Below are 115,343 nucleotides of genomic sequence, written 5' to 3' on the forward strand. Positions count from 1 at the left end.
AATCCCGCCTCCTCAAGCAGGCCAAGGGGGAAAAAAGAATCGCCGGGTCGCCACCACAGCCGAGCCTGCCGACGATCAGGCAGACCATCATTGAACGCCTCGCCAAACCTCCTGATCTGACGTGCCCACAGTGCGGACACTGCATCTCTCATCGCTCGCTCACAAATCTGCCAAAGTAGTGTTAGAACTGGCCACGCAATGTGATGCCATAGGTTCTTGGTTCAGCAAGGAACGCCGAATAGGTCTGCTGCGACGCGACAAATGGTGTGTTGAACGCAACCTGCGAATAATTGATGTTGAACAGATTTTGTGCCCAGCCTTCAATTGCCCATTTATCGTCAGGACCCCGGACACCGATACGCGCATTTACCAGCGTAAAGCCGTCCTGTTCCTTGCCATAAAGCAGATCCGAACCGGTGTTATAATCACTGGTCGTACGCGCATTGACGTAAAACAGACCGGTCAGCCCACTATTCCCGAGTGGCGGAGTGTATGACAGAGACGCCGTCGCTGTGATTTCAGGCGCGTTGGACAGATTGTCGCCTGGAAGCAGGCGCAAAGCCGGATCCAGAGCGGTCCCGGTATCACGACCCACCAGATCATTTTCATAGCTGGTGTCGGTATAGGTCAGACCCATAGAGATGTTGACATAACTGACCGGATTGATTGAAGCTTCCAGTTCGACACCCTGTGCAACAACGCCATATTTGACATTGTCAGCAGCACAGTTCCCGGTTGTTCCATCAGCATCCATATCCGCACCGCCGAGATCATCGCTACAGCCGTTGATATTCTGAACGAGGAAAACGGAGCCGTTGAACGTGTTGAGCTGGAAATTCTGGAATTGCTGACGGAAAGCAGCAACACTCAACGAAAATTCGCGGGTCGAGTATTTTGCGCCAATTTCGAATGCATCCACCGTTTCCTGGTCGAATTGCAGATTAGCAGTGTCACCCGTCAACGCCGGATTGCCCAATGTGCTACTGGTCAACGCCGACCGGTCAAGGTTGAAGCCGCCTGCTTTGTAACCGCGCGAGTAGCTGCCATAAAGCAGCAGATCTTCGGTTGGTTTGTAGGACAAGATCGCCGTGCCGGTAAATTCATTCTCGCTGCGGCTATCAGCCAGAGTGACCCCGTCCAGTTCAGCGGTTGAATTGCCCTGACATGACAGCCCGATTATACCGCCTGCCAATGCAGCAAGTGGTCCACCAAGCAACGGCGTAAACAAAGCGCGTTGCGTTGGGCACATCGTATTGTCGTTGGTGAAAGCGGCGTTAAAATCCTTGGTTTCATTGGTGTAACGCAGGCCTACCGTGAAATCGAGATTATCTGTAATGTGGAAGATGTTATGGGTGAAAACCGCAAAATTCTCGCTTTTCTGATTATAGACATCAAGCACGGTTCCTTTGTCATTGATAGTAGCCAGATTATCCAGTCCGGCAAAAATCAATGGCGTAGCAGCACCAAATGCCCCTGCGCCCCCATTGGCGGCTTGTAATGCTGCTCTGCCGCCGGCGCTCAGGCAGCCTGTGCTGGTTGGCGATGCGAGAGCCGGATTAACGGCATTGACAACACGACATGGCGCAAACGCACCATATTGCGTGCCGAAGCGTAGGTTATCTCGGGTTTCAAGCTTTTCGTTCGCATAGAAACCGCCGATCAACCAGTCCAGCTTGTCATCGAACGCAGAACCCTGCAATCGCAGTTCTTGCGTGAAGGTCTTAAATTCCCGGGCACCGGCATTTTCATTCGGCTCGCGATAGAGAATGTCGACCTGCGTGTAATCCGTGTCGGAAGCCTGGAAGTTGGAATATTCCCGATATCCGGTGATCGACGTCAGGTTCATGTTACCGAGTTCAGCATTGATCTCGACCGAAGCGCCGAAATCTTCTGTCTCGCCCGCATAGGAACGACCGGCCGTGGCATAGATATCCCGGTTAAACGTACTCTGGGTAAGGGCGTTCGAATTCTGGCCCAGAGCCAAAAGTACTGGAATGATCGGATTGGCAGCGTTGGTAAGGCCCGGCGAACCGGCTAGCGGAAGTGCAAAGGGATCAAGCCCCGGGCTTATCCTTGCTTGCTGGGCAAATTCAGGCTGGACGAATGTCGCTGCGCAGCAAGACTCGTCTTTCTTGGAATAGTCGCCGATAACGCGGATGCTCAGGCCGTCATTTGGTTCGAACAACAGCTGGCCACGGACAATATAGCGGTCCTTATTATTGATGTCGGTGCCGTTTACCACATCGGTGTAAAAGCCATCGCGCTTCAGATAAACGCCATCGATGCGGGCGGCGATCGTGTCGCTCAACGGGCCGGTAACGCCGCCTTCAATGCGAAGCTGATCGTAGTTTCCGTACGAAACTGAGGCATGTCCTCCAAAATTAAATTCCGGGCCAGCAGTCGTAATACTGATCATGCCAGCTGACGAGTTGCGACCGCCCAGTGTGCCCTGCGGCCCACGGAGAATTTCGACCCGTTCAATCGGTCCAAGTTCGCTGAGAGCATTACCGCTACGCGAACGATAAACGCCATCGATAAACACCGCCACGGAACTTTCCAGCCCAGGGTTGTCGCCGACCGTACCGATACCGCGAATACGGGCGGAGCCATTAGCTTCGTTTCCGGTAGAAGAGACAAGCAGTGACGGCGCAAGCTGGTTCAGTTCGCGAATGTCGGTTGCGCCGCTCTTTTGCAACTGTTCAGAGTTGATAGCCGAGATGGCAACCGGCACATCGGACAAGACCTGTGCCCGACCCTGTGCGGTTACGACGATTACGTTGCTGTCGACAGTTTCATCGACTTGGTCAGCCGCCTCTGATTGCGATTGCGCATAAACGGGGGCTGTTGCGACTGCTGCAAGCGCGAACGCGCACGCAGATAGATTCAATGCCAATTTCATAATATACTCTCCTGGTTGTCAGTCTCGTTGCCTTCTTGGGGAGGACTAACTTTTTATTTTTATGACCTGCATTGTGGTCGTAACGCTGCCGCTGCGTCAAGAGTGTTCAACCGGATGCTTAAGCATCACATAAAAGCCCTGAAATTGGTGCTTTTCTCATATATTCATCAAACAGAATTCGTCGGCTATCCTGTCGGCTGTGGCCGCCAAGACACAATTATTATATCCTGATTTTCGTCAATGATGCGGTTGAAACACGCAGCGGCGAATAGTGCTAATCCTGATTGACCGGCCGCCGTGAACGCAGAGCCTGCGCCAGCGTGCCTTCATCGAGATAATCCAGCTCCCCTCCCACCGGTATGCCATGGGATAGCTGGCTGAGCCGCAGTGGATAATTTTCGAGGCGTTCTGCGATATAATGGGCGGTCGTCTGTCCTTCCAATGTGGCATTCATAGCCAGCACGACTTCATCAATTCCGCCCTGCTCGACGCGCTTGATCAGCTTGTCGATTGCAATATCTTCCGGTCTTACGCCATCCAGCGCCGACAGTCGTCCGCCCAGGACATGGAATTTACCGGGAAACAAGCGCGATTTATCGAGCGCCCAAAGATCGGAAACTTCTTCGACCACACAAAGCGCCTTTTCATCGCGGCGCGGATCATTGCATATCTGACAGGGGTCCTGCGTATCGACATTGCCGCAGATACCGCAGGTAACCAGCCGTTCCTCGACCATCGTCATAGCCGCCAATATCGGCTTCATTGCCGTTTCCGGGCGCTTCAGCAGATATAATACCGCCCGCCGCGCCGAACGCGGACCGAGCCCGGGAAGTTTGGCCAGGGCCTGAACCAGATTTTCGATCTCTTGCGATGCCATGATTTGACCTTTAGGGACATATTCCGTCACCTGCCAAGAACTTAGCTACAGTTTGGCCACACACAAGCGAGATTTTATGCGTTTAGCCTTTATGGGAACCCCGGATTTTGCCGTTCCTGCGCTGCAAGCGCTGCACGATGCCGGACATGAAATTGTTGCAGTCTACTCGCAACCCCCGCGCCGTGCTGGTCGCGGGAAGCAGCTTAGCCCCTCGCCTGTCCAGAAACTGGCCGAGAATCTGGGGCTGCCGGTAAGGACGCCGGTCTCTCTCAAAGATGAAGCAGAACAAGCCGTCTTTGCCGCACTCGATCTCGATGTAGCGATCGTCGCCGCTTACGGTCTGATCCTGCCACAGGCGATTCTCGACGCGCCGAAGACGGGATGCCTCAATATTCATGGCTCGCTGCTTCCCCGTTGGCGCGGCGCGGCTCCCGTGCAGCGCGCCATTCTCGCGGGAGATACGGAGACCGGAATCACCATCATGCAGATGGAGGCCGGACTCGATACAGGACCAATGCTGCTGAAATCCGAGACGCCCATCAACGGCAAAACCGCGGGCGAACTGACGGACGAACTGGCTCGGACAGGTGCCGCGCTCATGGTGCAATATCTCGCATCACCAAAGGAACATCCGCCGGAAATGCAAGATGACGCGCTTGCCACTTATGCGAAGAAGATCGAGAAACAGGACGCACGGCTTGATTTCAGCCAGCCTGCCGAACAGGTCGAACGCCAGATCCGCGCCTATAATCCCCAACCTGGTGCCTTCTTCGAATATCAGGATGCCCGATACCGGATTCTCAAGGCGACAGTCAGCGATAGCAGCGGATCGGCGGGTATAATCTTGGACGGACAGTTTCTGATCGGCTGCGGAACCGGCTCAATCCAGCCCGAAGTCATTCAAAAAGCCGGCAAGCCGGCGATGGACCTCAAATCCTTCCTCAACGGCACGAAAATTCCGGCAGGAACCATATTGCGATGACCCGTTTTGCCCTCACTCTGGAATATGATGGCCGCCCGTTCATGGGCTGGCAGCATCAGGATCATGGCCCGAGCGTCCAGCAAGCTGTCGAAGAGTCGATCAAGAAAATCACCGGCCAAACCGTGCGGGTATTCGCCGCAGGCAGAACCGATGCCGGCGTCCACGCGCTGGCGATGCGCGCGCATTTCGACCTCGACACCAAGCTGACACCCTTCCGGTTGCGCGAAGGCATCAACGCGGGATTGCGTCCCAACCCGGTCGCGGTTCTCGCATGCGATATTGCCGACGAGGAATGGCATGCCCGTTTTGCCTGCGAGGGGCGGCGCTATCTCTACAAGATCACCAATCGGCGCGCGCCGCTGACATTTGACCGCGGGCTGAGTTGGCAGGTCGCTCCGGTTCTCGATGCCGAAGCGATGCATGGTGCGGCGCAGGTGCTGATCGGGCAGCATGATTTCACAACTTTCCGTTCGGCCCATTGTCAGGCGCAAAGCCCGGTCAAGACGCTCGACAGCATCTCGGTCAGCCGCTTTGGCGACGAGATCGAAGTCGAGGTCTCTGCCCGTTCCTTCCTCCATCATCAGGTTCGCTCGATTGTCGGCTGCCTCAAACTGGTCGGCACCGGTACATGGAGCAAAGCGGACTTGAAAAACGCGCTCGTAGCAAAGGATCGCAACGCGCTCGGCTTCAACGCCCCGCCGGATGGCCTCTATTTTGTCGAGGCGCTTTATCCGGCTGAGTCAAAGACCGAATAACCGCTGCAGGCTCTTGTCGAGCATCAGCAGTTGCCACAACAACCGGCTATTGTCGGACCGTCCGGCGATATGATCGTCCGCCACCTTGCGCAGAGATTTGCTGTCAAACCAGCCGGTGCGTGCCAAGGCTCCGCCGCTGGTGATATCCCGCGCCTGTTCGGCCAGCGGCCCACGGAACCATTGTGCGATCGGCGTGACAAAACCCATTTTCGGCCGGTAGAGAATGTCGTGCGGCAGATATTGCTCCATCGACTTTTTCAGGAGATATTTGCCCTGCCCCCTGTGCACCCGCAAATTGGTCGGCAGTTTCGCGGCGAATTCCATCAGCTTGTAATCAAGCAAAGGCTCGCGCGCCTCCAGTCCCACCGCCATGCTGGTCCGGTCGACCTTGGTCAATATGTCGCCGGGCAGCCACATTTTCATATCGGCATATTGCGCCTGATCGAGGCCATTTTGCGCTGGCGCATTTTCCATCAGATCGATCATCCGCTGTTCGGCGTGATAATCGCCCAGGTCGCGCCGCATCGCATCGGAATAGATTGACCGGCGGCCCGGCGGCGTTGTCACGCCGACCGCTTCGGCATAGCCTTCCGGTCCGGTTCTCGCGAGTGACAGCAAAGTGGATTTGGCACGAAACGGACGCGGGGCCCAGTCTGCCTTGGGATAAACAGAGCCCAGCCAGCCGAATGCAGGTCCACGCAAAGATTGCGGCAACAGCCCCCTCACCCGCTCTTCCGCATGGTGAAAGACATGACGGCGATAGCCCGCCATAGCCTCGTCCGCACCGTCTCCGGACAGCGCTACGGTCACGGTCTCGCGCGCCAGCTCGGCCACCCGGTATGTCGGCAATGCAGAGGCATCGGCAAAGGGTTCGTCAAAATGATCGGCCAGCGTATCGATCAGACCGAAATCGTCGGCTGCCACAATACGTTCACGATGGTCGGTCTGGAACCGCTCCGCAATCTGCCGGGCATAACCGGTCTCGTCCAGCGACTGCTGGTCAAAGCCGATCGAGCAGGTCTTCACGGCTTGCCGGCTGTTCTCGGCCATCAAGGCAACCACAGCGCTGCTGTCGACCCCGCCAGAAAGAAACGCGCCGAGCGGCACGTCGGAGATCATCCGCGAGCCCACCGCCTGCTTCAGCAGCTCGACCAGTTCTTCTTCGAGAACCCTGGCCGACCCCTTGCTCCGCTGACTGAAATCCATATCCCAATATTGAACCGACGCGGGTTCGGGCTTGCCCTGCTCGAGCAGCAGATAATGACCAGCCGAGAGTTTCTTTACCCCCTTCAGTAGAGAGGTCTGGTCCGGCACATAGCCAAAGGCGAGATAGTCATCGACCGCCGTGATATCGGGTTCCCGCCGCAGCAACGGATTGGCCAGCAAGGCTTTCAGTTCCGACCCGAACAATATGCTGCCGTCAGACACCCGCGCGTAAAACAGCGGCTTCACGCCCAACCGGTCTCGGGCGAGAAACAATTGCCGGGTGCGCTGGTCATAGATCGCGAAGGCGAACATGCCGTTCAGCCGTTTGAGGCAATCCACTCCCCATTGCCGCCACGCAAAAAGAATGACTTCGCTGTCGCTGCTGGTCTGGAACTGGTGACCAAGCCGTTCGAGTTCCGCGCGGACCTCGAGGAAATTGTAGATCTCGCCGTTGAAACTCAGCACCTGTGCCTGATCGGGCGTCAGCATCGGCTGCGCGCCGCCTTCCAGATCGATGATCGAAAGCCGGCGGTGGCCAAGCCCGACACCGGGAGCGGTCCAGATACCCGAACCATCCGGCCCGCGATGGCCGAGACTGTCGGTCATCCTGCGCAGACGATCGGGATCAACCGGCTTGGCCGTCTCTAGATGAAAAATACCTGCAATTCCGCACATATTGTGCGCCCTAGCGCAGCCCCGCCATCTCGTCAGCCAATTTATCGACCGGTCCAAGACCAGCAAGAAAAGCATCGATCGGGATGCGCGGCGACGCTTCGCGGTTAGTTTCCGACGAAACGAGTATCGCCACCGCCTGTCGGGAGCCGCCGAGAATATTGCTCTTCAGCGTTTCCAGCTTCACCACCGAACCGCTGCCGGTCAACTTGCCGCCAATCCGGTAAAAGGAAACCACATCGCGCACCACGGGGCCGGGCGCGATCAGTTCGACAGCAGTACCTCCCGCTGGTGCATCGAGATCACGATTCCACGACCAGCGCGTATTCGGGACCAGAGCCCCCTGACCGTAACCGACAATCTCCCGCCCTTCTTCCTGGCGGTCATAGACTGCAATAGACAGATCCACTTCCATGCCGGTCGACCGGTTGCGGTAGCGACCGAGGAGCTGATGGCTGGATCCGTCAAAGCGCGGTTGCCATGGGTAAAGCGGTTGATAATCGACGACCTCCCAACCGGCGACTTCGGGCAGAGAAATTTCATCGGGGACCGTCGATTCCTGCGCCGCGAGCACTGACGTCCAAAGCACGGGGATGAGAACCAGAGCGGCCATGGCGGCCATAGCCTTGACCGGTTTTTGCCGGGATGTCCGTGGAGGCCGGCTTTTGCTCAAAGCATCACCATCGATCATCGGATCGTCGATCTTGCGATCAAAAAACGGCCAGCCGATGGCCATCACCAGGATCAGAACAAAGGCAAAAAAGAACCAGCCGTAAAAAATATGGTCGAAACCCGCTGCAAAATCGAGCGTAGTATGATGCGCGATATACATCGTACCGAAGGCGCGGATGCCGTTGGCAATTACTGGAACAATCACCGCAGCGGTCATGAACAAGATCCGGCGCTTCCAGCTCAGAAAACAGACATTGCTGACCAGCGCGCCATAAGCGAGCATCGCGATCAGAAACTTGATTCCGGAGCAGGCTTCGGCCACTTCAAAATAACCGGTGGGTGTCGAAATGAAGACACCGTCGATGAAGGCTGGGATATTCGCCCAACCCAGAAAGACCATCGACAATTTGGCGGTCACCATTTGCAGAAACGGTACAAATTCCTCTCCGAACGGCACTAGGAAAAAACTAAAGCAAAGCGGAAAAATCAACCCACGGGCAACCGTCGGACCAAGCAGCGTCACAACGGCGCCCTGCAACATCATCAACAGTCCGAGTTGCCGGGCGAAGGCGACACCAGCAGCCTCTCCTAGCAACCAGCCCAGCGAGGCAATTCCCGTCAAAAAAAGTCCCGGCAACCAGATTTCCGGCGAAATTTTCGCCAGTTCATGCTGCCGCTGTTGTACCAGATAATAGAGGATCGGCACGATCAACAGGCAGTGGTTATAGGTGGAGATCGTCCACCATATCCGCACCATATCCACGCCGTCTCGCCAGAAAACTGCAAGGATCGCCAATGTGGCAATCACCAGCAATTTCAGATGCTCTGACCATGAAGAACTGGATGTTGAAAGCTTTGGCGTAGCTTCCATCTGATCAGCAGTCGCGCTTGTCATGCTACCGCCTCCGCAATCACCGGATGTTGGAACCCGCACAAACCGGGCAAATCAGCGAGTTGTGTTTCCCATGAATAATGCGAATGGATCAATATTCTGGCTTGCTCGCCGAACTGCATGGCCCGTTCGGCGTCGCCCAACAAATCGCATACCAGACGCGCTTCTTCCGCAACGGATTGCGCAATCAGAAAATGTTTGCCGTCGGTCGCTTCGATGCCCTCGGCAGCGCATGCCGATGCGACCACCGGCTTGGCCATCGCCATTGCTTCCAGCACCTTGTTCTGGATACCTCTGGCAATCCGCAGCGGCGCCACAACAACGTCGGCAGCCATGATCCAGCTACGAATATCGTCCACCGCGCCGGTCACGATTGTACCGTTTTCGCCGTCGAGTTGCGTCACTTTTTCCGTCGGTGCCCGCCCGACAATCGCAAACCGTGCATCGGGAAAACGCGCGAGAATATCGGGCATGACCTCGGTGCTGAAACTCTGCACCGCCTGAACATTCGGCTGATAATCCATCTGGCCGGTAAACAGGATCAACGGGCCATTATTATCTGAGACCTCTGCCTCGACATCTTGCGCGCCATAAAATTCCAGATCGATTCCATTGCCGACCGCCTTCACTTGCTCGTCTGACAATCCCGAACGCTGTCTGAACAAAAGCGCCTCTGCTTCGCTGACAAAAAGACTATGGTCGGCGCGTTCAGCGACCGTCTTCTCGAACGCCCGCAACAAACGTCCTTCGCGGCGATTGATCCATGCCATCGGGCCGGAACCTTCGTCCGCGTAACTTTCAAATTTTGCGCTATCGACATCGGCGAAATCCATCACCACACGGCCGCGATAATCCGCCGGTATAAACTGCGCCATTTGTCCGGAAAAAATGAAGATACAATCCACCGGGCGGGTGGCAATTACATCCGCGACATAATTGCCGACTTCAACGCTCTGGAAAGATGCCAGCGACACCGGCTTGCCTGAAGCCAAGGCTTCAATCCCTGCCCGCCATTTCGGTTTATTCCGCACCACTATTTCGCAAGAAGCCAGTTCCGCTTTACGATCCCAGCCGATATCCCTCTCCGCTTCGTCATCTGCGAAACAGGCAACATGCACCGGCGCGCAATCCATCAGCTTTTGCAGGAAATGATGCGAGCGGATCTTGTCGCCACGGTTTGGCGGCCATGGAGCGCGATGCGCCAGAAAGAGGATTTCACCCATCAGCCGAGGCCCTTGGCAATCATCGGTCCGACAAGATTTGCGACGGGCAGAGGCAGGCGCTGCCACAGCGCGATCTTCGCTCTATATTTGGGGCTCAGCGGGTTGACATCGCGAGCCTCTTCACCATCGGCAGTACGTATCGCATAAGACAGTGGTTCCGGTTCAAAGCCCCAGTTTTTCTTGAACGAAAAAGCGCCGGTGCCATATTTGGAACGGCCAAAATCAAACTTGTGGCACCCCCGTTCGCGGGCATGGTTCATGAGGCTAAAATACATGATATCATTGGCCCTGAAGCGGCGCGCATCCCATGTCCCGCCACCCCAGTAAGGCATGACGGTCTGCTGGTGATAAAGGCTCAAGACACTGGCCACCGGTTTGCCGTCGTGCAGCACTGTCAAAATGTCGGCATCCTCGCCAAACCCGTCCAATATTTCCTCGAACAACGCCTTCGGGAAAACCGGTGTTCCGAGATTGCGGACGCTTTCGGCATAGACCGCATAATGGTCTGCCCGGTCTTGCTCGCCGGTGCCGACGCGAACGGTCAACCCGTTTGCAAGCCCCTTGCGGATTTCTGCCCGCTGCTTGCGCGGGATCGCCAGCAGCTGGCTCTCCTCGTCTTCCGCCAGTGGATTGACAAAGCCGGCATAGACGCCCTGCTTGTTCTGCCATTGGTGGTCCGGCACCGGACCACCGCGCAATTCGACTGTGGGGAAACTGTACCGTTCGGCAAAATTCCAGGCTTCGTCGGCCAACGACTGGATCGCCTGATCACTATTAGCCAATATTCCGCCACCGACGGCGAAACCGGAAGACACCAATGCCCGGCCGAATAATGCAGAATGAATCAGGTTGAGCGGTAATATGCCCTGCAACGCTCCGCTATCATCTTCTGCGAGAAGATAGCGCCATTCATGGCCGCAAGCCTTGCTGACCGACAGAACCCATGCAGGACGATGAAAGGCTGTACCTTCCGGGCAAGCGGAAACGAAAGCCTCGATACGGGCCAGTTCTTTCGCGTCAGGCCGATCCAGAACGCGAACCGTCAAAGATTTGAGCTTGAATGCCATGTTCATCGTACCAGCCCCGCTTCCAGTGCCGCCAGTTCGTCGACCCTGCCCCAATTGAAATCCTGTCCGGCCTGCAACAGCTTGCCCCTCATGCTTTTCAAATTTGTGTAATGGCGGATCTTTGATTTTATCGGCGCGTTGCCGACCCTTGGCTGATCCGGATCTATCTCCCACGGGTGAAAATAAAATATCGCCCCGCGACCGTCATCGCGGTGCATCTTCCTTATCGCCCGATCATATAAGGCGTATGGCAAGAGCCTGAAAAAGCCACCGCCGCCAGCGGCCAATATACGGTTGCCAAGCTTCACGGTTGTCACCGGCAATTCAATAAAATCAGATTGCTCCACCGGTTTCCAGGCGAAGCGTGGCGATCCGGCCCAGCCATAATGGTCGTGGTTGATCGGTGCGACGCTGGACGAATAGGCATAGCCCTGTTCGGCCAATATTTCATGCGCCCAGAGTGTGCGCTGATCGATCGAGAAGCTTGGCGCTCGATAGCCGGCAACCTTCTGGCCCGACGTATCTTCCAGGATTTTTCGGCTGCGATCCAGATCGCTGCGAAATTGATCAGGGGTCAGCGTGAACACCCGCGCATGATCGTAGCCGTGATTGGCAATCTCGTGTCCGGCCGCCGCAATCTGCTGCATCAACGCCGGATAGCGTTCCGCCACCCAACCCAATATGAAAAATGTCGCCTTGATTCCAGCTTCGTCGAACAGCGCAAGCACCGCTTCGGTGTTGCGTTCTACCCGTTGCTCGAGCGTATCCCAATCGGCACGGTCAATGACCGTCTCGAAGGCTCCCACCTGAAACCAGTCCTCGATATCGACAGACATGGCGTTGAGCAAAGCATCCGCTTTTCCCGCCGTGGTGAAAGATTCAGGCCGCGCGTCCTGCATTGACATAGCTTTCCTTGCTCCGGACATCGTTTTCGACCCATTCCACGAGCATCGTCAAGACGCGGTGCAGATTTTCTTCCTGACCATCCATGCGTTTTTCCACCAGCGACAGCCGCTTTGCAAACATATCGACTATCTCGGCGGTCTCGTCATCTATTGCCGGCAAACCGGGTTCAACATCCGGGGCCCTCGTTGCTGCTGGGACCGGCGCGACGGCTGGCTTGGAAACTGCTTCTTCCCTGCCTGAGGGAAGAGTTGGATTGACGACTTCCTGTTTCGGTTCGGAAACGGGTACATGAGGGGGGTGGGACAGGGACTGCTGTTGAGCTTCCCGAACCTGTTCAACCATTTCGCCCGATTCAGCAGGCGCATGCTCGAAGCTGGTGTCCCTGGCTTTCTTGGGTTTTTCCCGCAGTGGACTCTTGGTTTCCGCAAACGATTCTGACGGTTCGGCAATTTCCACCTCTTCGCCATTCAGGTCGGCAAGCACCCGCTCGACCATCTTCTGGTCGATCAGCTCGGCATGCTCAATCGAACCCATCAACAAGATCCGGCTCATCAACGTGTTGATTTTGCGAGGAACGCCATCGGTTTCGGCGTAGAGCAAACGGAATACATTCGACGTAATCTTGGGACGGCCCGACCAGCCGCTTTTCGACAGGCGATGCGTGATATATGGTTCTATTTCGTCCGCGCTCATCGGTTCGAGATGATGATGCGCGATAACCCGCTGACGCAATTGCTCCAGCTGGTTGGAATTCTCCAGCATGTCGCGAAATTCCGGCTGGCCGAGCAGGAATATTTGCAACAGCGCTTGTCCACCGAGCTGGAAATTTGACAGCATCCGCAATTCTTCCAGTGCATCCACCGGCAGATTTTGCGATTCATCGACAATCAGCAAACAGCGACGACCTGCCCTTGCCTCGGCGTGCAGAAATTCTTCAATGGCACTGAGCAACTGCGCCTTGTCCATATGGTCGGTATCGATGTCGAAATGATTGGCCGCGACGCGCACGATATCCTGGCTGTCCAGCTTGGTGGTAACGATATTGGCGGCAGTCAGACGCGCCTTGTCGATCGTCGCCATCAGATGGCTGACCAGCGTGGTTTTACCCGCGCCGACATCACCGGTGATGACAATGAAGCCTTCACCCTGCGCGAGGCCATAGCCGAGATAGGACAAAGCCTTGCGATGCGTCAGGCTTTCGAAATAGAAATGCGGATCCGGAGTCAGCTGAAAGGGCCGACCGTTTAATCCATAAAATGTTTCATACATGCGCGTATCTCCGATCAACGTCTGTGTTGATGCTCTTAAAAATCATATCTGAGGCCCAGCAGTGCGGAAGCGGTGAGTTCGCTGTCGAAACCAGCCTGCTCATAGCTGTCCAGGCCGACGGCTGCCGTGCCCTGCAATCCCGGTAAAATCTTTCGATAATAAGCTGCGTTGGCACCAATGCCCAAGACGTTGGGAGCGCCTGCAAAACCACTATCCAGCAGATTGGCATAAAGATTCGTATCGATACGGGAATAGGCATCCAGCTCCCGGCCAAGCGACAGATTGGCGTAATAATTTTCGTCCACCAGACCATCGACCGCAGACACCGCGCCCAATTGCGAAGCAAAGAACCGGCGACGGGCATAGCCGACACCGAGACCGGCTTCCCAGCCGCGGTGATTATAGGTGTACTGTCCGTTTACGCCACGCGCACGGAAAGCGGATGAAGATGCCGACTGCAGCACATCATTGAAACAAAGACCGCCGCCTTGACCGAAGGCGCAGCCATTGAGTTCACCGCTCAACGGATTGCGCGAGCTGGTGAAACTTGTGCTCAGATTGGCGAGATTGTCGTTGAGCAAATTGCCAAAGCCGGAAACCGTATCATAGACCGATATGTTCAGAGCGGTGTTCTGGTTTGGCTGATAGGCGAAGGTGCCGAAATAAGTTTCGCTGCCATAGCGCTGACCGACCCGTGCCTCGAGCGACGTACGGCGACTTGGCCGCCACAAGACACCGGCATCCCAGATAATTCCGTCCTGATCATAGGACAGCAATCTCGGTGAAGTTTTATCGGTTACCAGACGGCCGTCATTGTCGATGACCGGATCACCGTTGATATCGCGGACCGCATCGCGTTCCGAAATCTCGATATCTTCGTAGCCGACACCGCCAACCACTGCCAGTGTCGTTGACACCGGTACCGTAACATCGGCACGGACATATTTGCCCTCATAGCGTTGATCGAGCTGGCTCGCATCTTCGCGTTCCCAGCCTCCGCCGACGGACCAGCCGAAAGGCAGATCACCCGGCTGCTGGCCGACACTGGCGCTGGCCGAATGGCTTATACTGTCATCGAATACATCAATAGGAAGCTGCCCCGGAGGCAGGATGCCTGTATCTTCGCTCTCGACCTTGGTATAGCCGACCCGGTAATTGGCATTCACATCCAGCCCGCCGACCCGGGTCGACAGATTGGGACCGGCGTAAACCGAATAGACTTGCGTCACATTGTCGATATTGCCCACCGTATTCGACGGTGCATCACCGCGCAAATCGACCCGGCTACGGGTAGCGAGAGCTCCGGCTTCCAGTGACAGAAGATTGGGAACAACCTGTATAGCGCCGCGGGCCAGTCCGGTAACGATATCATCGTCGCCAACATTATCCTGATAGGAAAAACGGCGTTCATAGCGCACATTTACCTGTGCTTCGGCATTGCGCGTAGAAATCGAACTATCGATACCCGCTGCCACCGAAGTATAGGTCAGCACGTCGTTGCCGTCCTTCAGATCAGCAACCAATATTTGCTGTATCTCGATATAGGGCGTCACTTCAGCCTTGCGTTCGCGTGCCTCGACGGCAGGCGCGGCAAGTCCGAACAGCGGCAAAATCGCTGCACCATATTTCAAGATACTGACAGTCGTTGGCGAGGTCATGGGTTACTCTCCATATCCGTAATAGGATCCAAACCGTCTTCCGGTCGGCGAAAATTTCGTGCCGTTCAGAAGCAGCTGGATATGCTCACATCCGCCCATCAAACTCAGCGCATCGCGCAGGGCAGTTTCAGTTGTCTCGTCTGCTTTGACCACCATCAGAACCTGACCGACATGCGTCGCCAGAACCGATGCCGGCGATGCCGACAAAGCCGGGGGTGAATCAAAGATAACGATGCGATTGGGGTTATGCTGGGTCAGCCGGTTGAGCACCTGCTCGGTCCGCGAAGACGCCAGATATTCTGTATCGGCATTGGTCTGATCGCCGGCGGGCAAGATGGCCAGACCGGGAATATCGGTATGAATGATGCAGTTTTCGACCGGCAGTTGCGGATCCGCCAGCGCATCCATCAGGCCTTTGCTGCCTTCCAGTCCGAGGCTGGACAATATGCTCGGTTTGGCAAAATCGGCATCGACCAAGAGGACTTCATTATCCTTCTCTGCCGCTATCGAAAGCGCAAGGTTCAGGGCGCAAAATGTCTTGCCTTCGTTCGGGTGGGCCGAACAAATCAGGATCCTTTCGCCATGACGAACCGGCTGGGCTTTCTGACTGCCTTTTGCAGCCAACAGCAATTGGCGCTTGATGATCCGGAATTCTTCCGAAATGCCGGTAACCGGTCCGTCGGGAACGATGAAACCGGCTTCCCTCAGCTTGTCCCGATCGACGATGACACGTGGCCCGTCATATGGAGCCATCGGCTTTTGCGCTGCCGGAGCAATCTGCTGCCGGGGAGATTCAGGCGCAAAAACTTCAGGAGAAGTACCACGCTGTTCGACGGTCTTCATTGCCGGGATATAATCATAGATTTCGCCTGCTCTTTCGAGCAGCGAAGCTGACTTTTTGGGAGGACTATATTTGTTCATCATTATTCCCTCAGGCCACCATGCCGCGCTGGATGAATTCCACGATCATCAACATTCCAAAAACCGCGAACAGCGCGCCACTGGTGCCGTAAAACATACGCAGATTTTTTCCGCGTATTGCCCGCTGCGCATTGGTCAAAACCTGTGAAACAGAGCCGATAACCGGTAGCCCACTGGCTTTTTCCAGCTTTGCTGCGGTCGGATAGCTGGTTTGCAAATGGCCCATCGCGAATGCCGCACCGACACCACCACCAATGCCGACGAACAGCACCAGCGCCAGCAGCAACGGCCGGTTGGGCGCTGCCGGGGACCGCGGACTGGACGGCGGATCGATCACACGGAATTTCAGCGAGTCGGTTTCCGATTCTACCTGACCGCGCAATTTGATCTGCTCCCGGTCGGTGAGCAGTTTGTTATATTGTTCCTTCAGAACATCATGGTCGCGATTGATCCGCGACATTTCTGCAGCGATCCCCGGCTCCAGCGTCTGCTTGGACGACAGCTGCGCCATGTCCGCCTGGAGTGCATTTTTCCGTGCCTGCAATGCGGCAACGCTCGCCTGACGCTCCGCCCGCATGCTTTGCAGCGAACTATAGGCCGGATTGGGTGTGCGATAGCCGCCTCCGCCAGCGGGTTCCTTGGCTGCCTGAATACGAAGTGCGGCAATTTCGCTTTTCATCGAGATGACATCGGGATGGCTGTCGGTCCAGCCGCGCGCACGGGCCGAAGCCAGTGTCGACTGCGCCTGAGCCAATTGGGCACCGGCTCCGCCGCCACCGGCTCCCGGTGTAGCGATCGACGAAGGTGTTCCGGATAGCTGACCGTTCAGGGCGGCAAGCGAAGCCGAGGCCTGGCTAAGCTGCGAATCGATCTGGCCCAGTTCAGCGCGAGCGGCTTCCATACGTTGGCTGATGGAACCGATCCCGGGCAATAATCCCAGATTTTCCGTCTCGAACTGGACGCGCTTCTGCTCCGCCTCTTGCAGCTCTTTTTCCCTCTGGGCGAGCTGGGCGTCGAGAAACTTGATTGTCTGACTGGTTTCATCGCGGTCACCGGACAGATTTTCCTCGACAAAAATGTCGATCATTTTCTGAACGATATCGCGGGCCAGAACCGCATTTTCAGCGTCAGAAAAATTGCTCGCCGAAGACGTCGCAATAATCTCGAACAAATTGTCTTTTTCCGATTTGATCTGGATGCTCTTGCGCAGCATTTCTACCTTGCCAGCCAACTCCCGATCGCTGGCGACCGACTGGTTCAAAGCCGTTGCGCGAACGACTTTTTCCAGATTGATGGTCGAAGCCAGAGTCTCCTGCACACGCTCCATATTCTTTTTGCGCTCGCGCGAATCGACGCCGACCTTGTCGGACAATATCGACTGCATCTCGACCGAGATACGAGCCTTCGATTCATAGCTATTGGGTATCAGGGCGACAACGAGCCAGCCCACAAGGCAAATGCCCCAGGCAACAGCCAGCGCTAACCAGCGCCGGTTCCAGACGCTGTGTAACGCGATTAGAAATTCATCATAAAGACCGTTCATGAGTATTATTCAATTCCTGTCAGATAGGGCCAAAAACAGATCAAAACATGCTTTCCGGAATGATGATCACATCACCGGGTCGCAGCATTACATTGGCGCGCGTCTCACCCTTCTTCAGCAAGTCGTCGATGCGCAGCGCATATTCCTTCTGTTTGCCGGTACCGCGATCGAACCGGATCAGCCGGGCGCGATTGCCCGAGGCAAATTCGGAGAGGCCGCCAACCGAGATCATCGCATCCAGCAATGTCATATTGGCACGATATGGGATCGACGCTGGTTTCTCGGTCGCGCCAACGACCCGGATCTGCTGGGAGAATGTGCCGGAGAAATTGTTGACGATAACCGACACCAGCGGTTCGTTGATATATTGCGACAGCTGCAGCTTTAGATCTTGTGCCAGCATTGCCGGCGTCTTGCCGACGGCGGGCATATCGGTGATCAGCGGCGTGGTGATCCGTCCATCCGGCCGGACCTGAACCTTCGCACCGAGTTCGGGATTGCGCCATACGAAAATTGTCAGTTCGTCGAGCGGCCCGATCACATATTCTTCGCCAGGACCTTCCTGCATGGAAACAAAAGATGCCGGCGGCAGCTGCGGACCACTGGAACTGCCGGAACAACCGGCGACAGCAAGTGACGCCATTCCGGCACCGATCATCAATTTTGCCAAATGTTTGTTTTTCATAGCAGAACGCATTTTATTCACCTCGTAAAAATCCTGTGGCGACGACCGATTTCCATTGGAAAACGGACCAATCACGCAAGGTCACAAGATGGCTATGCTAGAAAATAGTGAATATAGCGTTAGGAATAGCTGAATTTCAGATTAACAAGTCTGGCGTTTTGACTGCAGCCGAGGGCCTTGAAACTATTCGACTAAAAGCTCTTTCGCCGGTCCCTGACCGAGGAAATTTGCCGGGCTTGCGGTAGCGCCATAAGCACCAGCGCAGAAGATCGCGACGACGTCACCAACACTCGACTCGGGCATCGCGGCATTGTCGCTCAAACGGTCAAGCGGCGTACAGAGGCAACCAACAATGGAAACCGTCTCGGTCGGTTCTTCGTCATATCTGGTGGCAATGGCCGCCGGATAGTTGCGCCTTACCACCGTGCCGAAATTGCCGCTTGCCGCGAGCTGGTGATGCAAACCCCCATCGGTGACCAGAAATGTCTGCCCCTGACTTTCCTTGCGATCAACGATCCGGGTCAAATAGACACCGGCTTCGCCGACCAGATAGCGACCAAGCTCGATGGCAAATTGCGTGGAGGCAAGGATGTCGGGCAATCGCTTGAGTTGTTCCGACAGGGCATCTCCGATTTTTGCAATATCCACCGGCTCATCGCCCGGAAAATAGGGAATACCGATTCCGCCACCAAGATTGACATGATCCGGTGCTTGGCCAATCATCGTCGCCAGCCGGGCTGCAAGCTCAAGCGTCTGTGCCTGTGTCTCGATAATCGCATCGGCGCTGAGCGCTTGCGAACCGGCGAAAATATGAAAACCACGCCAATCTGCGCCAGCATCCAATATCCGCTTCACCGTGGGCGCGACCAGTTCGATATCCATCCCGAACGGTTTGGCGCCGCCGCCCATTTTCATGCCCGATCCCTTGAGATCGAAATCCGGGTTCACGCGAATGGCAAGATGTGGCGTTTTGCCGAGACTGACGCCAATCTGCAGCGCCCGATCACATTCACTCGGTGATTCGATATTGATCGTAACGCCGGCCTGTATCGCCTGTTCGAGTTCCTCGTCCCGTTTGCCGGGGCCAGCAAAACTGATATGTTCCGCGGCGGCTCCCGCTTCCAATGCCATCTGCAATTCCCCGCCGGACGCGATATCAATCCCGTCGGCCAGACCCACCATATGCCGGAGCAATGGCTGAAAGGGATTGGCTTTCATCGCATAATGGAGATCCAGAGCCTTGGGCATAGCCGCTCGCAATTGCGCCATCCGGGCATCGAGCCGGCTTTTCGAATAGACAAATAATGGCGAACCGTTTTCCGCAACCAGCACACTGGCTTTCTGTCCACCAAGGGCCAGTTCGCCGTCAATTGCATGATATCCGGGAGGGATCGGCCCTGTCGCCTTGGTCTTGATCATTCTATATCCATGCTGGCCAATGCGTTGCGGTCCAGCTTGCCATTGGGGTTTTTGGGAAATTCGGAAAGCAGGACAATATCTCTCGGGTGCATAAAATTCGGTAAATTCTGCTTTAAATATTTTGCCAGCTGCTCGGTGACCGCGGCAGAATCCGATTCCCGCTCAGCCGGTCTGGCAAATATCCGGATCGCCTGACCAAGCCGTTCATCCGGTACGCCCAGGGCAACCGCTTCCACGATAATTCCCGATTCGACGGCGATTTCTTCAATCTCGGTCGGGCTAATCCGGTTGCCCGAACTTTTGATCATCGCATCATCCCGGCTGACAAAATAAAGCAGGCCGTCATCACCGCGCTTCGCCGTATCGCCGGAAAAAACCGCTATCCCGCCATAGCCTGATGCGTCCGGTGCGCTTTTGAACCGTTCCGCCGTCCGCTCGGGATCATTCCAGTAACCCTGCGCCACCAGTGGTCCGCAATGCACCAGTTCGCCTGCTTCGTCGGGTTCGGCAACCTCCCCCGCTTCGTTTACCACCAGTATTTCGGCAAAGGGAATCGCGGTCCCCATGCTGGTCGGGTTATCGTCGATCAGCGCGGGATCAAGATAGGTCGACCGGAAGGCCTCGGTAAGACCGTACATCGCGTAAATATCGGTCCCGGCTCCGAATATCGACCGCAACTGCTTGACCAGACTGGGGGTCAGTGCGCCGCCGCTATTGGTCAGCCGCCGCATTGACGTCACGGCGTCGTCGGGCCATTCATGCTCGACCAATTGCACCCAGAGCGGTGGTACAGCGGCCAATGTCGTGATCTTTTCGCGCGCGCATGCCTTCATGACGTCACGCGGAGTCAGATAGTCGAGCGGCACAGCGCATCCGCCTGCGGCCCAGGTTGAGAACAACTGGTTCTGGCCATAGTCAAAGCTCAGCGGCAACACGCAAATCGTCCGGTCATCGTTAGACAGCTTCAAATATTCAGCGACACTGAGCGCGCCGAGCGTCAGATTTGCATGGTTGAGCATGACCCCCTTGGGACGGCCCGTCGAACCGCTGGTATAGAGGATCGCGACCAGATCATCGGTGTCGGTCGTGGCCGGACTGGGCGCCATTGGCGTCTCAATCGCTTCCAGAGCGGTAGAAACAGTCTTGTCCTCGAACAAGGCGCACTTGCTATTGATATTGCTGTCTTCGAGCATTTTCAGCCGTCCGGCATTGCTGATCAACAATCTGGCGCCACTGTCTGCGACAATATGCGCAACCTGAGCCTGTTTCAGCACGGGATTGACGGGCACATAGACCAGACCTGCCCGCGCCGCAGCGAGCGGCATGATACAGGCCAGTTCGGTCTTCGCCAGCCATGACGCCACCCGGTCCCCCTGGACCATATTCTGCGCCAGCAGCCATGCCGCCAGCAAACCGACACGATGATTTAACATCTTGTAGCTAAGAGTCCCCGAACGCATCGCGAGAGCGTTCGCATCCGGATCCTTGCCTATGGCCAGATGGTCCAGCGGGAATGCGGCGGTTTCGGGATCTAAATTCAATTGCGTTGACCTATGGGAAAAAGAGTAGATTTGTGACAGATACGACCTTAGCCATGACCAGCGAATATCATAGTAATTTTCAGTCCGTGCAAGCCATCGCCGGAGAAAAACTGGGCCGTTCGGTCCAGAAGTCCCTGTTCGACCGGATCGAATGGTTGAGACAGCTGCATGAACTGTGCCTGCCGGACAAGTCCCCGTTGATCTTTCATAGCAAGGAGGGCGATGCGGAAGCATGGATGTTCCTGATGAAAACCGGGCTTGGTCGCCACGCCGCTTTGGCTAATTGGTATAATTTCACCTTCCGCCCGATTTTCCTCGGAGATTATGACGAAGTGACCAGGCTGGCACTGCTCGCAAAACTCGCAAAAAAACTTAAATCAACCTCGCATCATATTGAAATTACACCGGTTCCTGACGAGGATTCTGCAGCGAGTCTGAGCGAACGTGCGTTCGAGCAAGCTGGCTGGATCGTTTTCCGCACCAAGGCAGACGACAATCATATCCTTAACGTCAAAGGCCGTACCTTCGACCAATATTGGGCCGATCGCCCCGGCCAGTTGCGCAGCACTGTTCGCCGCAAGGCCAAGAAAAACCTTGTATCCGTCAGGATTGAAAAGGAATTCTCCGACGAAGACTGGAATGATTATGTCTCGGTCTACGAGCGAAGCTGGAAACCCGAAGAGGGCAATCCCGATTTTCTGAAAAAACTGGCGAAACATGAAGCGGCCGCTGGCTGCATGCGGCTTGGTCTGGCCTATATCGATGGCGAACCGGTGGCCGCGCAATTCTGGACCGTCGAAAATGGCGAAGCTTTGATCCACAAGCTGGCGCATATCGAGGATGCGACAAAATCCTCTCCGGGAACCTTGCTCTCTGTCGCCATGTTCCAGCATGTGATCGATATCGACCATGTCGCGCTGATCGACTTTGGCACCGGCAATGATCCCTATAAGCGCGAGTGGATGGAAGAGGTCCGCGATCGCTACCGGCTGGAATTCTACTGGCCAAACAACCCGTTGTCATGGTTCCCTATCTTGCGCCATTACGCCTCGGGCCTTGCCGGAAAGCGCGCTTCGCTTTAGGGGAGGCGCCGTTATCCGGATTCGGGGGTTTTTGAATGCAGAATGAGGTCGAGTTAACGCCAGAAGCCGCCGTGCGTGCGGTGATGCGGGATATTCTGGGGCTGAGCGAAGAGCAAGTCGCAGAATTCACAGCGGAAACCGAGCTTTTCGGCGCTCTTCCCGAATTGGACAGCATGGCTGTTGCGGGATTGCTCACCGAGCTCGAAGATCGTCTCGATATCATGATCGAGGATGATGAAGTCGACGGCGAATTGTTCGAAACCTTCGGCAATCTGGTCGCTTTTGCCGAGATGAAAGTCACAGAGTGACGCTTATCCCCGCATTCGTCTCCTACGAATTTGCGGATCGCAAAGAATTTTGTTTGTCCATCGCGGCCCAATCCTCACGCCGGGTGATGCTCGTCCCTCCCCTGTTTGACGAGATGAACCGTATGCGCAAGATGCTGGTCGACGTCATGCGGTCGCTTGAAACACTTGGCGTAGGCAGCTTCCTTCCCGACCTTCCTGGCACCAATGAAAGCCTGGTCCCGCTGGAGCAGGTCACGCTGGTCGATTGGCAGAAGGCGATCAAGGCCTGCGCAGAGCAGCACCAAATCTCTCATTTCGCATCGTTCCGTGGCGGCGCCTTGACGGCAGCCATGATGGACACCGCCGATCACTGGATTTTCACCCCGGTCAAAGGCGCGACAATCTTGCGGACGATGCTGCGCACCAAGGTCGCTGCTGACCGGGAAGCGGGATTAAACACAAGCCTTACCGAACTGGCCACTCGTGCCGAGGCAGAACCTCTCGAACTGGCCGGCAATGTCATCGGCTCGGACCTGTTCGGACAACTGACTGCTGCCGAGATACCGGACCTGAAACATCAGCGGATCGTGCGCCTCGAATCCGACGGCAAGCCTGCCGACGGTCACACCACCGGATCAGCCTTGTGGCTCCGCGCCGAACCGGATGACGATCCGATAATGTCCTCTGCCATCGCTCGCGATATCGCGGACTGGATCGGCCAATGACGCGGAGTTTTCACCGGATCGCCTGTGAAGGCGAGACTCTCGCGGCCAGTCTCGATAGCGGCACCGAAGCGACCGGGTTGCTGATCGTCAGCGGCGGCAATGAAATCCGCGCCGGCGCCCATGGCGGCATGGCGCAACTGGCCGGGCGGGTTTCCGAACAGGGCTTTCCTGTTCTGCGTTACGACCGGAGAGGAATAGGCGAGAGCAGTGGCGAAAACCGTGAATTTCTGGGCAGCGCGGATGAAATAGCGGCAGCAACCCAGTTTCTCCGGCAGAAACAGCCTCGGGTCAACAAGATCATCGGCTTCGGCAATTGTGATGCTGCGACGGCACTGGCATTCTTTGGCCCGGCTGCAGGAATTGACGGCTATCTGCTTGCCAATCCCTGGGTGATTGAAGCAAGCGGTGAACCGGATAGCGAAAAACCCCTGCCGTCATCCGCAGCGATCCGTTCACGCTACTGGGACCGGATCAAAAATCCGCGCACGATTTTCGATCTGCTGTCGGGGAAGATAGACTTCAGAAAACTTCTGAAGGGACTGAAGCAGGCCTCTAGGGTAGAGGAGAATAGCGCAATTTCCATCCAGTTGCGTGACGCCCTGCCCCGCCTTGACGGCAACAGCCAGATATTGCTGGCAAAACGCGACACCACGGCACGCGCATTTCTCGCCGCCTGGAACAGTCCCGACTTCGCGACTTTGCGGGCCAGCACCAGCATCACTCTCGAAACGCTCGATAGCGCATCGCACAGCTTTGCTGATGAACCCGCCCGAGACTGGCTCACCGACAAACTCATGGAAGCGCTGCGTCAGGCCTGATTATTCGGCCGCGATCAGTTCAAATTCCTGTTCTGCCAGAAAACGCTCGGCATCGAGCGCCGCCATGCAGCCGGTTCCGGCTGCGGTTACGGCCTGACGATAGACATGGTCCATGACGTCACCGCAGGCGAACAGGCCCGGAATCTTGGTTTTCGGCGTACCCGGCAAGACCTGAATATAGCCGCCATCTACCAGATCGAGATGGTCCTTGAAAATCTCCGTCGCCGGCGCATGGCCGATGGCAACGAACGCACCATCAAGAGCCAGGTGGCTTTTTTCACCATTTTGCGTGTCGACCAGATCCAGTCCGACAAGCCCGACGGGCTCACCACCCCCGACGAAGCGTTCGACATTTGTATTCCAGAGCACCGAAATCTTGGGATTGGCAAACAACCGGTCCTGCAAGATCTTCTCCGCCCGCAGACTGTCACGACGATGGATCAGGGTCACATCATCGCTGTGGTTGGTCATGTAGAGCGCTTCTTCGACTGCGGTATTGCCGCCGCCAATCACCGCGACCTTCTTGCCGCGATAGAAAAATCCGTCGCAGGTCGCGCAAGCCGAAACGCCCTTGCCTGACAATTCTTCTTCGCCCGGCAGGCCGAGCCATTTGGCCTGAGCGCCGGTTGCGATCACCAATGTATCGCCTTCATAAATATCACCGCCATCGCCGGTCATCCGGAACGGGCGCTTGGAAAAATCGACATCGACAATCGTGTCAAAGATGAATCGCGTGCCGACTTTTTCAGCCTGCGCCTGCATTTCTTCCATCAGCCAGGGCCCCTGGATGACATCACGAAATCCGGGGTAGTTTTCGACGTCGGTGGTGATGGTCAGCTGGCCGCCCGGTTGCAGACCCTGAACCACGATCGGCTCAAGTCCGGCACGGGCACCGTAAATGGCTGCCGACAGTCCGGCCGGTCCCGAGCCCAGGATGAGCATTTTCGTGCGATGTGTTTCGGCCATATTCGATTCCCGCTGATGATGATTCTGTCCATTGCAAATAGAGATGCCCGGTGCCGCTAGGCAAGACCTATTGCCCCTCGGCTAAGCGAAGAAATATTTTGGGCCTTTAAAGCGTCAATAGTCCGTCTGGACTTGAGTGCGACTTTAAGGGACGCCTCTGCCCATTAGTGAACCTCCAGGAGTGAAGCGCCATGACGTTACGTCATGACGGCTCAGAATCCTCCGCAGCAGGATTTTGAGCAATGGCATCCCGACCCAGCTGCCGACTGTAGAGCCAGCCAATGCCGATCAGGCTGAAGCCCAAGGCAACAAAGGAACCGATCCGCGTCAATCCCTCAAGACCGGACGCATCGAAGAAAAATACCTTACAGACCGCGAGCAATATCAGCACCAGCGAAGCAATCCGCCAATCACGCTGTTCGCTACGGATGCCCCATAGCAGGAAGCCGATGGCCAGTCCGATAGCGAGGATTGACCGCAAGATATCTTCGGCGTCGAAAACGCCCGGTGCCACCAGCAACGATCCATGGAAAAACTGTCGCAAGCTAGCCCAGGCGAACAACAGGATCAGGATCATCTTGATCGCTTGCACAGGTCTCTCGCCAAGCAGTTTCTGATCCGGGTTAATGGACCGGAGCAATATGATCCCGCCAATTGCCATAGCGAATGCCGGAACAAGCAAATTGACAATCGGCATGCTGCCTACCGCCTGCGCGGCCCAAAGCGGATTGTGGAGGAGCAGAGTGAACCATGCATTATGCAGGCTGCCTGCCAGAACCAGCGCCGTAGCGCCTCTCTGCAGAAGTTGGTCCTGACCAAACCGGCTCTGGACAAATCGATAGATCAGCCAACCGGCGGCGATTAACAATGCTTCCCAGATCAAACGCTGCAACAGTCCCCATTCAACAAAGTCAGTGCCAAAGATATTTGCAAAACCGATCCGGTAGAGACTGTGGATACTGATCAAACTCATGACCGCAGCGATTGCCGCAGCGCCATCGCGAACGGGAGATGGCAAGCGTTCGCGCAAAAACCCGAGCTGGAACCCGAGGAGCAGAGCGGGCAGCAGCAATTGTTTCGCTATCATCATTGTTGTCAGCGACGGGTCGACGATCGTCATTGGCTGTCCGACCAAAGCCGGCAAAGCATTTGGCAACCAGAGCCAGATTGGCACCATTGCCCAGCCGATAACGAACAAGGCCAACACGCCCGCAGCCGGTGCCAATTCTGGCCAGGAGAGCCGCCGCGTCCAGATCGCGAGACCGGTCATTGCGACTGGAGCGAGTAGTGGTAACAGCGATACCGGCAATATCTGCGAAATCGCGCCATAAGCCATCAATGTTGCCGCAATTTGTGCCGCTATGCGGAGCAGCCCAAATTGCGAGCGCATGGCGAACAGGACGCCAAGCGCGGCGAGAGAAGCCCAGCGCAGTGCGGCAATGACCGCTCCGGATTCAGCCGTCCCGCCGAATAATCTTGTCCATTCGTTAATCGGGCCGTCGCCGGTGATCATGAGTAATGGGATCGTTGCCAAAGCGAAAACAGCCGCGATCTTTTCTGCGACCGGTTCTTTCTGCTTCAGTCCGGCAAATAGCATCGCCACAGCGATTAGCGCGAGGCCGATCGGCAATGCCCAACCAGGAAGAATCTGAGCAAGCGTGAAATAGGCGAATATCCCAGTCGCAGAAAACCCCAGATGGCGAAGATTTACGATCGACGCGCGCATTGCAAAAACGAGAAACAATGCCGTCAGACCAGTCCAGCGCAACCCGGCGTGAATGTCGATCGCGGCTCCATTCCCCGACACCAGCCGGACAAGTTCGATGCCGTCACCCTGCATGGTGATCAGTGCCAACGGGAAAGTCGCTGCGGCGAATATCGCGGACACGGGTTCCAGCCGGTGGTCGCTGGCTCGTTCTCCAAAGAGCAAAAGACCTGCTGCAACGGCTGCCAGACCAAGCGGCCACAACCATGACGGCATCGCGAAACAGAGAGCCCCCACCAGCAATATTCCGCTTGTCGCGGTCAGCCACATGAATCGGGTGTCGCCGTCCCGGCCTTCCGATTTCCAACCGGTCGCCACAGCCACCGCCGGAATCAGACTGGCAGCGAAGGTCAGGACGGCAAACAGTAGGTCGCGGCTGCCATCAAACAGATAGAAATGGATCATTGATAGGGCCGGGATAGCCACCGCAAGGCCGCTCAGTTCAAGAGCATCCTGCACCCGTGACGGTATTCTCCACATTTTCCACAGCAACGGCCCGGCGTGTATCACAGCCAGAGACCCGCCAATCAGCGTGAACCAGAAAGCGCTGGCATCGCCCCAGATTGCAAGCAACATGACAGAGGTGCCCAGACTGATCGTGGGAACGATTTCAAAGCCCTTTTCCCGCCAGCTGAGCCATTGGCCCGCCGCCGCGAGCAAGGCAAAAAGCCCCCAGTGCAGAGGCTCGAATCCGCCGAAAGCGACCAGCATAGCGAGTTGCGCGGCACCTACGATGGCCGCTGCGCTGCGCATCAGGGCAGCACGCGGGCCGCGCATCACCAACAGTGGCAATCCGATCGCCAGCAATATCACAAAGCCGCCAACCGAAAGCGAGCCGATAACATCAAGCGCGTTGGACGCCAGTATCATCCATAAGCTCCAGCCGGCCCCACCGACGAGCGCGGCAAGTCCGAGCATCGGCCAGCGCTGCATCCGGGACACCCCCGCCATGCCGGCGATCGTCAGCCCCAGATAGACCGCGAGCAACGATACGTTTGAATCGAGCCCGCCGATCATCGCCGGGGCGGCAAGGCCGCCAGCGAGGCCCAAAAGCGCTGTTGGCGGGCCAAAGCGTATCGAGAGTCCGAGCGCCGCAGCGGTGATCGCTGCAAAGGCTATGAATGCCGTCAGCGGGCTGATCAATTGATAGAAATTGCTGGCCATCAAAACCGCTGCATAGAGCGTTGCGATACCCGCACCAGAAAGCGCCTGCGCGACGCGAGGATCCTGAACACGAGCCTCGTATCGCCGCGCCGCTTCCGCTCCGGCAATCAATCCGCTGCCAAAAAGCAGGCCACAAATTATCTGCACGGTTGGCGTGAAAACACGGCCGAAGATACCCGCATCAATCGCATATTTGACGATCAATACGCCCGCGATGGCTAAAGTGATTCCGCCAGCCCATATAGGCAAGCGTCGACCGAACAGATCTTCGAAACTGAAGGATATCCCCCTGGATTTTGGCGGCGCTTCTTCCTGAGAAAATTCCTCCTCTCTACTTTCGACAGCCAGAGGTTCTCCAACCTGCTCAACCGCATCTTCCGTCGCAGAGTTTTCCGGTTGTTCCGCCACCATCTTGTCCGCGATCGTCGGGGCATAGTTAGCGGGGGTATCGCCAGTGACATTATCGGACCGAACCATTTCTGATTGCGTAAGGGGACCGTCAGCAACTCTGGCTACGCTAGCGATGCGTTTTGCACGCTGAAACTCGGTTTGCTGCTCCGGCAAAGCCGCTGACATTTCAGCGTCTGGATTCTCGATGAGATCATTATCGACCAACGCTTTTTCTTCAAACGCCGCGCTTTTTGACATTGTGGAGGGACCCGCTTCTCCGGCTTCAACTGCCTGAGATTCAGGCCGTGGTGAGAGGCTGTCCGCAAGCTTCGCCGCTGCGTTGCTTGCCATATCTCCCAAGCGGTCTTCCAGCAGCTCGGTTTGACGCTCAAGCCTCCTGATTTTTCCGGCCATCGACCAAATAAGCGCGAAAGCCACAATAAAACCGAAAAATGTCATCATGTTTGAGCCGCCCCCAAAGGCCCCATTACATCGAAAATATGAATATCAAACCAAATTTCTTTGGCGATCCGGAATGGTCGACAACGCCACTTCGCTGGAAATCAGTCCGGCGTCGCGAGTTTCATCAGCTCCAGTCCGGCGCGAGATAGCTGTCATGCCCTCAAATCGAGCCTTGCTCGATCCCGCCAATCGATTGCCAGACATTTTGCCCGGTTTCAATGTCATCGCGGGTATAAGGACTTCACCGGACTCCGTTTTTACGGTCTCGGGAATAGGCGGGGCCTTCTGGTAAATTTCTGCGCCGAGCAATAGCAATATGCCGAACATGAAAACCATTCCCACGGTCAGGATTATCCACAACCGCTTGATGCTAAACGTCTCTTTATATGTTTCCATGATTCCGCCGCCCCCTGCGTCAGAAAAATCTATAGCTTCCGCTGACAGCGCCAAACGAGATGACGTAGCAGGGGCTTAACAACATGCGCTGCATCCCCACCGGACACGGCGAATCTGCCATGCGGCAACCCAAGCGGAGCGGCGTGATGAGAAAACATCCTCCCGAATATTGTCCGGCGGACAGCATAACATTACATAACCGGCAACGCCCGCGGAATAAGACAAGCCCCTGACACGTGGATAAACAATCCATTGTGAAAACAGAGGATAGAGCTTGTTAAACAAGCGAACGTTGGCGCACCTAACCCACTCGCCGAAATCGCTTCATCCGGTTATTGAACGCACGACAGCTTCCTCAGAATTTCCACGCAACACCGAATTGAAACTGGCGCGGCGGCCCCGCATTGCGCTGTACAAATTCCGTGCCGCCGCCAAATTGCACCTGATTGGAAACCGTTGCGGCATTTGCAAAGCCGGATTCATTATTGGTATTGAGCAGGTTAAAGATATCTGCGCTCAACTCTATATTCCCCGAAAAGGCAGGAATGGCATAGCGCACGCCGAGATCGACCGAAGCCGACCACGGCAATCGTGCGGAATTGCGATTTTCGCCGGGGTAACGATCAGAATTGCCAACGAAACTCTCGCCGAAGGACTGGCCGTCTCCGTTCAGATCTTGCGTACCGAATATACTGGCGTCGGGAACAAGATTGACCGGTTGACCAGACTGAAACAGGCCGGCGAGTGTCAATGTCAGGCCGTCGAAGGGATATAGGAAGCCGACAGCGGAAATCACATGCCGACGATCATTCGCCGATGGTCCATTGTCGGCTGAAAAATTATTGGCGTCCGACGCGCGGAAATTGATGTCATCCGTGTCATTGGTCAGCTTTGAAAGCGTATAGGACATACGAAATGCATAATCGCCATCCCCACGAACCTTGTTTATTTGCAAATTCAACGCCCGATACGTCGAATTTCCGCCAGTCTCCGAAACGGTAACCTGACGCGATCCGCCCGGAACCAAAGCAACGGGACGCGTCGCGTCCGCCTCTTCCTGTGAGCGCACCAGGCCCAGTGATTGCGCGACTAATTGCCGTGCTGCATTGTCCGGCTGCGCGCGCAACAGGGCTATATTTGCGGCAGTCAAATTCGTCAGATCGGGTGTAAATGGTTCCGCTGCATTGAGATCACGAATGCGGACAAGGTTGCGAGACCGGCTGTAAATCACGTCCGCGCTCAGGCTGATCGTATTGGTGGCCTGATATTGATAGCCGCCGCTCAATTGGAGACTGTAGGGACTATTATAGCCTTCAGGATTAAAAATGCGCACCTCATTAAGCGATGCACTATCGCGCAATCCTGCCACATCATTTGGCGCGGGACAGGCGCTGACCCTGTCGCAATCAGGCGAGACCGTCAGGTTACCATCGAAGGTGAGGCCTTCCAAATTTATCTGAGAACCTATTATTCCCTGCTGCTGCAGTTGATCCAGTTGATCGAGAAATGTCGGAGATTCTGTGTTGCGTTGCAGCGCATCTGAAATGATTCCATAGTTCAGTTTGCCATAAAATAATCCGGCGCCAAGTCGAAACGATGAACGCGCGTCCGGGCGATAATTGAGCGCCAGACGCGGCGCAAAATTATTCTTATCTCCGCCGGTTCCGCCCTTGCTGGTCAGAGAATCATAATCCCAGCGCAAACCGAGCGTGGCCGTCAGTTGCGAATTAATCTGCCATTCGTCCTCCACGTAAAATGCCAGCTGGGTCTGACCGGTTCCAAAAGATTGCGGTCGCAATTCGACATTATAGTCGATCACTCTAGGGTCGAGCGAAACGACATCGGACGCTGACAGGGTCAAGCCTGCGCCGGTGGCATTCAGACTGGCGATTTGCAGGGGCGTCAGTTCCACCGTGAAATTGCCGTCCGGATTGCCGCCTCCGAGAAGACTGAAATCCGAGCGGATCAGATCCGCGCCAAAGCTCAGGCGATGGTCGCCAGCGCGATATTGCAGGCGGTGGGTGGTTTGCCATGTTTTTTCGAGATCATCGAAAACAAAACCCGGATGACCAACAATGCCAACAGCCAGCCCGCTCTCATCGCGAATAGTAACCTGCGGTCCCGCTGGACCAGTCGGTTGACCATAGTCCCAGCGGAACCGACTGAACTGGATCGCGCCATCATAGTTCCACTCGTCCCCGGTGTAACGGATCGAACCCGCAATAACGGTTGAAAAGCGGTCCTGACTGGATCCCGCAGACGGAAAGGTAACATTGCCCCCGCCGAGAGCTCCGCCGGGCCGGGCGATGGTGACGCGTCCAACATTCGCTCGCAGCGTTCCCGTCCAGTCGTCACTCAACTGGTGATCGAGGCGGACCGAACCCAGCAGAAATTCGTTATTGCCGGTGACGTTTTCTACAGTCCCCAATATGGGAGCATCAACGATCTGCTGGTTGCGATCGCGGGTATATTCAAAATTTGCGTAAAAGAACGTCTGGTCCTCGACAATCGGACCGCCGATGCTCGCACCCGCCTGATAGCGTTCGAAGCTTTCGCCAACCGGATTGCCTGACAGATCCCGGCGCGGAAACGCGGAAGCGGCGTCAATCGGTCTGCCGGGGCGTATCAGAGCATAAATCTCTCCGTGATAATCATTGGTTCCGGACGGAGAAGTATAGTTGACAATGCCATTGGCTGTGCGACCGAAAGCAACGGAATAGCTATTGGCGAGCACGGTGACTTCGCGCGTAAAACCAAGTGGTACGGGAAATTTTGGTCCCCCGAGAAAATTTTCATTATTGTCGAGGCCGTCGATAAGATAGTTGGTATCAAGACCGTTGGAACCATTGATCGATATCGACGGCGATTCAGGGAAAAATCCGGTCGAAGGAACGACATTCGGCAAACGGATCAATGATCCGATTACATCGCGCCCTTCAATCGGCAATGCTTGCAGCTCCTTGTCGGACAGAGATGCCGAGATCTCCGCGTTGACCGTATTGATCGACGTAACGGCACGGCGAGCGATTACAGTAATGACATCGCCGCCGAAAGGCGTGAGCTGCACGGTGACCGAGCGGGCAAAGTTGGAACGCAAGGTTACGGGTTCCGCTATGACGGCTTCAAATTCCCCATTGCCGTCGAATGAGACTTGCCACGTCCCACCGGTGCTCAGCGATTCCAGTCGTATCAAACCCTGGCTGTCGGTCCTTTCGATTTGGCGCAGGCCGATTGCCGGGTTCTCAACCGTGATATCTGTATCTGCGACAGCCTCTCCTGTGTCCGCGCGGACAACGGCTATCTGCAGTCCAGCTTGTTGGGCCAAGGCGGCAGTCGGAGCTAGAAATACCGAAGAGACAAATGCGATTCCACCAAAATAGCGAGGTAACATGCAAAAAATTTCCGATGACTTCTTAAAAATTGAAGATGGAAAATCCTCCCACCTGATTACTGGTTTGTCGTCAGCGGCATCACTTCAATCTACGCAAATGGCATAATCTTCTTGGCCTGTGGCCCTATCGTGAACGCGATTTATTGGTGAACCAGCAATATGCTGCCGGAAAATCCACCTTTCGATAAGCTGAAAACCAAAACGGCAATGATAGAGAGTTCGTAAGATATGCCCGGTCGGTTACAGCGCAGCGACCGATTGCATATACGCCAGCTATCATCGAGCTAAGGCCCGGCGCATGGTGCTGGATCAACTCCAATATGAATTCGACTGACAGAAAGAGCGGCTAACGCATAATCCATTATGCTCCGCCGATATCGGTTCGACAATTTGCGGCTTTCCAATTTCCGCAAATTAGAGATATTTGCTTCAATCAAGTGCTGTGTCATAAATCGCATCGACAATCTGTGAACATGTAATTTATCGAGCGCCATCCAAAGAACAGGATGTCGAATTTATACATAAAGCATAATGATTTCATATAACTATTGGACATCACAAGCGACTTTTCCCTTCGTCATATCCCGAATGACCATGCAATATTCCACAGGTCACGCCGATATACATTCCCACTAATTTCAGGCCACTGTGATCAAAAGCATCATGGATCGCGCCCAAAGCAATATTATTGCCATTCAATGCAGTAGGAATGGAGAAATGATATGCTTCGTAAATTTACAAATATCACAATTGGTTTGGCACTTATGATGTTGCCCGCCACTGCCATCGGCCAGGAAAGAACCAACAAGAAGACACTGGGGTCTGGCAGTGACGTCTGGCGCGTTGAACTTCGCAATCTGGAACGCTTTCTTGCCATGTCCTCCGGTGACAGCGACGGCGTGAGTGAAGTCAGTTATATCAAAATAATATTGAAGGGCCCCGACAGCCAATATGCGACTGTCAAAGAGGTGAACCCGTTCATCAGCATCAATAACGGTCCACGGTCCCGGGATAATTCCATTGACGTGCGGGTTGGCGACCGTGTCTTTCTGGAGCGGCTTGAGCCCGGAACGTCGGACACATATGATATGTGGATCCATGTGAAGGAACGTCCCCAGGGTGACCTGGGCGATCCTCTCCTCAATTTTGAAATTAGCGTCGCGACCCGCGAACTGGATTGCTCGTTTGATCGTGTCTGCAACCGCGGGAGCACCGGCTTAATCACATATCATGTGAGTTTGCCCCGCCCCACCGCCAGATATAACACGTGCAACGCGCAAAATACTTACCAGATTTCTGCCGTAAACGGTGCGACTATGCAGCTACAGCCGCGCAACGCGCGCGCAGGCCGCGGTGTTGTCAATGTCCGTCATACAACGAGCGGCGGCCATACGACCAGCTTCGGCGCGAAAGGCGAAGAATCCGGTGTCGAATTGGCCATGCAAAGCGGACAAATATGTATTGCTTCAACCAGTCGGTAATCGCGCGCGCGAACCTGAATTTATGAGGAAATAATCATGGCAAAAGTCATCAAGCTTTTAACTGGATTTGGATTTCTGACAGCGGCCACGCTATTGGCAACACTCCCCGCCAACGCGCAGGAAAGAAAAACCCTCGGTTCCGGTCCGGATGTATATCGTGTGGAGATACGGAATATGGACCGCTTTAAAGTCCTCGAAACCGGCGACAATGATGGTGTCGGCGAGCTGCACGAAATGTCGGTGAGATTAGCATCCTATCATCCGGATTCCAGGGATCAATATGACGCTTTCCGTCAGCGGAGTCCGCTGCTGTACAATTCGCGCACCGGCAAATCCGGCGGGTTCGGCAATCTGGAGATCAAGGTTGGCGACCACGTCAGGCTGGGCGGGCACCGCCCGCCGCGCGATGCGACAGAGCTTTGGATACATGCCTATTCCAATCCTGATGACCCGGAATATAACCGCACGGGAAACAATAATGGACTTGTTACACTGGAAGTCTCCGCAACAGAACTGGATTGTGCCGGCCAACGCGTGTGCCGGCGCAACAGCAAGGGAACCACGACCATATCCTTTCGGATCCCCGATTTTGCGGAACGACCATCCAATCGCTGCGGCCCGGCTAACACTTTCCGGTTGGAACCGCTGGATGACGAGGTCCAGATTAGCGGATTAAGCAACGCGCGTGTTCGCAGCAGGGCCAATCGTCGCCCCGTAAACGATCCCTTTTTCCTGCTTTTACGGCACAAGAAAGGCGGCCCGCGATTGATGCCATTCAATCTGGACATTTGCATCGCCAGCACTGTCAAACCGGCTCCTCGATAGCCCCGGACAATTGCCAGTGATGTTACGGGCGCGAACCGCGGCCTACTTGACTGGACGAATGATATACTGATTAATATTTATAATATTGGAGAATAGTGATGAAAAAATATCTGATAATCCCCGCACTGGTTTTGATCTCCGCATGTAGCGGCGGAGAATCCAGCGACAGTTCAAGTCAGGCAGTTGAAACCGATACGATGCCGTCGTCCGGCAGTGCGGCCGCCGTCCCGGAGGCAGCAATTGCCCAGCCCAGGCTGGCATTTGATATACCGATCATGGATGGTGCCCGCTATATCAGCGGCAGTCCCGAATTTTCCAAACCCTCGAAAAGGCACGGCGGCGAAGCGATCGCGACTATTGCCTACAAGGGCACTCCGCTCGATATCGTCAACTTCTATGAACGCGCACTGGCCGAAGACGGATTCACACCGACACTCGGCCAACATAATGATGAAGCCATCGCTACGGTGACGGGCGTACGCGAAAATGGCGAAAAAATCATGATAAGCACCTCAAGAGGTGGTTCAAAGGCAAGAGATGGTGAGAGTACGGCGGCGATCATCGCAACAAAGCCGCTTTGACCTTTAATTTCCACTGTTGCTCGGCGCGGGAAACCTGCGCCGGGCATCTCACGCCACTGAAGTCATGCCGATCTGCTGTTACCAAAATGTTGGTAGCGGAGGAGGGACTCGAACCCCCGACACATGGATTATGATTCCACTGCTCTAACCACCTGAGCTACTCCGCCATCGGGTCCGGGCGATTGTTTTAATCGCCATGAAACTCTCTCTGGACGGCGGCGCTATAGTCACAGCGTTCGGTGCGGTCAACAAGCTGAAGCGAGAAATACGCTAAAACTTGCACGGCCGATACAATCCGCGCTAACAGCGCCCTCCAAGCCGACAAGTGGCATCAAGGGGCAGGTATGAAAGCATTTTACGACATTTTGATTGTGGGCGCTGGTCACGCAGGCGCGCAAGCGGCCATTGCGTTGCGCCAGCAGAAGTTTGAAGGCTCCATCGGTCTGGTCGGAAACGAGAAATATCCGCCCTACGAACGCCCTCCCCTGTCCAAGGAATATCTCGCCGGAGAAAAGCCGTTCGAGCGGATATTGTTGCGACCCGAGAGTTTCTGGGGCGAGCGCGATATCGATCTGCTGACCGGTCGCCGGGTATCGAAACTCGATCCGGTCGCAAAAACGGTCATGCTGACCTCCGATGACGAGATAGGCTACGGCAAGCTGATCTGGGCAACCGGCGGATCTCCGCGCATGCTCGATTGTCCGGGAAGCCAGGCGCGCAATATTCACGCCGTCCGGTCCCGCGCCGACGTCGACAAGATCATGGCAGCATTGCCGACCGTCGACAAAGTGGTTGTCGTCGGCGGCGGCTATATCGGACTGGAAGCAGCCGCTGTGCTCACGAAACTGGGCAAGCATGTGACGATCGTCGAATCGCTTGATCGAGTCTTGTCGCGCGTTGCCGGCGAACCGCTGTCGCGATTCTATGAAGCCGAGCATCGCCGTCAGGGTGTGACTATAGAATTGGAAGCAACCGTCGCCGGATTCGAAACCGGTGAAGACGGAATCGCAACTGCCGTGACGCTCGCCGACGGACGCGTGCTCGAGGCCGATATGTTCGTGGTCGGCATCGGCATTATCCCCGAAACCGGTCCACTGGTCGCGGCCGGTGCAGCAACCGGAAATGGCGTCGACGTTGATTCCCATTGCCGGACCAGTCTCGACGATATTTACGCGATCGGCGATTGCGCGGCGCATAGCAATAGCTATGCCGACGGCGCTATGATCAGACTGGAATCGGTGCAGAATGCCAATGATCAGGCGAAAGTGGCTGCGCTCGATATACTCGGCGAGGAAGCCGAATATGACAGCGTGCCTTGGTTCTGGTCGAATCAATATGATCTGCGGTTGCAAACCGTCGGCCTCTCGACCGGCCATGACAGCCATGTCGTCCGCGGCGATCCCGATTCGCGCAGTTTTTCGGTAATCTATTATCGTGACGGCAAGGTCGTGGCGCTGGATTGCGTCAATGCCACCAAAGATTATGTGCAGGGCCGCAAAGCCGTCGTCGAAGGCTTGAATCTGGACAAGGACGAGCTCGCCAATACGGAGATTCCGATCAAGGAAGTCGGAGTCTACTAGCGCCCCCGAAAGGACCAGGCACCGATGTCCTGCCACAGGCCATCGACATAATAATGCAGACCGATCCCGCGGATCGCGAAGGGCCGCGGTTCGAATTCCTCGGATAGCTGTTCGAAGAGAAATTGCGCTTCCCCGGGGTTCACCTTGTTCTGGACGGTGATATGCAGCCGGGGTGTCTGCTGGTCCTGCGCCACCAGCAGTCCGGCAAAGCGTTCGGCCAGCTCCATCCGCAGATCAAGCAGTTCGGGCGCGTGCAGCCGATAGGCGACGCCATTGCCAAGATGGATCAAACGGGACAGCGTCGCTTCCGGCTTCGGCATGATAGTGGTCAGCGTGACGACAGCGGATTTGATTTCATCCAGTGCTTGCGGCGGCAGATGGTGGAACAAGGTGATATGGGCACCGATCCTGTTCCTGTCCGGGGGATAATGGCGTTGCCGCAGCCTGTCCGCCCAGGCAAAATCCTGCTTGCCCATAAGCGCCGTCATGATGATGGGTTTGTTGCGGCGCTCCATATCGTCAATCTATCGCACATAAAAAAACCGCGAGCAATTTCTTGCTCGCGGTTTCCTTCGGGGGATGGAATCGGGCTTAAGCCGCTTTCTTTGCTGCTTCATTGGCATCGAGCCATTCCAGCAACTTCTCGGGAGTCGATTCGACATAGGGATCATTGTCGACACCATCATCGTTGATACCCGGCTCTTCGAACCAGGCGCTGACGACTCCGTCGTCGGCAATCATCGAATAGCGCCAGCTGCGATCACCAAAACCGAGATGGTTTTTCTTGATCAGCATGCCCATGCGCCGGGTAAAGTCACCCGATCCGTCGGGAAGCAGTTTTACCTTTTCCAGACCGAGGGACTTGCCCCACTGGTACATCACGAACGCATCATTGACCGAAATACAATAAACTTCGTCGACGCCGCGCGCCTTGAACTCGTCATAGAGGCGTTCGAAAGCGGGGCACTGCTCGTTCGAACAGGTCGGGGTAAAGGCTCCGGGCAAGGAGAATACCGCGATGCGCTTGCCAGCGAACAGGTCCGTCGTGTTCACGTCCTGCCAGCGAAAGGGATTTTCGCCGTCGACCGATTCGTCGCGAACGCGGGTTTTCAGGGTAACTTGGGGGATATTTCTACCGATCATTATTGACTCCGTTTGTTTGAATGACCGTTCAATAGCACTCAAATATATATCGACTAAATTGATTTAATCTTCCTGACTGATTTACATAATCAATCACGGAACGGTTTCGCTTGAAACTCCTCGAAGGGAATATCAACATGGCGAGTAATTTTCGGAGATGGGGACAGGATATGACTGAAACGACAAAAGCACCGCTTTGGTTCTGGATCATCGGCGTGTTGGCCCTTCTCTGGAACATGATGGGCCTTGCCGCCTATTTTCAGCAGTTCATGATGAGCCCGGAGGCGTTCGCATCCCTCCGCCCGGAACAGCAGAACCTGCTGCTCGACCAACCGGTCTGGCTGACCTCCGCATTTGCCGTCGCCGTGTTCGCTGGCTTTGTCGGCTCCATCTTGCTGCTTGCGCGCAAACGTCTGGCGGTAAGAATGTTCCTGCTATCGATGATCGCCGTATTCATCCAGTTTGGCGGCCTGTTCCTGCTCCTGGGATATGCTAACGTGCTGACCGGCGGCGAATGGATAATGCCGATCCTGATCCCGGTTTTTGCAGCCGGACTTTACCTCTACGCGCGCAAGACCGAAAAAGACGGCATGCTGGCCTAGGTCTTGATCTCGCTAGGCTGAGGTGCTGAAGGGCGTGAAATCGGTATCTTCATCGTAGATATCGATACCCTCGCGCCGTTTGAGCCAGCCTACCACCAGATAGGTCACCGGCGTCAGCACCGCCTCCCACAGCACTTTCAGCGCCCAGTTTGTCACCATCACGGTGAACACCACCGACGGCTCCCAAAGCCCCCAGAATGCCAGCGGATAGAAGATCAGGCTATCGACGCCCTGCCCCACCACCGTTGAACCGATCGTGCGGCTCCACAAGGCCTTGCCCTGCGTCCAGACCTTCATCCGCGCCATCACATAGCTGTTCATGAATTCACCCGCCCAGAAGGCGACGATTGACGCGGCAACGATGCGCGGGACCTGTCCGAAGACGCTCTCGTAAGCTGCCTGCCCTTCCCAGCCCTCTGCCGGCGGCAGCGAAACCACCACCCAGCTCATGAAGGCCATGAACAGCAGCGCGGCAAAACCGGCCCAGATCACCCGCCTCGCCCGCGCATAGCCATAGACCTCGGTCAGCACATCGCCGATTACATAGCCAAGCGGAAAGAATAATATTCCCGCGCCATATATCCACTGCTCGCCGTTGATCATGATGAAAGTCGGCTTGGCCGCGCCGATGACATTGGACAGCAGCAAAACCGTAACAAAGGCCGCCATGACAAAATCATAATAGCGGAACCGGTTGCCGGCCTGGCTGGAAGCGGAGGTGCGCTGGATCGGACTATTGCTCATGAACTGTTCTTAACCCACATCCGCGACAATTCAACATTTATGGCGGTGGATGCACAACACGGTTTGCAGCCGGTCAAAAGACCGCTAAAGCCCATCGAAATGACGCGCCCGTAGCTCATCTGGATAGAGCGCGAGACTTCTAATCTTGAGGCAGCAGGTTCGAGTCCTGCCGGGCGCACCATTTTCCCATTTCTTGAGACCGCCATTCTTACGCAGGCAACGCGATCACAATGGCAGCTAATAAGGCAGCTTAACCTGTTCGCGTGTCAAACGAGCGATCAGAAAGCTGCCATCCCAATATTGATGCAGTTTAATCTGGGTCAAATATAGCGCTACAACGATATGCTAGCTAAATTTGTCTTTCCCACGCGGAACTTTCCGGCGAGCCACGCAACCGTTTACTTTTAGCAGGAGCTTGGGAAGTTCTGCTTGCAGAACCGGAGTGAGCGAAGGATCGCAAGTCGCCACGATCGTGTTCGATGATACTGACGCCAGGCGGCTGATGTCGCTTGTCTCGGTAACGCTCCGCCCGTTTTCGCGGGCGACCATGGCGTGGAAACGCAGTTCGGGCGCATAATGGGGATCGATGGAAATACCGGTTCCGGTGTCCACCAGCAATATTGGTGCGCGCTCGGCAGCCAGGGCATCGAGGAGGACGCCGTAGCGTGCTCCCGGATAATCCAGTCGAGGGTCGATCAAATTCAGGCGCATTTGCACGGACTGGGCCATAGCGATTACGAGCAATATCACGGGAGCGATGCGCACGATTGAGGCGCGGCGAGAAGACAGGGCGCCGGCGGCTGTAAGCGCCTTCAAGTGGGTCAGGCAAGCATGGACAGCGAGCGCTGCGGCTATGGCAAGAAACGGATATGCCGGAAGATAATAATGTTGCAGCTTCGTGGCACTGATCGATACGATAACAAGCAGCCCGAACGCGATGCAGAGCGCATAGATTAACGCGAATCGCGTTCTGCCGCGAGCAATCGTCAGCGCGAATGGTGCAAGTAAAACTGCAGTGCCAAGGCTGAACAGACCGTTGACAAAAGTAACTTGTAGATAAGCCCAGGGAGGTCCCGAATGATTGCCCAACACTTCGCTGAAGCGACCGGCAACGTCATTATAGATCGTCGCGCCCAGATATCCCGGTGTCGCATATTCGCGCAGCGCCAGAAATAGAATGAGCGGCGCCAGCGCGAGCAGCCCGGCAACGAAATAATAAGGCGTCGTAAATGGCCTACGCCAGCGCCCTGTTATCAAGATGTAGAGAAAAACGCCCGCAGCCGGCGCGCCGCCGGCTACGCTCTTGGTCATCAAGGCCGCTGCGCCAAACACGGCCGCAAGCAATATCCAGCGAATTGGCGGGGGTTGCCGGTGCAGCGCAAAAAACAACAGCATCAGGTAGCCGGTGGTTAAGAAGCAGAGCAATGCGTCATAGTCACCCGTCCGCGCGCCATGTTCTCCAAAAAACCCGCCACTGATCGCAAGCGCCAGCCCGCCAAATGTCGCGATCCCGACCGATCGCGTTATTCGGCGCAGAAAGAGCATGACGAGCAGGACTGTTCCAAGCGAGCTGATCAGCGATGGTAACCGAAGCGCAAATTCTGTTGGGCCGAATAGCGCCATGCTGCCCGTCATCAGCCAGATGAGCAGCGGCGGTTTGGTATTCCAGAGATCGGGATCAAAATTATAGGTCGTAACGAGACTAAGCCCGGTTTGCCGCATCTCCATAGCGTTGACTATGATCCGGCCCTCATCCCAGATAACCACCGGAATCGTTTTTCCGGTAAATAGAAGCAGAATGGCAAAGGTCGCGATTACGGCCAATATAAAGACCAGATTTCTGTGGACCAGCACGGACGTGCTACTCCGCAACAAAATCAAGTCGGCTCTGCGGCGCTGAAAGAATGATTGCGGATCCAGCGCAAAACCATGTCCGTTGCCAAAGACGACGTAACGCGACAACAGATAGAATAGCGCCGAATAGACTACCAGTCCCGATAGATGGGCAAGAGGCTGATCTATATAGCCGGCGGCACGGAAGGATGCCAGGACGAGTAAGTTCGCCAAATAGGCGACAGCGAATGCGCCGCTGAATAGCATCAATTCACTCAGTGAGCGTGAACTGTGGACAGAGAATGTCCAATAGCGGTTCAAGCTATAGGATATTATCAGACCAAGGCCGTAGCCAAGAGCGTTGGCCGCATAGTCATTCAAGCCCGCGGATAGCGCCGCCAGAATGATGGCAAACCCAACGGCTGTGTTTAACAGTCCCACCAAACCAAATTTAACAATGGTCATCGTGACGACTATGAATTTGCTGTCAGCGAATATTGCGCACCAAGCGGGACGCGAACAAGCGCTGGCTCCAGGGCTCTCAGCGCTCTGAGCGGACCAGGAAAGAAGATGCGGAAATTTGTGTTTATCCGGGCAAAGCCTGCCGCAAGCATCCGCCTGCGCATTTCGGTCGCGCTGATCAGCACTGCATTTTCATCAAAAGGACAATTGTTCACCGCGTGAACCGTCAACGGATTCCAGGGATTATGTTCAAAGAGCACAAAAATACCGTCTGGTGCCAAGCGTTTGCGGATTTGAGAAAGCAGCGAGATATGCAATTCTGCCGGGATATGGTGAAACACGCAGGCGGTGAATATAAGATCATAATTACCGAGCTCATCGGGAATATGCTCGCCATCATAGCTATGAAAGTCCACGCGCTGCGATAATTCCTCGCGACATAGATCAAGCGAACGCGTCGAAACGTCGAGACAAGTGATATGGGCTTCCGGAAACTGCGTGCGGAGCGGCTTCAGCGAATTACCGATGCCTGCGCCAAAATCCATGATGCGATTGACATTCAGCTTCCGCCTGTCTGCTATTTTACGCATATCCTCAATCTTGTAGCGCGCGAAATATCCGACATCCTCACCGCTCAAGCGGATGGAGCGGGCGTGCTGCGCGTCATATTGCGAGGCTATTGCATCAAATTCTGCCTCAACCATTAACCGTCTTCCTGATCTGTCGCTGGATACGATGAACCGGATTCTCCATCTTGACCCCGTTTCGCCAAGAGCGGACTTCCTGCACAATGAACAGGGGGCGATGCTTTGATTCCATATACATGCGACCGAGATATTCGCCGAAAATACCGAGCATCAGCAGTTGCAGGCTACCCAGAATTAGCACGAGCGCAGCGATACTGGCCCAGCCCCCTACCGTGTTGCCGGTAAGATAGGAAATGAACACCCAGCCCAGCGTCAACAGCCCGATCATCCCGGCTAGCAGGCCAAGATGGGCTGTAAAACGCAAAGGAATGGTCGAAAAACTCGTGACAGCATCAATGGCAAAAGAAATCATTTTCTTAAGCGGGTAGTTGCTTTCCCCCGCATGGCGCGCATCTCGTTCATAAGGAAAGGCTGCTTGCGCGAAGCCCACCCAGCTCACCATACCCCTGATGAAACGATAGCGTTCCGGCATGGCGTTAAGCTCTTCGACGACGCGCCTGCTCATAAGCCTGAAATCGCCGGTGTCGCGAGGAATTTGAACATCGACCAGCTTCTGCAATGTGCGGTAAAATATGCTTGCTGATGCCCGCTTGAACATTGTCTCTCCGGCCCGGCTAAGCCGCTGGCCATAGACAACGTCATAGCCTTCTTCCATCTTGTCCAGCATCCCGCCCAATAATTCTGGCGGATCTTGCAAGTCAGCATCCATGACCATCACAACATCGCCGCGGCATATTTGCAGGCCAGCGCTAAGCGCAAGTTGATGACCATAATTGCGTGCCAGATTGACCGCGACTATATGCTGAGAATTATCTGCAAAAGCCGCGATCATTGGCCATGTCCGATCCTTCGACCCGTCATTGACCAAGACGATTTCAAAACTGCCCGGAGCAACATCGGTGCATACCGCTTCTACGCGCTCAACGAGGTTTTTTACGTTATCTTGCTCGTTAAAGCATGGAATAACGACCGAGATCGCGGGGATATGTTCGCCCTGGTGCTGATGCATTACACTCAATCCTTTGCAGGACCGTCTAATCGTACCAATTTAAGAAGTTATTAATGCTGTTTTGTAAGCTTTGACTAACGCAACAGCTTCAACTGCGCCGCGACGGCGCTGCTGCCGGTAATCAGCAGCCTTTTGCAGCGTGCACTTGCGGCTGGTCAAATACTCAGCTTTGCCGTCTATGGAGCGCCATCATTTCCTATTTCTGAAAACCGCGCTGAACCGCATCCATCGGCTCCGATGTGACCGGATAGCCGATGCCTTCGGGGATGCACAAATGGACCTGCCCGTCGCGTTTCTCGATGCTCGGGGAGACCATGACCGAGGGATGCGCCTTGCTATGGGCCACAGCCTCGTCAAACGATCCGAATTGCGCGAGCCGTTCCAGATTACGCTTGGTCGGGAAGATGATTTTCACCTCACCCGCTTCGGCCCGATCGAGCACCGATTGCGCATTGCCCCAGAACAGATTGTAATTTTCGGTTTCGTCGACCGTCGCCTGCGCCTTGTGGTCATCATGCGAGATCATGTAGAATCTTGTGTCGAACACGCGCTTTTCGGCGAAGGGTGGACACCAGCGCGAAAAGGGTATCAGTTTCTCCAGTTCCAGCTGCCAGTCAAACTGGTTGCAGATGTCGGCCAGAACCGTCCCCTCGTGCAACGCATTTCTCGCCTCCAGAACCCGCTTGGCGTCCAGATTGCCCTCCACTGCGACCGCGATCCCGGTTTCCTCGATCGATTCCCGAACGGCCGCGATGCGCGCGCCATATTCGTCAAAATCATCATGGCCGAGCGCCTTGGCATATTCAAAGTCCGCGTCATCGATGCGGCCACCCGGAAAAACCGCAGCGCCGGCGGCGAAAACCATTTTGGCCGAGCGTTCGACCATCAGCAGATCGGGAGCATCGCTGCCCGGCTGGTCGCGGAATATCACCAGCGTCGAAGCGGGAATCGGTTTGGGCATGGGCTTGCCGGTGATCGCATCCATGACGGGCGCTGCATTGTCGGTCTGTTTATCGGTCATATCTCATATGAACAGCAAGCGACTGCTTTGCCAAGCCTTTTGATTGCCACAGGTCGGCACAAACGGATTTGCCAAAATTCCAGCGCCGTGGCAGGATCGGCATATGGGAATAGTCGAGCTATTGGGATTGGCCGGTAGCGTCAGCCTGATATCGGGCTGGCGGCTTTATCTGACGGTGTTTGTCACCGGCCTTGCCATGCGCCTGGGATGGATCAGCCTGCCGGAAAATCTGCAGGTTCTGGATGCCTTTGCCAATCCCTGGGTATTGGCGATTAGCGCGCTCGGCGCACTGGCCGAATTTTTCGCCGACAAGATTCTCTGGCTCGACTCGATCTGGGATACGATTCACACTGCGATCCGCCCCTTGGGCGGTGCGCTGCTGGCCTTGGCGGTTGTCGACGCCAGCGACCCGGTATGGCAGGTTGTGGTCTTTCTGCTGGGCGGTGGTGCGGCCCTGATGAGCCACGGCGCCAAGGCAGGCGCCCGAGCCCTCGTCAACACCAGTCCGGAGCCGGTCAGTAACGCGGTCGTCTCGACTGGCGAAGATATTGCCACCGGCGGCCTGCTCTTCCTTGCCTTCGCCAATCCGGTCGCCGCACTGATCGTCGCATCGGTGATGCTGATCCTGTGCATTTTTCTGGTCTACAAAGGCTTCAGACTGTGGCGGCAAATGGTGTCGGGCGGCAGCTAGACAATAGACCGGCCGAAGCCAGTCTGAATATGAAGCGCAGGATACAGAGGGAAAAAATGGTCGGGGAGACAAGATTCGAACTTGCGACCCCCTGTACCCAAAACAGGTGCGCTACCAGGCTGCGCCACTCCCCGACGCGCGCTTCCCCTAGGCGGTGCTTTTGGGAAAAGCAAAGGATTTTTACGCTTCTTTTTGCCGCTGCTCATCAAGTGAGCGATTTACAGCTTCGGAAAAAATATGGTGGGCCCGGAGGGATTCGAACCCCCGACCTAGCCGTTATGAGCGGCCAGCTCTAACCAACTGAGCTACAGGCCCATATGAGCAGCTTTTTACAGGCAAATCTCAATGGAAGGGTGCGATAGCGGAAGCAATAATGATTTGGCAAGACCGATCATCGCAATTCGGCCGATTGACGGAAACGAGATGCTACGAACCTGACGCAGCCTGCAATAATTCATCAATATCGACCGGCTTCACATTTCGAGTCTCGAGATGGTCCAGCACCTCCCGCCACCAGTCGTAAAAGCCGTCGAGTTCATTCTGGTCACGCACATAAGGCGTGTGGCCGGGCGACAGTGAAGGCGAATGGAAAGAGAAAACCAGCAGCCGCAAATCATCGTCGAGCGCGACATCAATGGCCTCCTTGGTTTCACGCGCGGATATGCCTTCCGGTGTCAGCGGAATGCGTTCAAGCATTTTGCTGCGGGACAATAGCGCGTTGGCCAGTGGAGATTTTTCCATGATCGCCGCCGCAAGACGATGTTGCTTGCGGAAAATACCCGAATAGACGGTCGTCAGAGGCACTTCGAGCAGTCGCTCGTCCTTTCCCCACCAATAGGGCCGGGAATCAACTGACAGGAAGTCCGGACCGCCCTCGCCACTATAGTCAAAGCGCGGCCGGATGCTGCTGTCCAGGGCGAACCCGTGTTTCAGCAATATCTCGACTGTATTCGGACCGATGCCATATCGTCCGGCGCGATAGGTGTTCGGCGTAACACCGATTTTATCGCGAATGGCATCGCGCAGCGTCACCAGCTTCTCTTCTTCCAGCTCTTTCGGCAAATTGCCGGCGAAACTGTTGTGATCATTGACCCGCTCGTCGAAAGGCGGATTGACCCAGGGATGCAGATGCACGCCGATCGTGGCGCTTTGCTGTTCTGCCACCGTTTTCAGGAAGGCTGTGGCCGTGTCATCTTGTATGATCGCATAATCGACAAAATAGACCGGCTTGATTCCGTATTTTTCGACAAATTCCTGAAATTTTTCCAGCATCGTCACTGTGATGGTCGTGTGACCACCGCGCTCGAACGCGGCATCCCAATCGAATTCTTCTTCCGTATCGACTGAAACCAGGAACCGTCTGCCGAAGTCTTTTGGCCACAGCACATGATGATCCGGTTTTTGGATTTTCATCGGCGAGGTCCTTGAGCGGTAATTTCTGACAGCTCCATGACGCGCATTATCTGGAAAAACTGCTAGGCGAACTAATGGCTTACTCGGATTCCGTTTCTCTTACGTTAATTTTGCTAGTCGCCGCTGCAGGAAGGGTCAAGGCAATGTTGTCCCGATTAATGGTAAGTGAACCGCCAGCCGCTTGCGCCAGATTCCTTACCAGACGCAAGGAAAAGCCAAGGCCGAGCAAGGATGATTCACCCGCATCTCCGTCAATTCCTTGTGATGGATCAAGCAAGACGCTTTCGGCAATATCCTTGATCCGCGAGGGTCGGGAAAGAGTGAACTGGTTGGTCGGTTGCACACCTATACGAGTCCGCAACTCGCCCTTCAGGGTTTCGCCATTTTCGCAGGAGATAATCGCCGCCGACAATAACCGGGCAAAAATACGCTCGACCGATTCGCCGTCCTGCGCGAATGGCCGAACCGGTTCGGCCTTGCTGATGTTGAGTTCAACCACCTTGCTATGGGTCAGCCCCTGGAGCCGCTGCGTCATCCGCTCAAATAGCCAGTCCGCTTTGGTGGTCCCGCTAGATTCCGGCAGCTGCCCGGAATCAACCTTCACGGCGATATCCAGATCCTCGAATCCCGCCAGCAGTCGTCGCGCTTCATCCATGATGTTGCGCGCCAAGGCGCGATATTCGAACGAGGCTGGTCCGAACAGTTGCTGTTCGATAATTTCGCTAAATCCGATAACAGCGTTCAAGGGTGTGCGCAGTTCGTGGATCAGCTGCTGGAGCTGTTCGCGGCGTTCGAGATCGATTCTGCTATGTCCGGCATCCTCGGCTATATTCGGCCGCCGCATGATGCCGCGATAGCCTTCGAACCGTCCGGTTTCATCGCTGAAAAATGGGATCGCGCTCATTCGCCAGTCGCCGACAATGATCGATGCGCCGCATAACCGCATCCGGGCGTTTTCCATCGGCATACGCTGACGGAAAGCGGCCGCGCCATATGCATCGGGGCCAGGCCCGTCATCAAAGGCCGGCTGGGCGACAGTAACTCCGACGATAGCCCCTATCGGCGGCCCTTCGGTCCAGACTATCGTACCGGACTCGTCGGTTTCGAACCGGATCGCTTCAAGCGGCTCGCCAAAGAAATTTGTTCCCGAACCATCACTAGTCGCGGGCCGCGGCGATTCGACGCTACGGTTTTTTTGATAATCCGCGATTTTTTCTACCAGCGCGCTGATCTGCGACCCTTCGTCCTGTTCAACAGGCGCGCTTGCCGCATCATTTTGAATGGCGTCTTTTTGTCCCTTGACAGGAGGGTCGCTGGCAGGGGATGCCTCGGTCCGGGCTGGCGGGGCCACTTCCTCCGGTTTCCTATCGGCAATCTTGTAACCTTGCGATTGCAATCGCTGCTGCGCTCGTTCGGAAAGCCGCGGACAAATATCCGCGTAGATTTCCGGTTGTAGGTCCGCAGCCACCATCGCGGCATCGCAAACGGGATCGCTGTCGGCGGTCAAATAAACAAGTAAGGGAGCTGAACGCAATCTGCCGTTCAGCGCTTGCACGGCTGCAACCCGGTCGGGTTCGGCCACCAGATCATGCAGATCGCGCAATCTGGTTAATCCTGCCTGCACGTCCTGATTGGCCAGATTTCCGGGTTTTTGCGCCAATAAATCAATCACCTGCCGCCATTGCGTGGCAGCGGCTGGGCCTTCCGGCAGGCTCCCCTTGAGCACGGTGGTCAGGCGGTCATCGAAGCGCAATATTTGATCCCGATAATCTTGGTTATTCACAACTGTTAACCGGGCAATAACCTTTTCCGGCGGCAACGGGAAGCTATGAAAAATCCACGTCACAATGTGGGACATCGGAGAAAGCATTGCTTGGCTGACTTATTATATTATACAGATCAAATGATTCGCGAACGGAAATTACACCACCATGGCTGACACACATCTTGATGAAATCGATCTGAAAATCTTGCAGCGGCTGCAAAACGATGGCCGGATTACCAATGTCGAACTCGCTAACAGTGTCGGTTTAACAGCCCCTCCCTGTCTTCGTCGTATGCGCGCATTGGAAGACGAAGGCGTCATCAAATCCTATCACGCAGCAATTGATCCTGCCAAAATGGGCTACACGATCACTGTCTTTGCGATGGTCAGCCTGAAAAGTCAGGCGGAAAACGATTTGCAAGCCTTTGAGGATCATGTGCAGAAACTTCCCGAAGTGCGCGAATGCTATATGCTGAATGGAGAAATCGATTTCATGCTGAAAGTCGTCGCCAAAGATCTTCAGCAATTTCAAAGTTTTTTGACCAGCCAGCTGACCGCGGCTCCCAATGTAGCGAGCGTAAAGACATCGCTCACGATTCGGTCGGCCAAACATCAGCCTGGCGTTCCGATCGAACGCTAAACCGATCCAACACCAAAAAAGGGCGCCAATGGCGCCCTTTCATTTTATCGATAAAACCTAATTCAGGTCGCTGGTTCAGCCGGAGCAGCTGGTGCAACCGGAGCGGTTTGCTGATTGATCCACGTCTGCCACATATGCGCCAACGGAGCCCGGGTTCCGGAGACTTTCGCAAAGGCCTGACCTGCTGCGGCATAGTCACCGGCATAGGCTTCGGCTGTACCGATACCCATGTAACCCCGCTCCATGTCCGCTCCAGGTTTGGCCAGACCAGCTTCATAAAAAGCCGCAGCCTTGTCATAATCCTTGTAACCCAGCCATACGTCGGCAAAGTTCATCATCACCGAACTGCTACCGGATCCGCGTACGGCGGATGGCGAGGACGGCAGCGACTTCTGGTCAGCGGCCACTTCCCGCCGTGCCGGTGCAAGCACTTCGGCAATCAATGGACTGGTGGAACTGACAACACCCTTTTGCTGTCCTTCTTCGAGAACGGACACGACTTCACCAAACAGGTTTTTGCGCTGCGCTTCCTCGGCAAACTCTTGATAGTCACGGGAGGTCTTGAGCGCACCAGTGGCTTTCATAAACCGCAATACCTCAAGATTCTGGACACTGTCCGCTTGCGATGTGCGACGGCTTGCTGCCACGGCATCCCCCCAGGAGTCGCCTGAAGGATAGGCAGAGGCCCATTTCGCCGCCCAAGAGGCATATAGCCCCATATCCTTACTCGCCAACGCACGATCACGGGCCATGCGGTACCATGATTCAGGCGCTTTGGTCTCGGAAGCATTGGCATTGTCGATAATTTCAGTCCATTTCGCCAAACCTTCTGGATGCATGTTCCGCTTGAAGAAGGTTTCTGCCAGCAAAGGTTCAATATTATTCGCGCGATAGCCAAGGTCATAGGCTGCCTGGAACCTTTGCGCAGCATCTGCCCAGCGTTCAGCGCCATAAGCAAAATTACCGGCAAAAAAGTTGAACGCGGGCAATTGCTCGGCTCCGGTTTTCCCGCTGTCGAGTGAAGCAACGATACCTCTTTCCTGCATAGCGGTGTCTTTCAACGTGCCGCCAAGCTGAATGGCCAATTGTCCTGCAATATAGCGATCGTCCGGGGTCTGGGTCTCAGCAAGCAGCGCTTCCACCAGCGGTGTCGCGGTTGCGGGAGTTTCTGACGCCATTGCAGCCTGAATCGCTGCCACTTTCGGGGCGATCTCTTTGCTAATTTTGACTTCGGATTCTTTTTCTTTCTTCTTCTTCGCTGCTTGGGCTTCCTGCGGCAAGGCTGTTATCGCCAGCGTGCCAGCGGTCGCCAACGCAACGGCCATCGAAAAATGAGATAAAAAACGCATGTATATCCTCCGGATGATTATTATTTGGGAGAAACGAGTTCCCCGGAATATGGTTGCACCACACAGTCGTGGCCCTATTACCAAGCTTTCTTCGCTTTTCTAGGGTGAATCCGCTGAATAGAGGTTGAACGGTTGCCGTTCAGGGCCGTCGGGGCCGCCATCCCTATAATATAATGAGGTAAAATCGCGTGCTTGCAATCATATCCCCTGCCAAATCTCTCGACTTTGATTCCGCCATTCCACCGGTATCGCCGACGCAAAATCGCTTTCCGGACGAAACGGAACGGCTGGCAAAGGCAATAAAGAATCTGACCACGAAAAAGCTGAAGGCGATCATGCCGGTTTCGGACAATCTCATCGCTTTGAACCAACAGCGGTACAGCGATTTCTTCGCTCAGCCCGAACGGCCTGCAATCTACGCCTATAACGGGGACGTCTATACCGGGTTCGAAGCGGCTAGCATCAGCGAGGAAGCCATGACCTTCGCCCAGGGTCACCTGCGGATCCTCTCCGGCCTTTACGGGTTGCTCCGCCCTCTGGACCCTATTCGCCCCCATCGTCTGGAAATGGGCACGAAATGGGCGCCGCGTTATAATAAGCTGACCGATTTCTGGAAGGACAAGATTGCCGCCGCGCTCGCCGCGGATCTCGAGCAGACTGGAAGCGATACCATCGTCAATCTGGCGAGCAACGAATATTGGGCATCGGTCAAACCATATATTGCGAAACTGCCCGGACGGATCATCGAGGTGGATTTTCGCAAGGACAGCCCCGACGGGCCGAAGTTCATCAGCTTCGAGGCCAAGCGCGCGCGCGGGATGATGGCACGGTATATTTGCGAGAATCATCTGACCGATCCGGAAGCGCTCAAGGGCTTCGACTATGACGGTTACCGCTATGATGCGGACGGCAGCACAGAAGGCAGCCTTCGCTTCGTTCGCACGTGACCGGAAAATCCGCTGTTGTTTTTGGCGCTAGCGGCGGAATTGGCTCGGCGGTGGCTGATGCGCTGCAATCGAATGGCCAGTTCGAGACCGTCATCCGCTTTTCCCGCTCAGGTGACACCCCTGTGCCCGTCGACCTTACATCCGAAGCCAGCATAGAGACAGCAGCAGCGTGGATGAAGGACCAGGGCATTTCGCCATCGATGATCTTCGTCGCCACCGGTCTGCTCCACGGTGACGACAGAGGACCGGAGAAAAGCCTCCGCCAGCTGGACGCCGATTGGCTGATGAAAAATTATCAGGTCAATGCGATTGGCCCCGCCCTTGTCGCGAAATATTTTCTGCCGCTCATGGACCGGAAAGATATCATCAGATTCGCGGCGCTGTCGGCGCGTGTCGGCAGCATTTCGGACAATCGGCTCGGCGGCTGGTACGGCTACCGCGCGTCCAAGGCTGCGCTCAACATGATGATCCGCAACCTCTCGATAGAATGGTCGCGCAAGAATGACCGGTCGGTCATCGTCGCGCTGCACCCGGGTACGGTCGACACCGCGCTGAGCCGTCCGTTCCAGAGCAATGTCCCTACCGGAAAATTGTTCGATTCCGGTCGCGCCGCACGCCATCTTCTCGACGTTCTCGACCAGCTGGAACCTGCTGACAGCGGTAAAATTTTCGCATGGGACGGAGCGGAAATCCAACCCTGATTTCAGCACTGTATTATTATTGTAAAACTGGCCTGAAAGGCTGGCTTTTACCGGCCCGATCCCCTAGGAGAATCGACAAGAAAAAACCCATAAAAAAGGCCCGTTTGTGAACGAACAAACCACTCCACCGTCGCCATCCAATATCGAACCGATAGACATCGTCGATGAGATGAAAACCAGCTACATGGATTATGCCATGTCGGTCATCGTCAGCCGTGCGCTGCCCGATGTCCGCGACGGCCTGAAGCCGGTCCATCGTCGTATATTATATGCTGCGCAAGAAGGCGGCATGGTCGCCGGACGGCCCTATCGCAAATGCGCGAAAATTGTCGGTGACGTGATGGGCAACTATCACCCCCATGGCGACAGTGCGATCTACATGGCGCTGGCGCGGATGACCCAAGACTGGTCGATGCGGGTACCATTGATCGACGGTCAGGGTAATTTCGGTTCGATGGATCCGGATATGCCGGCATCGATGCGTTACACCGAAGCGCGGCTGAACAAGGTTGCCAATTTCCTGCTCAACGATCTCGACAAGGATACCGTCGATTTCGTGCCTAACTATGACGGCAGCCTGCAGGAACCAAGCGTACTCCCTGCCCGCTTCCCCAATCTGCTGATCAACGGCGCTGGCGGCATCGCGGTCGGCATGGCGACCAACATCCCGCCGCATAATCTTGGCGAAGTGATCAACGCCAGCCTAGCCTATATCGAAAATCCGGGAATCACGATCGACGAGCTGATCGAAATTGTCCCCGGCCCCGATTTCCCGACCGCTCCGCTGATATTGGGCCAATCCGGTGCACGCGCTGCTTATAAGGATGGTCGCGGATCGATCATGATGCGCGCCCGCCATGTGATCGAGGAAGGACGTGGCGACAAACGCTCGATCGTCCTGACATCGATTCCGTTCCAGGTCGGCAAATCCGGTCTGGTTGAAAAAATTGCCGAAGCGGCGAAGGACAAGCGGATCGAGGGCGTCTCCGACATTCGTGACGAATCCAGTCGCGCCGGTGTCCGGGTGGTTATCGAATTGAAACGCGATGCCACAGCAGATGTCGTGCTCAACCAGATCTGGCGCTTCACCCCTGCGCAATCAAGCTTCCCGGCCAACATGCTCGCCATTCGTGGCGGTCGACCGGAAGTGCTCACGCTGCGCGACATCATCGAGTCCTTCATCACCTTCCGCGAAGAGGTGATCACCCGGCGGACCAAATTCGAACTGAACAAGGCGCGCGAACGGGCGCATATCTTGCTCGGCCTGGTTGTTGCAGTCACCAATATGGACGAAGTCGTGCGGATCATCCGTGGTTCCTCGACCCCGGCAGAAGCGCGCGAATCATTGCTGCGGCGCGAATGGCCGATTGCCGAGATTGCCGGCTATATCCGGCTGGTCGAAGCGATCGAAACCGATGTCGAGGGCGACGTCTACAAATTGTCGCAGGTTCAGGTGAAGGCAATTCTGGATCTGCGTCTGCAGAAACTGACCGCACTCGGCCGCGAAGAAATTGGCGACGAGCTCAAGGAACTGGCGACCGCGATCGAGGAATATCTCGCAATTCTGGCGGACCGCGAAAAGCTCTATGCCGTGATGCGCGAAGAGCTGGAACAGGTGCGCGACGAATTCGCGACCCCGCGCATCTCGGAAATCACTGCAGCATGGGATGGTCTCGAAGACGAAGATTTGATGGAGCGCTCCGAAATGGTCGTGACCGTCACCCATGGCGGCTATATCAAGCGGACGCCGCTCGACACGTTCCGGGCCCAGCGCCGCGGCGGCAAAGGCCGCGCAGGCATGGCGACCAAGGATGAGGATGCGATCACCGAATTGTTCGTGACCTCGACCCATACGCCGGTCCTGTTCTTCTCGACCCATGGTAAAGTCTATCGCCTCAAGGTCTGGAAACTGCCGGAAGGAGGCCCGCAGACCAAGGGCCGTCCGATGATCAACCTGCTGCCGCTGGCAGACGGGGAAGTAATTTCGACCGTATTGCCCTTGCCCGAAGACGAAGCGGAATGGGCCGCGCTGCATGTCATGTTTGCAACCGCGAAAGGCGGCGTCCGGCGCAACAGTATGGACAGCTTCACCAACGTGCCGTCGAACGGCAAATTTGCGATGAAGTTTGACGAAGGCAGCGACGATCGTCTGATCGGCGTGGAATTGCTGACCGACAATGACGACGTCCTGCTCGCGACGAAAAACGGCAAGGCGATTCGCTTTGCCGGCGACGCGGTCCGCTCCTTCCAGAGCCGGACATCTACCGGTGTCCGCGGCATCGCGTTGAAGGGCGACGACGAGGTTATTTCGCTGTCCGTCTTGCGCGGCTTTGAAGCGTCGACCGAGGAACGGGATCAGTATCTCAAGGCTGCTCCGTGGAAGGATAACGAGAACGCTCCCGAACTTTCCGCCGAACGCATGGCCGAATTCAGCGAGACCGAAGATTTCATCCTGACAGTCTGTGCAAACGGCTATGGCAAGCGTTCGAGCGCCTATGAATATCGCCAGTCGGGCCGTGGTGGTCAGGGCATTCTCAACATCGACAATATCAAGCGCAACGGCACAGTCGTCGCCAGCTTCCGTGCTTCCGACGACGAGCAAGTCATGCTTGTCACCGACCAGGCCAAGCTGATCCGCATGAAAGTCGCGGATATGCGCGTGATCGGACGGAACAGCTCGGGCGTTAAATTGTTCGACGTCGGCAAGAGCGAGCAGGTCGTCGGCGCTGCCAAGATTGACGAGGAAGAAGAACCGGAAAACGAAGCGGAAGAAGCGGTGGTCGAGGAAATGGTCGATCAGGGCGTTTCCGATGGTGATGTTGCGGCGCCGGAAGATCCGGAAGAGCCTGAAGATACAGCCGAATAAACCGAATGCATTCATGCTGAGCCTGTCGATGGACATCTTGCAAAAAGATGCCGCGACAGGAACAGCGCAAACGGAATAAATCTTGGGAGAGAGCCAATGAAGATCAGTCCATCCTGGCAAGCCTGCGGTGCCGAAGTGACGGGCATCGACCTGACGCAACCGCTTTCCCCTGACGATATTGCGGCAATCCGGTCAGCATGGCTGGAACATCATGTTCTTTCTTTTCCCGATCAGGCGATGAATGATGACGATCTGGAGCGGTTCACCCGCTATTTCGGCGACTTCGGTCACGATCCGTTTTTCGATCCGATCGAGGGCCGCACACATATTGCCGCCATCCGCCGCGATGCCGACGAAAAATCACCTTTATTTGCCGAGAACTGGCACAGCGACTGGAGCTTCCAAGCGCAGCCGCCGGCAGGCACCTGCCTGTTGGGGATCACCATTCCTCCAGTCGGCGGCGACACATTATTCGCCAACCAGCATGCCGCGCTCGACGCTATGCCATCCGAAATGCGCGCGCAATATGACGGCCTGACCGCGATCCACAGCGCTGGCCTCGCCTACGCCCCCGACGGTGCCTATGGCGAAAAGGACGAGGGCCGCAGCATGGCGATCCGTCCCGACGAATCAGCGCGCGCGGTCCAGACCCATCCGCTGATCCGCGAACATCCGGAGACCGGACGTCCGGGACTGTTCAGCTGCATGGGCTATATCATGGGCTTCGAAGGCATGACCCAGAAAGAAGCCCTGCCCTTGCTCCAGCAATTATACGTCTGGCAAAGCCGCGACGAATTTGTCTATCGCCACCAATGGCAGGCGAATATGCTGATCATGTGGGACAATCGCTCGGTGCTGCATTGCGCTACCGGTGGCTATGACGGCCACGACCGGTTGCTGCACCGGACCACGATTGCCGCTTATCAGGCGTGAACCGGATCGGCGCTGTCAGCGGCCATCTCGTGCCGCAGAGTCGCCACGATACCGGTCGCGATCATGAACTGGCCGAAATAATATAAGGGCCAGACCAACAGGTCGGGAATGACGCTGGTTTCCAATGGCCCCATCCGGGCAAATATCAGCAAGTCGGAAACCAGAAACAGCACCGCACCGATTCCGACCTGATAGCGCGAGAAACGGCTGGTCCAGGCCATCGCCGCCATTGCAGCGACCGACAGGCAATAGACTCCGATACCCGCAGCGGCAGACCGGTCCTCAGGCAGGGCCCAGGCGATAAGCACCGACAGCGGAACCAATATGATCGCAAAGACTTTCTGGCTGAACCCCAGTTGGTGACGGCGGAACCGGGAATAGAAAGCAATCGCCAGCAAATGACCGGCCATAAACGCTGCCGCGCCCAATATCAGGTCATATTCCAGAGCCATGTCGCCAATCGCGCCAAGAGCCATGATCCCGCCGACAATTTTGCCGTCGAGGCGATGCAGGCGAACCAGCGCATAGATCGCGAGAAATCCGACGCCCGCCCCTTTCCAGGCCATCAGATAGACGCCCGGAATATTGCTATCCTTAACAAAGAAATAGCTGATCCCGAACAACAGGCTGAGCAACAGAAATGGTCTGGATTCGGCAAATGCGTGTTTCATCGGAATGACATGGTCCCCTCTTCTTGATTCCCTCTATCACGCAACAAGCGCGACTGCCAGATTGACATTGAGGCCTTACCACAACACTAAGGCGCCCATGACAGATGTACATATTATTGGTGGCGGACTCGCCGGGTCGGAAGCAGCATGGCAACTCGCGGAACAGGGCGTAAAAGTCCGCCTTTCCGAGATGCGGGGGAGTGGCGAAATGACGCCCGCCCACCAGACCGAGGGCCTCGCGGAACTGGTTTGCTCGAACAGCTTCCGCTCGGATGATGCGGAAAAAAATGCCGTCGGGCTTTTGCATCAGGAAATGCGCGATCTCAATTCGCTGATCATTGGCGAAGGCGACAAGCACCGCCTGCCCGCCGGATCGGCGCTGGCTGTTGACCGCGACCATTTCTCCGCAGGCGTAACCAAACAACTGACCGAACATCCCAATATCGAGGTGGTTCGAGAACGGATCGATCAGCTACCCGAAAGCGGCCTGACGATTGTTGCCACCGGGCCCCTCACCGCGATGACGCTCGCCGAGAGTATTGGCGCAGCAACCGGCGAAGACTCGCTGGCCTTTTTCGATGCCATTGCGCCGATCGTCTATAAAGAGAGCATCAATATGGACATTGCCTGGATGCAGTCGCGCTGGGACAAGGTCGGACCGGAAGGCGACGGCAAGGATTATATCAACTGCCCGATGGATCAGGAGCAATATCAGGCCTTCATCCAGGGCCTGCTCGACGGTGAAAAGACCGACTTCAAACAATGGGAAAAAGACACGCCCTATTTCGAAGGCTGCATGCCGATCGAAGTTATGGCTTCGCGTGGGCCCGAAACCTTGCGTTTCGGTCCGATGAAGCCGGTTGGCCTGACCAACAGCCACACCGGCGGCAAAGCCTATGCGGTCGTCCAGCTCCGTCAGGACAATGCCCTCGGCACACTCTGGAATATGGTCGGCTTTCAGACCAAGTTGAAATATGGCGCGCAGGCCGATCTGCTCAAGACCATTCCTGGCCTTGAAAATGCAGAATTCGCCCGGATGGGCGGCTTGCATCGCAACACATTCATCAACGCGCCCAAATTGCTCGACAAGGAACTGCGCCTCAAAAAAGCACCGCATATCCGCTTCGCCGGACAGATCACCGGCTGCGAGGGCTATGTCGAAAGTTCCGCGGTTGGCTTGATGGTCGGCCGGATGGTCGCTGCAGAGATACGCGGCGAGCCATTCACCCTGCCGCCGCAGACCACCGCTTTCGGCGCGCTGCTGTCGCATATCACCGGCGGCGCCGATGCCCGCGACTATCAGCCGATGAACGTCAATTTCGGTCTCTTTCCGCCGTTCGAGGAGCGCGTGAAAAAGAAGGAACGCAAGGAAGCCTACACCGCGCGAGCCCGCGAAGACTTTGCCTTGTGGTTACAGCCGCTGTCATCAAAAGGCCTGCAGCTCGCCTAGCATTTGCACTTGGGCGCAGAGCGCTTGGGGCGCGTGCTTCTGAATTCGGTTCGGGTCAGCTGACTGTTGCCGTCCCGGTCGGCGCCCGCAAAACGGTCACTGGTCGAGACGGCCCACTCCTCGAAGGTCAGGAGATTATTACCGTCCTTGTCGAGCTTGCGAAAGGCATCGGTGCGGCTGCTCATCATCTCCAGACGGGTGATAATTTCGTCGCCATTGCGGTCATAACGATTGAACCGCATTTCTTCGCGAGATGGTTTATACGCTTTCGGCGGTGCCGGCCCGATCGTTTCCGCGTCCACCTGAGCCTCGGGCAAAATCTCCGGATCGATCTTCTCGGGTGGCGGCGGCGCAGCGGGCAGCGGCACATCCTGTCCGTCAGCGCCGATCCAGAGGAACAGACCTGCGGTCAACATCAGCATCATCCCGGCAGCCCCGGCAGCAAATTTCTTCATAAGCGGATCCCGTGGATCAGCGGCTCGATCTAGCGACCAGCAATCCCGTGCCAGATGATGCGCGCGGCGCTGGCCGGATCATATAGATCGGGAGCCAGTTGGCCCTTCCTAACATCACGCAACATCAGTTGGCAGAGGATTGAAAGCGGCCGTCCGCTTCTGTCAAAATCCACGCGCTGCTGCGATTTCAATATTTGTCCGCAGCGGTCGAAAGCAGCAGCCCGCATATTCGCGTCCGAACAATGGCGGGCAAAGTCCCACAACGCCCATGCCTCGGCCTGCCCGGCCTGCTCTTCGGTCAATGCCATTCCGTCCGGCAGACCGAATTCAAAAAATCCACGCCCACGAGCGGTGGCATAGCTTTCAAACTGACGGTCATCCCACGGGAAGTCATCGAGCATCACCTCCCAGCCATCAAGCAAAGCCAATAACGGGGCCAGCCCTTCTCCTCTGGCTTCAATCAGATTGATCTGCTGGATCAACGGTTCGCCCGTCGGCCTGTCCCCTGCAGGCTTGGTTAAATTATCCCGCCACCAGGTTAACCGCATCTGTCCTATCAATATTTCCGAAGTGGAGCGGATAGTCTCCGCGAATCGCGCGTCCAGCGCAAATAACAGCGCATAGCGGTCACGATCCCCGGATTTCGCATAGGCAAGGATCAATCTTTGTAGCGGTTCGAGTTCGTTCTGCGCGTCATTCATGTTGCTGCGGTCGCGAGTTTTCCGCGGGAAATCAAGGTAAAGATCGCTTTAACCAAGACTATTGCGCCGCCGCTAACCCTTTTCTCCCTATCAGATACGAAGAAATGAAATTGAGCGGCGCAAGAATTCGCGCCCAGATCATGGGACCAGGGGCATGTTTGACCGGAAGACGAAACCAGCGAGATCATTCTTGCAAGAATTGCGTAGCAATACCGCTGGTAATACTCTTGCTATGGCCGGGATGGCGCTTTTCCCGATGGCGGCCATGATCGGTGGCGGCGTTGATGTCAGCCGCATTTATCTGGTACAGACACGTTTGCAACAGGCGTGCGATGCCGGAGCCCTTGCAGGACGCCGTCAAATGGGCGGTGGCAGCTGGATCGCGAACAGCAACGCGGCCAATACAGCGGCCAATAATATGTTCAAGGCAAATTTCGACACCGATGCTTATGGGTCTTATGAAGGAACATCTGCATTTACCGAAAATGCCGGAACCGTCACGGGCGTTGCAACGGTAAAGCTGGATATGGCCGTGATGCAGATGTTCGGCTACGGCACCAAAAGCATCAGCGTCGAATGCGATGCCTCGATGAGCATTCCGAATACCGACGTCATGTTCGTTCTGGATACGACTGGTTCAATGAACTGCCCCGACACCGGATCCTCATATTGTAGCAATAACGGCAACAACGAAGCATCAAATGCTCGTATCCGCGGACTGCGCTCTGCGGTTAAGTGTTTTTATGAAACACTGGCCAAGAGAAACAGCGACGAAGACTGCGGATCGACTCCTGCGGCGGGCAGTGCAAATACCGCGCATCTCCGCTTTGGTTTCGTTCCCTATAGTACAAATGTGAACGTCGGAAAACTTCTGCCCAATGACTTTCTGGCCGACAATTGGACCTACCAGTCGCGAGAAGCCGTCACCAGGCTGGAAAATGTGATCGTCGATTATACGCCAGGCACGCCATATCTCTATTCGAGTAACTATTATTGGGACGGCAATTGGAGCGGCACATCGGTTATCGAGACACACTACAACGTCAGAAACAGCAGCGCATGCGATAGCCTTAAACCCAATGATTATGATGACATGTCGGGTAGTGAAGGGCCTAAATATAACGAATATACCTGGACCTCTGGTGGCCAGCAGATCACCCGCTGGTATGTCGATATATCGGGAACCAGATATGACTATAGCACCAATTATAACAATGGACAGGACCGCTGCCGCATTCAACGTCGGACGCGGGGCATTACCGAGCAGCGGGAATATCGGCAGGTCAACACACCGGTATATGAGCAGCAGCAGGTGTTTTCCCACTATGACTATAAACCGGTTACATTCAATGTCAGCGGCCTGAAAGCAGGTGGCTCAGCATGGAATAATTCCATCGATCTTCCCGTGGGCAACCAGGGTCTGGACACAGGTGTGCGTTGGGACGGCTGTATCGAAGAACGGCAAACCGTAAGAACCAGCAATTTCGATCCGATACCTGCGGCCGCATATGACCTTGATATCGATCGGGTACCGACCATCGGTGACCCGGCCACGCAATGGGGTCCGTTGCTCGATGAAGCCGTGTGGGCCAGATATAGTGGCTATACGAGCAATCGTACTACCAGCACGGTTTCGACATCTAGCACTCTAAATCGAAACTATAGCTATACCTGCGCCAACGAAGCGAGCAAATTGCGGCGGTGGGACAATCCCGACGATTTTGATAACTATCTCGATAATCTCGATGCGATCGGCAGTACCTATCACGATATCGGATTGATCTGGGGAGCCCGTTTACTGTCGCCGACAGGAATTTTTGCTTCCGAAAATGCTACGACGTCAACCGGAGGCGCGATTGATCGCCACCTGATCTTCATGACGGATGGCGATACCGTGACCAGCAGTTCCCAATATACCTCATATGGTGTGGAATGGTATGATCGCCGCAGGACTTCTTCGAGTAGTTCACCGTCAGACAATGACCTCGAAACGCAGGTCAACAGCCGTTTTCTTGCAATGTGCAAGGCCATCAGAAACGAGAACATTACGTTGTGGGTCGTGTCATTCGGTAACGGTGTAAGCTCCAGTGCAATTACCAACCTGCAGAATTGCGCGACTTCCGGAAAATTCTACAATGCCAGCAACAGCGCCGAATTGCTGGAAAATTTCCGCAGCATCGCAAATGACATCTCGCAACTGAGATTGACAAACTGATGCGGGGATTCATCAACAAATTTCGCACGCTCAAAAGAGATGAAGTCGGTGCAACGCTGGTCGAATTCGCATTCGTCGCGCCGGTACTCATCCTTATGATCATGGGCATATTGGATGTCGGCCACCGCATTTATGCCACAGCGATTTTGCAGGGTTCCGTGCAAAAGGCGGCGCGCGATGCCAGCCTTGACGATGGTGCCGGCAATGCCAGCACGATCGATGCTCGAGTAAAGAACCTGATGTTGCCGGTCGTTCAGGCGGAGCCGATCTCGACTTTTGACTTTACCCGTCAAAATTACAGCAATTTCTCGGATGTCTCGCAGCCTGAAGATTTCACCGACACCAATAATGACGGTGATTGCAACAATGGTGAACCTTATGATGACATCAACGGCAATGACAGTTGGGATGCTGACCGGGGTGTTACCGGGCAAGGAAATGCGAAAGACGCGGTGTTATACACCGTCCGGGTTACCTATCCGCGATTATTTCCCATGGCTGGCCTGATTGGCCTGCCGCAAGAGGAATCTATCGAAGCCAGCACGGTTGTCCGGAACCAGCCATTTGGTGAACAATCCGCACGCGGAGGGATAAAAAATTGTACCTGAGACAAAAGCCCGGCGGGCTCAAACCTTTTGCATCGGTCAAACGGATATTGTCTGCACTCGCGGTCAATACAAGCGGTCTTGCACTTATTGAATTTGCCTATGCTTTGCCGTTGGTAATGGGCGTCGGAATGTATGGTGCCGAAATTGCAAATGTTGCGATGGTAAGAATGCGGGTCAACCAGGTTTCGATGCATGCTGCCGACAATGCTTCGCGCATCGGTGAAGGCTCTCTGTTGACCCAAAAGACAATTTACGAAGCAGATATCAACGATCTGTTCATCGGTGCGGACCTTCAAGCCGGTCGCTATGTCGATATATTCGAAAATGGTCGCATCATCCTGAGCAGTCTGGAAAAACATAGCGATGGCGACCAGTATATCCATTGGCAGCGATGCAAAGGCAAAAAGGCCCATGTATCAAGCTATGGAACCGAAGGTGAATATGCTTCGGACCGGCCCGTCAACGGCATGGGCCCAGCCAGTGCCCGGGTAACAGCACCTGCCGATGGCGCCGTGATTTTTGTCGAGGTCGCTTACGATTACAAGCCTTTGATTTCGAGCACCTTTACGAGCACACGGACGATAACGACGCGAAGCGCTTTCAATGTGCGCGACCGTCGTGATCTGACGCAAATCTATGACAAGACCGGAAGTGATCCAGTCGCCGATTGCGATACATATGATGGCATCAGCTAGATCCCGCTAGACCAGCGAGAATCTATTTATAGCAGACCTTCTGTACCGCCGCGATAATCCGGGGCACGTCGATCAAAGCCGCTTTCTCCAGATTAGCCGCATAAGGCAACGGAACATCTTCGTTGGTCACCCGCGTCACCGGCGCGTCCAGATCATCAAATCCGTGTTCCATGCACAAGGCGATGATCTCGCTCGCAATCGAACAGACCGGCCAGCCTTCCTCGGCAACAACCATGCGGTTTGTTTTGGAGAGGCTTTTCAGCACCGTTTCGGTATCCAGCGGGCGTAATGTCCGCAAGTCGATAACCTCGGCTTCAATCCCCTCACCGGCCAGCGTATCCGCAGCTTCGAGCGCCATACCGACACCGATGGAATAGCTGACGATGGTAACATCGCTGCCTTCGCGCATGATCCGCGCCTTGCCGATCGGGAGCGTATAATCGTCGATCTGCGGTATTTCGAAAGACCGTCCGTAAAGCAGCTCGTTTTCCAGAAACACGACCGGATCGGGTGACTGGATCGCCGCTTTCAAAAGACCCTTGGCATCTGCCGCATCATATGGCGCGATCACGACCAGGCCGGGAACGGCCGCATACCATGGCGCATAATTCTGGCTATGCTGCGCGCCCACTCTGGACGCCGCACCATTGGGACCGCGGAAGACAATCGGGCAACGCATCTGGCCGCCGGACATATAATTGGTCTTGGCTGCCGAGTTGATGATCTGGTCGATCGCCTGCATCGCAAAATTGAAGGTCATGAATTCGACCACCGGCTTCAATCCGCCCATTGCCGCACCGGCACCGATGCCGGCAAAACCATGTTCGGTAATCGGCGTGTCGATCACCCGCTTCGGACCAAATTCTTCGAGCAGTCCCTGGGTAACCTTGTAGGCGCCCTGATATTCGGCGACTTCCTCGCCCATCACAAAGATCGTGTCGTCCTTGCGCATTTCCTCTGCCATCGCGTCACGCAACGCTTCCCGAACCGTGATCGAGACCAGTTCGGTTCCCTCGGGCACGGATGGATCATCGGCCCGCGATACCGGAGCCGGCGGTGCGACTTCCGTGATATCGGGCGCCGCTTCCTTTTCCGGTTCGGCCTTGGCTTCATCCTTCGAAGCGCTGGCCGGTCCCGCTTCAGCCGCAGGACTGGCCTCTTCGTCTTCGCCTGCCATTTCAGCAATGACCGTTCCGACTGCAACTTCGTCGGTTCCGGCTGCGACCAATATCTTCGTGATCACGCCTTCATCAATCGCTTCAAATTCCATCGTCGCCTTGTCGGTTTCAATCTCGGCGAGAATATCGCCCGAGCTGACTTCGTCGCCTTCCTTGACGAACCATTTGGCCAATGTGCCTTCTTCCATCGTCGGAGAAAGGGCGGGCATTTTCAGTTGGATCGCCATCAATATTGCTCCACCAGCACGTTGGTATAGAGTTCGGACAGTTCCGGTTCGGGTGATGCTTCGGCAAAATCAGCTGCATCTACCACGATTTTGCGGACCTTTTTATCCAGAGCCTTCAGTTCTTCTTCCTTCACACCTTGTTTGAGCAAGGCCGCTTTCAGACGCTCGATCGGATCGGATTTCTCGCGCACATCCTGTACTTCGTCACGGCTGCGATATTTTGCCGGATCGGACATCGAATGGCCGCGATAGCGATAGGTTTTAAGTTCCATCAATACGGGGCCGCCGCCGCTGCGCACGTCCTTCAGGACTTCTTCCACCGCACCGCGAACCGCCAGAACATCCATGCCGTCCACTTGCACGCCCGGGATACGAAAGCTTTCGCCGCGCCTGTATAGCTGGTCTTCAGCCGAGGAGCGGTTGACGCTCGTGCCCATTGCATATTGGTTATTCTCGATCACGAAGATTACCGGTAACTGCCAGAGCTCCGCCATGTTGAAGCTTTCGTAGACCTGTCCCTGGTTCGAAGCCCCGTCGCCGAAATAGGCCAGACAAACGCCGCCATCCTCTTTATATTTATGGGCAAATGCCAGACCGGTGCCGAGCGAGACCTGCGCCCCGACGATACCATGGCCACCGTAAAAGCCATGATCGACCGAGAACATGTGCATCGAGCCGCCCTTGCCCTTCGAAATGCCGGAAGCACGACCGGTAAGCTCGGCCATCACAATCTTCGGGTCGATTCCACAGGCCAGCATATGACCGTGATCGCGATAGCCGGTAATGACGCTATCCTTGCCCGGGCTGATTGCCGATTGCAGGCCGGTCACGACCGCTTCCTGACCGATGTACAGATGGCAGAAACCGCCGATCAGGCCGAGACCGTAAAGCTGCCCCGCTTTTTCCTCGAAGCGCCGGATGAGCAGCATTTGCTCATAAAACTCCAGCATTTCTGCTTTGGTTGCGCTATAAATGGGTGCCGTCAGCCCGCCCGTCGAATGGACGGTTGCTTTAGCTTTTGCCGGGGCTTTCGCTGGCGCACGCTTGGGCGCCGCAGGTTTCTTGACGGGAGTGGTTTTCCGGGGAGATTTTGCCACGCGAGCGGGATCCTTTTTTTGACGAACGATCAGCATAGCCAAAACTTTTGCGTTACCCAAGTACTTAGACTCAGTGACCGATTAAATAAATGAGATCACGGATCGAAACAGCTGAGCGCTATTTCAATGGCACGATTATCTCGTCGGGATGGACAACATTCACCTTCTTGCGCAGCAACTCGCCGATCAGATCAGGATCAGCCCCACGGGGATCGAGCAACCGCACCCGGTTGTCCAGAGCAGCCCGCTCGGCTTGCAGCTTTGCCAGTTCGGTTCCGCGCGTTTCCAGCTTTGCCTGATACTCGCCCCAGGCCAGAACGCCGGTCGGCCCGAGCACCGCATAGCCGGCGATGGCGAGCAGAGTCATCAACGCAAAACCCGGCCCGAGGGCCGCTCTGATCAGATCCGTAATTTTTTCGCGTTGCGCCATAGAACAGTCTTGAATCAGAAAAGTGATTCGCTGGCAAGAGGGTTAATATTAAATTCGGACAAACAACGCCCAGCCGCCTCATAAAAACGAGGAAACCGGGTTTAACCGAAAATGGAACGCCCCGCGTAACGTGCGACGCTTCCCAGTTCTTCCTCGATCCGGATCAATTGATTATATTTGGCGAGCCGGTCCGACCGCGCCAGGCTACCGGTTTTGATCTGACCGCAATTGGTCGCGACCGCAAGATCGGCAATCGTGCTGTCTTCGGTTTCGCCGGACCGATGCGACATGACCGCCGTATAGGACGCATTTTGCGCCATCCGAACCGCCGCCAATGTTTCCGACAAGGTCCCGATCTGGTTGACCTTGACCAGCAGCGAATTGGCGAGGCCATCTTTGATACCCATCGACAGACGCTCGGGGTTGGTCACAAACAGATCGTCTCCAACCAGTTGCACAGTATCGCCCACCGCGTCGGTGATCAGCTTCCAGCCTTCAAAATCATCTTCCGACATGCCGTCTTCGATCGACTTGATCGGATAGTCCTTGCAAAGCGCGGCGAGATAGTCGGACATTTCCGCCGGGCTGAGCACCTTGCCCTCGCCTGAGATATGATATTTTCCATCCCGGAAAAATTCGGTCGCGGCGCAATCCAGAGCAAGCACCACTTCGTCGCCGATCTTGAACCCGGCCTTTTCGACCGACGCCATGATGAAATCGAGCGCTTCGCGGGTCGATCCGAGATTCGGTGCAAAACCACCTTCGTCACCGACAGCGGTAGCCAGTCCTTTTTCCGACAGGCCTTTTTTCAATGTGTGAAAGATTTCGGAACCCCAGCGCACCGCTTCGGAAAGACTGTCGGCACCCACCGGCATGACCATGAATTCCTGAAAATCGATCGGATTGTCGGCATGTTCGCCGCCGTTGATGATATTCATCATCGGCACTGGCAGGACATGGGCCGAAACCCCTCCGACATAGCGGTAGAGCGGCAGGCCGCGCGCATCTGCCGCAGCTTTTGCTGCGGCCAGGCTGACGCCCAATATCGCGTTTGCGCCCAGTCGCGCTTTATTCGGCGTACCATCAAGAGCGATCATCACCGCGTCCAGCTCTTCCTGGTCTTCGGCATCAAAGTCGGTCAGCGCATCCTTGATCTCGCCATTGACCGCTTCAATCGCCTTGAGAACGCCCTTGCCGAGATATTTGCTCTTGTCGCCATCGCGCAATTCAACCGCTTCATAAGCGCCGGTGGAAGCGCCCGAAGGAACCGCCGCACGGCCGAAACTGCCGTCTTCAAGCAGGATATCGACCTCTACCGTAGGGTTGCCGCGGCTATCCAGAATCTGGCGGGCATGAAGGTCGATTATTGCGGTCATTGATAGAGCTCCGATTGAAGGAAAATAATGACCGCCACCTTATCGCGATGGCTGGCTTCTGGCAATCCATTGCACCCTTTTATCGTCGCTTTGCCCCTTGATTCATAAGCAAATGATACCATTTCGATAGTAAGGGAACCGCAAATGGAACGCTTTCGGTTTGCGGGGTGTTGATAAGGGACAATCGAGGAAGGAATATTCATCATGGTAGAAGTCAAGAAGACGACGGCAAAGAAGCCCGCCGCAAAGAAGACCACAGCCGGAAAAACAGCTCCGAAAAAAGATACATCGGAAAAGCGCACAGCAAAGGCGCAGAAAGCTGCTCCACTGAAAGCCGGAGCCACTAAAGCTGCCGCTTCAAAAACGGACACGACGAGCGATTTCAAGGAACGCGCGATGACAAAAGCCAAATCGGCAGCCACGCAAGGCAAGGAACGCACCGGTAACGCAATCGAGAATCTGAGCAAGATGATCGAGGATAGCGCTAAGACGCTCGACAGCAATGTCGGCGAAAAATATGGCGACTATGCCCGCTCTGCTGCGGACGCCGTTTCCTCGTTTGCCGAGAAACTGAACGGCAAGGAAATCGACGATATGGTCGAGGACGCCCGCGGTTTCGTTCGGAAAAGCCCGGCCGTCGCCATCGGTGCAGCCGCTGTGGTCGGTTTCCTTGTATCCCGTCTGATCAAATCAGGGATGGATGATCGCGACGCATGAGTGTAGCGTTGCGCTACCATATCGACGGGTGACGGATGCTGCAGAACAAGGATATCCCAGTTTTGGATGACGAGCGACCTCCCGAAGAGAATGCGTCTGCCCTCGGCGACGAAGCGGAAGCCGGATCTCTGGCGTCACAGCTGAGCGGTCTGGTCGAAGATGTTCGGATATTGGCCCATGCCGAAGTCGAATATTATCGCACCAAATTGTCGGTCAATCTGGCGGCGACCAAGCGGGTCTTGCTGCTGTTCGGCATCGGACTGGTGGTCGGCATCATGGCGATCATTGCTCTTATTCTGGGGCTTTTGCTGGTCCTTTCGCAGCATTTCGGTCCTGTGGCGGCAACCGGCATAGTGACCGGCGCGGCACTGCTAATCGCTAGTGTCACGATCGGCATGGCGATAAAACGGGCCAAGAAACTCCCGCTTGATGAAAATGATTCGTGAGAATATTGATGGCAAAAAACAACGACGAAATATTCAGCCTGCGTAATCTGTCGATGGAACGGGATCAGGCGCGAGCCAATCTGAAGCAGGATACAGCGGCGGCGAAAGAGCGGTTGAAACCGGCCAACCTGATGGCAGAAGCCAAAAGCAAAGCCGCGACGCGCGTCCGCGAGGCAGGCGAAAGCGCGATCAGCGGAGTCCGGGCACACCCTGGCATTACTGCCACCGTTGCCGCAACCGCGACCCTGATCGCGATGCGCAGACCGATTGCCAGACTGATTGCCAACCAGAAGAAATCCGCGCCGGATCAAACCGAGGAATAGACTATGAACAAACTGACCGACAATATCGACAAAGCCCGCGCAGCATCCCGGGAACGGCTTGAAACGGCAAAGGAAATTGCTGCCGAAAGCTCGATCGTCGCGCGCGAGAAAATGTCCGAAAGCAAGGCACGGGCAGCAGCTCTGCTCGGCGAAGGACGCGAAAAAGCGGAAGCAAGCGTTGCAGCAACCAGAGACGCGGCGAAAAAGGCGGTGGCAAAATCGGAAGAGACATTGACCAACAGCCCGTTGGCGATCGTCGCCGGTGGTGCCGCCTTGGGCATATTGATCGGCGCGCTGCTGCCGAAAAGCAAAGCCGAAGGCAAATATGTCGGTGGCGCCGGACGCCGGATCAACGAAACCGCGAAGACCGCCTATCAGGCAGCGAAAGAAGCAAGCCGCGACCAGATCAGTGAAATGGGACTGAGCAACGACAATATGCGCGCGCAGTTTAAAGATCTGTTTGGCAAAGCCATCGAGGCTGCTAAGACCGCGATGGCCGCAGCACAGGATGCGGTGAAAGAAGAAAATCAGGGCAAAAAATGAACGAAGAACGCAGCAAAATTCATCTGGTCATGGGCGGACGGGTCAAGGATCCGCGCGGCGTCGAATTTGTCAATCTCGACAAGATGGATCTGGTCGGGGTCTATCCCGACTATGAGGCAGCAGAGGACGCTTGGCGTTCAAAGGCCCAGATGACGGTTGACGATGCCGAAATGAAATATGTTGTCGTTCATCTGCACAAGCTGCTCGAACCGGACATTCCGCTCGAAGTCTAGACTCGAAGATCAGGCGCTGCGAAAACGCCATTCGAGCAAGGGTCTGGTCAAAACCAGACCGGCAACAAATCCGCCGATATGCGCAAAAATAGCGATGCCCTGAAGGTTGCCGCTGGTCGCCAGTCCGACCATCAGCTGGATGCCGATCCACGCCAGCGTCAGCCAGACGATGCGAACAACATAGCCGGGAATCGGGCCAACCGGATTGACCTTGTTGCGCGCGAACAGCAGCGCATAAGCGCCCAATACCGCCGAAATAGCACCGCTTGCGCCGATCATCGGGACCATCGAATCGCTCTCGACCGCATATTGCGCAAAGGCCGCCGCATAAGCACCGACCACATAGAGGATTGCCATCAGCTTCGGCCCCAGCGCCTGCTCGACAAAGCGGCCGCAGAATAGCAGCATCAGCATGTTGAAGCCGAGGTGCAGCAGTCCGCTGTGCAGAAAGGCGGATGACAGAGGCGTCAGCCAGGCCGGCACCAGCCAGCCATAAGCAGACACATCAATAAGCTCTCCGCTCAACCGGATCGGGAACATCCCGCCGCGCAGCAACGCATCCTGCTGCCAGCCAAAGATCCAGATCACCAGGTAGATCAACACATTGGCGATGATCAGGCCGTTGGTAAGTTTTCCGGCGGGCATATTCATCGGGTTTAGATGAACTCGATCTTTTCGAGCAGGAAATATTTGTCGCCAGACGGCACCGTTACTTCGATATCGTCGCCGACGCTGCGACCGATCAGGGCCCGGCCAATCGGTGAATTATAGCTGATCTTGCCAGCCTTGGCATCGGCTTCCGCCTGTCCGACCAGTTGGTATTTCACGGCTTTGTCATTTTCATCACGCAGGGTCAGCGTCGCGCCGAACACAGCCTTGTCACCGGACAGGGTTTTCGGATCGATGACCTGGGCGCGGGACAGCTTGTCCTCGAGATCGCCAATCGTCGCTTCGACCTGGCCCTGGCGTTCCTTGGCCGCGTGATATTCGGCATTTTCCGACAGATCGCCGTGGGCACGCGCGGTTTCGATCGCGTCGACGATGATGGGACGCTCCAATTTCAACGCCTTGAGTTCGGCCTCCATTTTAACATGGCCTTCGGCGAGCATTGGTACTTTTTCAACAGCCATTAGATTGGCCTTTCCTTACTGATACGCTGCCGATTTCTGCCGTGCAGCGTCTAAAACAGTTTTCCGGCGCCCCGCTTGGAAGGAACGCCCGCAGTTTGACAAAATGTCGGAAAATTAAGTCTGCGAAGCCTTATAATAGGACTGTAGCGCGCGAACTTCAAGAGTCTGATCGCGCATGGCCTCAATCGCCTGCATTGCGGCATTGCTCGCGGTGGCAGTCGTAAAGATTGGAATCTTGCTAACCAGCGCCGCCGCCCGGATCGATTTGGAGTCCTTCAGCGACTGCCAGCCTTCGGTCGTGTTGAAGATCAGATTGACTTCACCGTCCTTGATCCGGTCGACAATATGGGGTCGTCCCTCGATAACCTTGTTGACCTTCTCGACCTTGATCCCCCGTTCGGCGAGATAATCCGCGGTTCCGGAGGTAGCTATGAGTTTGAAACCCAGCTTGTCGGCTAGGCGCGCCGCCGGTTCGATCACCTTCTTGTCGGTTTCCTTGACCGAGATGAAGATCGTACCGCCATTGGGCAATATATTGCCGGCGCCGAGCTGCGCCTTGGCAAAGGCAATCGGGAAGCCCTGGTCGATTCCCATGACTTCGCCGGTCGATTTCATTTCCGGCGACAGGATCGGATCCACGCCGGGGAAACGGCTGAACGGGAAGACCGCCTCTTTGACAGCGGTATAACTGATATGCCGGTCGATCGCCGGCAGATCTTTCAATTTTTCACCCGCCATCACCCGCGAGGCGATTTTGGCAATAGGCACGCCAATCGCTTTGGCGACAAACGGCACCGTGCGGCTGGCGCGGGGATTGACCTCGATCAGATAGACTTCATTGTCCTTGACCGCGAACTGGATGTTCATCAGCCCGCGTACTTTCAGACCGAAAGCCAAAGCCTCGGTCTGCCGTTCCATTTCGGCGATTATCTCGTCGCTCAGACTATAAGGCGGGATCGAGCAGGCACTGTCGCCCGAATGGACTCCGGCTTCCTCGATATGCTGCAGCAATCCGCAGACGACCACTTCGTCGCCGTCGCAAATCGCGTCGACATCGACTTCAGTCGCATCGCGCAGATATTGGTCAACCAGCACCGGACTGTCGCCCGACACCTGCACCGCCGTATTGATATAATTTTCCAGCTGGGCCGGTCCGTCGACGATTTCCATCGCCCGGCCACCAAGCACGAAGCTGGGCCGCAGCAACACCGGATAACCAATCCGTTCGGCGATTTTCACCGCTTCGTCGCGGGTCAGGGCCATACCGTTCTCGGGCTGCTTGAGTTTCAGCTGGTGAACCAGCTTGGCAAAACGCTCGCGGTCTTCGGCGAGATCGATCGCATCCGGCGAGGTGCCGAGGATCGGAATGCCTGCATCTTCCAGCGCCTGCGCCAGTTTCAGAGGGGTCTGCCCGCCAAATTGCACAACCACGCCGACCAATTCGCCGGACTGCTGTTCGACGTGCAGGATTTCGAGCACATCTTCAGCGGTCAGCGGCTCGAAATAGAGCCGGTCGGACGTATCATAATCGGTCGACACAGTTTCCGGGTTGCAGTTGACCATGATCGTTTCATAGCCGGCGTCCGACAGCGCAAAACAGGCGTGGCAGCAGCAATAGTCGAATTCAATCCCCTGCCCGATCCGGTTCGGCCCACCGCCGAGTATGACGATTTTCTTGCGTTCGGTCGGCTGTGATTCGCATTCCGGCGCCCCGAAGATCGGCGCTTCATAGGTCGAATACATATAGGGCGTCTTGGCTTCAAATTCCGCCGCGCAAGTATCGATCCGCTTGAACACCGGCCGCACGCCGAGCTTGTGGCGAAGGGCCCGCACATCGGCTTCGGTTGTTGCGCCCGCCATGGCGGCAAGCGCGTCATGCACCAGCCCGTGACCACCGGCGACCGCGCGCCCTGCTCCACCGGCGACATGAACCGAGTCGATGGCCAGCTTGGCCAGCCGCTGGTCGGAAAAGCCCATGGATTTCAGCTTGCGCAAAGGCTCCGCCTCATTCGGCAGACCATTGTCGAGTATGTCCTGCTCGACGTCGATGATTTCGCGGATTCTGGCGAGGAACCAAGGATCAAAACCGGCAATCGCATGGATCTCCGCGTCGGTAAAACCTTCGCGCATCGCCTGGGCTGCGACCAGCAGACGGTCGGGTGTTGCCCGCGCCAGTTCTGCGGCGATATCTTCGCGGGACGCACCGATCAGTTCCTGCACCCGGTTGAAACCGTCGAGACCGGTTTCCAGACCGCGCAGCGCTTTCTGCATCGATTCGTGGATATTGCGGCCAATCGCCATGACTTCACCAACCGACTTCATCGCGGTCGAGAGCAACGGCTCTGCGCCCTTGAATTTTTCAAAGGCAAAGCGCGGAATCTTGGTGACGATATAGTCGATGGTCGGTTCGAACGACGCCGGGGTCGCGCCGGTAATGTCGTTGACGATCTCGTCGAGCGTATAGCCCACCGCCAGTTTCGCGGCGACGCTGGCAATCGGGAAGCCGGTTGCCTTGGACGCCAGCGCGGAAGAGCGCGACACCCGCGGGTTCATCTCGATAACGACCAGTCTGCCATCCTTAGGATTGACTGCGAACTGTACGTTCGAACCGCCTGTTTCCACACCAATTTCACGCAGCACCGCGATACTGGCGTTGCGCATGATCTGATATTCCTTATCGGTCAGGGTCAGCGCCGGAGCGACCGTAATACTGTCGCCGGTATGCACGCCCATCGGATCGACATTCTCGATCGAGCAGATGATGATGCAATTGTCCTTCTTGTCGCGGACAACCTCCATCTCATATTCTTTCCAGCCGATCAGACTCTCGTCGATCAGCACTTCGTTGGTCGGCGAAGCGTCCAGCGAAGTCCGGATATAGTGAATAAATTCCTCGCGGTTATAGGCAACACCGCCGCCGGTTCCGCCCATCGTAAAACTTGGCCGCATTATCGCCGGCAGCCCGATATCCTCGAGAATCTCGAGCGCCTGCGCCTCGCTATGCGCCACGGCGCTGCGCGGGCTTTCCAGTCCGATCTTGTCCATCGCCGCCTTGAACTTCTCGCGGTCCTCGGCCTTGTCAATCGCCTCGGCGTCGGCACCGATCATCTCGACGCCATATTTTTCCAGCACGCCCATTTTGTTGAGCGAAAGCGCCGTGTTCAGCGCCGTCTGCCCGCCCATCGTGGGCAGAATCGCGTCAGGCCGTTCCTTCTCGATGATCTTGGCAACAATCTCGGGCGTAATCGGCTCGATATAGGTCGCATCCGCCATTTCCGGATCGGTCATGATCGTCGCCGGGTTGGAGTTGACCAGGATGATCCGGTAGCCCTCCTCCTTCAGCGCCTTGCACGCCTGCGTCCCGGAGTAATCAAACTCGCAGGCCTGGCCGATAATGATCGGGCCAGCGCCAATGATGAGGATGGATTTTATGTCAGTTCTTTTGGGCATTATGCAGGGTTCTCATCAGAAATTTCGCCATTTTCGTTGCAGGCAAAACAGCCCCAACCATCATGGTCGATGTCATATTCGCTCTCGATCTCGAGGCATTTGCGCGTCAGTTCGCGGATCGTTTCGCGCTTGGTGTCCAGATCAATCTGCAGTTCGATCACCCACTCGTCATCCTCGTTGGTGACCATAGCCGAGCGAAAGCCCCATTTGGCCGCGTCATTCTTCAGCTTGTTGAGATCGGAGACCGCGCCGACGAATTGCACGTTAATTTCGCGCACAACATGCGACAAATCGCCGCCCGCTGCCATATTTTGCAGGATTTCGTCATCAATCGCCCATTCTTCGGCCAGATGCGCAGGATCAATTGGGCCGCTCATTAGCTCAGGCCTCCAACAAACTTCTCGAACAGATAGAAACTGTCCTGCGGGCCGGGGCTGGCTTCGGGGTGATATTGGACGCCAAAGGCGCGCTTGCCGATGATTTCGATGCCGCAATTGCTGCCGTCGAACAGGCTCTTGTGGGTTTCGTGAATATTGTCGGGCAGACTGTCGCCGTCGACCGCGAAGCCGTGGTTCATGCTGGTGATCTCGACCAGACCTTCGGTCTCGGCCCAGCCGCCGCCGATCCGCTGCACCGGATGATTGGCGCCGCGATGGCCCTGGTGCATTTTCACCGTCTTGGCACCCGCCGCAAGGGCGAGCATCTGGTGACCGAGGCAGATACCGAACAAAGGCATATCCGCTTCGAGCAACTGTTGGATAACCGGAACCGCGTAAGAACCTGTCGCCGCCGGATCGCCGGGGCCGTTGGACAGAAATACGCCGGTCGGCTTCAATGCCATGATTTCTTCATATGAGGTTTTAGCAGGAACTACAGTAACTTTTGCGCCAGCCTTCACAAGATTTCTGAAGATATTGCGCTTCGCGCCATAGTCAATAGCCACCACATGCGGGCGGGCAAAAGATGCTTCCAAATCTTCCAATGGTGCATAGCCATGGCCCAGTCGCCACATGCCAGCCCCCTGACCTTTGCCGTCCCAAAGCTGGGTCTGGTGCCCGGTCACTTCCTTGGCCAGATCCATGCCTTCAAGACCGGCCCAGGCCCGCGCCTTGCCGAGCAATTCGTCGATATCGAACTTGCCCTCGGGATCATAAGCGATCACCGCATTGGGCGCGCCCGCTTCCCTGATCCGCCGGGTCAAAGCCCTTGTATCCACACCGGAAATCCCGATCCGGCCCTGTTCGGCCATCCACTGGTCAAACGGCTTTTGGTCGCGGAAATTGGACGGTGCGGTAATATCCTCGCGGACGATACAACCCAGAGCATGCGGGCTGTCCGCCTCGACATCCTCGTCATTGGTTCCGGTATTGCCGATATGGGGAAAGGTAAAAGTGACGATCTGCCCGGCATAGCTCGGGTCAGTCATCACTTCCTGATAGCCGGTCATCGCGGTGTTGAAGCAGACTTCACCAACCGCAGAACCGGTGGCACCAAAGCCCCTGCCCCAGATTATCGTGCCGTCGGCCAATACCAATATCCCGGTTGCACCCTCTGGAGCGGCGGGATTATGGTCATGGGTCATGGGCTGTTCCTTTGGGTCCGTCTTAGGCGCAAAATTTCATGGGACCTAGAACCAGATTTCTGGCGCCACAATCTATGAAAAATATTATCTTCCCGCTATAGTGGTCGCTTATTCCAAAAATATGAGGAACGCCATGATTCGCGATACCGTGAAAGCCGCGCAAATTGCCGCCATGAAGGCCGGTGACAAGGATCGCACCGCTGCGACCCGCAGCATATTGGCGAAGATCAAGGACAAGGACATCGAACTGCGCACCAAGGAAGATGGTCGCGACGACGATACGATCCTGATCGACGTTCTGCAAAAAATGGCCAAGCAACGCCGCGAATCGATCGACATGTTCGAATCCGGCGGCCGCACCGAGCTGGCTGCAGCGGAAAAACTGGAACTGGCCGTGATCGAGGAGTTCCTCCCCGCGCAACTGAGCGATGAAGAAACCGCTGCATTGATCACCGGCATCAAGACCGAACTCGGCGCCGACGGCATGAAAGACATGGGCCGCGTGATGGGCGAACTGAAAAAACGCCACGGCACCGAAATCGACATGAGCAAAGCCAGCGCGCTGGTGAAGGCGGCGCTTTCGTGAGAGTTTCTGGATTTGTCGGTTGTGCAGCACTGGTTGCAGCAAGCGCATCGCTTGGCGCTTGCGCCGAGAATGATGCGGGCGCAGGCCCCGAGAACGCCGCTGACGAAGGCGCAAGCGATCATATTGCCCTCGCAGAACCAGTCAGCGATAGCGCCATCCCTACGATGGATTTTGACAATGAACAGTTGGGAGCGAAAATTGAGGGGCCGGTTGGACCAGAGGTCAATGCCTCCTTCCTGCTCGACGGAAAATCCTATGGCGATATAGAAAGCTACGTGGCTTGCCCGACCGATATCACGACGTGCGACCCCAAAAACCTGCCTGCCGGAACAGTTTACACCTATGTGCATGTGGTCACTCCGGGGCTCGACAAAGGCAATGACGAACCATTCAAGCCGAACAAACAAGTGATGACCGTAGCAGCAGCAGATATGTTCACGATGAGCTTGCCTTCGACCGGTTTTTCCGGAGAAGCTGGCTATTCAAAAGGTCAAGCCAGTGCAGCGGCTGGCCCCGAGGCTTCTTTTTCCGTCAAATGCAAAAACGACCGGCTGGTGTTCGAAAAATTATCGGGAGAAACATGGTCGACCGGCGAGACGATCACTTTCTACTGGAAATCAACGGTTCCGCCCAAAGGACCGGGCGAAGGCTTTGCGCTTCGCGCGGACGGGAAAGTGGCGGTAGGAACCGGCCCTGTGCCCGGCACGCCTCCGGCTGGCGAGGTAAAAGGCTGCGCCTAATCATGACGACTGATCTGTGACCCTCACCCCGCAATGGCTCGAAGAACTGCGATCACGTGTCACATTGTCGACGCTGATCGGTCGCACGGTAAAAATCCAGAAGGCCGGCCGCGAATATAAGGCCTGCTGCCCGTTTCATAACGAGAAATCGCCCAGCTTCACGATCAACGACGAAAAGGGCTTCTACCATTGCTTCGGTTGCGGCGCCCATGGTGACGCGATCAGCTGGATGACCGAACAGCGCGGTCTTGGCTTCATGGACGCGGTCAAGGACCTGGCTGCAGAAGCGCAGATGGAAGTCCCTGCCCCCGACCCCAGAGCGGCCCAACGGCAGGAAACCCGTGCCACCCTGCATGACGTCATGGCGGCAGCACAGGACTGGTTTGTGACCCAGTTCAACGGTATTGAAGGCGCTCCGGCGAGGAAGTATCTGAAAAATCGCGGCATATCGGAAAGCACGATACGCGAGTTCGGTTTCGGCTTTGCCCCCGATTCCCGTGGCCGGTTAAAGGATGCCCTTTCTATCCATGGCGTGGACCAGCTGATCGAGGCCGGCCTGCTGATAAAGGTCGACGGCAAGGATCCCTATGACCGGTTCCGCGGCCGCCTGATGATCCCGATCCGCGATCCGCGCGGCCGGGTAATCGCATTTGGTGGCCGGATTTTGGGCGATGGTGAGCCGAAATATCTCAACAGCCCCGACACGCCCTTGTTCGACAAGGGCCGTACGCTCTACAATCTCGACAAGGCATCCCCTGCGTCCCGCCAGACCGGCCGGATATTGGTCGTCGAAGGCTATATGGACGCCATCGCGCTGGCTCAGGCCGGATTTGCAGATGTCGTCGCCCCGCTCGGCACGGCGCTGACGGAACATCAGATCGAACGTATCTGGAAAATGGTCGAGGCACCGATCCTCTGCTTCGACGGCGACAATGCCGGGCAGAAAGCCGCAATGCGGGCGGCCTTGCGCGCTTTGCCGATATTGCGGCCTTCGCACAGCCTGCATTTCATTTCTCTCCCCGCCGGTCAGGACCCTGATGACCTGATCCGCTCCGACGGCGCCCATGCTTTCGCCGCCCTGATCGCAAAACCGCAGACGCTCGATGATAAGATCTGGCAGGTGGAATATGACGCCGAACCGCTCAACACGCCAGAAACCAAGGCGGGACTGAAGAAACGCCTCTCCGATCATGTCCGCGATATCGCCGACCAGGATATCGCCCAGCATTATCGTCAGGAATTTCACGAACGCTATCAGGCCGCCTTTTTCGCGCAGAAAGACAATCGGTCCGAAGGGCGGTTCACGCCGAATAAAGGCCGCAAGTTCCCGTCCAAATTTGTCTCCTACAAACCGCTCGAGGAAACCAGGAGCTTTTTGATCGAAGGCTATGACCTGCAGATCGCCAAGGGCATATTGGGCGGTCTGATCCGTCATCCTTGCCGGATTTCCAGCCATTTCGAAGAGTTGAACGCGATCAAACTGGCCGATTCGCAGTTGCAGATGTTGCTCGGCGAACTAATCAATGTCGCAATGCGCAAAGAAACGCTTGATATGCAGGGCCTTCTTACCATATTGGAAAAGACAGATTGTTATAATGTCGCAAAAGGGCTGTTACGGGCCGACGCGCTGAATTTCACTTTCAACCGCAAAATGCCAGACGATGCCCCTTCGCTTTTGATCGAACGGGCGCATAAGGATCTGGCAGAAGCGATAAAAGTGGTGACAGCGCGCCCCGGATTGGAAGCAGCTCTGGCAGAGGCAACGCGGCGGTATATGGATGAACTCACGGAAGAGAGCCAAGCCGAACAGCAGCGCCTTCGAGAAGCGAAGCAGTTATTTCACGAGCGATTGGTCGAGCTGACCCAGATCGACGACGCGGTATAGTTTTAAATTAGGGGCCTGAGCCATTGGCAAGTAAAGCGAAAAATTCCAAAGTCGAAGACGAACCGTTGATTGATCTCAACGATAGCGCCATCAAGAAACTGATCGCCCAGGGCAAGAAGCGCGGCTATCTGACGATTGACGAGCTGAACGAAGCCCTGCCCCAGGACCAGAACGAGCAGATCGAGGACGTCATGTCCGCCATCTCCGAAATGGGCGTCCGTATTGTCGAGAATGACGAAGAAGTCGCTGAAGAACTGGGCGGCGATGAAGTCGAATCAATTGACGGCAAGGACAAAGAGAAAAAATCCTCCGCCGCCGTTCCGAAAAAAGCTGCGGCCGACCGCACCGATGACCCAGTGCGCATGTATCTGCGCGAAATGGGCGCTGTGGAATTGCTCAGCCGCGAAGGCGAAATTGCCATTGCCAAGCGTATCGAAGCTGGCCGCGACACCATGATCTGGGGCCTGTGCGAAAGCCCGACGACATTTAACGCTATCATCGAATGGTCGACCGCGCTCAACGACGGCGAAATGCAGTTGCGCGAAATTCTCGATCTCGACGCCATGCTTTCCAAGGACCCTGTTCCGGAAAACCTGGAAGAAGGCGACGATGATGACGGCGAAATCAGCGAAAAAACCGCTGGCCCCTCGTTCAAGGATGACGACGAGGTCGAGGACGAAGAATCGGCCGATGGCGAAAATGATGAAGAAGCCGAACTGACCGAACGCCGCACCAAGCGCGTGGTCGAAGAGGAAGAAGAAGACAACACCCTCTCGCTCGCGCAGATGGAAGAGGCTCTGAAACCGGACGCGCTGGAAAAATTCGCGTTGATCACTTCCGTGTTCAAGAAATTCTCCAAATTGCAGACGACCCGGCTGGATTCACTGGCAGCAGGCAAGGATTTCCCGACAGCTTCCGAGAATAAATATCACGATTTGCGCGAAGAATTGACCGCGCTGGTCGAAAGCGTGCAATTTCACGCCAACAAGATCGAGTTTCTCGTCGACCAGCTTTACTCGTTCAATCGCCGGCTGACCACATTGGGCGGGCAGATGCTCCGTCTGGCCGAGCGGCACAAGGTTCCGCGTCGTGCATTTCTGGAAAGCTATGTCGGCAACGAACTGGACGACGGCTGGCTCCCCAGCATGGCCAAGACCGACAAGAAATGGGCTGCCTTCGTTGAAAAAGAAGCTGAAGGGGTTGACCGCATCCGGGCAGAAATCTCCGATATCGCCAATGCTACCGGCACCTCGCTGGTCGAATTCCGCCGGATCGTCAACATGGTCCAGAAAGGCGAACGTGAAGCGCGTATCGCCAAGAAGGAAATGGTCGAAGCAAATCTTCGTCTCGTGATTTCGATCGCCAAAAAATATACCAACCGCGGCCTGCAGTTCCTTGATCTTATTCAGGAAGGCAATATCGGCCTGATGAAAGCGGTCGACAAGTTCGAATATCGCCGTGGCTACAAGTTCAGCACCTATGCGACATGGTGGATTCGTCAGGCGATCACACGCTCGATTGCCGACCAGGCCCGGACCATCCGTATTCCGGTCCATATGATCGAAACGATCAACAAGCTGGTCCGCACAAGCCGTCAGTTCCTGCATGAGCAGGGCCGCGAACCGACGCCGGAAGAAATGGCCGAACGGCTCTCCATGCCGCTGGAAAAAGTGCGCAAGGTGATGAAAATTGCCAAGGAACCGATTTCGCTCGAAACGCCGATTGGCGACGAGGAAGATTCGCATCTCGGTGATTTCATCGAAGATAAAAATGCGATCATTCCGGTCGACGCGGCAATTCAGGCGAACCTGAAGGAAACCGTGACTCGCGTCTTGGCTAGCCTGACCCCTCGGGAAGAACGCGTGCTGCGCATGCGCTTCGGGATCGGCATGAATACCGATCATACGCTCGAAGAAGTTGGCCAGCAGTTTAGCGTTACGCGCGAACGTATCCGGCAGATTGAAGCCAAGGCATTGAGAAAGCTGAAACATCCTAGCCGCAGCCGTAAAATGCGCAGTTTCCTGGATCAATAGTCAGGGAATTTTGCACCGATAATCATGGTTTGCAATTCCCTAACAGCCAATAAACCGGCTCTTTAGGAATAGCCTGTATACTCGGAATTTAACGAAGATGCCCATCGCATATTCGTGATAATTCTGGGGATATCGGAAACGCGATGCTAGGACAAAATGCACATTCTACAACACAGCGCAGCTTCGCTGAGCATGTTGGGGCCAATGGCAGTGATACAACAGCCTATGTCCGGCTCATCGCCGACGATTTCTCGATTCTATCCGGTGCGGATATTGCCGATATCGCCCATTTCTTATGCATTTTGCACGGCCGCCATCCTGGTGTAATCGATCGCGCTGCGACCAAAACGGCTGATGATGCCGCTCGCACATGGCTGGTTCAGGCAACCGATGGCTTTGTCGCTGAGCGATCATTCCTGACCAAATTGACGGTCGCTGCCGGACCGATTTCGGGCGTCAGCACGACCGACCAGAGCAACGCGGCAGTCTTTGGTCAACGCAAAGCGCTGGATATGCTTTCCCAATCGGACCGCAATGGATGCGCGATTGGAGCAGCCATTGCGCTCGTTTCGGATTGGCATTCCATGAGAAAGATTCTGGAACGAATCGCATTGCGCGTCGGTGTCGAAGCCCGTTCATCCACATTGCCGGATCTAACGACAACTTCGGTTCTCAAGGACCAATTATCGGAGTCTCCGGCCGTCGAGAGGGCTTTAAATTTCGGGACCGAACAACTGCTCAATCAGCACCGCGGTCTTTGGCAACTGCTGGAAGCACGCCGAAACACACGCCTTTCCCAATGAATCACAGGCAAGCTTTGCCCTTGATTAACTAAATGATTAACTTGCCTACATTCCGGCTTTTCCCTATCGCCTTTGCTCTGACGTTCACGGCAAGGAATAGAAAATCATGCGTTTTGACGGTACCAAGGACTATGTTGCAACCGATGATCTGAAGGTTGCTGTTAACGCTGCCATGACCCTCCGCCGCCCTCTCCTGGTCAAAGGTGAGCCCGGCACTGGTAAAACGGTTCTGGCCTATGAAATCGCAAAAGCGATGGGTACACCGCTCATCGAGTGGAACGTTAAATCGACCACCAAAGCGCACCAGGGCCTGTATGAATATGATGCGGTGGCCCGTCTCCGCGATGGCCAGCTCGGCGATGAACGGGTGCACGATATTTCCAACTATATCCGCAAGGGAAAGCTGTGGGAGGCGTTCACCGCCCCCGAACTGCCCGTGCTGCTGATCGACGAAATCGACAAAGCGGACATCGAATTTCCGAACGATCTTCTGCAGGAGCTCGACCGCATGGAATTCCATGTTTACGAGACCAAAGAAACGATCAAGGCGGTCGAACGGCCGATCGTGATCATCACCTCGAACAACGAAAAAGAACTCCCCGACGCGTTCCTGCGTCGTTGTTTCTTCCACTATATCAAATTCCCGGATCGCGAGACGATGCAGGAAATTATCAACGTCCATTTCCCCGACATCCAGGGAATCCTGGTCAAAAAGGCGATGGATATTTTCTATGATGTCCGTGACGTCCCCGGCCTCAAGAAGAAGCCCAGCACTAGCGAATTGCTCGACTGGCTGAAATTGATTCTCAACGAGGATATGCCGCTCGAAGTGCTGCAATCGAAGGATAGCAGCAAGGCGATCCCGCCATTGCACGGAGCGCTGCTGAAGAACGAGCAGGACGTGATGCTGTTCGAACGCCTGGCGTTTATGGCGAAACGCGAAGCGCGCTAGGCAAAGGCACAGAAGATGTTCTTTAACTTCATGGACGAACTCAGAGCCGCCGGCATTTCGGCTTCGCTCAAGGAACATCTGGTGCTGCTCGAGGCGCTTGAAAAAGACGTGATCCGGCGCAGTCCGGAGGAATTCTATTATCTCTCCCGCGCGACCTTCGTGAAAGACGAAGGTCTGCTCGATCGCTTCGATCAGGTTTTTTCAAAAGTCTTCAAAGGCATCGAAACCACCTACGGGACGCAGGAAGAAGATATTCCGCTCGACTGGCTGAAAGCGGTCGCCGAGAAATATCTGTCCGAAGAAGAGATGGAAAAGATCAAGGCTCTCGGCAGCTGGGACGAAATAATGGAGACGCTGAAAGAGCGTCTCGAAGAACAGGAAAAGCGCCATGAGGGCGGCAGCAAGTGGATCGGCACTGGCGGCACTTCTCCCTATGGCAATTCGGGCTACAATCCCGAAGGCGTCCGGATCGGCGGCGAAGGCGGTCAGAAAAAGGCGATCAAGGTTTGGGACAAGCGCGAGTTTCAGAATCTCGATAACAACAAGCTGCTCGGGACGCGCAATATCAAGGTTGCACTCCGGCGCTTGCGCAAATTTGCCCGCGAGGGTGCCGCTGACGAGCTGGACATTGACCGGACGATCAACGGTACCGCCAAACAGGGCTGGCTCGACATCCACATGCGGCCGGAACGGCACAATGCGGTAAAATTACTGTTGTTTCTGGATGTTGGCGGCTCGATGGATCCGTTCATCAAGCTTTGCGAAGAATTGTTCAGCGCGGCAACCACCGAGTTCAAGAATCTCGAATTTTTCTATTTCCACAATTGTCCTTATGAAGGCCTGTGGAAGGATAACCGTCGACGCTTCTCCGAGCGCACCAATACCTGGGATGTCCTTCACAAATATGGCCATGATTATAAGCTGATCTTCGTCGGGGACGCATCAATGAGTCCCTATGAAATCACTCACCCGGGCGGTTCTGTCGAACATTTCAATGAAGAAGCCGGGGTGACGTGGATGCAGCGGCTGACAAACACCTATCCCGCTGCAGCATGGCTCAATCCTGTACCGGAAAAGCAATGGGGCTATTCACAGAGCGTCAAAATCATTCGCGAACTGATGAACGAGCGGATGTACCCGCTGACGGTCGATGGTCTGAGCGATGCGATGAAAGAATTAACCCGGAAACAGGGTTAGGCTTCCACCGCCAATAATGTCGTGCCGTCATATTTCTCGGCGGCCGGCTCGAAGATTTCGGACTTTTCGAAATGGAGATCTTCGACACGAACATCTTTCAAACCCGAAAGTTTGAACGTTCCGATTTTGATCTCTTTCGGAGGCTGCCCGTCTTTTTCCAGCGGCACAGCATCGACGTACATTTCGTCATGGCGGGTATAGAGAATATGCGGCGCCAGCTTGAACGTCGTATTGTTATAGGTCGCGGCCACACATTTTTTCAGTGCGACGCCTTCGAAAATTTCTTTGCTCGGTAACATTGTGGCAAATTACCAGATTTTCGGTCAAATGCAATAATTATGTTGCAGTGCAGCATAATTAATAGAGAAGAAAATCTCCCAGCATCTGGCCCCACACGCGTTCGTCCGGTGCCGCTATTGCTTCCAGATCATTGGCAATCGCGGATGGATTCTCGATCCAATCCCGCAACGACGTTCCTCCGTTTATCACATCGAAAGCCAGCCTGCCTTCTTCATATTCATAGGGAAAGTCCCGCCACAATTCATAACCGGGATAGAGTTTCCCGATTGCCTTCAGCGCCAGCGCCTGAAGCCGCCAGGGACGGAAAGCCCCATGATCGTAAATGGGACCCTCGGCGTGAATCTGAACGCCGTTGCACAATTGGGACTGATGCTTGTGAAATGTCGGTTCGAACCAGATTTCCCGGAGCGCGCAGCCTTTCAGCCATTGGGGTGCTTTTCGCTGCATCTCGGCAATGACCGCGCGGGCATCAATATCGGGAGCGCCAAATAGTTCCAGGGGGCGGGTAGTGCCACGGCCCTCGGACAGGTTGGTCCCCTCAAGCATCACCGTCCCCGCGTAGGCTCTCGCCATATTGACGTTCGGCGCATTGGGGCTGGGATTGATCCAGATACGATCAACCGGCCAGCCGAAACCAGGGCCTCCCGGCTGCCACCCCTGCATTTCGATAACCTGATAATCGACATTGAGATTAAAATGGCTAACCATCCAGCGTCCCATTTCGCCCATGGTCAGTCCATGCCGCATCGGCATCGGCCCTGCCCCGACAAAGCTTTCCCATCCTTCTTCGAGGAGTGTGCCTTCGATAGGCCGTCCCGCCGGATTGGGCCTGTCCAGCACCCATACCGTCTTGCCGTGCTCCGCAGCCGCTTCCAGCATATATCGCAGGGTGGTGATGAACGTGTAAATCCGGCAACCGAGATCCTGAAGGTCAATCAGGATGACATCGAATGTGCCCATCGACTGACCTGTCGGCCGCCGGACTTCACCATAGAGACTGAATACCGGGATGTCGTGAACCGGATCATTATAGTCCGGCGACTCAATCATATTATCCTGCTTGTCACCGCGCAGGCCATGTTGCGGACCAAAAGCCGCCGTCACGTTGATCCCGTCAATCGCCGACAATGCATCGAGGCTATGGACAAGGTCCCGTGTCACCGAAGCTGGATGCGCAAGCAACGCGACGCGCTTGCCCGCCAGCGGCCGCTGCAGGTCCGCGTCTTCAATCAGCCTGTCTATTCCAAATTTCATCAACGTTCCGCTGCCTCCATTTTGAGCGTAAAACCATCCCGGTGGTGGAAATCCGGATTAGCGGCAGGATGCGCCAAAGCCCAGAGTGATTTCTCTCCGTCTTGCATTTCAATGACCGCAGACAGGCCCGCATCGAATTCTTCGCGCATCCAGATATCGGGCAATCCGAAGGTTACTTCGAGAGCCATATGTGTGTCACTGAAATCCATGTATATTTCGGGTGATTGAGCCAGTGCGAGTGGATCCATTCCGTTTCGGTAATGATCAAAGCTGTAGGCAGCCCAATTGCCCGACGGAGAAAAGTTAAACTCGCTATAGCGCTCGGTTCTCGGTTCGCCGAGGAATAGTTCGAAGCAGGTATTTTGCCACAGACCATCCATGCGTTGGGACTGATCCAGACCGTCTGGCAAGCTGACTTCCCCGACATTCCCGGCGGCATGATATCTCAGCCAGATGATACAGGTCTCGGACATCGACCATTCGACCGTGATTTGATCGATCGCCGATTGCGGAGTCATCGGATGGCATTGCAAGTTCAAACGCATATTGCGACTTTCGTTGTCCCCATGTAACGCACCAATCCATGACCAATTATCAATCTGATCTGCTGCGTCTACTGAATGATCGCGGCTATATCCACCAGTTAACCGATGCCAAGGCATTGGACACTCTTGCCAACAAGAGCATCATTCCCGGCTATATCGGATTTGATGTCACAGCAGATTCTCTTCACGTCGGGAATCTGGTCCAGATAATGATGCTCCGTCGGCTGCAGCAAGCAGGGCACAAGCCCATCGTATTGATGGGAGGCGCAACCACCAAAATTGGAGATCCGTCCGGCAAAGACGAGATGCGCAAGATACTCGACGATGAAGGAATCGCATCGAATTTTGCAAAAATTCGCGGCTGTTTCGAGAATTTTCTGACATTCGGCGATGGTCCAACCGACGCGATGATGGTCAATAATGACGACTGGCTTGGCCAACTGGAATATATTCCGTTTCTGCGGGATATTGGCCGCCATTTTACCATCAATCGGATGCTGGCGTTTGATTCAGTCAAACTCAGGCTGGAACGCGAACAGCCGCTAACCTTCCTCGAATTCAACTATATGATATTACAGGCTTATGATTATCTGGAACTCTCGCGCCAATATGGGTGCAAGTTGCAAATGGGCGGCTCAGACCAATGGGGCAATATCGTAAACGGGATCGAACTAAGCCGCCGGATGGACGGAGCCGAGCTATTCGGCGTCACCACCCCCCTGATCACCAAGGCGGATGGTTCGAAAATGGGCAAATCCGTCGATGGCGCAATCTGGCTGAACGCCGAACGCCTCTCGCCATATGATTACTGGCAATTCTGGCGCAATACCGACGACCGGGATGTCGGCAAGTTCATGCGCCTGTTCACCGATATTGATCTGGACGAGATTGCCCGCCTGGAATCAATGCAAGGATCGGATATCAACGAGGCCAAAAAGGTCCTGGCAGATGCAGCCACCAGCATGGCTCATGGTGACAAAGCGGCAAAAGAGGCCGCTGCCACGGCTCAGCAAGTGTTCGAACAAGGCGGGGCTGGCGGTGATTTACCAGTCTATCTTGTCGAATCTAAAGAGATATCCATAATTGATGCTTTGATTGGCATAGGTTTTTGTGCATCCAAAGGTGAAGCAAAGAGAATGGTCGCAGGCGGCGGTGCCCGTATAGGTGATGAACCGGTCAAGGACGCGGGATATATGATCGCCGTTTCCGATCAGGATGTAAAAATATCGGCAGGAAAGAAGAAGCACGGCCTGCTTCGAAAATCCTAGTTGCCAGCCTTCCTCAACCGTTTACCAATATTTACCTTTTATTCTTAGTCCCCGGTTATAGTTGCGAGGAACGATTTTGGAGCTCGCAGGACATGACCAGTGTACCGTATCAGACATCACCCGACCCGCGTCGTGCGACGCGTTTTCCGGTCGATTTTGAAACCATTTGCGAATTTCAACCCGATCAGGAAATCCGGATCCGGATCACCAATATTTCGGCCCATGGTATGATGGTGGATGGCGTACTGGATATGCTAAAGGGTGACAGAGTTACCGTTCGCTTGCCCGTCGCCGGTCGTATCGAAGCCTATCTGGTCTGGTCTCATCAAGGTCGCTGCGGCTTTGAATTCGAACGCGTTATCCGCGAGCCGGATTTTGTGGCGATGCTCGACAAGATAAACAACCTCTAGGCGCTAGCCGCTCCGCAACAGGCTGACGCCCCAATCACGCTCGAACAGATAAAGCGCTACCCGTGCTGCCTGCCCTCTTTCACTATCCAGTCCGCCATCGCGGTCGAGCAACAATCGAGCGTCATCTGTGGCCGGCCCGATCAGTTCATTGACCTGCGTAGGGGTGGCAACGCGAAAGCCGGCGTCTCCCGATTGCCGTGTACCCAATAACTCCCCGGCTCCGCGCAACCGAAGATCTTCCTCGGCGATGCGAAAGCCGTCATTTGTCTCGCGCATCAATGTGAGCCGCGCGCGCGCCGTCTCGCTCAGCGTATCTCCGCGAATCAACAGGCAATTGGATTTGACGCTTCCCCGACCGACACGGCCACGCAGTTGGTGCAATTGGGCAAGGCCGAAACGATCCGCAGCTTCGATGATCATCAGGCTGGCGTTGGGAACGTCGACGCCGACTTCGATAACCGTAGTCGCCACCAGAACCTTGATCTCGTCGCGCTGGAACCTTCCCATCACAAGGTCTTTTTCGGGCCCTTTCATCCGGCCGTGAACCAGACCTACCTGATCGCCAAAGCGCGTCTGCAGGCTGGCCGCCCGTTCCTCCGCTGCCGCTAGGTCGCTTTTCTCGCTTTCTTCGACCAGAGGACAGACCCAATAGGCTTGACCTCCAGCGGCGATATGGCGCGCAAGACCGTCGACTATGTCCGCCATACGCGCTCCGGACACAACGCTGGTATCGATCGTCTGCCGTCCCGGGGGCAGTTCGTCGATGCGCGAGACATCCATTTCCCCATATTGGCTGAGCGTCAGGGTCCGCGGTATCGGCGTAGCGGTCATGGCGAGAAGATGTGGTGTTCGTTCGGCTTTTTGTGTCAGCATGAGCCGCTGGGAAACCCCGAATTTATGTTGCTCGTCGATGACCGCGACAGCGAGATTCTTGTACCGGACCTGCTCCTGAAAGATCGCATGAGTCCCGATCAGGATATCGATCGAACCATCCATCAGCCCCATCAGCGTCGCTTCACGAATCTTGCCCTTGTCACGCCCGGTCAGGATCGCGAGATTGACCGGTAGCCCAGCCAGTAATTTTTGCAGACCTTCAAAATGCTGACGCGCCAGAATTTCCGTCGGAGCCAGAAAAGCACCTTGATATCCCGCTTCCACGGCAGAGAGCAGCGCCATCAGGGCCACCAGCGTCTTCCCGGAACCGACATCACCCTGAAGCAGTCTCAGCATCGGAGCAGTTTGTGCAAGATCGCCTTCAATCTCACCGATACAGCGTTTCTGGGCATTGGTCAGCTCGAACGGCAGCTTCAACTGATTGCGAAGCCTTCCGTCACCCTGAATGGGAATGCCCCTCTTGCTGCGGTTGCTGGCACGAACCAGCATGAAAGCAAGCTGGTTGGCAAAAACCTCGTCATAGGCCAGCCGGTCGTTGGCTCCCTGGCCTTCAGCGCTATGAAGAGCGGTGATACTATCCTTCCAATTCTTCCATTTTTTAGCTGCAAGCTGGCTTGGCTCTACCCATTCGGGCAATTCCGGAGCGAGCGCGAGCGCTTGTGCTGTCAATTGGCGCATCCGCACATTCCCTAGTCCGTCCGACAAGGGATAAATCGGCTCCAACAACGCAATGCTATCGGCCTGCTCCGGTTCAACTATCTGATCGGGGTGGACGATCTGCAGTTCGTCACCATAACGTTCGAGCTTGCCAGAAATGACTTTTGGTTCGCCAAGCGGCAATAATTTTTTCGGCCAACCCGGATTCCGCCCGAAAAAGGTCAGGCTGATATAATTTCCAGTTTGATCCGTTGCGTGTACCCGCAGCGGACTGCGCGGACCGCCGCTGCGATAGTCGACCGGTGTCACCTCAACAATGATGGTCTCGCCGACATCGATTTCATCCAGCTCTTCGACCCGTTTACGCTGCATCCAGTAGCTCGGTTGATGATAGAGCAAATCCTTGATCCGCGTCAGCCGCAACTTCTCGAGCGGCTTGGCCAATGCCTTGCCGACGCCCTTGAGCGACTGGGTTTCGCCAAATAATGGATTGAGTATCTCGGGCCGCATGTCTATCCGCCTTTATACCGTCGCTGGCGCATTATGCCAGCCAAGTTGGAGCAGCAATTATGGATCGCGAAACAAAGCTGAAAAGGCTGCAATTTCGCGCATGGCATCGCGGAACCCGGGAAGCCGATTTTTTGATTGGTGGTTTTTTTGATCGCTACAGTCAAGACTGGTCGGACAGCGAGATCGACTGGTTTGAAAGTCTGCTCGTCGAAGACGATGTGGATGTCATGGCCTGGGCCATCGGAACATTGCCCGTTCCGGAAGTTTTTTCCGGTCCGCAAATGGATGTCATGCAGCGACTCGATTATATTGACGCGACAAAATAATACCCCTCTCCCATTTTCAAAAGCCCATTGAACATGTCTTATCTAGATAGATTATCATCCTCGGAAAAAGGCATGACACTCGCAGGGGTGCCCGCTGGCTATCGCCCGCTGTTCCTGTCAGAAATTGCTGCCAATTCGGGACAGCGGACGATGTTCGTCGCGACCGATGACGCAGCGATGAGCGCTGTGGCCGAAGCGGCCCGCTTCTTTGAACCCGGTCTCGAAATCATCGAGTTTCCGGCCTGGGACTGTCTTCCCTACGACCGCGCATCTCCTGCCCTGCACACGACCTCAGACCGCCTTGCCGCTCTGGCGAAACTGGCGCTGCCCTGCTCGAACGGGCAACTGGTTGTCACGACTGTCAACGCCATAACCCAGCGGGTTTTGACGCCGTCGCGGATCAAGGAGTTTATCACCCATCTTGCGCCCGGCACGATCGTCGAGCAGGAGAAGCTGATCTCCTTCCTCTATGCCAATGGTTTTGTCCGGGTCGACACAGTCGCCGACAGCGGCGAATTTGCCGCCCGTGGCGGTCTGATCGATCTGTTCCCGCCGGGCGCGGAAATGCCGATCCGCATAGATCTGTTTGGCGACGAGATTGAAACCTTGCGCCAGTTCGATCCCGCTGATCAGCGTACTGTCGGAAATATCGACTCGCTTGACCTACTCCCGGTTTCCGAATTTCTGCTCGATCCGGACAGCATCACCCGCTTCCGTACTCGCTATCGCGACCTTTTTGGCGCTGTTGCAACCGGCGATGCGCTCTATCAATCGATTTCGGACGGGCGGCGCTTGGCCGGGATGGAGCATTGGCTGCCGCTTCTCGAAGAGCGGTTGGCAACTATTTTCGATTATGTCGGAGACGATTGCATCATTTTGCAGGACGCGGCCGGTTCCGCTGCAGCAGAAGCGCAATTTGCTTCGATTGCCGATTATCACAAGAACCGGCTTGAAGCCGACAAGGCCAATCTGTCGAGCTACCGCCCGCTAGAGCCGTCGTCGCTTTATCTAACGCCCGAAGAATGGCGGTCGCGCGAGCAGGAAGCGCCGGTCCATGTCCTCAGCGAATTTGACGAGCCCGAATCCGCAACGGTCATTTCAATGTCAGCGTCCTCGCCCCGTGATTTTGCACCGGAGCGAGCGCGCAATGAAAATATCTATCAGGCTCTGGGTGCCCATCTCAACAATCTGGCCAAGTCCGGAACGACCGCGATTGTCGCGAGCTATAGCAAGGGTTCGCGAGCACGCATCTTTGACTTGCTCAAAGATCATGGCGTCGAGACTCCGGTGTTTTGCGATGACTGGAACTCCTGCCTGACAACCGGGGCAGCGGTGGCCTTGACGATATTGCCATTATCCTCCGGTTTCCGGACAGAAAGCGTGTCGTTGCTCACCGAACAGGATATTTTCGGAGACCGTCTGGTTCGGAAATCCAAACGTCGCAAAAGCAGCGATGCGTTTATCGAAGAGCTTTCCGCGCTCAGCCAGGGCGATCTTGTTGTCCATCTCGAACATGGCATTGGCTTATACGAAGGCATTGTCTCGATCCCGGTCGGCGAAAGCCCCCATGACTGCGTGCATTTGAAATATGCAGGTGGCGACAAGCTCTACGTTCCGGTGGAAAATATCGATGTCCTCAGTCGCTATGGTGAAGGCGGCGATAGCGTTGTGCTCGACCGGCTCGGCGGTGAAGGTTGGCAACGACGCAAATCCAAACTGAAAGAACGCATCCGCGCGATTGCGCATGAATTGCTCCGAACCGCGGCGGCGCGGGCATTGCAGCCGGCCACCCCTGCCCGCGTCGAAGCTACCGAAATGGCGGGTTTCGTGGATCGTTTCCCCTATCAGGAAACCGATGATCAGCAGCAGGCGATCGAGGAAGTGCTTGCCGATATGGCTTCCGGCAAAGCAATGGATCGCTTGGTCTGTGGTGACGTTGGCTTCGGCAAGACCGAAGTCGCGATGCGGGCGGCCTTTGCCGCCGCCATGGCAGGCATGCAGGTAGCTATTATCGCGCCAACGACCTTGCTCGCCCGTCAGCATTTCAACAATTTCGAAGAACGTTTTCGGCCCTTTCCGATAAAAATCGGCAGGTTATCGAGACTTGTTCCTCCGGCGGAAACCAAGAAAACCAAAGAAGGCCTGGCCAGCGGCGAGGTCGACATCGTTATCGGCACTCACGCCCTGCTTGCAAAGTCGATCGAATTTCAACGGCTCGGCTTGATCATAATCGATGAAGAACAACGTTTCGGTGTGACCCACAAGGAACGGCTCAAGGCAATGAAAGCGGATGTTCACGTCTTGACGCTGACCGCCACACCGATACCGCGGACCCTGCAGATGGCGATGACCGGCATGCGCGAATTATCCGTCATCCAGACACCTCCGGTAGACCGCCTGGCCGTGCGCACCTATGTCATGCCCTGGGACCCGATCCCGCTGCGTGAAGCACTGTTGCGGGAACATTATCGCGGGGGCCAGTCGTTCGTTGTCGTCCCACGCATCGCCGACCTTCCCGACATCGAAGATTTTTTCAAGAAACATGCTCCCGAACTGACCTATGTCGTTGCCCACGGTCAAATGGCCCCCGCGACGGTGGAAGAGCGGATGTCCGCTTTTTATGATCGAAATTATGACGTGCTGCTTTCGACCACGATTGTTGAAAGCGGCCTGGATATCCCCAGCGCGAATACCCTGATCATTTATCGTGCCGACCGCTTCGGTCTGGCTCAGTTATATCAACTCAGAGGCCGCGTCGGACGATCGAAAACGCGTGCCTATGCCTATATGGTAACGCCAAAGGACCGGGTCATCACCGAGAAAGCAGAGAAACGCCTGAAAATTCTCGGCGATCTGGACAGTCTGGGTGCCGGATTTGAGCTCGCCAGCCACGATCTCGATATTCGTGGTGCCGGCAATCTGCTGGGCGACGAACAATCGGGACATATCAAGGAAGTCGGTTTCGAACTTTATCAGTCGATGCTGGAAGACGCGATTTTGGAAGCGAAAGCCAAAGGCTCAGGCCTGCAAGCTGCAACAGACAGCTTCTCTCCGCAAATCACGGTCGACGCCCCGATCCTCATACCGGAGGCTTATGTACCCGACCTTTCACTCCGAATGGGACTCTATCGCCGTATGAACGGACTCAAGACGCTTCCCGAGATCGAATCCTTTGCTGCGGAAATGATCGACAGGTTCGGTGACTTGCCGATCCAGACGGACAATCTGCTCAAGCTCATGCATATCAAAATGAACTGCGTGAACGCGCAGATTGCAAAAATCGAGATGGGACCGCGCGGTGCGCTGGTTACCTTTCACAACGACAGCTTTCCGAACGTTCAGGGCCTGCTCGATTATGTCGACCGGCTTAAGGGAACCGCAAAAATTCGGCCTGATAATAAGCTATTCATCGAACGCAAATGGCGCGATCCCAAGTCCCGTCTGCACGGTCTGACGCAACTGACCACGGGACTCTCGAAACTGGCGCAACGCGTTGCCGCTTAGTTACTCCGTAAGGCATAGGCTTCGAATTCGTCTGGCGAAAGCGGTCCTGAACGCAGGAAACCCTGGAAATATTCGCAGCCAAGTTCAGCCAGGGCCTCGAGTTGCCCCTCGGTTTCAACGCCTTCGGCAATCACGCTGAGATCAAGGCTATGCGCCATGTCGATGATCGACCGGACCACCACCTGATCTTTGGCCGATCCGCTGATATCACCCGTCAGCCCGCTGTCGATCTTCAAATAGTCGACTGGCAATTTCTTGAGATATGACAGGCTGCTGTAGCCGGTACCGAAATCGTCAATCGCAATACGAACACCAGCCGTCCTCAATCTCTGCAACATGTTCGCCGATGCCGTTAAATTCCCGATTAATTCTGATTCTGTTATTTCGAGAGTCAGCCGATGCGGTTCGAAACCGGCGTTCGCGACCAGCTTCTTCATATTGCCCTCAAATGCCGACACAGCCAAATCTCCGGCCGTTACATTGATCGACAGACGCAAAAACCCAAGGCTTTTTGGCCAACCGGCAGCGAGCGTCAACGCCTGCTTGTGGATTTGCGCCGAAAGAGATTCCATCACCCCTGCCCGCTCAGCAACGGCGAACAGGGTTGAGGCACCCAACAGCCCATATCCGGGATGTTCCCAACGTGCCAACGCTTCAGCACCCATGAGTTGTCCCGTATCGACTTTGATTTGCGGCTGGAACGCTATGACGATTTCTCCCCGACCCATCGCCCCGGCCAATTGATCCTCCAGTACCTCTTCCAGATGTACATCGGCTTCAGTAACCGTGCTAAAATTGATCGGCAAAGCATCTGCAGCGGTCGCCTCCGCCAGCGCCAGAACGGCTTTTCTTATCAATGTCTTTTCACTGGAGTCTTTGTTCCCGATCGCCACCCCGGCACGCGCCACGGGGTTGATCGGCCGCCCTTCTAGTTGCAGGCCAAGAAAAACGCTGTCGATCAGATCATTCGCAAAATCCGAAATCTTGCTACTCTGAAGATCTTCTAGTGCGACCAGGAAATTCTGCCCATCCAGCCGCGCGACCAACTGGGATCCTGCATATTGACGCTGCGTCTGATCCATCAACCTGTGACCGACAATACGCAGCAGCTGATCCCCGGCATGCCGCCCGAAAGCAGCATTGATCATCCGGAAATTTTTGATGCCAATGGCAATGAGCGTCGGGTGACTTCCCGCTTCCAGTTTTCTCCGAATCCAGAAACGCGCAGCTGCAGTATTTCTCAACCCCGAAAGCAGATCTCTTCCCGTCCAGTCGTCAACATCCTCGCTGCTGGCAAGATATTCGATTCTGCCGAAAATCCGGCCAGCCTCTTCATGCAGGTGATGAAGTACTGCGCGTCCATCAAGCTGGTGCGGAACCGCCGCCTGTCTGGCACCGTCACGCAGACGCCCCATAGCACCGCGAACACGCTTGCGTTCTTCGCCCGATAGTTCGCGGTAGATTCCCGTGGCAGGATATCGTTTGAAATCAATGTGGGGAATCGCTTTTGACAGACTATCGCTAACCCAGGATTCGTTGACAGACTCCAGCGCCATCGACCATTGCAAATCCGCACTGGTCAGCATCGATTGTTCGTGCCTCGCGCGTTCAGCGCCCCCCCGAACATTCTCGACATAACGATAGGCATATTTGATCGACAGCGACAGATCCGCTCCTGGATCCGCAAAATCGAGATAATGTGTCGCACCCGAATCGTAACATTGCTGAACGATCTGAGAGTTTCCACTGCTATCGACCAAAGCCAATATCGCGATTCCGCCTTCGGTCGCAGAAGTCGAAAGTTCGACAATAGCCTTCAAAGCATCATTAGCGGCGCGGCGAGCATCAATAACGGCGATCATTGCCCCGGCGGAGAAAAAGCGGCCGCTCAGATTGTTCGATCTCCGGGCGGAATGAACCCGCCAACCGAAAGACGCAATTTCTGCGGCCAGAGGATCTCGCTCGTGGAACGAAAGCAGAAACAGATTTCTGAATGCAGCCAGATGCGCAGTCGAGATAGGTAATTCGGGAACCTCAAAACTCCTTAAACGAGACCACCGGAACGCCGGTTTGCCGACGACCGACTATCTTTTTCCGTAGCAGCAAAACCTTTATATGGCGTTGCCTGCCTTTCCGGAAAGCGCTAGCCCTATAGCATTGAATCAACATGAGGCGCCCTATGCAAGACGGTTTCGGACGCAAAATTGATTATTTACGTATTTCGGTCACCGACCGATGCAATTTCCGCTGCCAATATTGCATGTCGGAAAAAATGACCTTCATGCCGAAGTCGGAACTGCTGACGCTGGAAGAAATCACGCTGATCGCGGAACGCTTCATCGGCCACGGCATCCGCAAGATCCGGCTTACCGGCGGTGAACCGCTGGTCAGGCGGGATATGAAGGACGTGATCCAGCGGCTCGGCAGAAAAGTAGCCTCCGGTGAGCTGGAAGAGCTAACCCTTACTACCAACGGATCGTTGCTGACCGAATATGCCGACCATCTTGCTGCCCACGGCATGCGGCGGATCAATGTCAGCATGGATACGCTGGACCCCGCCCGATTTTCCGAGATCACCCGCGGCGCCGATGTGAACATCGTGCTGAATGGCATAAAAGCCGCGAAGAAAGCGGGTATCCAGGTCAAGATCAATATGGTTGCGGTTCGCGATTTCAATGAAGCAGATCTTTTGCCGATGGCAGAATATTGCGCCGAGAATGGCCATGATCTGACGATTATCGAGAGCATGCCTTTGGGCGATGTCGGTGCAGATCGCAAACTTGCCCATATTTCCGCCGATGAATTCCTTGTTCCGTTGAGAGATCATTATGCGATCTCACCCATTCCCCATCGCAGCTCCGGGCCGGCGCGCTATGTTTCGGTCGAACCGCTCGGCCTCCGGCTGGGACTGATCACGCCGCTCAGCAATAATTTCTGCGATGATTGCAACCGGTTGCGACTAACCACCGACGGCAAGATATATATGTGTCTTGGACACAGCGCCCATGTCGATCTGCGCGCCGCGATTCGCAAGGATGGCATCGCTGCCGTTGACCAACTGCTTCAACAGGCTCTAAAGCTCAAACCGCTGCGCCACGATTTCAATGCGCAGCTCGATGGGTCCGCAGAGATATTGGAGCGTCATATGAACGTCACGGGCGGATGAGCGAAAAAAAATGGGCACTGATCGTGTCGCCAACACCACCGGCGCAGGAAGCGGCCGAAAAGCTGAAATCACTGATCGACTGGGTGCCGGTTGAAGAAGCCGACCAGGCCGTGGTTCTCGGCGGTGACGGCTTCATGCTGCAAACGCTGCATCAGATGCTCAATCGCCGTAAGATCATGCCGGTCTATGGCATGAACCTGGGCACCGTCGGCTTCCTGATGAACAACTGGCACATGGAAGACCTGAACGAGCGTCTGACCAAAGCGCGTGCTTTCAAGGTCAAGCCGCTCAAGATGGAGGTGGAAACCATTTCAGGAGCCAGTTTCACCCTGCCCGCCATCAATGAAGTCTCGCTTCTGCGCGAAACCCGGCAAACAGCCAAGCTGGAAATCGAGATCAACGGTCGGATCATGATGGAGGAACTGGTCTGTGACGGCGTGCTGATTGCGACGCCCGCTGGATCCACTGCCTATAATCTTTCCGCCAATGGTCCGATTCTGCCGCTGACATGCAATCTCCTGGCGCTGACACCGATCAGCCCGTTCCGGCCGAGACGCTGGAAAGGCGCAATTTTGCCGGACAAGATGGAAATTACCATTCGCGTGCTGAACCCGGAAAAACGGCCCGTTAGCGCCGTTGGCGACCAACAGGAAGTCCGAGATGTCAGCTGCGTTAAAGTCGCGATAGACCGCGCTCAGGCGCTGACGATGCTGTTTGATCCGGAGCATGCGCTCGACGATCGTATCGCTATGGAACAATTTGTCGTTTGATGGCTTGCGGCCCTCAAATGTCGTTGCTATAGGCGCGCTTCACTACAAACATCTCGATCCAGAATCGAGGTTGTTCCCCGATAGCTCAGCGGTAGAGCGTTCGACTGTTAATCGAAATGTCGTAGGTTCGAATCCTACTCGGGGAGCCATTTTTCATGGCGCTGTTTTACACCAAATCCGGCAGTTTGATGCGAGATCATGATCGTTCGTGAATGTCGAACGTCTGTTCGTGCAAATAACGCCCTGGAAGCGTGTTTCACGCGAATGCGAGGCTATAAGGGCCCTGATCCGTCATGGATGAAATCTATCACGCAAGGGCGGCTGTAGGAAAGACCACCGTACACGGATAAGAACCGACCTGTATCAACCCCCAGATATATTCAGGCCGCTTTGGCCAGTGCGACCTGGTTGCGACCGTTTCTCTTGGCGTGATACAAGGCCTTGTCTGCCCGATCCATCCCGTCGTGCAACGAATCGGTGTCGCTCAATATCGCCAGCCCGAAACTCGCGGTCACCTTGTGACTGGAATCCAGTTCCGGGTGCACGACGAAGCGCAACGAATCGCAAATATTCTGGGCCAGAAATTGCGCCGTTTCGACCGGCATCCACTTGGTCAATATGGCGAATTCCTCACCGCCGGTTCGCGCTACCCGACCATAGCCCTGACACAGATCCAGAGCTGTTTGCGCTATTCTTTGCAGCACCTTGTCGCCCGCGGCATGGCCATATTGGTCATTAACCAGCTTGAAATGGTCGATGTCGAACAGGATGATCGTCCGCATAAAAATCGCCCCCTGTTTTTCATCGGCGCGGGCGGCGAACAATCCTTTCAGACCGCGCCGGTTCAGCAGGTCCGTCAAGGGATCACGATTGGACTGGGCGTGAAAATGCAGAACCATGTCATGACCGGCAGCGAATAACAGCACGATCGCCAGCGCCAGAGCCGCGATGCCGTTTGTTAGCTGGAATAGCCAGACATAGGTCGACTCCGTATAGCTTTGCTCGGTCAGGGCATGGCCGAGCACGATATTGATGGTTACAACCCGGATGACGAACGTGGCAGCGACAGTCGCGATGACACCAAATAGCGCGCCGTCGATCAGTTTTGTGCCCGCCTTCCACAACGGCCACAGCGACAAGGACAGAAGCCCCCCCGCCCCGGCATTGACCAGCAGTGTTCGCGCGTAAATATCCGGCGTGACGAAACTCAGCCATATCAGACCCGCGGTCGCAACTGTAAGACCAAGCCCGACCAGCTTGACCGGGAAGACTGCATTGCACCTGATGTAAATCGCCCTGGCAATTGCCAGACTGAATATCCAGAACATGCCGGTCGAGAGAAAGATGAGGCCCATCGGTGTCGAGGGAGTTCGCGTACTGGCGAGCATATAGGCGACGAAAGCCGCGACATAGGCAAGACCAACCCATCCCGAAAATTTCTGGCTCTTGACCGAAAAATGGAGGACCCCGAAAACAAGTGCAAACAAAGCCAATATTACGGCTGTTAATATGTGAAAGTCAGAATTTCCGGACATTAACCGCTGTCTAGCAGGGAAGCTTCAATTAAGAGTTAACCGAATCGCGTCGGTAGAGAATCCATATATGGAATAACGAGCCAAACTTGGCGGCTTTTGCCTTCGCGGGAGCCCGACTGTTTCGGTGCCGCGCCCAAACTTTACACAAACAAAATGTTTTATTTTCTGTAACCTTTGCCCGAAACACGCGAAATTCCTGCCTTTATCGAACACTCCCCTACCGTCGAGTGTAACCTTTCAGATTACCTCCCAAAACGGTCGGGTGAAATATGCGGACAACAGCCAGCGGCGTTATTTATCCAGGTTATCAAAGAGCATGTCCCGCGTGTGTCGCAAGAGCGGTGGCAACAATAAGCCGGCGGAACGAGTGTAGGACAGTGTTTTTAATCCTGCGCTCTCACGGGGCGAGAGTAAGCAGGAATGCTGCAACTGGCATCTCCATTCAAACCCACAAAATCCGCACCGCCACATAGAGGATCAGCAAAGCGGTCAGCCGCCTGATCCATATCTCCGGCAAAGCCTTGCTCGCCAATATACTGCCGATCTGCCCGCCCAGCAGCACGCCGAGGAATAACGGCCAATAGGCAAGGATCGCCTCTCCGCCGCTACTCCATCCCGACTTCATCAGCTGCCCGGCAAGACCGGCGATCGAGTTGACCAGAATGAACACGCTCGCGGTCGCCGCGATACGGCGGCTGTCTGCCCAGCGGGTAAGCAGCAGGATCGGCGCGAGGAATATCCCACCGCCTATGCCGACCATGCCGGACAGGAAGCCGATGCCGGTTCCGGTCGCGGGAGCGAACAGCCGGTGACTGGTCCATTGGCCGCTGGGAGCCCCTGCCCGCTTGATAAACGGCTCGATGATCAGCAAAATCCCCGCAGCGGCCAGCGACAGGCCGAGCAGCAGCATGAAACTTTCCTGTTGCAGGACCATGCGCCCGCCCAGCCATGCCGCTGGTACGGACAACAGCAGGATCGGCCAGATTTTGGGCCAGTCGATCAAGCCGCGCGACTGGAAGCGGATGGTTCCGCCGGTCACAACAATGATATTGCACAGCAAAGCGATGACCGGCAGCGCCCGGTAATCGAGCGCGGCCAGTGCCAGCAGGGCAATATAGGTGGAGCCACCGCCAAAACCGACGCTGGCATAGAGCGCGGCGGTTACCGCAAACAGCAGCGCCAGGCCGAGAATTGAAAGTTCCATCTCAGTTCCCGCCTGGCCCGTTGCGTTTCAGATCAGAACTTGCCGTGGCAATGCTTATATTTGCGTCCCGACCCACAGGGGCATGGAGCATTGCGGCTTACAGTGGCGCCCTCTGCAAGATTTTCCAACTGCCCTGATTGCCGCGGCGGCAAAGAGGTGGAAACCGTTCCTAGCGTGCCGCCATCGATATCATTGCTATTATCTTCTCCGGTCAACGGATCGATATGCGTTGTCAGAAAATCGGGCAATTCGGGCAAGTCCGGCACCGTAAGTTCATCCTGCCGGTGAAATTCGCTGACGGCGATCGTCTTGGTTACGCCTTCGCGGATGATTTCCAGCATCCGTTCGAACAGACCAAAGGCTTCCTGCTTATATTCGTCCAGAGGCTTTTTCTGGGCATAGGCGCGCAGGAAAACCACCTGACGCAACGCATCGAGTGTGGCCAGATGCTCTTTCCAGTGATGGTCGAGCAATTCGAGCAGGATCGACTTTTCAATTTGCGCCCAGACACCGGGCTTGTCGCCTTCGACCTGTGCCGCTTTTGCTTCAAATTCGGCATCAGCCATATCGGAGATGCGCGTTTCAATGATTTCCGGTTCCAGCGCATCTTCCTGCATCCAGGCGGCAAAATCAGGGCGGAGATTCAGCACTTCCTCGACGCGAGTTTTGAGGCCTTCAATATCCCATTGTTCAGGATAGGTACCGGGAGGGCACGCATCGGCGACAATCGCATTGACCGTTTCGTGCCGCATATCCTCGACAACATCACCGACCGTTTCCGCGTCCATGATTTCCGAACGCTGCTCGTAGATCACCTTGCGCTGGTCATTCATCACGTCATCATATTCGACGACCTGCTTACGCGCTTCATAGTTACGCGCCTCGACCTTTTTCTGAGCGGTTTCAATGGCTTTCGACAGCCATTTGCCACCGATTGCTTCGCCGTCTTCAAGATTCTTGTTCATCATCTTGGCGAACATTGTTTCGGTACCGAAGATGCGCAGAAGATCGTCTTCGAGGCAGAGATAGAAGCGGCTCAGTCCGGGATCGCCCTGACGACCGGAACGGCCGCGCAGCTGGTTATCGATCCGGCGGCTTTCGTGCCGTTCGGTGCCGAGAACGAACAGACCGCCGGCCTCTCTCACCGTAGCGCGCAATGCCCGCACTTCTTCCTCGATCTTGGCAATGGCCTTGTCTCGTTCCGGCCCCTCTTCCATGTCGGCAAGTTCTTCCTCGATCCGAAAATCGATATTACCGCCGAGCTGGATATCGGTACCGCGACCAGCCATATTGGTCGCGATTGTGACCGCGCCGGGGGAACCGGCCTGTGCCACGATAAGCGCTTCCTGTTCGTGGAAGCGGGCATTGAGGACGTTGTGCTTCACGCCTTCCTTGTTCAGGAAGTCCGAGAGCAGTTCGGATTTTTCGATCGAAACGGTGCCGACCAATACCGGCTGCCCCTTGTCGCTATGTTCCTTGACGGTTTTTGCAATGGCGGCAAACTTGTCGAGCGTATTCTTGTAAAACTCGTCATTCTCGTCGATCCGCAGCACCGGCTTGTTGGTCGGGATCGTCACGACGTTCATCTTGTAGATTTCGAAAAATTCCGCCGCTTCGGTTTCCGCGGTGCCGGTCATGCCGCCCAATTTGGGATACATGCGGAAGAAATTCTGGAAGGTGATCGATGCCATGGTCTGGTTTTCGGGTTCGATCTGGACCCCTTCTTTCGCTTCGACCGCCTGGTGCAGGCCGTTGGACCAGCGCCGTCCTTCCATCATCCGGCCGGTAAATTCATCGATGATGATGACCTTGCCTTCCTTGACGATATAGTCGGTGTCGCGCTTGCGCATGACATTGGCCATCAAAGCCTGATTCAGATGGTGTACGACCTGGGTGTTCTCGAAATCATAGAGATTGTCGCCGACCAGCAAACCGGCCTCTTCGAGCAGGCGTTCCGCTTTTTCCGTACCATCTTCGGTGAGCGAGATGTTCCGGGACTTCTCGTCTTTTTCATAATCGTCTTCGGTGATATTCTGAACCACCGCGTTGACCTGCAAGTAGAGATCGGATTTGTCATCGGTCGGTCCCGAAATGATCAGAGGCGTCCGGGCTTCGTCGATCAGGATCGAGTCGACTTCATCGACAATCGCGAAGTTGAACGGCCGCTGGACCATCTGGGCGCGCTCGTGCTTCATATTGTCGCGCAGATAGTCAAAACCGAATTCATTATTGGTGCCGTAGGTGATATCGGCCGCATAGGCTGCCCGGCGCTTGTCCTCGCCGAGGTTCGGTATGATCACGCCGACTTCCAGCCCGAGGAAATTATAGACCTGGCTCATCCATTCCGCATCGCGGCGGGCGAGATAGTCATTGACGGTGACAACGTGCACGCCCTTGCCGCCGATTGCATTGAGATAGCAGGCGAGCGTTGCAACGAGGGTTTTACCTTCGCCGGTCCGCATTTCCGCGATTTCGCCGCGATGGAGCACGATGCCGCCGATCAGCTGCACATCATAATGGCGCTGGCCCAAAGTCCGCTTGGCTGCTTCGCGGACGACCGCGAAAGCTTCCGGCAAAATGTCGTCGAGCGATTCACCGCCAGCGGCACGTTCCTTGAAAGCCACTGTTTTGGCAGCAAGCTCTTCGTCGGAAAGGGGTTCGATTGAAGGTTCGAACGCGTTGACCGCGTCGACCACTTTTTGCATCGATTTTACATATCGGTCATTGGCTGAACCGAAGATAGATTTGGCAATACCGCCGAGCATGATGTTTTCCAATTTGTATATTTTTCCGGCCGATAGACAGCCGCGAACAGGATGAATTTGGGAAGAATTTCTTGCCGTTCAATAGCGGCAAGGCCGGGAATGGCGCTAGGGCGCGCCTTCTTCATGTTCCAGCTTGTCGCCATCTTCGGCGCGCATCGTGGCGACGACCCAGACGGGTGTCTTGCTGCCGGCTTTGACGATGGTGCGTGGCGCCGTAACGCAGGCAGCTGCCATCGCGCAGAATTGATGATCCGATGATATGAATCTTGCAGCTTCGATGACTGAAGACGGATCGACAACCGCAGCTTCCGACAGATTGACCGGGCTCCCCAGTTCGGGCACCATGCGTTCTGCAGCCGCAGCCGACGCAGGCACGGCCAGGCCGACAGCGTTGAATAGCAGCAACATAAAACTTGCAAAATATGCGTTCATGGACAAGGCCTCGTCAATATCAGCGCGTTCTATCAAAACATTGTATAAAGGCAAGTTAAGTGTCAGACAAACTTTCGCCTCTGGCCCCAGCAATATCCCCTGCATTACCCGATATTGCGGGCGTATCCTGCCGTATCGCCCGCGCCCGCTACAAGGATTGGGATCGCTGCGATCTGACCTTTGTCGAACTGGCGGCAGGAACATCGGTCGCCGGGGTGCTGACGCAAAGCAAATGTCCCTCGCCCGAAGTCGAATATTGCCGGGAAGCGCTCAAGGGCGGCAAGGCGCGCGGTCTGGTCGTCAACGCCGGCAATGCCAATGCCTTTACCGGCGCGCGCGGCAAGGCAGCGGTGCAAAAAATATTGTCGCTGGCCTCGGCCCATCTCGGATGTCCGGAGCATGAGATATTCGTGTCCTCGACCGGCGTGATCGGTGTGCCGCTACCGCAGGACAAAGCCGAAGCGGGCCTGAAAGCGGTGTTTGCAGCTGAGCCTTGCAGCTGGGAAGATGCCGCGGCCACGATCATGACCACCGATACGTTCCCGAAGATGGCGACCACGAGCGCTACTATTGGCGGCCAGACGGTCCATCTCAACGGCATCATCAAGGGTTCGGGCATGATTGCTCCGGACATGGCGACGATGCTCGGCTATATTTTCACCGATGCAACGGTGGAAGCCGGTTTTCTGCAGGAAATGTTAAGCGCGGCAACCGGCAAGAGCTTCAACTGCATCACCGTCGACAGCGATACATCGACCAGTGATACGGTGCTTGCCTTTGCCACAGGGCAAAGCACGGCTCCTGCCCTGACCTCGTTCGATGACGATGGCGCCGATGCCTTTCAGGCGGCGCTCGCCGATTTGTGCATGCAATTGGCGCATCTGGTGGTACGCGACGGCGAAGGCGCGAGCAAATTCATCGAAATCGCGGTGACCGGCGCGGAAAGCGACGACAGCGCCAAACGCATTGCCCTCTCGATTGCCAACTCTCCTCTGGTCAAAACCGCGATTGCCGGGGAAGACGCCAATTGGGGCCGGGTCGTGATGGCCGTCGGCAAGGCCGGCGAACCGGCGGATCGCGACCGGCTGGCAATCGGCTTTGGCGGCGTCACCGTGGCGCGCGAAGGCCTTGTCGTACCGGATTATGACGAAGCACCGGTTGCGACGCATCTGCAGGGCAAGGAGATCGACATTGCCGTCGATATCGGCCTTGGTAGTGGCAAGGCAACGGTCTGGACCTGCGACCTGACCCACGGCTATATTGATATCAACGCCGACTACAGGAGCTAAGCCCGTGCACCCACTTTATCAGCCCGTTCTCGACATAATCGAAAATGCGTCGCGCGATATCGTGATGCCATATTATCAAAATCTGAAATCGGACCAGATCAACGAGAAGACACCCGGCGATCTCGTGACCGTCGCGGACAAGCTCAGCGAAGAATATATTGCCGGGGCGCTTGCGGCATTGCTGCCGGACTCAAAAATCGTCGGCGAGGAAGCCTATGCGGTCGACGAGGCGGTGGTCGATCAGTTGGCCGATGGTGTGGTCTGGATCATCGATCCGATCGATGGCACCGGCAATTATGCAGCTGGACGAGCGCCATTCGGGATCATGATTGCCTTGGTCGAACAGAATGAAACTGTCGCAGGATGGCTCTATGACCCGCTCACAGGACGTATTTGCCATGCTGATAATAACGGCGGGGCGTTTATGAATGGGGAACGGGTCTCGGTTCCGGAAGATCATCCGGAAAGGCCGGTTGCGGCGCTGGCGACCGGGTTCATGACGGCCGAAGAGCGAGACACATTATTGGCCGCGGCCGAACCTTTTTACGAGATTGTCGATATCCCGCGCTGCGCAGCCGAACAATATCCGCGCCTCGTACAGGGAACCAACCATATTTCGGTATTCAAGCGCACTCTGCCCTGGGACCATGCGTCCGGCGTGTTGTTCCTCAACGAAGCCGGCGGGAAATGCGCGCGCTGGGATGGGTCGGACTATCGTCCTGCGGACCGCAGGAAGGGGCTACTCGGCGCTTCGTCACCGAAACTCTGGGACGAAGCAGCCGAGCGGCTCGGGGATATTTTCAAGACTTAGGCGGATAACGACTGTTCGAGCCATTGCTTGAGCTGGCTTTTTGGAGCCGCCCCAACTTTGGTTTCAACCGCAACACCGTTGTTAAACAGGATCATGGTCGGAATGCCGCGTACGCCATATTTGGCAGGCGCATCCGGGCTGTCATCGATGTTGAGCTTGGCAATGGTCACCTTGCCAACCAGTTCATCGCTGATTTCTTCCAGCGCGGGGCCGATCATTTTGCAGGGGCCACACCATTCTGCCCAGAAATCGACGAGCACGGGGCCGTCAGCCTTCAGGACATCGCCTTCAAAACTTGCGTCGGTAATTGCTTTGGTAGCCATAACGAATCTCCAATTGTTCAGAACCTATTTAGGTATGGTCGGGCTTCGGCTCAAGCGCGGTAGCGGAAAGCTTTTTCATATCGGCTCAAAGCCGGGCTTGTGCCGCTCGATCAAATCCGCGGACAGCTCCAGCATTTGCGGCCCGTGCGAGTAGAGCAGCCCCGCCTTGATAGGACGATCCGGGAATATCTTTTCCAGCGCTGCGACATAGGCGGCCATCTGCCGGAGATAGGAGACCGGCGCCTGTTCGGCATTGTCCGGAACCCTGCGGCCGGTTTTGAAATCGACGACATAGATATGATCGTCGGTGATCAGCAAGCGGTCGACCGTACCGGAAATGACATGTTCGCCGACCACCGCGGCGATTGGTGCCTCCGCCAGACTTTCCGGTGCGAACAAAGCCGACCATATCGGATTGTCCATGACCGCCAGAACCCTCTTGATAATCTCTGCGCGGCGGGTCGGGTCAACGATCTGCTTCTGCTTTTCCAGCCAGCGGTCGGCGACATCCATCCGGCGTTCCGGTAAGATATTCGGCAATCGCTGGAACAGGCTGTGCAGCAATATGCCGCGTTCGGCGGCATCCCGCATGGTCAGGTCCGGCGGCGGGTTGCTGGCGTCGTCGGGGCCGAGATGCGAGGGCGTCAGGGGGCGCGGCGGGCGCGATTCTTCCGGTGCCGCCCGGAATAGCCAGTCTGGCGGTGGAGCTCTGTCCGCATCCTGAACGCTACCAGTGTCGATGGCAGATGATATCGCCGGTTTGTTCTCGCTCTCCGTCCGATATTCCCGCACCGCATTCCAGTCGGAGTCTTCCCGCCAGTCACTACCCAGAGCAATCAGCCCGCGTTCCATCGCGCCATACCAGCTCAGCTCCGGAACTTCGCCTTTTGCTCGTGGCCCCAAAACGCCGGCAACCACCAGATGTTCTTCCGCCCGGGTCATCGCGACGTAGAGCAACCGCCAATGTTCTTCCATTGCGACCTTGTCGGCATAAGCAGCATGTTCGGCCAATATGCCGACACGCTCTGCCTTGCGGACCGGGACTACCGGATATTCCAGTTCTCGACCGGTCCCCTCTCCCAGTTTGATAGTAAAGCCGCCGCTTTTCTTGCTCGCCGGATCAAAGGTCGCATTGGCGAGGATCACCAGCGGCGCCTGCAATCCCTTCGCGCCATGCACGGTCATCAGCCGCACTTCATTGCCGCCCTCGACCTGTTCGCGCTTGATTTCGACATCGCCCCGGTCAAACCAGTCGAGAAAACCCTGCAAGGTCGGGATATGGTCGCGCTCGAAAGCCAGGGCGGTCGCCAGAAGTTCGTCGAGCGGGTCGACGGCCGCATGGCTAAGGCGGCCCAGCAATTTGCGCCTGCCCTGCATCGGGCCGGACAATATAGTCTCGAGAAACTGGTACGGTGTGTTGAAATCGGCCATCGCCAGCAATTGCATCAGCGGCTTTATCTGCTCGCCCAGCGCGTCCTGCCTGCGCAGGAATTCCCATAAGCTTTTCTCGCCATTGTCCTTGCCGCGATGACCCCGCGCCAGCAAATCCTCCTGGCTCCAGCCGAGCAAAGGCGAAACCAGCAGACTGGCGAGATTGAGATCATCATTGGGCTGCAGCACGAAGCGGATGGCCGCGAGCAGATCGTGCACCACCAGCGGCTGGTTCAGGCGGATACGGTCGATCCCGGCAACCGGAACCTTTTCGGCAAACAGGCGAGCGACGATCAGCGCGCTCAGCTCGTCGCGCTTGCTCACCAATATCAGGATGTCCTTGGGTTGCAGCGCCCGGTTTTGCCGATCCAGCCAAAGCGGATTTTCGGGCGACAGCCATTGTTTGATCTGCAGTGCCAGTTGCTGGGCAAAGACACGCTTTTCTTCGCTGGCCCAGGATTCCTCATCTTCGTCATCACCGTCGCTCGTGTTGGCAATCGGCTTCCATAGGGTAACGCTGCCGCTTGCATCGAGATAATTGCTGCGATGTTCTGGGATCTTCTGGTCGAGGCCTAACTGCTCGTGGCTCAGCTGTTCCAGCGTCGCATCGACAACCTTCAAAATCGGCGGTGTCGAGCGGAAACTGCGGTCCAGCGACAGGTCGCCAAACGGCTTTTCCGATGCCTCTGCCAGACCGAAAAATTCGGTTCGCGCATTGGCATAATTATGCGGGCTGGTGCCCTGAAAGCCGAAGATCGCCTGTTTGAAATCGCCAACCGTGAACAGGGTCCGGTGCCGTTCCGGATCGACGCCTATGCCGGCAAAAAATTCGCCGGCCAGCGCCCGGACGATATCCCATTGCGCGACATTGGTATCCTGCGCCTCGTCGATCAAGATGTGATCGGTACGCTGGTCGAGCTTGTAGCGGATCCACGCAGCCATATCGCTTTTCTGCAAGAGCCTAGCGGTCATCCGGATCATGTCGTCAAAATCCACGACGCCGTGCAAGCTCTTGGCGTCAGCATAGCGATGGTAGAAAGCGCGTCCGGCTTCCAGTGCGCCTGCGAACAGATCAGCATATTCGAACAGGACCGCTTTTTCGAGCAGGCCGTTGCTCCACTCAAACAACGAACCGGCAATGAAATCATAGTCCGGCAGCGCTTTCAGCAACCCTTTGGTTGGTTTTGGCGGCGCCCCTGTAGTCTTGGTGGCCCAGGCCAGATGAACATCGGCCAAGCCAGCAGCGCGCTCCTGCGGATTGAGGGTCAGCCAGAGGCGGATCGCCAATTGCCGTTCCTGCTCCTTCTTGCCACCAGATTCGGCCATCGCATCGCGTAATAAGGTAATCGAGCGAAGGTCGATTGCTTCGTCGCTGCAGCGATCCGCCAGCCAAGACTGCGCATCGCCGTCAATCGGCAGGCCGAGCAGCCCGCGAACAAAGGGCAATATACCGGAGGCGAGCCCCTCCATCGCATCAGCCTTGGCGGCGCAGGCCATCAGAAATTGTTCGGTCGCCTCTTCGCCCATCCGGACGCTTAGACGCTGGATAGCCTCGATGATCTGCGGACGCTTTGCCTGCTCTTCCTCGAGCAGCAGATCACCGAGAGCCTCGCGCGCCAATATCTTTTGGTCGCGGGCCTCGATCGGCTTGAACATCGAGGCAATGCCGGCCTCTTCCGGGAAAGAGGCGAGCAGTGACTGGCAGAAACCGTGGATAGTCATGATCCTGAGGCCGCCGCCTTGCGCATCGAGCACGCGGGCAAATAAAGTACGCGCGCGGTCTCTGGTTTCCGGTCCGGTCGACGCACCGATTGCAGCAAGGTCGCTGGCCAGCCTGACATCGTCCATCCGCACCCAGGCGGCGAGTTGCCGGTTGATCCGTTCCGCCATTTCGGCAGCGCCCGCCTTGGTGAAGGTCAGGCAGAGAATATGCTCGGGGTCGACTTTTTCCGTCAACAGCAGGCGAAACACCCGCGCGGTCAGGACCTGGGTTTTGCCGGTACCAGCCGAAGCGCTGAGCCAGATATTGGTCTCGGGCTCGACCGCATCGATCTGCCGGTCCTTGAGCGGAAAGATTTTTGACTTTTCGCTACTCATCATCAGCCATTTCTGCCGGTGCACGACCGTACCATTCTTCGAGCCGCATCAACTGGTCATAGTCGGCATAGCGGGCATATTCCGGATGCAGCTTCGCGGTCATCGGCTCGGTGCCCTTGAGATATTGATCGGCCGCCTCGTTGAACCGGGCCACCGCGTGGTCGACCATTGCGTCCGCCGGGATGATATTGTCGCCGCGCCCTTTTGTAGGTGAGCGGACATAGCCGAAATCGTCGGTGCCGCCCTTTTTCGCTAGCGCCCAATATTCGAAGGCGACCGCCTCCCCTTCAATATCCTTGAAGCCGCCCAGTTCGGCGATGGCGGCGAGCAGGCCCAGCTGAAGATTATAGCCTTCGGCCACCGCCTTGTTGCTCGGCGCGCCGCCGGTCTTGTAATCGACAACGGCGATACCGCCATCCGGCATCCGGTCGATCCGATCGGCGATACCCGACAGTTCGATACCGGCGATATCGGCCTTGCCGTAAATTTCCGAGGCAAGCGGTTCACGGCCGGCCTTGCCGCTTTCGGCGAGCGTATCGGCGATCCAGGCCAGCCCTTCCAGCAAGCGCGGCGCCCAAAGACTGCGCATCAGCGGGTGGAGGCCGGGGTCATCCAAAAACGCCTGCGCTCTTTCCCGCAACGCAGCCGGGGCATAATCGTCCTGCTTGGCCCATTGTTCGAGAATATCGTGGATGATCGTCCCGCGCCAGGCCGCGCTCGGGTCGGCGTCGATCATGTCGAGCGAGGCAAAGCCCATGATCTTTTTCGCGTAGAAGGAATAAGGATCGGCGATCAGACTATCAACCTGGGTGACCGAAATCGGGATATGGCGCTGCTCCTTGCTCGGCAAGGGAGCGGGGCGTGCATATGGCTGGGATTCGTTTTCCGGCTGGTCGATCGCCGAGAGCCAGGCGCGGGCCTGCGGATGTTCCTTCAGATTGTCACCGCACATGCCCTTCAGCCGCAGCAGAAAGCGCGAGGCAATGGCCGGGCCGGAATCATCGCGGTGCGCACGGGAGAGAATGACTTTTTTCGCGCCCATTGCGCCGACCAGATCGTGCGCGGAAAGACCGATCTGCCGTTCCTGCGCTGGCAGGCCGAGCGACTTGCGGATCATCGGGGCGAGCCAGGGGTCGGGCGTTATCGCCTGCGGCCAGCTGCCTTCGTTGAGGCCGCAGCAGATCACCAGTTCGGACTGTTGCAGACGCGCTTCAAGCAGCCCGTACAGCGCAATGCGCGGGTGGCCGCCATAAGGCGGGCGCACGGAAATATCGGCCATCAAGGTCTCGAAATAACTGGGCAGCTCGTTCGCCTTTATACGGATCGGTCCCATATCGGCGCGGATCTGTAGCTTCGCCAACAGGTCGGCCAGTTCCCGTCCGCCCGGACCGGCCCAGACGGCCCCGTCGGTCAAATTTTCGGCCAGTTGCCGCAGCTGGTCGAGAAGTTTCGGCCAGTCGAGCGGCGCTGCAAAAAGAGTCGCGATCGGCTCGAACATCGTGCGGGTCGATTTCCACCATGGCGTGATTGCTTCGCGCAGTTTCTTCGTCCGGTAATTGTCTGCCTTCAGCAGCGCGTCGATGCCCGCCAGCCCCGGTGCCGGGCGAGGGCCGCGAAGCAGCAGGTCGAGCCTGCGGACATGGTCGAGCCATAAAAGCCGCCCTTCCCCGCGCTGCACCAGCGGATGTTTGAGCAGAGCGAGAAATTCGGCCGGCGGAAAACCGTCAGCGACTGCCGCCAGCAGGTTGAGGAAAAACACGCCTTCCGGCAGTTTCGCCAGAGGCTGGCCTGCGGTGTCGTCGACCTGGATTTCCCAGCGTTTCAAATGGGCGGAAATGCGCGTTGCCAAAGACCGGTCCGGCGTGACAATCGCCACCCGCTGATCCGGGTCTTCCAGCGCCTCACGCGCCAGCAGCGCAATGACCTGCGCTTCCTCGGCGCTGTTGCGCGCCTCGATCGTCTGCACCCCGGCTAGGCTGCGTTCGCTGCTGTCCAGCGTCTGCCAGCGCACCGTCAGTTTCGGGATCGCGAAGGCATTGCTCAGCGCCCGGCTACGTTTGGCAGCGGCGCCGCTTTCACCGGTGCGCGGCCAGCGCAATATTTCGCCCCGCGCGATCGACATCCGGTCGAGCAATAATTTCATATGATATTGCGGGTGGGTTTCCTGCGCGCGCTTGGCGTAGCCGCTGTCCGGGTCGGGCTGAAACGGGCCGAGCAGGCCCCATTCCTCGTCCGGCATGATCAGGTCGAGGTCGGGCAGGACCACCAGCCCCAGTGGCATGAAGGATATGGTCTCGAGAAAACGGGCAATGGCGGGAGCGGAGGTGGTGATGCCGGCCGCGACGACGAAATGGTCGGGTGGCGATGTCTTCCAGCTCTTGGCAATATGGTCGAACAGGGCGTTACGGCGCACAGCCTGATCAACCCGCTGCCATTTTTCCAGCTGCTGCCGCCATTTCTCGGCGATGATCAGGAAGAAGCGGTAGGAATCCTGCCAGTGGCTGGACAGGTCGAGGCTCTCCGGCTCCGTCTTCATCAGGTCGGACAGCGAGATTTCCTCGACGTTCAGCTGGTCGAGCGTGCTGGCGAACTCGCGCGCCAGCCGCAAAGCATCTTTTGCCAATATGGCATCGTCGCGCAGCCGGACTTCTTTCTGGATCAGTTGCGCCAGGGTGAGCAGCCGGTCCATCGGATCGGCGGCGGCTGGAATATCCAGCGCCAATTCCCCGGAATCGAGCGCCACACCGATGGATTCATCAAGATCAAGATCGCCGATCACCGCCATTTGCGGCAATAAAAGTCCGTCTTGGCTCAGCCGGACAAAAGCTTCCTGCAGCGCGCGCTGGGCGCGGTTATTGGGCAATATGACGAGGCCGCGGGCCAGTCCGAAAGCATCCTTGGCAAAGCGGTCAATCAGTCCTTGTGCCAGCGCATCGGCGAAGCCGCCGTGCGCGGCAATATTGTAGATCGATGGCCGGCGGCGGTCAGACATGCGCCAGCGCGGCTTCTGTCGGCGCTATCGCTTGTGGTGAACCGACCTCAAACCATTGGCCTTCGTGAACCGCCCCAAACAGCCGCCCCTCGCCGATCGCGCGTTCCCAGAAAATATTGGTCGAAAAAGGACCGGTGGGCGCATCACGCAGCAGCCGTTTCGAAATCAGCTGGATGCCCGAATAGATTAGCGGCGCTTTCTGGTCCGGCAGCTTGCGAGAAATCCGCTTCTCCTCATCGAGATGGAAATCGCCATCACCCTTGTAATTGTGAGCCGCTTCCCGCGGTATCAGCAACAGCAGCGCGTCCATCCTGTCCTCGTCCCATGCTTGCGCCAATTGCCGGAGGCTGTTTGTCGGCCCGTCGGTCCAGAGATTGTCGCTGTTGATGCAGAAGAAAACATCTTCCTCGATCAGCGGTTCTGCCTGGACCAGTCCGCCGCCGGTCTCGAGCAGTTGCTCCCGTTCGTCGGACACCCGGATTTCAATCGGATAGGGCAAAGCGGCGAGATGCGCTTCCATCATGTCGGCGAGATAGTGAACATTGACGACAGCCTTGCCAATTCCCGCCTCGACCAGCTTCTCGAAACAATGGTCAATCATCGCCTTGCCAGCCACTTCAACCAAAGGCTTCGGACGGCTTTCGGTAAGCGGGCGCATGCGCTTGCCCAGTCCGGCGGCCATGATCATCGCGGTGTCGACCTTCGTCATTTGTTTGCTTCCGCCATCGGCATTGGCTTACTCCGGACTTCCGCAGGAATATTCCGGTCAAACCACTTCTTCATGGGTTCAAGCGCCGGATGACGCAGGTCTTTCTCCAGCAAACGCCACATTCTGGGCAGGAAATCGAGATAGCGCTGCTTGCCGTCCCGCATGCAAAGGCGGGTAAAAATACCGATGATCTTGGTGTTCCGCTGCGCGCCCAGAATGGCATAGTGACTGCGGAATTCGGTGGCCGCTTCGTCGCCGTAATCAGCCAGATAATATGTGAGCATGTTTGCTTCCAGCTCGTCCGGGACATCGCGACGGGCATCCTGCAACATCGACACAAGATCGTAAGCAGGATGGCCAATCAACGCGTCCTGGAAATCCAGCAAGCCGAGCCGGCCGTCCTCGAGCAGCATGATATTCTCGGCATGATAATCGCGCATCACCGTGACCGGCGGATTCTGCGCCGCAATGACCGGTGCAAGAATTTCTCGCCAGATCGCTTCGAAACCCTCTGTATCGACGTCCAGTTGCTGAGCCGGACAATACCATTCGGTCAGCAAATTCACTTCGCGCAAATATTGCTGCTCGTCATAAGCGGGCAGTTCCGCAGCCGGTACCCGGTGCAATGCCTGCAGCAGATCGATGACCTGACGATAGATCGGCTCTTCGTCTTCCGGATGGTCGTCAAGATGTTCGCGCATCCGTTGATCACCAAAATCCTCCAGCAGCACCAAGCCCTCAGTGAGGTCGCGCGCAAAAATCTCGGGTGCTGCAAAGCCGGAACCCGTCAGATATTCGGCAATCGCGATAAACGGTTTGGGGTCTTCATGCGGTGGCGGCGCATCCATCAGGATCGCCTTGCGGCCCCCTGCCTCGACGCGGAAATAGCGACGGAACGACGCATCCCCCGCAACCGGAGAAATCCGGGAATCATTCCACCCGTTCTGCTGCAAAAATTCTGCCGCTGCTGCCGGCGGTTTCATGTCAGTGGCCATCGATCTTTCCAAGCGTCCCCGGCTGTCCAAGTCAACCGACGATTGCCGTCTCCCGTTATTTCAAGTTCAATCTTGAGTGCATCTCGCCAAAAACTGTCGGGCATCCGGTCCGGCCACTCGACAATCATCGCGCCAAATTCCAGCGCATCCTCGAGTCCAAGTTCAGGAATTTCCTCCTGATCCTCGATCCGGTACAGGTCGACATGAGCAACCGGAATTCTGGTTTCCGGCGGTTCATATTGCTGCACAATCGCGAAGGTCGGGCTCGGCACTTCGTCGTCATAGCCCAGCCCTTCCAATATGCCTCTCGCCAGCGTGGTCTTGCCGGCGCCTAGCGTTCCGGTCAGTGCAAGCTTGTCGCCCGTGCGCAGCAATGCGCCCAGTTTACGTCCGACATCCAGCGTCGCTTGCTCGCTTTCCAGTAACATCATATCATCATTGTCTCGGCAGGCGCAGGGTTACCAGCGTGCCCTGCCCCGGTTCTGATGTCAGCGTGAGATCACCGCCGTGCGCCATGATCAACTGGCGCGCCAGGGGAAGGCCCAGACCACCCACTTTGTCGGTCGCCTTTTGATCACGCGAGCGCGCAAAACTGTCAAAAGCCTTTGATTGCTGGCCAGCGGTCATCCCCGGACCATCGTCGGAAATATGGATCACCCCCTGCTTCACATTTCCGGAACCGTGAATGAGAACCCGCCCGCCGTCGCCGGTATATTTGATCGCATTGTCAACGATCTGGGAGATTGCCTGACTGAGCCGTTTCTTGTCCGCCATCGCCGAACCAAGCGTGGCATCCAGCTGCAATTCCACATCGATTGTTTTGGCCTTCGCATCGTCGGTAAAATGACCGGCAATATCCTCGATCAACTTGTTAAGATTAACCTTGTCCTTAGCGATCGGCAACGCGCCAGCTTCGCTTTGACTCAGGTCTAGAACATTGTCGATCTGCGTACCCAGACGCTTGACGGACTGAAGGATCGCCCGGACATATTCGTGGCCCTGATCGGTCAGCGGTCCGGCGATGCCCTGATCGAGAAGCTCCGCAAAGCCGCCGATCGACGTCAGCGGCGTCCGGAATTCGTAACTCATGTTGGACAGGAAGCTGCCCTTGATCGAATCTGCTTCGACCAGCGCTTCGTTACGCTCGCGCAGCGCCTGTTCGATCCGGTAGCTGTCCGAGATGTCCAGCATCGTAAAAAGCGCATTGCCGTCGGGCAGCGGGATGGCGGCAAATTCATAGCGGCGTCCGTCGGCAAAATGGATTCGTCCGCCTCTTTGTTCGCGCTCGGTCGTTGCGCTGCGCACCATTTCCCGCACTTCCGAAATCCGGGCAGGCTGTTTCAGTTGCTGCGCCATTTTTTGCATCAGCAGATCGACCCGCGGATGCTTACCGAGTTCGTCTTCATCCAGGCCCCAGTTTTTCGCGAACTGATGATTCCAGATATTCAATTTTCCATCGGCGGCAAACACGGCAAGGGATTCAAACAAATTGTCAAAGGTCGCGGTG

General features: G+C 55.9%; 98 protein-coding genes and 5 tRNA genes (1 of these 103 running past the window's edge). 43 read left to right on the forward strand and 60 right to left on the reverse strand.

Annotated features, from left to right (window positions below; genetic code table 11):
- Nucleotides 1-181 precede the first annotated feature (181 nt).
- Both AAC060_RS15045 and recR read right to left on the reverse strand, forming a co-directional pair.
- The gene (locus AAC060_RS15045; RefSeq protein WP_339827731.1) at nucleotides 182-2,899 is read right to left on the reverse strand and encodes a TonB-dependent receptor; all 2,718 of its coding nucleotides are present in this window, start codon (nucleotides 2,897-2,899) and stop codon (nucleotides 182-184) included.
- Between the two features lie 274 nt (nucleotides 2,900-3,173).
- Nucleotides 3,174-3,776 carry a recombination mediator RecR gene (gene recR / locus AAC060_RS15050; RefSeq protein WP_339827733.1) on the reverse strand — a complete coding sequence of 201 codons (603 nt, stop codon included), beginning with the start codon at nucleotides 3,774-3,776 and terminating at the stop codon, nucleotides 3,174-3,176.
- A gap of 76 nt (nucleotides 3,777-3,852) precedes the next feature.
- Between recR and fmt the strand changes: the two genes are divergently transcribed.
- Nucleotides 3,853-4,758: a methionyl-tRNA formyltransferase gene (fmt, locus tag AAC060_RS15055; RefSeq protein ID WP_339827735.1), complete on the forward strand. Its 906-nt coding sequence runs from the start codon at nucleotides 3,853-3,855 to the stop codon at nucleotides 4,756-4,758.
- Nucleotides 4,755-5,513: a tRNA pseudouridine(38-40) synthase TruA gene (gene truA / locus AAC060_RS15060; protein WP_339827738.1), complete on the forward strand. Its 759-nt coding sequence runs from the start codon at nucleotides 4,755-4,757 to the stop codon at nucleotides 5,511-5,513. Before fmt ends, truA begins: the two co-directional genes overlap by 4 nt.
- Here truA and AAC060_RS15065 read toward each other — a convergent pair.
- The 12 genes from AAC060_RS15065 to AAC060_RS15120 all read right to left on the reverse strand — a co-directional run bounded on the left by AAC060_RS15065 (nucleotide 5,499) and on the right by AAC060_RS15120 (nucleotide 21,187).
- Complete coding sequence (locus AAC060_RS15065; protein WP_339827741.1) at nucleotides 5,499-7,394, reverse strand: XrtA/PEP-CTERM system amidotransferase; 1,896 nt, start codon at nucleotides 7,392-7,394, stop codon at nucleotides 5,499-5,501. The genes truA and AAC060_RS15065 overlap by 15 nt on opposite strands.
- A gap of 10 nt (nucleotides 7,395-7,404) precedes the next feature.
- Complete coding sequence (xrtA, locus tag AAC060_RS15070; RefSeq protein WP_339827743.1) at nucleotides 7,405-8,958, reverse strand: exosortase A; 1,554 nt, start codon at nucleotides 8,956-8,958, stop codon at nucleotides 7,405-7,407.
- Nucleotides 8,955-10,178, reverse strand: a complete 1,224-nt coding sequence (locus AAC060_RS15075) for a TIGR03087 family PEP-CTERM/XrtA system glycosyltransferase (protein ID WP_339827746.1) — start codon at nucleotides 10,176-10,178, stop codon at nucleotides 8,955-8,957. Before AAC060_RS15075 ends, xrtA begins: the two co-directional genes overlap by 4 nt.
- The gene (locus AAC060_RS15080; protein ID WP_339827748.1) at nucleotides 10,178-11,251 is read right to left on the reverse strand and encodes a FemAB family XrtA/PEP-CTERM system-associated protein; all 1,074 of its coding nucleotides are present in this window, start codon (nucleotides 11,249-11,251) and stop codon (nucleotides 10,178-10,180) included. The genes AAC060_RS15075 and AAC060_RS15080 overlap by 1 nt, the downstream gene beginning before the upstream one ends.
- A complete protein-coding gene (locus AAC060_RS15085) occupies nucleotides 11,248-12,150 on the reverse strand; it encodes an XrtA system polysaccharide deacetylase (RefSeq protein ID WP_339827750.1) in 903 nt (300 codons plus the stop codon). Before AAC060_RS15085 ends, AAC060_RS15080 begins: the two co-directional genes overlap by 4 nt.
- The gene (locus AAC060_RS15090; RefSeq protein WP_339827752.1) at nucleotides 12,125-13,420 is read right to left on the reverse strand and encodes an XrtA/PEP-CTERM system-associated ATPase; all 1,296 of its coding nucleotides are present in this window, start codon (nucleotides 13,418-13,420) and stop codon (nucleotides 12,125-12,127) included. The genes AAC060_RS15085 and AAC060_RS15090 overlap by 26 nt, the downstream gene beginning before the upstream one ends.
- Nucleotides 13,421-13,455: 35 nt before the next feature.
- Nucleotides 13,456-15,078, reverse strand: coding sequence for a hypothetical protein (locus tag AAC060_RS15095; RefSeq protein WP_339827754.1), 1,623 nt, complete (start codon nucleotides 15,076-15,078; stop codon nucleotides 13,456-13,458).
- Between the two features lie 3 nt (nucleotides 15,079-15,081).
- Nucleotides 15,082-15,999, reverse strand: a complete 918-nt coding sequence (locus AAC060_RS15100) for an AAA family ATPase (RefSeq protein WP_339827756.1) — start codon at nucleotides 15,997-15,999, stop codon at nucleotides 15,082-15,084.
- A gap of 10 nt (nucleotides 16,000-16,009) precedes the next feature.
- Nucleotides 16,010-17,542, reverse strand: a complete 1,533-nt coding sequence (locus AAC060_RS15105; RefSeq protein ID WP_339827759.1) for an XrtA system polysaccharide chain length determinant — start codon at nucleotides 17,540-17,542, stop codon at nucleotides 16,010-16,012.
- 40 nt (nucleotides 17,543-17,582) lie between these two features.
- A complete protein-coding gene (locus tag AAC060_RS15110; protein ID WP_339827761.1) occupies nucleotides 17,583-18,227 on the reverse strand; it encodes an XrtA/PEP-CTERM system exopolysaccharide export protein in 645 nt (214 codons plus the stop codon).
- Between the two features lie 183 nt (nucleotides 18,228-18,410).
- A complete protein-coding gene (locus tag AAC060_RS15115) occupies nucleotides 18,411-19,646 on the reverse strand; it encodes a pyridoxal-dependent decarboxylase, exosortase A system-associated (RefSeq protein ID WP_339827763.1) in 1,236 nt (411 codons plus the stop codon).
- Nucleotides 19,643-21,187, reverse strand: a complete 1,545-nt coding sequence (locus AAC060_RS15120) for an acyl-CoA ligase (AMP-forming), exosortase A system-associated (protein WP_339827765.1) — start codon at nucleotides 21,185-21,187, stop codon at nucleotides 19,643-19,645. The genes AAC060_RS15115 and AAC060_RS15120 overlap by 4 nt, the downstream gene beginning before the upstream one ends.
- Before the next feature lie 32 nt (nucleotides 21,188-21,219).
- Between AAC060_RS15120 and AAC060_RS15125 the strand changes: the two genes are divergently transcribed.
- From AAC060_RS15125 to AAC060_RS15140, 4 genes are read left to right on the forward strand one after another with little or no spacing between them, the layout of a single operon-like run.
- Complete coding sequence (locus AAC060_RS15125) at nucleotides 21,220-22,269, forward strand: GNAT family N-acetyltransferase (protein ID WP_339827768.1); 1,050 nt, start codon at nucleotides 21,220-21,222, stop codon at nucleotides 22,267-22,269.
- 35 nt (nucleotides 22,270-22,304) lie between these two features.
- Entirely contained in the window at nucleotides 22,305-22,577 is a 273-nt protein-coding gene (locus tag AAC060_RS15130) for a phosphopantetheine-binding protein (RefSeq protein ID WP_339690311.1), read from the forward strand.
- A 53-nt stretch (nucleotides 22,578-22,630) separates the two neighbouring features.
- Complete coding sequence (locus AAC060_RS15135; protein ID WP_339827770.1) at nucleotides 22,631-23,281, forward strand: hypothetical protein; 651 nt, start codon at nucleotides 22,631-22,633, stop codon at nucleotides 23,279-23,281.
- Complete coding sequence (locus tag AAC060_RS15140; protein WP_339827772.1) at nucleotides 23,278-24,099, forward strand: hydrolase 1, exosortase A system-associated; 822 nt, start codon at nucleotides 23,278-23,280, stop codon at nucleotides 24,097-24,099. The genes AAC060_RS15135 and AAC060_RS15140 overlap by 4 nt, the downstream gene beginning before the upstream one ends.
- Here AAC060_RS15140 and trxB read toward each other — a convergent pair whose 3' ends face one another.
- From trxB to AAC060_RS15160, 4 genes are all read right to left on the reverse strand, one after another.
- On the reverse strand, nucleotides 24,100-25,065 hold the full coding sequence (trxB, locus tag AAC060_RS15145; RefSeq protein WP_339827775.1) for a thioredoxin-disulfide reductase: 966 nt from the start codon (nucleotides 25,063-25,065) through the stop codon (nucleotides 24,100-24,102). It abuts the gene before it with no gap.
- 202 nt (nucleotides 25,066-25,267) lie between these two features.
- Nucleotides 25,268-28,846 carry a DUF2339 domain-containing protein gene (locus AAC060_RS15150; RefSeq protein WP_339827777.1) on the reverse strand — a complete coding sequence of 1,193 codons (3,579 nt, stop codon included), beginning with the start codon at nucleotides 28,844-28,846 and terminating at the stop codon, nucleotides 25,268-25,270.
- Nucleotides 28,847-28,891: 45 nt separating this feature from the next.
- On the reverse strand, nucleotides 28,892-29,242 hold the full coding sequence (locus tag AAC060_RS15155) for a hypothetical protein (RefSeq protein ID WP_339827778.1): 351 nt from the start codon (nucleotides 29,240-29,242) through the stop codon (nucleotides 28,892-28,894).
- A gap of 355 nt (nucleotides 29,243-29,597) precedes the next feature.
- Complete coding sequence (locus AAC060_RS15160; RefSeq protein ID WP_339827780.1) at nucleotides 29,598-32,633, reverse strand: TonB-dependent receptor; 3,036 nt, start codon at nucleotides 32,631-32,633, stop codon at nucleotides 29,598-29,600.
- Between the two features lie 722 nt (nucleotides 32,634-33,355).
- On the opposite strand from AAC060_RS15160, the gene AAC060_RS15165 reads away from it, so the two are divergent.
- From AAC060_RS15165 to AAC060_RS15175, 3 genes are all read left to right on the forward strand, one after another.
- Nucleotides 33,356-34,114: a hypothetical protein gene (locus tag AAC060_RS15165; protein WP_339827782.1), complete on the forward strand. Its 759-nt coding sequence runs from the start codon at nucleotides 33,356-33,358 to the stop codon at nucleotides 34,112-34,114.
- A gap of 36 nt (nucleotides 34,115-34,150) precedes the next feature.
- Entirely contained in the window at nucleotides 34,151-34,939 is a 789-nt protein-coding gene (locus AAC060_RS15170; RefSeq protein WP_339827784.1) for a hypothetical protein, read from the forward strand.
- Between the two features lie 98 nt (nucleotides 34,940-35,037).
- On the forward strand, nucleotides 35,038-35,520 hold the full coding sequence (locus AAC060_RS15175; RefSeq protein WP_339827786.1) for a hypothetical protein: 483 nt from the start codon (nucleotides 35,038-35,040) through the stop codon (nucleotides 35,518-35,520).
- A gap of 90 nt (nucleotides 35,521-35,610) precedes the next feature.
- Here AAC060_RS15175 and AAC060_RS15180 read toward each other — a convergent pair.
- Nucleotides 35,611-35,687, reverse strand: a tRNA-Met gene (locus tag AAC060_RS15180).
- A 177-nt stretch (nucleotides 35,688-35,864) separates the two neighbouring features.
- On the opposite strand from AAC060_RS15180, the gene AAC060_RS15185 reads away from it, so the two are divergent.
- Complete coding sequence (locus AAC060_RS15185; protein ID WP_339827789.1) at nucleotides 35,865-37,100, forward strand: FAD-dependent oxidoreductase; 1,236 nt, start codon at nucleotides 35,865-35,867, stop codon at nucleotides 37,098-37,100.
- Here the strand turns inward: AAC060_RS15185 and AAC060_RS15190 are convergent.
- Entirely contained in the window at nucleotides 37,097-37,615 is a 519-nt protein-coding gene (locus tag AAC060_RS15190; RefSeq protein WP_339827792.1) for a 2'-5' RNA ligase family protein, read from the reverse strand. The genes AAC060_RS15185 and AAC060_RS15190 overlap by 4 nt on opposite strands.
- 76 nt (nucleotides 37,616-37,691) lie before the next feature.
- A complete protein-coding gene (locus tag AAC060_RS15195; RefSeq protein WP_339827794.1) occupies nucleotides 37,692-38,243 on the reverse strand; it encodes a peroxiredoxin in 552 nt (183 codons plus the stop codon).
- Between the two features lie 170 nt (nucleotides 38,244-38,413).
- Here AAC060_RS15195 and AAC060_RS15200 point away from each other — a divergent pair, with 170 nt between their 5' ends.
- Nucleotides 38,414-38,845, forward strand: coding sequence for a sugar transporter (locus AAC060_RS15200; RefSeq protein ID WP_339827797.1), 432 nt, complete (start codon nucleotides 38,414-38,416; stop codon nucleotides 38,843-38,845).
- 12 nt (nucleotides 38,846-38,857) lie between these two features.
- Here the strand turns inward: AAC060_RS15200 and AAC060_RS15205 are convergent, their stop codons facing one another.
- Nucleotides 38,858-39,589: a queuosine precursor transporter gene (locus tag AAC060_RS15205; protein WP_339827800.1), complete on the reverse strand. Its 732-nt coding sequence runs from the start codon at nucleotides 39,587-39,589 to the stop codon at nucleotides 38,858-38,860.
- A 104-nt stretch (nucleotides 39,590-39,693) separates the two neighbouring features.
- Here AAC060_RS15205 and AAC060_RS15210 point away from each other — a divergent pair.
- Nucleotides 39,694-39,770: transfer RNA gene (locus AAC060_RS15210), tRNA-Arg, on the forward strand.
- 164 nt (nucleotides 39,771-39,934) lie between these two features.
- On the opposite strand, the gene AAC060_RS15215 is transcribed toward AAC060_RS15210, so the two are convergent.
- From AAC060_RS15215 to AAC060_RS15230, 4 genes are all read right to left on the reverse strand, one after another.
- A complete protein-coding gene (locus tag AAC060_RS15215; protein ID WP_339827802.1) occupies nucleotides 39,935-41,887 on the reverse strand; it encodes a GtrA family protein in 1,953 nt (650 codons plus the stop codon).
- An 8-nt stretch (nucleotides 41,888-41,895) separates the two neighbouring features.
- Nucleotides 41,896-42,588: a class I SAM-dependent methyltransferase gene (locus AAC060_RS15220; protein ID WP_339827804.1), complete on the reverse strand. Its 693-nt coding sequence runs from the start codon at nucleotides 42,586-42,588 to the stop codon at nucleotides 41,896-41,898.
- Nucleotides 42,581-43,600 carry a glycosyltransferase gene (locus tag AAC060_RS15225; RefSeq protein WP_339827806.1) on the reverse strand — a complete coding sequence of 340 codons (1,020 nt, stop codon included), beginning with the start codon at nucleotides 43,598-43,600 and terminating at the stop codon, nucleotides 42,581-42,583. Before AAC060_RS15225 ends, AAC060_RS15220 begins: the two co-directional genes overlap by 8 nt.
- Before the next feature lie 196 nt (nucleotides 43,601-43,796).
- Nucleotides 43,797-44,621, reverse strand: a complete 825-nt coding sequence (locus AAC060_RS15230) for an NUDIX domain-containing protein (protein WP_339827808.1) — start codon at nucleotides 44,619-44,621, stop codon at nucleotides 43,797-43,799.
- Between the two features lie 103 nt (nucleotides 44,622-44,724).
- Here AAC060_RS15230 and AAC060_RS15235 point away from each other — a divergent pair, with 103 nt between their 5' ends.
- Nucleotides 44,725-45,312: a DUF4126 domain-containing protein gene (locus AAC060_RS15235; protein WP_339827810.1), complete on the forward strand. Its 588-nt coding sequence runs from the start codon at nucleotides 44,725-44,727 to the stop codon at nucleotides 45,310-45,312.
- A 57-nt stretch (nucleotides 45,313-45,369) separates the two neighbouring features.
- Here the strand turns inward: AAC060_RS15235 and AAC060_RS15240 are convergent.
- The 4 genes from AAC060_RS15240 to AAC060_RS15255 all read right to left on the reverse strand — a co-directional run bounded on the left by AAC060_RS15240 (nucleotide 45,370) and on the right by AAC060_RS15255 (nucleotide 48,478).
- Nucleotides 45,370-45,446: transfer RNA gene (locus tag AAC060_RS15240), tRNA-Pro, on the reverse strand.
- A gap of 104 nt (nucleotides 45,447-45,550) precedes the next feature.
- Nucleotides 45,551-45,627 (reverse strand) — tRNA-Ile (locus tag AAC060_RS15245).
- A 111-nt stretch (nucleotides 45,628-45,738) separates the two neighbouring features.
- Nucleotides 45,739-46,725 (reverse strand): polysaccharide deacetylase family protein, encoded by a 987-nt coding sequence (locus tag AAC060_RS15250; RefSeq protein WP_339827812.1) that lies wholly within the window; start codon nucleotides 46,723-46,725, stop codon nucleotides 45,739-45,741.
- Between the two features lie 79 nt (nucleotides 46,726-46,804).
- Nucleotides 46,805-48,478 (reverse strand): histidine kinase dimerization/phospho-acceptor domain-containing protein, encoded by a 1,674-nt coding sequence (locus AAC060_RS15255; protein ID WP_339827814.1) that lies wholly within the window; start codon nucleotides 48,476-48,478, stop codon nucleotides 46,805-46,807.
- Nucleotides 48,479-48,656: 178 nt separating this feature from the next.
- On the opposite strand from AAC060_RS15255, the gene AAC060_RS15260 reads away from it, so the two are divergent.
- Nucleotides 48,657-49,130, forward strand: coding sequence for an Lrp/AsnC family transcriptional regulator (locus AAC060_RS15260; RefSeq protein WP_339827816.1), 474 nt, complete (start codon nucleotides 48,657-48,659; stop codon nucleotides 49,128-49,130).
- Nucleotides 49,131-49,192: 62 nt separating this feature from the next.
- On the opposite strand, the gene AAC060_RS15265 is transcribed toward AAC060_RS15260, so the two are convergent.
- Nucleotides 49,193-50,479 carry a hypothetical protein gene (locus AAC060_RS15265; protein ID WP_339827818.1) on the reverse strand — a complete coding sequence of 429 codons (1,287 nt, stop codon included), beginning with the start codon at nucleotides 50,477-50,479 and terminating at the stop codon, nucleotides 49,193-49,195.
- A gap of 188 nt (nucleotides 50,480-50,667) precedes the next feature.
- Here AAC060_RS15265 and AAC060_RS15270 point away from each other — a divergent pair, with 188 nt between their 5' ends.
- The 4 genes from AAC060_RS15270 (at nucleotide 50,668) to AAC060_RS15285 (ending at nucleotide 55,926) form a co-directional block, all read left to right on the forward strand.
- Nucleotides 50,668-51,426: a YaaA family protein gene (locus AAC060_RS15270; RefSeq protein WP_339827820.1), complete on the forward strand. Its 759-nt coding sequence runs from the start codon at nucleotides 50,668-50,670 to the stop codon at nucleotides 51,424-51,426.
- Nucleotides 51,423-52,127, forward strand: coding sequence for an SDR family NAD(P)-dependent oxidoreductase (locus AAC060_RS15275; protein WP_339827822.1), 705 nt, complete (start codon nucleotides 51,423-51,425; stop codon nucleotides 52,125-52,127). Before AAC060_RS15270 ends, AAC060_RS15275 begins: the two co-directional genes overlap by 4 nt.
- A gap of 106 nt (nucleotides 52,128-52,233) precedes the next feature.
- Nucleotides 52,234-54,993 carry a DNA gyrase subunit A gene (gene gyrA, locus AAC060_RS15280; RefSeq protein WP_339827825.1) on the forward strand — a complete coding sequence of 920 codons (2,760 nt, stop codon included), beginning with the start codon at nucleotides 52,234-52,236 and terminating at the stop codon, nucleotides 54,991-54,993.
- Nucleotides 54,994-55,089: 96 nt separating this feature from the next.
- On the forward strand, nucleotides 55,090-55,926 hold the full coding sequence (locus AAC060_RS15285; protein ID WP_339827827.1) for a TauD/TfdA family dioxygenase: 837 nt from the start codon (nucleotides 55,090-55,092) through the stop codon (nucleotides 55,924-55,926).
- On the opposite strand, the gene AAC060_RS15290 is transcribed toward AAC060_RS15285, so the two are convergent.
- Complete coding sequence (locus tag AAC060_RS15290) at nucleotides 55,917-56,597, reverse strand: lysoplasmalogenase family protein (protein WP_339827830.1); 681 nt, start codon at nucleotides 56,595-56,597, stop codon at nucleotides 55,917-55,919. The two genes, AAC060_RS15285 and AAC060_RS15290, sit on opposite strands and share 10 nt — an antisense overlap.
- Nucleotides 56,598-56,694: 97 nt before the next feature.
- Here AAC060_RS15290 and trmFO point away from each other — a divergent pair, with 97 nt between their 5' ends.
- On the forward strand, nucleotides 56,695-58,047 hold the full coding sequence (trmFO, locus tag AAC060_RS15295; RefSeq protein ID WP_339827833.1) for a methylenetetrahydrofolate--tRNA-(uracil(54)-C(5))-methyltransferase (FADH(2)-oxidizing) TrmFO: 1,353 nt from the start codon (nucleotides 56,695-56,697) through the stop codon (nucleotides 58,045-58,047).
- Here trmFO and AAC060_RS15300 read toward each other — a convergent pair.
- Together AAC060_RS15300 and AAC060_RS15305 are read right to left on the reverse strand one after the other, a co-directional pair.
- Nucleotides 58,044-58,502, reverse strand: coding sequence for a hypothetical protein (locus AAC060_RS15300; RefSeq protein WP_339827835.1), 459 nt, complete (start codon nucleotides 58,500-58,502; stop codon nucleotides 58,044-58,046). The genes trmFO and AAC060_RS15300 overlap by 4 nt on opposite strands.
- Nucleotides 58,503-58,531: 29 nt before the next feature.
- Nucleotides 58,532-59,203 (reverse strand): hypothetical protein, encoded by a 672-nt coding sequence (locus AAC060_RS15305; protein WP_339827837.1) that lies wholly within the window; start codon nucleotides 59,201-59,203, stop codon nucleotides 58,532-58,534.
- A 199-nt stretch (nucleotides 59,204-59,402) separates the two neighbouring features.
- On the opposite strand from AAC060_RS15305, the gene AAC060_RS15310 reads away from it, so the two are divergent.
- Genes AAC060_RS15310 through AAC060_RS15320 form a run of 3 tightly spaced genes read left to right on the forward strand, consistent with a single transcriptional unit; the run spans nucleotide 59,403 to nucleotide 62,721 of the window.
- The gene (locus tag AAC060_RS15310) at nucleotides 59,403-61,418 is read left to right on the forward strand and encodes a pilus assembly protein TadG-related protein (RefSeq protein ID WP_339827839.1); all 2,016 of its coding nucleotides are present in this window, start codon (nucleotides 59,403-59,405) and stop codon (nucleotides 61,416-61,418) included.
- Entirely contained in the window at nucleotides 61,418-62,026 is a 609-nt protein-coding gene (locus AAC060_RS15315; protein WP_339827841.1) for a TadE family protein, read from the forward strand. Before AAC060_RS15310 ends, AAC060_RS15315 begins: the two co-directional genes overlap by 1 nt.
- On the forward strand, nucleotides 62,017-62,721 hold the full coding sequence (locus AAC060_RS15320; protein WP_339827843.1) for a hypothetical protein: 705 nt from the start codon (nucleotides 62,017-62,019) through the stop codon (nucleotides 62,719-62,721). The genes AAC060_RS15315 and AAC060_RS15320 overlap by 10 nt, the downstream gene beginning before the upstream one ends.
- 22 nt (nucleotides 62,722-62,743) lie before the next feature.
- Here the strand turns inward: AAC060_RS15320 and AAC060_RS15325 are convergent, their stop codons facing one another.
- The 5 genes from AAC060_RS15325 to AAC060_RS15345 form a co-directional block, all read right to left on the reverse strand.
- Nucleotides 62,744-64,126: a pyruvate dehydrogenase complex E1 component subunit beta gene (locus AAC060_RS15325; protein WP_339827845.1), complete on the reverse strand. Its 1,383-nt coding sequence runs from the start codon at nucleotides 64,124-64,126 to the stop codon at nucleotides 62,744-62,746.
- Nucleotides 64,126-65,223, reverse strand: coding sequence for a pyruvate dehydrogenase (acetyl-transferring) E1 component subunit alpha (gene pdhA, locus AAC060_RS15330; protein WP_339827847.1), 1,098 nt, complete (start codon nucleotides 65,221-65,223; stop codon nucleotides 64,126-64,128). The genes AAC060_RS15325 and pdhA overlap by 1 nt, the downstream gene beginning before the upstream one ends.
- 118 nt (nucleotides 65,224-65,341) lie before the next feature.
- Nucleotides 65,342-65,653 (reverse strand): septum formation initiator family protein, encoded by a 312-nt coding sequence (locus tag AAC060_RS15335; protein ID WP_339827849.1) that lies wholly within the window; start codon nucleotides 65,651-65,653, stop codon nucleotides 65,342-65,344.
- A gap of 101 nt (nucleotides 65,654-65,754) precedes the next feature.
- Nucleotides 65,755-67,029 (reverse strand): phosphopyruvate hydratase, encoded by a 1,275-nt coding sequence (eno, locus tag AAC060_RS15340; protein WP_339827851.1) that lies wholly within the window; start codon nucleotides 67,027-67,029, stop codon nucleotides 65,755-65,757.
- Nucleotides 67,026-67,439 carry a hypothetical protein gene (locus AAC060_RS15345; RefSeq protein ID WP_339827853.1) on the reverse strand — a complete coding sequence of 138 codons (414 nt, stop codon included), beginning with the start codon at nucleotides 67,437-67,439 and terminating at the stop codon, nucleotides 67,026-67,028. Before AAC060_RS15345 ends, eno begins: the two co-directional genes overlap by 4 nt.
- Here AAC060_RS15345 and AAC060_RS15350 point away from each other — a divergent pair.
- From AAC060_RS15350 to AAC060_RS15370, 5 genes are read left to right on the forward strand one after another with little or no spacing between them, the layout of a single operon-like run.
- Nucleotides 67,426-67,746 carry a hypothetical protein gene (locus tag AAC060_RS15350; protein WP_339827855.1) on the forward strand — a complete coding sequence of 107 codons (321 nt, stop codon included), beginning with the start codon at nucleotides 67,426-67,428 and terminating at the stop codon, nucleotides 67,744-67,746. The two genes, AAC060_RS15345 and AAC060_RS15350, sit on opposite strands and share 14 nt — an antisense overlap.
- Before the next feature lie 35 nt (nucleotides 67,747-67,781).
- Nucleotides 67,782-68,192 (forward strand): phage holin family protein, encoded by a 411-nt coding sequence (locus AAC060_RS15355; RefSeq protein WP_339827857.1) that lies wholly within the window; start codon nucleotides 67,782-67,784, stop codon nucleotides 68,190-68,192.
- Nucleotides 68,193-68,200: 8 nt separating this feature from the next.
- Nucleotides 68,201-68,515, forward strand: a complete 315-nt coding sequence (locus AAC060_RS15360) for a hypothetical protein (RefSeq protein ID WP_339827859.1) — start codon at nucleotides 68,201-68,203, stop codon at nucleotides 68,513-68,515.
- A gap of 3 nt (nucleotides 68,516-68,518) precedes the next feature.
- Complete coding sequence (locus AAC060_RS15365) at nucleotides 68,519-69,058, forward strand: hypothetical protein (RefSeq protein WP_339827861.1); 540 nt, start codon at nucleotides 68,519-68,521, stop codon at nucleotides 69,056-69,058.
- Entirely contained in the window at nucleotides 69,055-69,291 is a 237-nt protein-coding gene (locus AAC060_RS15370) for a DUF4170 domain-containing protein (RefSeq protein ID WP_339827863.1), read from the forward strand. The genes AAC060_RS15365 and AAC060_RS15370 overlap by 4 nt, the downstream gene beginning before the upstream one ends.
- A 9-nt stretch (nucleotides 69,292-69,300) precedes the next feature.
- Here AAC060_RS15370 and AAC060_RS15375 read toward each other — a convergent pair whose 3' ends face one another.
- The 5 genes from AAC060_RS15375 to carA form a co-directional block, all read right to left on the reverse strand.
- Nucleotides 69,301-69,936, reverse strand: coding sequence for a rhomboid family intramembrane serine protease (locus AAC060_RS15375; RefSeq protein WP_339827865.1), 636 nt, complete (start codon nucleotides 69,934-69,936; stop codon nucleotides 69,301-69,303).
- Between the two features lie 11 nt (nucleotides 69,937-69,947).
- The gene (gene greA / locus AAC060_RS15380) at nucleotides 69,948-70,421 is read right to left on the reverse strand and encodes a transcription elongation factor GreA (RefSeq protein ID WP_339827867.1); all 474 of its coding nucleotides are present in this window, start codon (nucleotides 70,419-70,421) and stop codon (nucleotides 69,948-69,950) included.
- A gap of 114 nt (nucleotides 70,422-70,535) precedes the next feature.
- Nucleotides 70,536-73,871: a carbamoyl-phosphate synthase large subunit gene (gene carB, locus AAC060_RS15385; protein WP_339827870.1), complete on the reverse strand. Its 3,336-nt coding sequence runs from the start codon at nucleotides 73,869-73,871 to the stop codon at nucleotides 70,536-70,538.
- A complete protein-coding gene (locus tag AAC060_RS15390; protein WP_339827872.1) occupies nucleotides 73,871-74,248 on the reverse strand; it encodes a ribonuclease E inhibitor RraB in 378 nt (125 codons plus the stop codon). Before AAC060_RS15390 ends, carB begins: the two co-directional genes overlap by 1 nt.
- Complete coding sequence (gene carA / locus AAC060_RS15395; RefSeq protein ID WP_339827874.1) at nucleotides 74,248-75,453, reverse strand: glutamine-hydrolyzing carbamoyl-phosphate synthase small subunit; 1,206 nt, start codon at nucleotides 75,451-75,453, stop codon at nucleotides 74,248-74,250. The genes AAC060_RS15390 and carA overlap by 1 nt, the downstream gene beginning before the upstream one ends.
- Before the next feature lie 133 nt (nucleotides 75,454-75,586).
- Between carA and AAC060_RS15400 the strand changes: the two genes are divergently transcribed.
- From AAC060_RS15400 to AAC060_RS15430, 7 genes are all read left to right on the forward strand, one after another.
- Nucleotides 75,587-76,039 (forward strand): GatB/YqeY domain-containing protein, encoded by a 453-nt coding sequence (locus tag AAC060_RS15400; protein WP_339827876.1) that lies wholly within the window; start codon nucleotides 75,587-75,589, stop codon nucleotides 76,037-76,039.
- Nucleotides 76,036-76,779 carry a hypothetical protein gene (locus AAC060_RS15405; RefSeq protein ID WP_339827878.1) on the forward strand — a complete coding sequence of 248 codons (744 nt, stop codon included), beginning with the start codon at nucleotides 76,036-76,038 and terminating at the stop codon, nucleotides 76,777-76,779. Before AAC060_RS15400 ends, AAC060_RS15405 begins: the two co-directional genes overlap by 4 nt.
- 16 nt (nucleotides 76,780-76,795) lie before the next feature.
- A complete protein-coding gene (dnaG, locus tag AAC060_RS15410; RefSeq protein WP_339827881.1) occupies nucleotides 76,796-78,664 on the forward strand; it encodes a DNA primase in 1,869 nt (622 codons plus the stop codon).
- A gap of 23 nt (nucleotides 78,665-78,687) precedes the next feature.
- Nucleotides 78,688-80,697: an RNA polymerase sigma factor RpoD gene (gene rpoD / locus AAC060_RS15415; RefSeq protein ID WP_339827883.1), complete on the forward strand. Its 2,010-nt coding sequence runs from the start codon at nucleotides 78,688-78,690 to the stop codon at nucleotides 80,695-80,697.
- A 143-nt stretch (nucleotides 80,698-80,840) separates the two neighbouring features.
- A complete protein-coding gene (locus tag AAC060_RS15420) occupies nucleotides 80,841-81,500 on the forward strand; it encodes a hypothetical protein (RefSeq protein ID WP_339827886.1) in 660 nt (219 codons plus the stop codon).
- A 106-nt stretch (nucleotides 81,501-81,606) separates the two neighbouring features.
- Entirely contained in the window at nucleotides 81,607-82,452 is an 846-nt protein-coding gene (locus tag AAC060_RS15425) for a MoxR family ATPase (RefSeq protein ID WP_339690089.1), read from the forward strand.
- Nucleotides 82,453-82,467: 15 nt separating this feature from the next.
- Nucleotides 82,468-83,649 (forward strand): VWA domain-containing protein, encoded by a 1,182-nt coding sequence (locus AAC060_RS15430; RefSeq protein WP_339827888.1) that lies wholly within the window; start codon nucleotides 82,468-82,470, stop codon nucleotides 83,647-83,649.
- Here the strand turns inward: AAC060_RS15430 and AAC060_RS15435 are convergent.
- The 3 genes from AAC060_RS15435 to AAC060_RS15445 are packed head-to-tail and all read right to left on the reverse strand — an operon-like array spanning nucleotide 83,646 to nucleotide 85,748.
- Nucleotides 83,646-83,948 carry a hypothetical protein gene (locus AAC060_RS15435; RefSeq protein WP_339827891.1) on the reverse strand — a complete coding sequence of 101 codons (303 nt, stop codon included), beginning with the start codon at nucleotides 83,946-83,948 and terminating at the stop codon, nucleotides 83,646-83,648. The genes AAC060_RS15430 and AAC060_RS15435 overlap by 4 nt on opposite strands.
- Nucleotides 83,949-84,006: 58 nt before the next feature.
- A complete protein-coding gene (locus tag AAC060_RS15440) occupies nucleotides 84,007-85,203 on the reverse strand; it encodes a DUF1343 domain-containing protein (protein ID WP_339827894.1) in 1,197 nt (398 codons plus the stop codon).
- Entirely contained in the window at nucleotides 85,203-85,748 is a 546-nt protein-coding gene (locus AAC060_RS15445; protein WP_339827896.1) for a DOMON-like domain-containing protein, read from the reverse strand. The genes AAC060_RS15440 and AAC060_RS15445 overlap by 1 nt, the downstream gene beginning before the upstream one ends.
- A 38-nt stretch (nucleotides 85,749-85,786) precedes the next feature.
- On the opposite strand from AAC060_RS15445, the gene tyrS reads away from it, so the two are divergent.
- Together tyrS and AAC060_RS15455 are read left to right on the forward strand one after the other, a co-directional pair.
- Nucleotides 85,787-87,016 (forward strand): tyrosine--tRNA ligase, encoded by a 1,230-nt coding sequence (gene tyrS / locus AAC060_RS15450; protein ID WP_339827898.1) that lies wholly within the window; start codon nucleotides 85,787-85,789, stop codon nucleotides 87,014-87,016.
- Nucleotides 87,017-87,108: 92 nt separating this feature from the next.
- On the forward strand, nucleotides 87,109-87,426 hold the full coding sequence (locus AAC060_RS15455) for a PilZ domain-containing protein (protein WP_339827901.1): 318 nt from the start codon (nucleotides 87,109-87,111) through the stop codon (nucleotides 87,424-87,426).
- Nucleotides 87,427-87,429: 3 nt separating this feature from the next.
- Here AAC060_RS15455 and recG read toward each other — a convergent pair whose 3' ends face one another.
- Nucleotides 87,430-89,487 carry an ATP-dependent DNA helicase RecG gene (recG, locus tag AAC060_RS15460; RefSeq protein WP_339827904.1) on the reverse strand — a complete coding sequence of 686 codons (2,058 nt, stop codon included), beginning with the start codon at nucleotides 89,485-89,487 and terminating at the stop codon, nucleotides 87,430-87,432.
- A gap of 59 nt (nucleotides 89,488-89,546) precedes the next feature.
- Between recG and AAC060_RS15465 the strand changes: the two genes are divergently transcribed.
- Nucleotides 89,547-89,813, forward strand: coding sequence for a succinate dehydrogenase assembly factor 2 (locus tag AAC060_RS15465; RefSeq protein WP_339827906.1), 267 nt, complete (start codon nucleotides 89,547-89,549; stop codon nucleotides 89,811-89,813).
- A 33-nt stretch (nucleotides 89,814-89,846) separates the two neighbouring features.
- Nucleotides 89,847-93,317, forward strand: coding sequence for a transcription-repair coupling factor (gene mfd / locus AAC060_RS15470; RefSeq protein WP_339827908.1), 3,471 nt, complete (start codon nucleotides 89,847-89,849; stop codon nucleotides 93,315-93,317).
- Here mfd and AAC060_RS15475 read toward each other — a convergent pair.
- Complete coding sequence (locus AAC060_RS15475; protein WP_339827911.1) at nucleotides 93,314-95,179, reverse strand: GGDEF domain-containing phosphodiesterase; 1,866 nt, start codon at nucleotides 95,177-95,179, stop codon at nucleotides 93,314-93,316. The genes mfd and AAC060_RS15475 overlap by 4 nt on opposite strands.
- 317 nt (nucleotides 95,180-95,496) lie before the next feature.
- On the opposite strand from AAC060_RS15475, the gene moaA reads away from it, so the two are divergent.
- From moaA to AAC060_RS15490, 3 genes are all read left to right on the forward strand, one after another.
- A complete protein-coding gene (gene moaA, locus AAC060_RS15480) occupies nucleotides 95,497-96,483 on the forward strand; it encodes a GTP 3',8-cyclase MoaA (protein WP_339827913.1) in 987 nt (328 codons plus the stop codon).
- Nucleotides 96,480-97,253, forward strand: coding sequence for an NAD kinase (locus AAC060_RS15485; RefSeq protein ID WP_339827916.1), 774 nt, complete (start codon nucleotides 96,480-96,482; stop codon nucleotides 97,251-97,253). Before moaA ends, AAC060_RS15485 begins: the two co-directional genes overlap by 4 nt.
- A gap of 74 nt (nucleotides 97,254-97,327) precedes the next feature.
- Nucleotides 97,328-97,402, forward strand: a tRNA-Asn gene (locus tag AAC060_RS15490).
- Between the two features lie 231 nt (nucleotides 97,403-97,633).
- Here AAC060_RS15490 and AAC060_RS15495 read toward each other — a convergent pair.
- The 4 genes from AAC060_RS15495 to AAC060_RS15510 all read right to left on the reverse strand — a co-directional run bounded on the left by AAC060_RS15495 (nucleotide 97,634) and on the right by AAC060_RS15510 (nucleotide 103,189).
- Complete coding sequence (locus AAC060_RS15495; protein ID WP_339827918.1) at nucleotides 97,634-98,788, reverse strand: GGDEF domain-containing protein; 1,155 nt, start codon at nucleotides 98,786-98,788, stop codon at nucleotides 97,634-97,636.
- 442 nt (nucleotides 98,789-99,230) lie between these two features.
- A complete protein-coding gene (locus AAC060_RS15500) occupies nucleotides 99,231-99,992 on the reverse strand; it encodes a sulfite exporter TauE/SafE family protein (RefSeq protein WP_339827920.1) in 762 nt (253 codons plus the stop codon).
- A gap of 32 nt (nucleotides 99,993-100,024) precedes the next feature.
- Complete coding sequence (gene secA / locus AAC060_RS15505) at nucleotides 100,025-102,757, reverse strand: preprotein translocase subunit SecA (RefSeq protein WP_339827924.1); 2,733 nt, start codon at nucleotides 102,755-102,757, stop codon at nucleotides 100,025-100,027.
- Between the two features lie 105 nt (nucleotides 102,758-102,862).
- Nucleotides 102,863-103,189, reverse strand: coding sequence for a hypothetical protein (locus tag AAC060_RS15510; protein WP_339827926.1), 327 nt, complete (start codon nucleotides 103,187-103,189; stop codon nucleotides 102,863-102,865).
- A gap of 59 nt (nucleotides 103,190-103,248) precedes the next feature.
- On the opposite strand from AAC060_RS15510, the gene argJ reads away from it, so the two are divergent.
- Together argJ and AAC060_RS15520 are read left to right on the forward strand one after the other, a co-directional pair.
- Nucleotides 103,249-104,478 (forward strand): bifunctional glutamate N-acetyltransferase/amino-acid acetyltransferase ArgJ, encoded by a 1,230-nt coding sequence (gene argJ / locus AAC060_RS15515; protein WP_339827928.1) that lies wholly within the window; start codon nucleotides 103,249-103,251, stop codon nucleotides 104,476-104,478.
- A gap of 4 nt (nucleotides 104,479-104,482) precedes the next feature.
- Complete coding sequence (locus tag AAC060_RS15520) at nucleotides 104,483-105,289, forward strand: inositol monophosphatase (protein WP_339827930.1); 807 nt, start codon at nucleotides 104,483-104,485, stop codon at nucleotides 105,287-105,289.
- Here AAC060_RS15520 and trxA read toward each other — a convergent pair.
- The 7 genes from trxA to AAC060_RS15555 all read right to left on the reverse strand — a co-directional run.
- Nucleotides 105,286-105,612: a thioredoxin TrxA gene (gene trxA, locus AAC060_RS15525; protein ID WP_339827933.1), complete on the reverse strand. Its 327-nt coding sequence runs from the start codon at nucleotides 105,610-105,612 to the stop codon at nucleotides 105,286-105,288. The genes AAC060_RS15520 and trxA overlap by 4 nt on opposite strands.
- 75 nt (nucleotides 105,613-105,687) lie before the next feature.
- Nucleotides 105,688-109,143, reverse strand: a complete 3,456-nt coding sequence (gene addA / locus AAC060_RS15530) for a double-strand break repair helicase AddA (protein ID WP_339827937.1) — start codon at nucleotides 109,141-109,143, stop codon at nucleotides 105,688-105,690.
- Complete coding sequence (gene addB / locus AAC060_RS15535) at nucleotides 109,133-112,132, reverse strand: double-strand break repair protein AddB (protein WP_339827940.1); 3,000 nt, start codon at nucleotides 112,130-112,132, stop codon at nucleotides 109,133-109,135. Before addB ends, addA begins: the two co-directional genes overlap by 11 nt.
- Nucleotides 112,125-112,841, reverse strand: coding sequence for a nucleotidyltransferase family protein (locus AAC060_RS15540; RefSeq protein WP_339827942.1), 717 nt, complete (start codon nucleotides 112,839-112,841; stop codon nucleotides 112,125-112,127). The genes addB and AAC060_RS15540 overlap by 8 nt, the downstream gene beginning before the upstream one ends.
- On the reverse strand, nucleotides 112,838-113,824 hold the full coding sequence (locus AAC060_RS15545; RefSeq protein ID WP_339827964.1) for a phosphotransferase: 987 nt from the start codon (nucleotides 113,822-113,824) through the stop codon (nucleotides 112,838-112,840). The genes AAC060_RS15540 and AAC060_RS15545 overlap by 4 nt, the downstream gene beginning before the upstream one ends.
- Complete coding sequence (tsaE, locus tag AAC060_RS15550; protein WP_339827966.1) at nucleotides 113,821-114,264, reverse strand: tRNA (adenosine(37)-N6)-threonylcarbamoyltransferase complex ATPase subunit type 1 TsaE; 444 nt, start codon at nucleotides 114,262-114,264, stop codon at nucleotides 113,821-113,823. Before tsaE ends, AAC060_RS15545 begins: the two co-directional genes overlap by 4 nt.
- Nucleotides 114,265-114,271: 7 nt before the next feature.
- Nucleotides 114,272-115,343: the 3' portion of an ATP-binding protein gene (locus AAC060_RS15555; RefSeq protein WP_339827944.1), read on the reverse strand. The gene runs 1,280 nt beyond the window's last position; only the last 1,072 of its 2,352 coding nucleotides appear in the window; its start codon lies beyond the right edge, outside the window; the stop codon is at nucleotides 114,272-114,274.

Origin of the sequence: uncultured Parasphingorhabdus sp. (genome assembly GCF_963975555.1) — a bacterium.
Lineage (GTDB): Bacteria > Pseudomonadota > Alphaproteobacteria > Sphingomonadales > Sphingomonadaceae > Parasphingorhabdus.

Bases quoted from the DNA above. Each gene is read 5' to 3' on its own strand.
- AAC060_RS15305 (WP_339827837.1), bottom strand. From the start codon at position 59,203: ATGAATGACGCGCAGAACGAACTCGAACCGCTACAAAGATTGATCCTT.
- addB (WP_339827940.1), bottom strand. From the start codon at position 112,132: ATGTCTGACCGCCGCCGGCCATCGATCTACAATATTGCCGCGCACGGC.
- AAC060_RS15185 (WP_339827789.1), top strand. From the start codon at position 35,865: ATGAAAGCATTTTACGACATTTTGATTGTGGGCGCTGGTCACGCAGGC.
- AAC060_RS15475 (WP_339827911.1), bottom strand. From the start codon at position 95,179: ATGATCGCCGTTATTGATGCTCGCCGCGCCGCTAATGATGCTTTGAAG.
- AAC060_RS15075 (WP_339827746.1), bottom strand. From the start codon at position 10,178: ATGGGTGAAATCCTCTTTCTGGCGCATCGCGCTCCATGGCCGCCAAAC.
- AAC060_RS15440 (WP_339827894.1), bottom strand. From the start codon at position 85,203: ATGAAATTTGGAATAGACAGGCTGATTGAAGACGCGGACCTGCAGCGG.
- AAC060_RS15165 (WP_339827782.1), top strand. From the start codon at position 33,356: ATGCTTCGTAAATTTACAAATATCACAATTGGTTTGGCACTTATGATG.
- tsaE (WP_339827966.1), bottom strand. From the start codon at position 114,264: ATGTTACTGGAAAGCGAGCAAGCGACGCTGGATGTCGGACGTAAACTG.
- AAC060_RS15545 (WP_339827964.1), bottom strand. From the start codon at position 113,824: ATGAAACCGCCGGCAGCAGCGGCAGAATTTTTGCAGCAGAACGGGTGG.
- AAC060_RS15315 (WP_339827841.1), top strand. From the start codon at position 61,418: ATGCGGGGATTCATCAACAAATTTCGCACGCTCAAAAGAGATGAAGTC.
- AAC060_RS15435 (WP_339827891.1), bottom strand. From the start codon at position 83,948: ATGTTACCGAGCAAAGAAATTTTCGAAGGCGTCGCACTGAAAAAATGT.
- mfd (WP_339827908.1), top strand. From the start codon at position 89,847: ATGTCTTATCTAGATAGATTATCATCCTCGGAAAAAGGCATGACACTC.
- AAC060_RS15105 (WP_339827759.1), bottom strand. From the start codon at position 17,542: ATGAACGGTCTTTATGATGAATTTCTAATCGCGTTACACAGCGTCTGG.
- addA (WP_339827937.1), bottom strand. From the start codon at position 109,143: ATGATGAGTAGCGAAAAGTCAAAAATCTTTCCGCTCAAGGACCGGCAG.
- fmt (WP_339827735.1), top strand. From the start codon at position 3,853: ATGCGTTTAGCCTTTATGGGAACCCCGGATTTTGCCGTTCCTGCGCTG.
- AAC060_RS15465 (WP_339827906.1), top strand. From the start codon at position 89,547: ATGGATCGCGAAACAAAGCTGAAAAGGCTGCAATTTCGCGCATGGCAT.
- AAC060_RS15430 (WP_339827888.1), top strand. From the start codon at position 82,468: ATGTTCTTTAACTTCATGGACGAACTCAGAGCCGCCGGCATTTCGGCT.
- AAC060_RS15485 (WP_339827916.1), top strand. From the start codon at position 96,480: ATGAGCGAAAAAAAATGGGCACTGATCGTGTCGCCAACACCACCGGCG.
- AAC060_RS15335 (WP_339827849.1), bottom strand. From the start codon at position 65,653: ATGGCGCAACGCGAAAAAATTACGGATCTGATCAGAGCGGCCCTCGGG.
- AAC060_RS15355 (WP_339827857.1), top strand. From the start codon at position 67,782: ATGCTGCAGAACAAGGATATCCCAGTTTTGGATGACGAGCGACCTCCC.
- AAC060_RS15065 (WP_339827741.1), bottom strand. From the start codon at position 7,394: ATGTGCGGAATTGCAGGTATTTTTCATCTAGAGACGGCCAAGCCGGTT.
- AAC060_RS15200 (WP_339827797.1), top strand. From the start codon at position 38,414: ATGACTGAAACGACAAAAGCACCGCTTTGGTTCTGGATCATCGGCGTG.
- AAC060_RS15350 (WP_339827855.1), top strand. From the start codon at position 67,426: ATGACAAAAGCCAAATCGGCAGCCACGCAAGGCAAGGAACGCACCGGT.
- AAC060_RS15365 (WP_339827861.1), top strand. From the start codon at position 68,519: ATGAACAAACTGACCGACAATATCGACAAAGCCCGCGCAGCATCCCGG.
- AAC060_RS15265 (WP_339827818.1), bottom strand. From the start codon at position 50,479: ATGCGTTTTTTATCTCATTTTTCGATGGCCGTTGCGTTGGCGACCGCT.
- AAC060_RS15140 (WP_339827772.1), top strand. From the start codon at position 23,278: ATGACGCGGAGTTTTCACCGGATCGCCTGTGAAGGCGAGACTCTCGCG.
- AAC060_RS15085 (WP_339827750.1), bottom strand. From the start codon at position 12,150: ATGTCAATGCAGGACGCGCGGCCTGAATCTTTCACCACGGCGGGAAAA.
- xrtA (WP_339827743.1), bottom strand. From the start codon at position 8,958: ATGACAAGCGCGACTGCTGATCAGATGGAAGCTACGCCAAAGCTTTCA.
- AAC060_RS15360 (WP_339827859.1), top strand. From the start codon at position 68,201: ATGGCAAAAAACAACGACGAAATATTCAGCCTGCGTAATCTGTCGATG.
- AAC060_RS15190 (WP_339827792.1), bottom strand. From the start codon at position 37,615: ATGGAGCGCCGCAACAAACCCATCATCATGACGGCGCTTATGGGCAAG.
- AAC060_RS15425 (WP_339690089.1), top strand. From the start codon at position 81,607: ATGCGTTTTGACGGTACCAAGGACTATGTTGCAACCGATGATCTGAAG.
- AAC060_RS15420 (WP_339827886.1), top strand. From the start codon at position 80,841: ATGCTAGGACAAAATGCACATTCTACAACACAGCGCAGCTTCGCTGAG.
- AAC060_RS15100 (WP_339827756.1), bottom strand. From the start codon at position 15,999: ATGAACAAATATAGTCCTCCCAAAAAGTCAGCTTCGCTGCTCGAAAGA.
- AAC060_RS15455 (WP_339827901.1), top strand. From the start codon at position 87,109: ATGACCAGTGTACCGTATCAGACATCACCCGACCCGCGTCGTGCGACG.
- carA (WP_339827874.1), bottom strand. From the start codon at position 75,453: ATGACCCATGACCATAATCCCGCCGCTCCAGAGGGTGCAACCGGGATA.
- AAC060_RS15290 (WP_339827830.1), bottom strand. From the start codon at position 56,597: ATGAAACACGCATTTGCCGAATCCAGACCATTTCTGTTGCTCAGCCTG.
- trmFO (WP_339827833.1), top strand. From the start codon at position 56,695: ATGACAGATGTACATATTATTGGTGGCGGACTCGCCGGGTCGGAAGCA.
- AAC060_RS15175 (WP_339827786.1), top strand. From the start codon at position 35,038: ATGAAAAAATATCTGATAATCCCCGCACTGGTTTTGATCTCCGCATGT.
- AAC060_RS15230 (WP_339827808.1), bottom strand. From the start codon at position 44,621: ATGACCGATAAACAGACCGACAATGCAGCGCCCGTCATGGATGCGATC.
- AAC060_RS15150 (WP_339827777.1), bottom strand. From the start codon at position 28,846: ATGATGACATTTTTCGGTTTTATTGTGGCTTTCGCGCTTATTTGGTCG.
- AAC060_RS15090 (WP_339827752.1), bottom strand. From the start codon at position 13,420: ATGTATGAAACATTTTATGGATTAAACGGTCGGCCCTTTCAGCTGACT.
- AAC060_RS15110 (WP_339827761.1), bottom strand. From the start codon at position 18,227: ATGAAAAACAAACATTTGGCAAAATTGATGATCGGTGCCGGAATGGCG.
- AAC060_RS15170 (WP_339827784.1), top strand. From the start codon at position 34,151: ATGGCAAAAGTCATCAAGCTTTTAACTGGATTTGGATTTCTGACAGCG.
- AAC060_RS15115 (WP_339827763.1), bottom strand. From the start codon at position 19,646: ATGATCAAGACCAAGGCGACAGGGCCGATCCCTCCCGGATATCATGCA.
- eno (WP_339827851.1), bottom strand. From the start codon at position 67,029: ATGACCGCAATAATCGACCTTCATGCCCGCCAGATTCTGGATAGCCGC.
- AAC060_RS15205 (WP_339827800.1), bottom strand. From the start codon at position 39,589: ATGAGCAATAGTCCGATCCAGCGCACCTCCGCTTCCAGCCAGGCCGGC.
- AAC060_RS15510 (WP_339827926.1), bottom strand. From the start codon at position 103,189: ATGAACGCATATTTTGCAAGTTTTATGTTGCTGCTATTCAACGCTGTC.
- AAC060_RS15225 (WP_339827806.1), bottom strand. From the start codon at position 43,600: ATGCATCAGCACCAGGGCGAACATATCCCCGCGATCTCGGTCGTTATT.
- AAC060_RS15390 (WP_339827872.1), bottom strand. From the start codon at position 74,248: ATGAGCGGCCCAATTGATCCTGCGCATCTGGCCGAAGAATGGGCGATT.
- trxB (WP_339827775.1), bottom strand. From the start codon at position 25,065: ATGGCCGAAACACATCGCACGAAAATGCTCATCCTGGGCTCGGGACCG.
- AAC060_RS15375 (WP_339827865.1), bottom strand. From the start codon at position 69,936: ATGCCCGCCGGAAAACTTACCAACGGCCTGATCATCGCCAATGTGTTG.
- AAC060_RS15080 (WP_339827748.1), bottom strand. From the start codon at position 11,251: ATGAACATGGCATTCAAGCTCAAATCTTTGACGGTTCGCGTTCTGGAT.
- AAC060_RS15300 (WP_339827835.1), bottom strand. From the start codon at position 58,502: ATGAAGAAATTTGCTGCCGGGGCTGCCGGGATGATGCTGATGTTGACC.
- AAC060_RS15500 (WP_339827920.1), bottom strand. From the start codon at position 99,992: ATGGAACTTTCAATTCTCGGCCTGGCGCTGCTGTTTGCGGTAACCGCC.
- tyrS (WP_339827898.1), top strand. From the start codon at position 85,787: ATGACCAATTATCAATCTGATCTGCTGCGTCTACTGAATGATCGCGGC.
- AAC060_RS15325 (WP_339827845.1), bottom strand. From the start codon at position 64,126: ATGGCGATCCAACTGAAAATGCCCGCCCTTTCTCCGACGATGGAAGAA.
- AAC060_RS15220 (WP_339827804.1), bottom strand. From the start codon at position 42,588: ATGGTTGAGGCAGAATTTGATGCAATAGCCTCGCAATATGACGCGCAG.
- AAC060_RS15195 (WP_339827794.1), bottom strand. From the start codon at position 38,243: ATGATCGGTAGAAATATCCCCCAAGTTACCCTGAAAACCCGCGTTCGC.
- AAC060_RS15130 (WP_339690311.1), top strand. From the start codon at position 22,305: ATGCAGAATGAGGTCGAGTTAACGCCAGAAGCCGCCGTGCGTGCGGTG.
- AAC060_RS15445 (WP_339827896.1), bottom strand. From the start codon at position 85,748: ATGCGTTTGAACTTGCAATGCCATCCGATGACTCCGCAATCGGCGATC.
- AAC060_RS15095 (WP_339827754.1), bottom strand. From the start codon at position 15,078: ATGACCTCGCCAACGACTGTCAGTATCTTGAAATATGGTGCAGCGATT.
- AAC060_RS15215 (WP_339827802.1), bottom strand. From the start codon at position 41,887: ATGACCATTGTTAAATTTGGTTTGGTGGGACTGTTAAACACAGCCGTT.
- trxA (WP_339827933.1), bottom strand. From the start codon at position 105,612: ATGGCTACCAAAGCAATTACCGACGCAAGTTTTGAAGGCGATGTCCTG.
- greA (WP_339827867.1), bottom strand. From the start codon at position 70,421: ATGGCTGTTGAAAAAGTACCAATGCTCGCCGAAGGCCATGTTAAAATG.
- carB (WP_339827870.1), bottom strand. From the start codon at position 73,871: ATGCCCAAAAGAACTGACATAAAATCCATCCTCATCATTGGCGCTGGC.
- AAC060_RS15260 (WP_339827816.1), top strand. From the start codon at position 48,657: ATGGCTGACACACATCTTGATGAAATCGATCTGAAAATCTTGCAGCGG.
- AAC060_RS15400 (WP_339827876.1), top strand. From the start codon at position 75,587: ATGATTCGCGATACCGTGAAAGCCGCGCAAATTGCCGCCATGAAGGCC.
- recR (WP_339827733.1), bottom strand. From the start codon at position 3,776: ATGGCATCGCAAGAGATCGAAAATCTGGTTCAGGCCCTGGCCAAACTT.
- AAC060_RS15155 (WP_339827778.1), bottom strand. From the start codon at position 29,242: ATGGAAACATATAAAGAGACGTTTAGCATCAAGCGGTTGTGGATAATC.
- recG (WP_339827904.1), bottom strand. From the start codon at position 89,487: ATGCGGCCCGAGATACTCAATCCATTATTTGGCGAAACCCAGTCGCTC.
- AAC060_RS15045 (WP_339827731.1), bottom strand. From the start codon at position 2,899: ATGAAATTGGCATTGAATCTATCTGCGTGCGCGTTCGCGCTTGCAGCA.
- AAC060_RS15235 (WP_339827810.1), top strand. From the start codon at position 44,725: ATGGGAATAGTCGAGCTATTGGGATTGGCCGGTAGCGTCAGCCTGATA.
- AAC060_RS15540 (WP_339827942.1), bottom strand. From the start codon at position 112,841: ATGACGAAGGTCGACACCGCGATGATCATGGCCGCCGGACTGGGCAAG.
- secA (WP_339827924.1), bottom strand. From the start codon at position 102,757: ATGCTCGGCGGTATTGCCAAATCTATCTTCGGTTCAGCCAATGACCGA.
- AAC060_RS15370 (WP_339827863.1), top strand. From the start codon at position 69,055: ATGAACGAAGAACGCAGCAAAATTCATCTGGTCATGGGCGGACGGGTC.
- moaA (WP_339827913.1), top strand. From the start codon at position 95,497: ATGCAAGACGGTTTCGGACGCAAAATTGATTATTTACGTATTTCGGTC.
- AAC060_RS15250 (WP_339827812.1), bottom strand. From the start codon at position 46,725: ATGAAAATCCAAAAACCGGATCATCATGTGCTGTGGCCAAAAGACTTC.
- AAC060_RS15160 (WP_339827780.1), bottom strand. From the start codon at position 32,633: ATGTTACCTCGCTATTTTGGTGGAATCGCATTTGTCTCTTCGGTATTT.
- AAC060_RS15285 (WP_339827827.1), top strand. From the start codon at position 55,090: ATGAAGATCAGTCCATCCTGGCAAGCCTGCGGTGCCGAAGTGACGGGC.
- AAC060_RS15495 (WP_339827918.1), bottom strand. From the start codon at position 98,788: ATGTCCGGAAATTCTGACTTTCACATATTAACAGCCGTAATATTGGCT.
- truA (WP_339827738.1), top strand. From the start codon at position 4,755: ATGACCCGTTTTGCCCTCACTCTGGAATATGATGGCCGCCCGTTCATG.